At 62.2% G+C, this 85,531-nt stretch carries 90 protein-coding genes, 1 tRNA gene and 1 pseudogene; 54 read left to right on the top strand and 38 right to left on the bottom strand.

What is annotated here, in order from left to right:
- Positions 1-1,212 (top strand): autotransporter family protein (locus DWU99_RS15120; protein ID WP_147292935.1); only part of this gene is annotated, 1,212 nt, incomplete at its 5' end.
- A 22-nt stretch (positions 1,213-1,234) separates the two neighbouring features.
- On the opposite strand, the gene DWU99_RS15115 is transcribed toward DWU99_RS15120, so the two are convergent.
- The gene (locus tag DWU99_RS15115; protein WP_115478885.1) at positions 1,235-1,738 is read right to left on the bottom strand and encodes a RidA family protein; all 504 of its coding nucleotides are present in this window, start codon (positions 1,736-1,738) and stop codon (positions 1,235-1,237) included.
- 299 nt (positions 1,739-2,037) lie between these two features.
- Here DWU99_RS15115 and DWU99_RS15110 point away from each other — a divergent pair, with 299 nt between their 5' ends.
- The 4 genes from DWU99_RS15110 (at position 2,038) to DWU99_RS15095 (ending at position 5,320) form a co-directional block, all read left to right on the top strand.
- Positions 2,038-2,697, top strand: a complete 660-nt coding sequence (locus tag DWU99_RS15110) for a glutathione S-transferase family protein (protein ID WP_115478884.1) — start codon at positions 2,038-2,040, stop codon at positions 2,695-2,697.
- A gap of 234 nt (positions 2,698-2,931) precedes the next feature.
- The gene (locus DWU99_RS15105; protein WP_158543296.1) at positions 2,932-3,717 is read left to right on the top strand and encodes a class I SAM-dependent methyltransferase; all 786 of its coding nucleotides are present in this window, start codon (positions 2,932-2,934) and stop codon (positions 3,715-3,717) included.
- 34 nt (positions 3,718-3,751) lie between these two features.
- On the top strand, positions 3,752-4,279 hold the full coding sequence (locus DWU99_RS15100; protein WP_115478882.1) for a hypothetical protein: 528 nt from the start codon (positions 3,752-3,754) through the stop codon (positions 4,277-4,279).
- Positions 4,280-4,522: 243 nt separating this feature from the next.
- On the top strand, positions 4,523-5,320 hold the full coding sequence (locus DWU99_RS15095) for a hypothetical protein (RefSeq protein ID WP_147292934.1): 798 nt from the start codon (positions 4,523-4,525) through the stop codon (positions 5,318-5,320).
- Between the two features lie 160 nt (positions 5,321-5,480).
- On the opposite strand, the gene DWU99_RS15090 is transcribed toward DWU99_RS15095, so the two are convergent.
- From DWU99_RS15090 to DWU99_RS15080, 4 genes are all read right to left on the bottom strand, one after another.
- Complete coding sequence (locus DWU99_RS15090; protein WP_115478880.1) at positions 5,481-5,666, bottom strand: hypothetical protein; 186 nt, start codon at positions 5,664-5,666, stop codon at positions 5,481-5,483.
- Between the two features lie 93 nt (positions 5,667-5,759).
- The gene (locus DWU99_RS15085) at positions 5,760-5,990 is read right to left on the bottom strand and encodes a hypothetical protein (protein WP_115478879.1); all 231 of its coding nucleotides are present in this window, start codon (positions 5,988-5,990) and stop codon (positions 5,760-5,762) included.
- Positions 5,991-6,199: 209 nt separating this feature from the next.
- On the bottom strand, positions 6,200-6,355 hold the full coding sequence (locus DWU99_RS21010) for a hypothetical protein (RefSeq protein WP_158543295.1): 156 nt from the start codon (positions 6,353-6,355) through the stop codon (positions 6,200-6,202).
- A gap of 307 nt (positions 6,356-6,662) precedes the next feature.
- Entirely contained in the window at positions 6,663-7,334 is a 672-nt protein-coding gene (locus tag DWU99_RS15080; RefSeq protein WP_115478878.1) for a hypothetical protein, read from the bottom strand.
- Between the two features lie 302 nt (positions 7,335-7,636).
- Between DWU99_RS15080 and DWU99_RS15075 the strand changes: the two genes are divergently transcribed.
- The gene (locus DWU99_RS15075; RefSeq protein WP_115478914.1) at positions 7,637-8,344 is read left to right on the top strand and encodes an aspartate/glutamate racemase family protein; all 708 of its coding nucleotides are present in this window, start codon (positions 7,637-7,639) and stop codon (positions 8,342-8,344) included.
- A 22-nt stretch (positions 8,345-8,366) separates the two neighbouring features.
- Here the strand turns inward: DWU99_RS15075 and DWU99_RS15070 are convergent, their stop codons facing one another.
- Positions 8,367-8,900 (bottom strand): hypothetical protein, encoded by a 534-nt coding sequence (locus DWU99_RS15070; protein ID WP_158543294.1) that lies wholly within the window; start codon positions 8,898-8,900, stop codon positions 8,367-8,369.
- Between the two features lie 85 nt (positions 8,901-8,985).
- On the opposite strand from DWU99_RS15070, the gene DWU99_RS15065 reads away from it, so the two are divergent.
- Entirely contained in the window at positions 8,986-9,831 is an 846-nt protein-coding gene (locus DWU99_RS15065; protein WP_158543293.1) for an AraC family transcriptional regulator, read from the top strand.
- 24 nt (positions 9,832-9,855) lie between these two features.
- Here DWU99_RS15065 and DWU99_RS15060 read toward each other — a convergent pair whose 3' ends face one another.
- Positions 9,856-10,371 (bottom strand): nuclear transport factor 2 family protein, encoded by a 516-nt coding sequence (locus DWU99_RS15060; RefSeq protein ID WP_233511154.1) that lies wholly within the window; start codon positions 10,369-10,371, stop codon positions 9,856-9,858.
- Between the two features lie 219 nt (positions 10,372-10,590).
- Here DWU99_RS15060 and DWU99_RS15055 point away from each other — a divergent pair, with 219 nt between their 5' ends.
- The 4 genes from DWU99_RS15055 to DWU99_RS15040 all read left to right on the top strand — a co-directional run bounded on the left by DWU99_RS15055 (position 10,591) and on the right by DWU99_RS15040 (position 15,129).
- Positions 10,591-11,676 carry a sensor histidine kinase gene (locus DWU99_RS15055; RefSeq protein WP_115478874.1) on the top strand — a complete coding sequence of 362 codons (1,086 nt, stop codon included), beginning with the start codon at positions 10,591-10,593 and terminating at the stop codon, positions 11,674-11,676.
- Positions 11,673-12,428: a LytR/AlgR family response regulator transcription factor gene (locus DWU99_RS15050; RefSeq protein WP_115478873.1), complete on the top strand. Its 756-nt coding sequence runs from the start codon at positions 11,673-11,675 to the stop codon at positions 12,426-12,428. The genes DWU99_RS15055 and DWU99_RS15050 overlap by 4 nt, the downstream gene beginning before the upstream one ends.
- 147 nt (positions 12,429-12,575) lie before the next feature.
- A complete protein-coding gene (locus DWU99_RS15045; protein ID WP_115478872.1) occupies positions 12,576-13,895 on the top strand; it encodes an ABC transporter permease in 1,320 nt (439 codons plus the stop codon).
- 10 nt (positions 13,896-13,905) lie between these two features.
- Entirely contained in the window at positions 13,906-15,129 is a 1,224-nt protein-coding gene (locus DWU99_RS15040) for an ABC transporter permease (protein ID WP_199535813.1), read from the top strand.
- Here the strand turns inward: DWU99_RS15040 and DWU99_RS15035 are convergent.
- A complete protein-coding gene (locus DWU99_RS15035) occupies positions 15,121-17,328 on the bottom strand; it encodes an alpha-N-acetylglucosaminidase (RefSeq protein WP_115478870.1) in 2,208 nt (735 codons plus the stop codon). The two genes, DWU99_RS15040 and DWU99_RS15035, sit on opposite strands and share 9 nt — an antisense overlap.
- Before the next feature lie 178 nt (positions 17,329-17,506).
- Here DWU99_RS15035 and DWU99_RS15030 point away from each other — a divergent pair, with 178 nt between their 5' ends.
- The gene (locus tag DWU99_RS15030) at positions 17,507-17,881 is read left to right on the top strand and encodes a YciI family protein (RefSeq protein ID WP_115478869.1); all 375 of its coding nucleotides are present in this window, start codon (positions 17,507-17,509) and stop codon (positions 17,879-17,881) included.
- 2 nt (positions 17,882-17,883) lie between these two features.
- Here DWU99_RS15030 and DWU99_RS15025 read toward each other — a convergent pair whose 3' ends face one another.
- A complete protein-coding gene (locus DWU99_RS15025; RefSeq protein ID WP_115478868.1) occupies positions 17,884-18,795 on the bottom strand; it encodes an ion channel in 912 nt (303 codons plus the stop codon).
- 119 nt (positions 18,796-18,914) lie between these two features.
- Here DWU99_RS15025 and DWU99_RS15020 point away from each other — a divergent pair, with 119 nt between their 5' ends.
- Positions 18,915-19,634, top strand: a complete 720-nt coding sequence (locus tag DWU99_RS15020) for an HAD family hydrolase (protein ID WP_115478867.1) — start codon at positions 18,915-18,917, stop codon at positions 19,632-19,634.
- Between the two features lie 18 nt (positions 19,635-19,652).
- Positions 19,653-19,844, top strand: coding sequence for a CPXCG motif-containing cysteine-rich protein (locus DWU99_RS15015; protein WP_115478866.1), 192 nt, complete (start codon positions 19,653-19,655; stop codon positions 19,842-19,844).
- On the opposite strand, the gene pncA is transcribed toward DWU99_RS15015, so the two are convergent.
- A complete protein-coding gene (pncA, locus tag DWU99_RS15010) occupies positions 19,841-20,479 on the bottom strand; it encodes a bifunctional nicotinamidase/pyrazinamidase (RefSeq protein ID WP_115478865.1) in 639 nt (212 codons plus the stop codon). The two genes, DWU99_RS15015 and pncA, sit on opposite strands and share 4 nt — an antisense overlap.
- Positions 20,480-20,568: 89 nt before the next feature.
- Between pncA and DWU99_RS15005 the strand changes: the two genes are divergently transcribed.
- Positions 20,569-20,952, top strand: a complete 384-nt coding sequence (locus DWU99_RS15005; RefSeq protein ID WP_115478864.1) for a hypothetical protein — start codon at positions 20,569-20,571, stop codon at positions 20,950-20,952.
- 4 nt (positions 20,953-20,956) lie between these two features.
- On the opposite strand, the gene cls is transcribed toward DWU99_RS15005, so the two are convergent.
- The 3 genes from cls to DWU99_RS14990 all read right to left on the bottom strand — a co-directional run bounded on the left by cls (position 20,957) and on the right by DWU99_RS14990 (position 24,425).
- On the bottom strand, positions 20,957-22,357 hold the full coding sequence (gene cls, locus DWU99_RS15000; protein WP_115478863.1) for a cardiolipin synthase: 1,401 nt from the start codon (positions 22,355-22,357) through the stop codon (positions 20,957-20,959).
- Between the two features lie 77 nt (positions 22,358-22,434).
- Positions 22,435-23,802: an FAD/NAD(P)-binding protein gene (locus tag DWU99_RS14995; RefSeq protein ID WP_115478862.1), complete on the bottom strand. Its 1,368-nt coding sequence runs from the start codon at positions 23,800-23,802 to the stop codon at positions 22,435-22,437.
- A gap of 44 nt (positions 23,803-23,846) precedes the next feature.
- Positions 23,847-24,425: a cysteine dioxygenase gene (locus DWU99_RS14990; RefSeq protein ID WP_115478861.1), complete on the bottom strand. Its 579-nt coding sequence runs from the start codon at positions 24,423-24,425 to the stop codon at positions 23,847-23,849.
- Between the two features lie 204 nt (positions 24,426-24,629).
- Here DWU99_RS14990 and DWU99_RS14985 point away from each other — a divergent pair, with 204 nt between their 5' ends.
- Positions 24,630-24,917, top strand: coding sequence for a hypothetical protein (locus DWU99_RS14985; RefSeq protein WP_115478860.1), 288 nt, complete (start codon positions 24,630-24,632; stop codon positions 24,915-24,917).
- 340 nt (positions 24,918-25,257) lie between these two features.
- On the opposite strand, the gene DWU99_RS14980 is transcribed toward DWU99_RS14985, so the two are convergent.
- Complete coding sequence (locus tag DWU99_RS14980; RefSeq protein WP_115478859.1) at positions 25,258-25,914, bottom strand: energy transducer TonB; 657 nt, start codon at positions 25,912-25,914, stop codon at positions 25,258-25,260.
- 345 nt (positions 25,915-26,259) lie between these two features.
- Here DWU99_RS14980 and DWU99_RS14975 point away from each other — a divergent pair, with 345 nt between their 5' ends.
- Positions 26,260-26,703 carry a hypothetical protein gene (locus DWU99_RS14975; RefSeq protein WP_425476820.1) on the top strand — a complete coding sequence of 148 codons (444 nt, stop codon included), beginning with the start codon at positions 26,260-26,262 and terminating at the stop codon, positions 26,701-26,703.
- A gap of 89 nt (positions 26,704-26,792) precedes the next feature.
- The gene (gene trhA, locus DWU99_RS14970) at positions 26,793-27,461 is read left to right on the top strand and encodes a PAQR family membrane homeostasis protein TrhA (protein ID WP_115478858.1); all 669 of its coding nucleotides are present in this window, start codon (positions 26,793-26,795) and stop codon (positions 27,459-27,461) included.
- Positions 27,462-27,745: 284 nt separating this feature from the next.
- Here the strand turns inward: trhA and DWU99_RS14965 are convergent, their stop codons facing one another.
- Complete coding sequence (locus tag DWU99_RS14965) at positions 27,746-29,527, bottom strand: DUF885 domain-containing protein (protein ID WP_115478857.1); 1,782 nt, start codon at positions 29,525-29,527, stop codon at positions 27,746-27,748.
- 78 nt (positions 29,528-29,605) lie between these two features.
- On the bottom strand, positions 29,606-30,088 hold the full coding sequence (locus DWU99_RS14960; RefSeq protein WP_115478912.1) for a DUF456 domain-containing protein: 483 nt from the start codon (positions 30,086-30,088) through the stop codon (positions 29,606-29,608).
- A gap of 91 nt (positions 30,089-30,179) precedes the next feature.
- Between DWU99_RS14960 and DWU99_RS14955 the strand changes: the two genes are divergently transcribed.
- A complete protein-coding gene (locus DWU99_RS14955; protein WP_199535815.1) occupies positions 30,180-30,845 on the top strand; it encodes a protein kinase family protein in 666 nt (221 codons plus the stop codon).
- A gap of 24 nt (positions 30,846-30,869) precedes the next feature.
- Here the strand turns inward: DWU99_RS14955 and DWU99_RS14950 are convergent, their stop codons facing one another.
- Both DWU99_RS14950 and DWU99_RS14945 read right to left on the bottom strand, forming a co-directional pair.
- On the bottom strand, positions 30,870-31,646 hold the full coding sequence (locus DWU99_RS14950; RefSeq protein WP_115478856.1) for a ferredoxin--NADP reductase: 777 nt from the start codon (positions 31,644-31,646) through the stop codon (positions 30,870-30,872).
- A 401-nt stretch (positions 31,647-32,047) separates the two neighbouring features.
- Positions 32,048-32,968, bottom strand: a complete 921-nt coding sequence (locus DWU99_RS14945; protein ID WP_199535812.1) for an SMP-30/gluconolactonase/LRE family protein — start codon at positions 32,966-32,968, stop codon at positions 32,048-32,050.
- A gap of 175 nt (positions 32,969-33,143) precedes the next feature.
- Here DWU99_RS14945 and dusA point away from each other — a divergent pair, with 175 nt between their 5' ends.
- The 4 genes from dusA to DWU99_RS14925 all read left to right on the top strand — a co-directional run bounded on the left by dusA (position 33,144) and on the right by DWU99_RS14925 (position 36,603).
- Complete coding sequence (dusA, locus tag DWU99_RS14940; protein WP_115478909.1) at positions 33,144-34,124, top strand: tRNA dihydrouridine(20/20a) synthase DusA; 981 nt, start codon at positions 33,144-33,146, stop codon at positions 34,122-34,124.
- 133 nt (positions 34,125-34,257) lie between these two features.
- Entirely contained in the window at positions 34,258-34,536 is a 279-nt protein-coding gene (locus tag DWU99_RS14935) for a PepSY domain-containing protein (RefSeq protein ID WP_233511153.1), read from the top strand.
- Positions 34,536-35,222 carry a response regulator transcription factor gene (locus DWU99_RS14930; RefSeq protein ID WP_115478854.1) on the top strand — a complete coding sequence of 229 codons (687 nt, stop codon included), beginning with the start codon at positions 34,536-34,538 and terminating at the stop codon, positions 35,220-35,222. The genes DWU99_RS14935 and DWU99_RS14930 overlap by 1 nt, the downstream gene beginning before the upstream one ends.
- Complete coding sequence (locus tag DWU99_RS14925; protein ID WP_115478853.1) at positions 35,176-36,603, top strand: ATP-binding protein; 1,428 nt, start codon at positions 35,176-35,178, stop codon at positions 36,601-36,603. The genes DWU99_RS14930 and DWU99_RS14925 overlap by 47 nt, the downstream gene beginning before the upstream one ends.
- A 57-nt stretch (positions 36,604-36,660) precedes the next feature.
- On the opposite strand, the gene DWU99_RS14920 is transcribed toward DWU99_RS14925, so the two are convergent.
- A complete protein-coding gene (locus tag DWU99_RS14920) occupies positions 36,661-37,002 on the bottom strand; it encodes a hypothetical protein (RefSeq protein WP_115478852.1) in 342 nt (113 codons plus the stop codon).
- 185 nt (positions 37,003-37,187) lie between these two features.
- Between DWU99_RS14920 and DWU99_RS14915 the strand changes: the two genes are divergently transcribed.
- From DWU99_RS14915 to DWU99_RS14900, 4 genes are all read left to right on the top strand, one after another.
- Positions 37,188-38,159: a biotin--[acetyl-CoA-carboxylase] ligase gene (locus DWU99_RS14915; protein WP_115478851.1), complete on the top strand. Its 972-nt coding sequence runs from the start codon at positions 37,188-37,190 to the stop codon at positions 38,157-38,159.
- Positions 38,156-38,914: a type III pantothenate kinase gene (locus tag DWU99_RS14910; protein ID WP_115478850.1), complete on the top strand. Its 759-nt coding sequence runs from the start codon at positions 38,156-38,158 to the stop codon at positions 38,912-38,914. Before DWU99_RS14915 ends, DWU99_RS14910 begins: the two co-directional genes overlap by 4 nt.
- Positions 38,915-38,949: 35 nt before the next feature.
- Positions 38,950-39,678, top strand: coding sequence for an SPOR domain-containing protein (locus DWU99_RS14905; RefSeq protein WP_115478849.1), 729 nt, complete (start codon positions 38,950-38,952; stop codon positions 39,676-39,678).
- Positions 39,679-39,708: 30 nt separating this feature from the next.
- A tRNA-Thr gene (locus DWU99_RS14900) sits at positions 39,709-39,784 on the top strand.
- Between the two features lie 66 nt (positions 39,785-39,850).
- On the opposite strand, the gene DWU99_RS21355 is transcribed toward DWU99_RS14900, so the two are convergent.
- The gene (locus DWU99_RS21355; protein ID WP_115478848.1) at positions 39,851-41,008 is read right to left on the bottom strand and encodes a GGDEF domain-containing protein; all 1,158 of its coding nucleotides are present in this window, start codon (positions 41,006-41,008) and stop codon (positions 39,851-39,853) included.
- A gap of 159 nt (positions 41,009-41,167) precedes the next feature.
- On the opposite strand from DWU99_RS21355, the gene rocF reads away from it, so the two are divergent.
- Together rocF and DWU99_RS14885 are read left to right on the top strand one after the other, a co-directional pair.
- Positions 41,168-42,091: an arginase gene (gene rocF / locus DWU99_RS14890; RefSeq protein WP_115478847.1), complete on the top strand. Its 924-nt coding sequence runs from the start codon at positions 41,168-41,170 to the stop codon at positions 42,089-42,091.
- Positions 42,092-42,204: 113 nt separating this feature from the next.
- Positions 42,205-43,575, top strand: a complete 1,371-nt coding sequence (locus DWU99_RS14885; RefSeq protein ID WP_115478846.1) for a tryptophan--tRNA ligase — start codon at positions 42,205-42,207, stop codon at positions 43,573-43,575.
- Positions 43,576-43,642: 67 nt separating this feature from the next.
- On the opposite strand, the gene DWU99_RS14880 is transcribed toward DWU99_RS14885, so the two are convergent.
- Both DWU99_RS14880 and DWU99_RS21460 read right to left on the bottom strand, forming a co-directional pair.
- Positions 43,643-44,116, bottom strand: coding sequence for a BON domain-containing protein (locus DWU99_RS14880; RefSeq protein ID WP_115478908.1), 474 nt, complete (start codon positions 44,114-44,116; stop codon positions 43,643-43,645).
- Positions 44,088-44,162: pseudogene (locus tag DWU99_RS21460) on the bottom strand (hypothetical protein); the annotation flags it as partial. The gene DWU99_RS14880 and the pseudogene DWU99_RS21460, both read right to left, overlap by 29 nt.
- A 272-nt stretch (positions 44,163-44,434) precedes the next feature.
- Between DWU99_RS21460 and DWU99_RS14875 the strand changes: the two are divergent.
- On the top strand, positions 44,435-44,653 hold the full coding sequence (locus DWU99_RS14875) for a hypothetical protein (RefSeq protein ID WP_199535810.1): 219 nt from the start codon (positions 44,435-44,437) through the stop codon (positions 44,651-44,653).
- A 148-nt stretch (positions 44,654-44,801) separates the two neighbouring features.
- On the opposite strand, the gene DWU99_RS14870 is transcribed toward DWU99_RS14875, so the two are convergent.
- Both DWU99_RS14870 and DWU99_RS14865 read right to left on the bottom strand, forming a co-directional pair.
- Entirely contained in the window at positions 44,802-46,385 is a 1,584-nt protein-coding gene (locus DWU99_RS14870; protein ID WP_115478844.1) for an inorganic phosphate transporter, read from the bottom strand.
- 63 nt (positions 46,386-46,448) lie between these two features.
- A complete protein-coding gene (locus DWU99_RS14865) occupies positions 46,449-47,390 on the bottom strand; it encodes an AraC family transcriptional regulator (RefSeq protein WP_115478843.1) in 942 nt (313 codons plus the stop codon).
- A gap of 141 nt (positions 47,391-47,531) precedes the next feature.
- Between DWU99_RS14865 and DWU99_RS14860 the strand changes: the two genes are divergently transcribed.
- Positions 47,532-48,068 (top strand): carboxymuconolactone decarboxylase family protein, encoded by a 537-nt coding sequence (locus DWU99_RS14860; protein ID WP_115478842.1) that lies wholly within the window; start codon positions 47,532-47,534, stop codon positions 48,066-48,068.
- Between the two features lie 117 nt (positions 48,069-48,185).
- Here DWU99_RS14860 and DWU99_RS14855 read toward each other — a convergent pair whose 3' ends face one another.
- Positions 48,186-48,707 carry a Spy/CpxP family protein refolding chaperone gene (locus DWU99_RS14855; RefSeq protein ID WP_115478841.1) on the bottom strand — a complete coding sequence of 174 codons (522 nt, stop codon included), beginning with the start codon at positions 48,705-48,707 and terminating at the stop codon, positions 48,186-48,188.
- Positions 48,708-48,888: 181 nt separating this feature from the next.
- Between DWU99_RS14855 and DWU99_RS14850 the strand changes: the two genes are divergently transcribed.
- From DWU99_RS14850 to DWU99_RS14825, 6 genes are all read left to right on the top strand, one after another.
- Positions 48,889-49,584, top strand: a complete 696-nt coding sequence (locus DWU99_RS14850) for a response regulator (RefSeq protein WP_115478840.1) — start codon at positions 48,889-48,891, stop codon at positions 49,582-49,584.
- Entirely contained in the window at positions 49,581-50,954 is a 1,374-nt protein-coding gene (locus tag DWU99_RS14845; RefSeq protein ID WP_115478839.1) for a sensor histidine kinase, read from the top strand. The genes DWU99_RS14850 and DWU99_RS14845 overlap by 4 nt, the downstream gene beginning before the upstream one ends.
- A 290-nt stretch (positions 50,955-51,244) precedes the next feature.
- The gene (fae, locus tag DWU99_RS14840; RefSeq protein ID WP_115478838.1) at positions 51,245-51,763 is read left to right on the top strand and encodes a formaldehyde-activating enzyme; all 519 of its coding nucleotides are present in this window, start codon (positions 51,245-51,247) and stop codon (positions 51,761-51,763) included.
- A gap of 36 nt (positions 51,764-51,799) precedes the next feature.
- Positions 51,800-52,837 carry an aldo/keto reductase gene (locus DWU99_RS14835; RefSeq protein WP_115478837.1) on the top strand — a complete coding sequence of 346 codons (1,038 nt, stop codon included), beginning with the start codon at positions 51,800-51,802 and terminating at the stop codon, positions 52,835-52,837.
- A complete protein-coding gene (locus DWU99_RS14830; protein ID WP_115478836.1) occupies positions 52,834-54,270 on the top strand; it encodes an NAD-dependent succinate-semialdehyde dehydrogenase in 1,437 nt (478 codons plus the stop codon). Before DWU99_RS14835 ends, DWU99_RS14830 begins: the two co-directional genes overlap by 4 nt.
- A 30-nt stretch (positions 54,271-54,300) precedes the next feature.
- Positions 54,301-55,815: an MFS transporter gene (locus tag DWU99_RS14825; RefSeq protein WP_233511152.1), complete on the top strand. Its 1,515-nt coding sequence runs from the start codon at positions 54,301-54,303 to the stop codon at positions 55,813-55,815.
- 93 nt (positions 55,816-55,908) lie between these two features.
- Here the strand turns inward: DWU99_RS14825 and DWU99_RS14820 are convergent, their stop codons facing one another.
- The 3 genes from DWU99_RS14820 to pdhA all read right to left on the bottom strand — a co-directional run bounded on the left by DWU99_RS14820 (position 55,909) and on the right by pdhA (position 59,495).
- On the bottom strand, positions 55,909-57,288 hold the full coding sequence (locus tag DWU99_RS14820; protein WP_115478834.1) for a dihydrolipoamide acetyltransferase family protein: 1,380 nt from the start codon (positions 57,286-57,288) through the stop codon (positions 55,909-55,911).
- A gap of 137 nt (positions 57,289-57,425) precedes the next feature.
- A complete protein-coding gene (locus tag DWU99_RS14815) occupies positions 57,426-58,406 on the bottom strand; it encodes an alpha-ketoacid dehydrogenase subunit beta (protein ID WP_115478833.1) in 981 nt (326 codons plus the stop codon).
- Positions 58,407-58,409: 3 nt separating this feature from the next.
- Positions 58,410-59,495: a pyruvate dehydrogenase (acetyl-transferring) E1 component subunit alpha gene (pdhA, locus tag DWU99_RS14810; RefSeq protein ID WP_115478832.1), complete on the bottom strand. Its 1,086-nt coding sequence runs from the start codon at positions 59,493-59,495 to the stop codon at positions 58,410-58,412.
- A gap of 210 nt (positions 59,496-59,705) precedes the next feature.
- On the opposite strand from pdhA, the gene DWU99_RS14805 reads away from it, so the two are divergent.
- The gene (locus DWU99_RS14805; protein WP_115478831.1) at positions 59,706-60,554 is read left to right on the top strand and encodes a tryptophan 2,3-dioxygenase; all 849 of its coding nucleotides are present in this window, start codon (positions 59,706-59,708) and stop codon (positions 60,552-60,554) included.
- 297 nt (positions 60,555-60,851) lie between these two features.
- A complete protein-coding gene (locus DWU99_RS14800; RefSeq protein ID WP_115478907.1) occupies positions 60,852-62,309 on the top strand; it encodes a peptide MFS transporter in 1,458 nt (485 codons plus the stop codon).
- Positions 62,310-62,361: 52 nt separating this feature from the next.
- Here the strand turns inward: DWU99_RS14800 and DWU99_RS14795 are convergent, their stop codons facing one another.
- Positions 62,362-62,826 carry a MarR family winged helix-turn-helix transcriptional regulator gene (locus DWU99_RS14795; RefSeq protein WP_115478830.1) on the bottom strand — a complete coding sequence of 155 codons (465 nt, stop codon included), beginning with the start codon at positions 62,824-62,826 and terminating at the stop codon, positions 62,362-62,364.
- A gap of 127 nt (positions 62,827-62,953) precedes the next feature.
- Here DWU99_RS14795 and hppD point away from each other — a divergent pair, with 127 nt between their 5' ends.
- A complete protein-coding gene (gene hppD / locus DWU99_RS14790) occupies positions 62,954-64,048 on the top strand; it encodes a 4-hydroxyphenylpyruvate dioxygenase (protein ID WP_115478829.1) in 1,095 nt (364 codons plus the stop codon).
- Positions 64,049-64,102: 54 nt separating this feature from the next.
- On the opposite strand, the gene DWU99_RS14785 is transcribed toward hppD, so the two are convergent.
- Positions 64,103-64,498: a DUF5362 domain-containing protein gene (locus tag DWU99_RS14785; RefSeq protein WP_115478828.1), complete on the bottom strand. Its 396-nt coding sequence runs from the start codon at positions 64,496-64,498 to the stop codon at positions 64,103-64,105.
- A gap of 122 nt (positions 64,499-64,620) precedes the next feature.
- On the opposite strand from DWU99_RS14785, the gene hmgA reads away from it, so the two are divergent.
- From hmgA to tpx, 3 genes are all read left to right on the top strand, one after another.
- The gene (gene hmgA, locus DWU99_RS14780) at positions 64,621-65,925 is read left to right on the top strand and encodes a homogentisate 1,2-dioxygenase (protein WP_115478827.1); all 1,305 of its coding nucleotides are present in this window, start codon (positions 64,621-64,623) and stop codon (positions 65,923-65,925) included.
- Positions 65,926-65,995: 70 nt separating this feature from the next.
- Entirely contained in the window at positions 65,996-66,979 is a 984-nt protein-coding gene (locus DWU99_RS14775) for a fumarylacetoacetate hydrolase family protein (RefSeq protein ID WP_115478826.1), read from the top strand.
- 143 nt (positions 66,980-67,122) lie between these two features.
- Complete coding sequence (gene tpx, locus DWU99_RS14770; protein WP_115478825.1) at positions 67,123-67,623, top strand: thiol peroxidase; 501 nt, start codon at positions 67,123-67,125, stop codon at positions 67,621-67,623.
- Between the two features lie 108 nt (positions 67,624-67,731).
- Here tpx and DWU99_RS14765 read toward each other — a convergent pair whose 3' ends face one another.
- Together DWU99_RS14765 and gap are read right to left on the bottom strand one after the other, a co-directional pair.
- The gene (locus DWU99_RS14765; protein WP_115478824.1) at positions 67,732-68,169 is read right to left on the bottom strand and encodes a group III truncated hemoglobin; all 438 of its coding nucleotides are present in this window, start codon (positions 68,167-68,169) and stop codon (positions 67,732-67,734) included.
- A 106-nt stretch (positions 68,170-68,275) separates the two neighbouring features.
- Positions 68,276-69,289 (bottom strand): type I glyceraldehyde-3-phosphate dehydrogenase, encoded by a 1,014-nt coding sequence (gap, locus tag DWU99_RS14760; RefSeq protein ID WP_115478823.1) that lies wholly within the window; start codon positions 69,287-69,289, stop codon positions 68,276-68,278.
- A 176-nt stretch (positions 69,290-69,465) separates the two neighbouring features.
- On the opposite strand from gap, the gene DWU99_RS14755 reads away from it, so the two are divergent.
- Together DWU99_RS14755 and DWU99_RS14750 are read left to right on the top strand one after the other, a co-directional pair.
- Positions 69,466-69,930: an OsmC family protein gene (locus tag DWU99_RS14755; protein ID WP_115478822.1), complete on the top strand. Its 465-nt coding sequence runs from the start codon at positions 69,466-69,468 to the stop codon at positions 69,928-69,930.
- 52 nt (positions 69,931-69,982) lie between these two features.
- Positions 69,983-70,795, top strand: coding sequence for a S1/P1 nuclease (locus DWU99_RS14750; protein ID WP_115478821.1), 813 nt, complete (start codon positions 69,983-69,985; stop codon positions 70,793-70,795).
- A 39-nt stretch (positions 70,796-70,834) separates the two neighbouring features.
- Here the strand turns inward: DWU99_RS14750 and DWU99_RS14745 are convergent, their stop codons facing one another.
- Positions 70,835-72,853 carry an alpha/beta hydrolase family protein gene (locus DWU99_RS14745; protein ID WP_158543292.1) on the bottom strand — a complete coding sequence of 673 codons (2,019 nt, stop codon included), beginning with the start codon at positions 72,851-72,853 and terminating at the stop codon, positions 70,835-70,837.
- Between the two features lie 118 nt (positions 72,854-72,971).
- Between DWU99_RS14745 and pyk the strand changes: the two genes are divergently transcribed.
- The 3 genes from pyk (at position 72,972) to DWU99_RS14730 (ending at position 76,128) form a co-directional block, all read left to right on the top strand.
- The gene (gene pyk, locus DWU99_RS14740) at positions 72,972-74,444 is read left to right on the top strand and encodes a pyruvate kinase (protein ID WP_115478819.1); all 1,473 of its coding nucleotides are present in this window, start codon (positions 72,972-72,974) and stop codon (positions 74,442-74,444) included.
- An 86-nt stretch (positions 74,445-74,530) separates the two neighbouring features.
- Positions 74,531-74,974, top strand: a complete 444-nt coding sequence (locus DWU99_RS14735) for an energy transducer TonB (RefSeq protein WP_115478818.1) — start codon at positions 74,531-74,533, stop codon at positions 74,972-74,974.
- A 149-nt stretch (positions 74,975-75,123) separates the two neighbouring features.
- A complete protein-coding gene (locus DWU99_RS14730; RefSeq protein ID WP_115478817.1) occupies positions 75,124-76,128 on the top strand; it encodes a class I fructose-bisphosphate aldolase in 1,005 nt (334 codons plus the stop codon).
- Positions 76,129-76,233: 105 nt separating this feature from the next.
- Here DWU99_RS14730 and DWU99_RS14725 read toward each other — a convergent pair whose 3' ends face one another.
- On the bottom strand, positions 76,234-76,833 hold the full coding sequence (locus DWU99_RS14725; RefSeq protein WP_115478816.1) for an outer membrane beta-barrel protein: 600 nt from the start codon (positions 76,831-76,833) through the stop codon (positions 76,234-76,236).
- 287 nt (positions 76,834-77,120) lie between these two features.
- Here DWU99_RS14725 and tkt point away from each other — a divergent pair, with 287 nt between their 5' ends.
- Positions 77,121-79,115, top strand: a complete 1,995-nt coding sequence (tkt, locus tag DWU99_RS14720) for a transketolase (RefSeq protein ID WP_115478815.1) — start codon at positions 77,121-77,123, stop codon at positions 79,113-79,115.
- A 228-nt stretch (positions 79,116-79,343) separates the two neighbouring features.
- On the opposite strand, the gene DWU99_RS14715 is transcribed toward tkt, so the two are convergent.
- Genes DWU99_RS14715 through DWU99_RS14700 form a run of 4 tightly spaced genes read right to left on the bottom strand, consistent with a single transcriptional unit; the run spans position 79,344 to position 81,484 of the window.
- A complete protein-coding gene (locus DWU99_RS14715) occupies positions 79,344-79,757 on the bottom strand; it encodes a hypothetical protein (protein WP_115478814.1) in 414 nt (137 codons plus the stop codon).
- The gene (locus tag DWU99_RS14710; RefSeq protein WP_233511151.1) at positions 79,754-80,251 is read right to left on the bottom strand and encodes an Mpo1 family 2-hydroxy fatty acid dioxygenase; all 498 of its coding nucleotides are present in this window, start codon (positions 80,249-80,251) and stop codon (positions 79,754-79,756) included. Before DWU99_RS14710 ends, DWU99_RS14715 begins: the two co-directional genes overlap by 4 nt.
- Positions 80,251-80,583 (bottom strand): DMT family transporter, encoded by a 333-nt coding sequence (locus DWU99_RS14705; RefSeq protein WP_115478813.1) that lies wholly within the window; start codon positions 80,581-80,583, stop codon positions 80,251-80,253. Before DWU99_RS14705 ends, DWU99_RS14710 begins: the two co-directional genes overlap by 1 nt.
- 4 nt (positions 80,584-80,587) lie before the next feature.
- The gene (locus DWU99_RS14700) at positions 80,588-81,484 is read right to left on the bottom strand and encodes a phosphoribosylaminoimidazolesuccinocarboxamide synthase (protein WP_115478812.1); all 897 of its coding nucleotides are present in this window, start codon (positions 81,482-81,484) and stop codon (positions 80,588-80,590) included.
- Positions 81,485-81,592: 108 nt separating this feature from the next.
- On the opposite strand from DWU99_RS14700, the gene DWU99_RS14695 reads away from it, so the two are divergent.
- From DWU99_RS14695 to DWU99_RS14675, 5 genes are all read left to right on the top strand, one after another.
- Entirely contained in the window at positions 81,593-81,916 is a 324-nt protein-coding gene (locus DWU99_RS14695; RefSeq protein ID WP_115478811.1) for a c-type cytochrome, read from the top strand.
- Entirely contained in the window at positions 81,913-82,713 is an 801-nt protein-coding gene (djlA, locus tag DWU99_RS14690) for a co-chaperone DjlA (protein WP_115478810.1), read from the top strand. The genes DWU99_RS14695 and djlA overlap by 4 nt, the downstream gene beginning before the upstream one ends.
- A 152-nt stretch (positions 82,714-82,865) precedes the next feature.
- Entirely contained in the window at positions 82,866-83,534 is a 669-nt protein-coding gene (gene rpe / locus DWU99_RS14685; protein WP_115478905.1) for a ribulose-phosphate 3-epimerase, read from the top strand.
- 712 nt (positions 83,535-84,246) lie between these two features.
- A complete protein-coding gene (pdsR, locus tag DWU99_RS14680) occupies positions 84,247-84,936 on the top strand; it encodes a proteobacterial dedicated sortase system response regulator (RefSeq protein WP_115478809.1) in 690 nt (229 codons plus the stop codon).
- Positions 84,936-85,529 (top strand): hypothetical protein, encoded by a 594-nt coding sequence (locus DWU99_RS14675; RefSeq protein ID WP_115478808.1) that lies wholly within the window; start codon positions 84,936-84,938, stop codon positions 85,527-85,529. The genes pdsR and DWU99_RS14675 overlap by 1 nt, the downstream gene beginning before the upstream one ends.
- Positions 85,530-85,531 lie beyond the last annotated feature (2 nt).

Genomic DNA, 85,531 nt, shown 5'->3' with positions numbered 1-85,531 from the left:
ACGCCAACGCCAACGCCAACGCCAACGCCAACGCCAACGCCAACGCCAACGCCAACGCCAACGCCAACGCCAACGCCAACGCCAACACCAACACCAACACCAACACCAACACCAACACCAACACCAACACCAACACCAACACCAACACCAACACCAACACCAACACCAACGGAAAGAGCGCCTATCGCTGCAGAGGGAACACCTCCGCTACCCGTGCTGCTGCCCGCTGGCGCTCCTCTGGTGCCGCTGTATCGCCCCGAAGTCGCGCTGGATTCGGCCATTCCGTCTGTGGCCGTACAGATGGGACTGACGCAGCTCGGCACCTTCGACCAACGGCAGGGCAGCCAGTGGTTGCTCAATGGAAACGGTTGGCTACCCGCGGCCTGGGTCCGCGCGTTGGGCGCGCACGACAACATCCAGCAAAGCGGTGGCGCAACGCCGCGCTTCGACGGCAATCTCGAAGGCGGGCAGGCCGGCCATGACGTGTTTGCGAGAGACGGCGAGGGCGATCGGCAGGATCACATCGGCCTCTTCGTCGGCTACACGCATGCCAATGGCGCGGTGAACGGCAGTGTGGGCGGATTCAACAATGCACGCGCCGGCACGCTGGACAGCCACGCCGATAGCGTGGGCGCGTATTGGACGCACGTCACCGCATCCCATGCGTATCTTGATGTGGTGCTGATGGGCACGTGGTTTCGCACCAACGTGGATTCGATCCAGAACTTCCAGAACGCGGCGCGCGGACGTTCCGCCAGCTTGTCGCTGGAAACGGGCGTGCCCGTGACGCTCACATCCCATCTGATGCTGGAACCACAGGCACAACTGATTGCCCAGCACATCAGTACGGACGGTTTCCAGGACCCTGTGTCCACCGTCGCGTTCCAGACGATCAACGCGGTGACAGGCCGCGCAGGTGCTCGCCTGCTTGGCCGCTTTTCAGGCGACACACAAGCGTGGGAGCCGTATCTCAAGTTCAACCTGTGGCGTAACTTCCATCGCCAGTACGACACGGTCTTCGCGGATGCCGATGCCATTCCGGCCAACCTCGCCAGCACGGCCGTCGAATTCGGCGGTGGCGTCAGCGCGACCCTGACGCGTCATATCAGTTTTTACGGAGATGCCAGCTACCTGCACAACATCGACGGCCTGCATCGGCGGGGAGCGGTGGGCGATGTGGGATTGCGAGTGCTGTGGGGTGGCGGTCCGTAGCGGCGTGGTGCTTTCCGTCTGCCTATGGCTTATAGGCTGAAGCGTCGGTGACCTGCGGCGATGGTGCCACTGGAACCACCGCCACGACGCTGATCTCGAGCATCACATCGGGACGAAAAAGAGCCTTGACTTCCACCATGCTCGCCGCCGGCAACGGGTCGGTCATGTATTCGCCGCGGATTTTCCGATAGGTGTCGATCTGCGACATGTCGGCCACGTAGGTTGTCATGTCGACCACGTTGGAGAAGTTCGCGCCGCCCGCGGCCAATGCCGCTTTCAGGTTCTCGAAGGTTTGCCGTACCTGTGCGGCGAAGTTGCCGCTCCCGACCAGCTTGCCGCTTTTATCGAACGGCACCTGGCCTGCGATATACACGGTGCGTCCGCCATCGACGGTGACAACATGGGTATAACCGTGCGGTGCGCTCAAGGTGGAAGGGTTGATGTGCTGGACGTTGACCGCCTGGTCCGCGCAGAAGGCGGCGCCGGACGCGAGCAACAGCAATAAGGCGGTCAGGGCGGATGGCATAGGCAGTTTTCCTTATGAACGGCCGGGGGATAGGGTGTCGGACAGTGCAATAGTGCGGAATAGTGCTCCCGTCCACCTTCAAAAAAAGTCATCGGCATACACTTGTGTAGCACTGCAAGGGTGGCCCTGGATAGAACGTTTCCGCAGCCACGGACTGTCATGAATCGCCCCCGGTAGGTGTTGTGCCGGCTGAAGAGAAGTAAGAGCAAGCATGGTCCGGGCTTTGTCGATTTTCCCGGGCCTGCTTCGTCATCAAGTAAACCAGCCTGTATGGACCGCCCTGACGAAAGGAAATGATGATGACCCTGCATCTGTACGCACACCCGTTTTCCTCTTACTGCCAAAAAGTCCTGGTCTCGCTTTACGAAAACGGCACGCCGTTCGAATGGCGCCAGCTGAACTACGACGACCCGAAGATACTGGCGGAGTGGGGCGAGTTGTGGCCGATCAAGCGCATGCCGGTACTGGTCGACGGCGATCGCACGCTGATGGAGGCGACGATCATCATCGAATATTTGAGCTCGCGTTACCCGGGACCGGTCTCGCTGCTCCCCAAGCATCCCGGCGAAGCGCTGGAGGCGCGCTTGATGGACCGCTTCTTCGACAATTACATCTCGACGCCCCAGCAGAAGATCGTGTTCGACGCATTGCGCCAGGAGTCGCAACGCGATCCGCTCGGCGTCAGCGAAGCGCGCAACATGCTCGACGCGGCCTATGCGTGGCTCGACAAGAAAATGGCAGCCCGCGAATGGGCCGCCGGCGAAAACTTCAGCCTCGCCGACTGTGGCGCCGCGCCGTTTCTGTTTTACGCGGATTGGACGCACCGGATCGATCCGTCTTTCCAGCATGTGATCGCCTACCGCCAGCGCTTGCTGGCGCGTCCTTCCTTTGCGCGTGCCGTCGACGAGGCGCGGCCGTATCGCGCGTTTTTCCCGCTCGGAGCGCCGGATCGCGACTGATATAACAAATAGGCAGGCGCTACGGTGTGGTTCTCGATTGCATTGCTTTTGATGGCATGAATAGGTCGGGATTGCCAGGTCGCGAAAAACACGCCGAATCATGACGAACGACATGATTCAACCTATTTATTCCGATGATTTAATACATCCGCAACGTAGGGAATTTTATTTCCGATCGCGGCAAAATGGGCAATGGATTAGTATGGCCGGATGCTTCTCAACAAGGAGATAGGGATGACGATGTTCGATGTAGTAGCACAAGCTATCGCGGGCTATCGCAGTGCTGAAGTGAGCCGGACGATTTCTCCCTCCGATACGATGTACAACCAGTGGTACTACGAAATCGGTGAGAGCGCTGTCGACAATATTGCGCTGGCGTGGCAGGCCAGCAGTAACGACAGAATTTCCAGGGTCCTGGATTTGCCTTGTGGCCATGGTCGCGTGCTGCGACATTTGCTGAGGCTTTTTCCGGATGCGCATTTCGATGCCTGCGATCTTGATGAGGAGGGTGTCGCTTTTTGCGCGAACACGTTTGGTGCCAGGCCTCTATTGTCGAAGGCGGATCTGACCACCATGCATTTCGATACGAGCTACGACTTGATCTGGGTAGGGTCCCTGTTTACGCATATATCGCGTGATCTTGCCCGCACGTGGCTCTCACACTTGGCTAACTATTTGAGTCCGCGCGGCATGCTGGTCGGCACGACGCATGGTCGGTGGTGCGAGCACGTTTACAAGGTGCACCCTTACATATCGCCAGAAGGGTGGCGTGTCGTCCTCAACGGTTATAAGAGCTCCGGTTACGGCTACTGCGATTATCATCCGGAAGAAAGTCATACCTATTTGCGTGGATCGTATGGCATTTCGCTGGCGATGCCGCATGCTACCGTAGCGGACATTGAACAAATTCCAGGAATTCGCCTCTTAATGTACCGAGAGCGTGCCTGGAGCGATCATCAGGACGTGTTTGCCATCTGCAAACCGGCATTCAACGATCCGTGGCCAGGAATGCCAGCCTGATAAGGTTTGCGCAAAGATGAAAAGTGGGTGAGTGATGACTGACCGTCGCATTGTGACTTTGCTGTACGTACTGGTGGCGCTGGTCGTCGTCAATCTCGGCGCCACGTTCTACTTCCAGCTATCAAGGCCACGGGCAACGAGCGACGTTTCCATCGGTAGCGATGCGTCGGCGCCGGTGTCGGACAACAGCGGCGCGACGCTTGCGAAGACGGTCGTCGACCTTTACAACTCCGACGATACGCACGGCCTCTACATGGCATTCGACGCGCCGGCCCGCGGGCAATTCACGGAGCAAAGCCTTGTCGACAAGCTGGCGCAGATCCACCGCACGACCGGTCGCGTAGTGGATTACACCTATACGAACACCGAAGAGGCAGGAAAGGATGCCAGCGGCACCTATCTGTATCTCAACTACAACGTCCATCTCGCGGGAGGCACGTTCAGCCGGGGCACGATGCGGTTGACGGTGATGATGAAGGGCGGCGAGCCGCGGCTCTATGGCTTCTTCATCACGGGCCTTCCCGAACAGACCGCGCGCTCGGGTGAACAGAGGCGTAGCTAAGCGCAAAAGTATCCCTGCATGGCATGCCTGATGCTTCGGGCAAAAGCTTCACCGCGTCTTCGCGTCTTGCACAGGAAGTCGCGAGTAAGCTCGCAACGAGCGGGTGGGCGCATCTTGTAGAGCGGAGTGGGTTCACGAAACGCTGTGGCTCCGGCCATGATTGCGAAGCGGTTACGTCATAGGTTTCTGTCCAGTCCGCCTTTCCTGCGCGGTCTCGCCTTTCTCGGTGTCGCAAATCTGCTCATGGCTGCGCCCGTTTGCGCGGGCGATTATCCGTGGACGCTGGCCATCTATGGCGAAGACAGCATTCCCACCGGTTGGGTACAGGTGCGTGAGAATGCCGTCGGCGGCACCAAGCTGTATTTCGATCGGAATCTGCACGTCAACACCATGCAGGCGATCCGGCTCGCCGCATGGCGGCCGATCACCGATGTGAGCGAGATACACGTCGGCTTCTGGACGAGCCAATTGCAAGGTCATGCAACGACGTCGGTGCCGGTGTATTACAACGGCACGACGATTGCGCCGGGACGCCTCGATACCACCACGGATTTCAACGACTTCATCGCGTTCGATGCGTCCTACTGGCATCGCCTCTTCGATTTCAGCAACGGCGGCCGGCTCTGGTGGAGCGTGGGTGCGACTTACGTCATGCTCAATTTCGTGGTCGATGGCACGATTGCCGCCAACAGTGCCGGCCACGAGCTGCGCGAAGATTTCTACGTGCAGGAACTTCCCGTGCCGATAGTCGGCTTGCATGTGCGTTATCCGCTGACGCAGGCGTTGACGTTTACGACCGATGTTTCCTGGGGGCGCCTGCCGTGGGTCAACAGTCTCCGCACGGAAGGCGGCGAGATCCGTCTGGCGCAAACCAACGATGAAGCCACGCTCGGTTTCGAATATCGCTTCGCCGAGCATTGGCGCGCCGCGCTGTACGGGTTTCATCGCTATTTCGGCCAGAACGAGCGAAGCCGCGAAGACGGCAATGTCATACGCCTACGCAGCAATGGCGCGGGCCTGGGCGTCAGCTATCAGTTTTAAACCTCGGCGTTTCGAATGCGTGCGTTTTGCGCTGGGACAGGATCGGGTTACGTCTTAGGGCTTGTTCACACTATTCGCGTGTCCCGCGCGCAAACAGACCTGACATCGAAAAGGCCGGGTTTTTGCCCGGCCTCTTCGATCTTGTGATGTCATTCGGCTATTACTGCGACCGGGGCCGCTCCGTCGGCCACGTATTGAATGCGAACACGTACAGCATGATCAGGTTGACGAGCGGGATGACCGCCAATAGCGCCCACGCGCCGTTGTAGCCCGCCTTGGACACGATCTTCCAGAACGGAATGATCGCGATGATGAGCGCAAATAACCCAAAGATATGCATGTGCATACACCCGCCTCCCTGTTGAAGTGGCTTCTAGCTTACTTCCAGTGGGGTATGCCGATGTGTAAAAGCCCGGTAAGTTGATCCGCCGCGTATGGCCTAGACACTCATCCAGCAGGAAGGCGGCACCATGCCGTACTTCATGGGTATTTCGTCGATGCGCGTCGACACCCACTCGTAGTGGTCGAGTGTCACCTGTTCCTTGATCGCATCGGCGCGCTGGAGGAACTCGACCCAGAATTCGATGCCCTGGTTGTCGTTGAGCAGGCGTGGCATCGCGTTATCCAGGTTGTTGAGCAGAAGCTCGATTTCTAGGCGCGTTGCAGGCACGGGTCACCTATCTCTGTTTAGCGGGGCCGGAAAACACTCCGGCTACCCACGTAAGACGTATGAGGTGCTTCGTTTTGAAATGGCGGAACGGCCTTTCCCGGGCTGAGCCTAATGCGTTGATTTATCGGGTATGGAAGGGACTATGGCGAGGGTTGGGCGCCGGGGCGGGGGTGTCGCTGCCCGTCGGTCGCCCATCCTCGGGAGGGGGCTTAGCCCGCCGAATCGGCAGCGACGGCAGCCGTCGACTGGGATGCGGCAATGGTCTGCACGGGGGCCTTCGCCGTCAGCATGGCACCCAGAGTCAACACGCAGATCAGCAGGCAGGCCGTGAACAGGGCTTTCAGCAGCAGGGCTTCGAATTTCATGGTGGTTCTCCTTGTAGATGGAAATGAAGCGTTCGATGGATAGATGGCAAAGGTCGTGCCAACTACGGCATGGCTGGAAACCCGCATTCCTGTGCGATTTTTCAATGGATGAACTTGCATGGCGGCTGTCCGCGGACAAACAGGCTGTCCGGACACGCACGGACAGCGGACAGTGATGCAAGGTTTTTTCGCGTGAGCCGATGTGCGGCGCTAGCGCAGCGATCCGCGGCTCAGACGCCGATGGATGTGACTTGCACGGCAGGCTCTACGAACGAGCAGGGAAGATGCGTCGGTTGCGGTTGCGCAGTCATCCATGTGCAACACAAACCGATCTTTGCAGTCGTTCGCAGTGTTGTTGAAGATGCGCAGCGGATTCGGTGGCCTCCGCATGGATCGCCTCGTTCAACGTCGCAGCGATGCGGCGGGCAAGATCGGCATAGGTGGCAGCGCGTGGATGGCGTTCGCGCTTGGATACCCCGGCGAGCAGGTCCGAAGGCTCGCCGCCTTCCGCATCGGCGCGACGCGCGAAGACGCATGCCCGCGGCGAGTCCAGAAATGCGCGGATTTCCACGTAGACCTGCCCGGGCACATCGGCGAGCTGCGTAGGGCCGATCAGGATGGTGAGCGCGCGGCTGCCAAGACGGCGCAGCTGACGCATGGATTCCTCGACCTCCACGATCATGGTGTGATCATCGGGCAGATCCAGGTCGTGAAACAGCACGGCTTCCATCTCGGCGGCGGCCTTGCGCGCTTCCATTTCGATACGGCCCAGAAAGCCCAGGCGCAATTCCTGCCGGGTGTATTGCAACGGCATGGTGGATACCTGGGTATCGTCCTTGCGCACGATCCACGAATGGTTGACGCGCTCGAAGGTGATGCCCGCTTCCTCGTAGCTCTGGCGGCAATTTCCGGCGCTGATGCTGGCGTGCGCCGCCCAGGCAGCCTTGAGGTACGGGATGTTCGGCCGAGTGCTGATCATGCAGGTCTCCACGACGACGATACCGGCCACGTATGCCTTGCCCCAGGGCGTGCGGCGACGGGCTTGAACAGGCTATCGGCGGCTCGCGCGAAAACTTCAGTGCGCGCAAGGAAAGGCTGGCGACGGGAACGGCAAAGGCGCTTGCATCACGCCCCCCGGAACCTCAAAACTGGTGGACGCCTTCCTCGAAATGGCCGCGAACGGCGGCCCGGGAGGCCTGATGGCCATGCACGATTCGCATGGCGAACCGTGCCATCGGCCATCGGATCGCATCGTCGACGTCCAACGCGGAAGAACACATGATGAAGACCATTGGCCTGATTGGCGGCATGAGCTGGGAATCCACCGTCCCGTACTACCGGCTCATCAACGAGGCGATCAAGGAGCGACTGGGCGGCCTGCATTCGGCGAAGATCGTTCTGTACAGCGTCGATTTTCACGAGATCGAACTGTTGCAGCGCATCGGCGATTGGGAGACGGCCGGGCAAATGCTCGCCGACGCCGCGCGCCGGCTGGAATCGGCGGGCGCGGATTTCCTGCTGATCTGCGCCAACACCATGCACAAAGTCGCCGGCGCCGTCGAAAAGGCGGTGAGCATTCCGCTATTGCACGTAGTCGACGGCACGGCGCACCAGATTCGCGCCGCGGGATTCCGCAACGTGGGATTGCTTGGCACGCGTTTCACCATGGAACAGGCGTTCTACACCGATCGCCTGCGTGAGCATGGCCTGCACGTGATCACGCCGGATCAGCACGACCGCGACTTCGTTCACCGCACCATCTACGAAGAACTGTGCGTCGGAAAATTCATCGACGCATCGCGCGACGAATATCGCCGCATCATCGGCGATCTCGCCAAGCAGGGCGCCGAGGCCGTCATCCTTGGTTGCACCGAGATCGCCTTGCTGGTCAAACCGGAAGATGCGCGACTGCCGCTCTTCGACACCACCAGCATTCATGCGCACAGTGCCGTCGACCATGCGCTGGGACTCGCCGACGGCAACGAATAATCGCGCAAACGTCACGTACCGGTCATGGGCCGGTACGTGAATATTCCCCGCGGAATGCGGTCGACCACGTAGCGCCGTTGTCCGTCGATTTTTCCCAGATCTGCTCGACCTTGTCGGTGCTGATGCGAACGATCTTTACGCGGTTGATTACGGACGCTCCGTCCGATCCGCTGCTGGGGCCGGTGAATTCAGCCGCGCCCGGCGATGCTTTTCCGTTCCAGAACACATGCACGCGTCCTTCGTTGTCCACGAACAGGCCGTGCCAGCTCTTGTCGTCGGCGCTGTAGGCCAGCATGTTTTCGCCGCGATGGCCGCGTCCACCGTCCCAGCTTTCCACCACCATGCACTGATCGAGCGCGAGGTACACCTTGCTGTGCGCGTTGGGTGCGGAGCCTGCGGCCCCGACGGCCCAGCTTCCCAGCCAGAAATCCAGCTGCCGGCTGGCGGGATCGGTGGCGCATGACGGGGTCGGCGTCGCGCCGAATGCCTGCGAGGCGAGGCACAGTGCCATGCCTGCCATCGCTGTGGACACGTACCGGCGAGTAAGGTTTGCCATCGCGCTTCGCTCCTTCGCGGGGTTGCGTATGCGAAGCCAGCGTAGTCGTTGTCGCGTCTGCGCAACTTCGATAGCATGCCAAGACATGTCGAAAACACGACAACCTGGGGTGCTCGATCGCCTCGCAAACGAAGGCGAAGCCATCGTTACGCTCACGCGCAACTACGCGGCGGGCCACGTCATCCCGCTGCACTTTCACGACAGGGATCAACTGGTCTACGCCACGCGCGGCGTGATGACCGTGCAGACGGAAACGGGCGCATGGGTGGTGCCGACGCATCGTGGCGTCTGGATACCCAAGGGCGTGCGGCACACCATCGCCATGTCGGGCCCCGTCGCCATGCGCACGCTTTATCTGAAGCCACGACTGGCAAAGACCTTGCCGCGAACATGTTGCGTGGTGAATATCTCGGCGCTGCTCAAGGAACTCATTCTTCAAGCCTGCCAGTCGGGGACGCTGAGAAACCGGGTGCGCGTGCAACGGCATTTGATCGACGTCATCGTCGATCAGCTCCAGGTCATTCAAATGGTGCCGTTACAGCTTCCCAATCTTGTCGATCCAAGAGCGCGGCGCGTGGCCGAGGTGTTGCGGGCCGATCCCGGGAATCGACAACCGCTGACCAGCATCTGCAGGGAGTGCGGTGCCAGTTGTCGAACCATCGAGCGGATCTTCCAGGACGAAGCCGCCATGACAGTCGGGAAATGGCGGCAACAACTCCGTCTGATGCATGCCATGCGACTGCTCGGCGAAGGCAACAAGGTCACCTTCGCCGCGCAGGAAGCAGGCTACAGCGCGCCCAGTGCCTTCATCGCGGCGTTCCGCAAGATGCTGGGAACGACGCCGACGCTTTATTTTGGAAAGCCGGCGACGGACGAAGTGGCGACCGTCTTCCGTCGCGTACGCTCGCCGCGTCTCGCCAAAGACCTGTAGCGCGGATACGGGCAGGCATCGATCTCAGCCCGCGTTTACAGCGGTGTGTTGCGAATAGATCGCGTGCCAATGACCGTCGACGTAGACGAACACGTCCGACGATTTGACGCCTTTGTCCGGACCGAGCGACGGGTCGTAGAAGGTGATGACCGCCGTGTCGCCATGGATCACGACAGCGCTGCCGTAAGGATGCTCTTTCTGGTAGGTCGCGAACTCGAGCTTCGCCTTGGCCAGATCGGTGCCTTTGCGCTTGGCCGCGCCGGCGACGATCGCCGCCTTCGGATGGACGGTGCCGGTGTTGCCCACCGAGCGATATTCGGGAAGCAGCATCTGATCCAGCCAATCGGTATCGCCGGTCATTTCGGCGATGCTCCAGTGGTTGTCCACTGCCATCACGCCTGCTTCGCTATGTTGCGTTTCGTCGGCCATGGTGTCTTGTGCGTGCGCATCGATGGCATGCGGATGCATAACGATGGAAGCGAGCGCGGCGGTGGCCAGGGCGGCGACAAGCAGCGTGCGACGATAATCGAGGATGGCCATGTGCATGCCTGCAGGATGATTGAGGTGGCGAAAACATGCTGCACATCCGCACGAACGGCACGGCCTTTGTGACCAGCGCCGTCAATCTGGGGTGAACGGTCGATGGGCCGTGGCGAGCGGCAAGGCATCGAGCGCCGTTCGCCGTTGCACTTCCCAATCGATGGAACAGTTCGCAAACTAGGCCAGCATGACGGCGGTAGGCCGTTCCTTGAGGTACGTATGTCCGAGCCAGCCCGCACGCAAAAGTGGAAAGTGGTGAGCCTGGCGTTCGGCTTCTGGACGATGCTTGCACTTTCGTACACGGCCAGCACAGTGCTGGGCGGCATCAGCGAAGGGCATCCCGTGGCATGGTCCCGTGCGCTGTCATGGAACCTGATCGATTTCTATCTCTGGATGGCGCTGACGCCGCTGGTCGGTTGGCTGGGACGCATCGGCGCGCAGAGTTGGCAGCGGTTCTGGACGCTGCATATTCCGTGCAGCCTTCTGGTTGCCTGCGCGCAGAGCGCGGTGATGCTGCAGCTTTTCTTCTGGGTGTGCGGGCCTAATCCGAAGGGAAACGTCTACACGCTGACGAATCTTTTCCACGTCGAAGGCATCTACAAATTTCATCTGGCGCTGCTTACCTATTGGTTGATGCTGGTGGTGTTGCGGGGTATGGCGTCGCACCATTCGCTGAAGGACGAGCGGCTGCGCAACGCGCAGCTGGAAACCAGGCTGGCGCAATCGCAGTTGCAGGTGCTTCGCATGCAGCTGCAGCCGCACTTTCTGTTCAATACCCTCAATGCGATTTCGGCCTTGACCATCGCCGATCCGCCGCAGGCGAAATTGATGATCGCCCGCTTGAGCGACTTTCTGCGGCTGACGCTCGAGGAGCGTCATGCACAGCAGGTGCCGCTGTCGCGCGAGATGCAGTTTCTCGAATCGTATCTGGGCATCCAGAAGGTGCGGTTCCAGGATCGGCTCGTCACGCACGTGGACGTCGGCGACACCGGCAATGCCATGGTGCCGAGCCTCATCCTGCAGCCGCTGGTGGAGAACGCCTTGCGTCATGGACTGCTGACCAAGACGAGCGGTGGCGAACTGAATATCGTGGCCCGCCGTGTTGAGGGCGACCTGCATGTGCGTGTGGAAGACGATGGCCTGGGCTTGCCTGAAGCAGGCCCGGTGGAAGGCGTAGGCCTCAGCAACACGCGGGCGCGATTGCGCGCGATGTTCGGCGATGCCGCGACCATGCAGCTCTCGCGGCGATCCGAAGGCGGTACGCGAGTGGACTTGCGGTTTCCCTTTGTCGAGTGCAGCCCATGACGACGCCACGCATCCGCGCCGTGCTGGTCGATGATGAGATTCTCGCGCGCGTCGCGCTGCGGCAGGCGCTGGCGTCGCACGCGGATGTGGAGGTGGTGGGCGAGTGCGGCAACGTGCAGGAAGCCGAGCAGGCGGTCAAGGCGCTGGCTCCCGATGTGCTTTTTCTGGATATCCAGATGCCCGGCGGCAATGGCTTCAGTCTGCTGCACGATGGCCTCTCCGCCGAATCGTTGCCGCTGGTGGTGTTCACCACGGCCTTTGCCGATCACGCACTGGAAGCCTTCGATGCCAATGCCATCGACTATGTGCTGAAGCCCATCGATCAGGCGCGCTTCGACCAGGCCATGGACCGCGTCAGAAAGCATTGGCAGGGCATGCAGGCGGGACGCCTTCCGATGCCTGCCGACGGCCATGGTCAGTATCTGAAACGCATCAGCGTGCAGGCGGCCGAACGCAGCATGGTGATAGCGGTGGCGGATATCGACTGGATTCGCGCGGACGACAACTACGTGCATATTCATGTGGGTGGCAGTACGTATCTGCACCGCGAAACCCTGCGTGGCCTGTATGAATCGCTGGACCCGAATCATTTTTTGCGCATCCACCGCAGCATCGTGGTGAACATGGACCGCATCCGCGAAGTCCACACCTTGTTCCAGGGGCATGCCGAGGTCGTTCTTCACGACGGCACGCGGCTCGATCTCAGTCGCCGCTTCCGCAACGCCGCGCGCGTTGCGCTCGGTCTGCGCTGACCGCTCGCGGCGGTTCGCCGACCGCTTACCCCAGGGCGCGACCTGTCGCCACAAAAACCATGCGGCGCCTCGACAGTGGCGGCAGCTTATGGACTCCGGCCGCGGGTGCCATCGAAGGCGCCTGGCATGTCGAAGGATGGTCGACCGATGCTGGGTTACTACGTGCAACTCGCCGTTCACAGCTTCCGGCGCAGTCCGGGCCTGACGGCCTTGATGGTGATCATCATGGCGGTCGGCGTGGCGGCGTCGATGACCACCTATGCGGTGTTTCGCGCCGTCTCGGGCAATCCGCTTCCGGACAGGTCGGCGCAGCTGTTCGTGCCGCAGATCGACAATCTCGGGCCGCAGAACGGTGCGACACGCGCGAACCTGCCCGACGCGCTGACCTACATCGATGCGATGGCGCTGATGCGTGCCCATGCGGCCAGTCGCCAGACGGCGATCTATCCCATCGCCGGCAACGTCGTGCCGCAGGACGGCGTGCATCGACCTTTTGCCGTGACTGGTTACGCGGCCTACACGGATTTCTTTTCGATGTTCGAAGCGCCGTTCGAATACGGTGGTGCGTGGAGCGACGGCGACGATCGGGCGCGCGCCAATGTCATCGTGATCAGCAGCCAGCTCAATCGGCAGTTGTTCGGTGGCGCGAACAGCGTTGGAAAAAACCTCGACCTGGATGGCCGCGACTATCGCGTGGTCGGCGTCGTCGACCGCTGGAATCCGCAGCCGCGCTTCTACGACGTCAACAACGGCTACGGCTTCGGCGACGCGCCCGACGTCTATCTGCCCTTTACGCGGGCAGTGGACGTGCATATGGGAAGCAACGGCAACAACAACTGCTCGGCCTCCAGCAAGCCGGTGGCGCCGGGGTGGGATGGCTGGCTGCAATCGGAATGCGTGTGGGTGTCGCTGTGGGTAGCTCTGCCGGATGCTGCCGCCGTGCAACGTTATCGCGAGTTCCTGGGCGACTACGCCTCGGCGCAGCAGCGAAGCGGCCGGTTTCAATGGGCGGCCAACGTGCGTTTGTCCGGCATGATGGACTGGCTGGACCACGAAGGCGTGGTGCCGCCGGAAACGAAAGTGTCGATGCTGGTGGCGTTCGGCTTTCTGCTCGTGTGCCTGGTCAATACGGTGGGCTTGTTGCTCGCCAAGATCATGCGCCGCGCGGGCGAGATCGGCGTGCGCCGCGCGCTGGGTGCATCGCGTGCGGAGATCTACCGGCAATTCATCGCCGAAGCCGCCATCGTGGGCGTTGCGGGTGGCGCGCTGGGACTGGCGCTTACCGCGATGGGCATGTTGGGCACCGATCTCTTATTCGACCCCGATATCGCGAAACTCGCGCATCTCACCGCAAGCCTGATCGGCATGACCTTGCTGGTGGCCGTGACCGCCGCGGTGATGGCAGGCATCTACCCGGCGTGGCGCGCCGCGCGCGTCCAACCTTCCTGGCAGCTGAAATCGCAGTGAGACAATAGCCATGCAGATCAGGCCCATCATTTCCGCGCTCTGGCATCACAAGAGCGGCACCGTCTTGATCGTGTTGCAGATCGCGCTGACGTTGGCGATCGTCTGCAATGCGCTGTTCATCGTCCACCAGCGCGTGACGCGCATGTCACGGCCCAGCGGTGTGGACGAAGCGCAGGTGCTGGTGATTCGCAACCAGTGGATCGGCGACCCGACCCAGCAACAGGCGCGGGCGTTGATGTCATCCGATCTGGAAACGTTGCGCCGCGTGCCGGGTGTCGTGGATGTGTATGCCAGCAACGGCTATCCGCTGGGTACGGACGGCTGGTCCAAAGGCGTGCGCTATACGATGGATCAGAAGAGTGCGGCGTCGCCGACCGCCATTTATTTCGCCGACGAACATGCGCTGGCCACGCTGGGCCTGAAGCTGGTGGCGGGGCGCAATTTCCGGGCGAACGATATCGGCGACATGGCCCCGCGCGACAGCTTGATGCCGCGCGTCATCATCATCACCAAGGCGCTGGCCGACAAACTGTTTCCGGATGGCCATGCGGTGGGCAGGCAGGTGTGCATCGGCAATGCGCCGCCCAGCACGATCGTGGGCGTGGTCGAGCGGATGCAGACGTGGAGCGGAAGCTTCTCCGACGCCTGGGTGGAACGGTCGACGCTGGTTCCGTTCCGGTTGCTAGCAAGCAGCACGGCCTACCTGGTGCGCGTGCAACCCGGCGCGTCGCAGGACGTCGTGCGTGCCGCACTGCGCGGCCTGTTTGCCGCCAATCCGTTGCGGGTGATCGGCGCGAAGGATGTCCAGGCCTACGACCAGGTTCGCGCGAGCGCCTACCGGAGCGACCGCGGCATGGCGATCCTGATGGGCGTGATCTGCCTGGTGCTGCTGGCGACAACCGCCGCTGGCATCGTGGGCTTGACCAGTTTCTGGGTCGGCCAGCGGCGCAAGCATATCGGCGTGCGTCGCGCACTCGGTGCCACCAAGAACGACATCCTGCGCTATTTCTGCACCGAGAATCTGCTGATCAGTGTCGGCGGCGTCATCATCGGCGCGCAGTTGACGGTGGCGTTGAATGCGTTGCTGGTCCATCGGTTCGAGATGCAGCGTCTTTCGCTCACGTATGTCGCGGTGGGAATCGTCGTGGTGTTGCTGCTCGGCCAATGCGCGGTGCTGGTGCCGGCGTGGCGTGCGTCGCGCCTGCCGCCGGTGGAAGCAACCCGTTCAGTGTGATGGCTGCGCAGTCCCTTGCAGTGCCTGTGCGACACGACTGGCTGCGGTATAGGCATCGCCCACGGGCTGATCGGCGTAGTGCTGTGTGCCGTGATTCCACGCATCGCCCATGGCGAACCAGTCGATGGACGCCGGCGGCTTGCCGGTGCGCAAGGCGTCATCCAGTGCATGGAAGTAGGTTTGCCAGCGCAAACGGTAGTAGTCGCGCGTGAGGCCTGCCCAATCCTTGTTGCCGTAGTCGTGCAGGCTTGCGCCATCGCTCGCCTTGCGGTCGCCCCAGGTGGTGAGGAGGGAGCGGGCGTCGTAGTCGAGGCGCATGCGTTCTTCAGGCGTCGATGCCCACGGCCGGACATGTGCCAACCAGGTGCCGACGAGAAAGAACCGGTTGGTGGCGAGCAATTGATCTTGCAGGTCCATCAAGTGAAGCCAGTGTTGTGTCAGCGCTTCGAATCTTGAACGATTTTTGTTGTCGTAAGCCGTCTTGATTTGCGGCAGCAGCGCACGGCTTTCATTCGCCAGCGTCTGGCGCGCGATATCCACCAGGTCGTATTGGTAGGTCTCGCTGTCTCGCAAAACCGGCGCCACCTGCAACATCTCGGGCAAGGTTTGCATAAAAGCCTCCGCGCTGTAGCGCATGGCCTCGGGCGACCAGTTGGATGCGCGATTGACCGTGAGACCGGGCTGCGCATCGAACAGCGATTCCTGCGCGGCATCGCGTTCGCTATGGAACGCCACTTGATCGATGCGGATGTTGTAGGCCGTGTTCAGCAGGATTTTCCACGCAGCCAGTGCATGCGGATCGGCAGCGCCATACCGCCGTAACACGTAGTCGTCAGTCCATGCTTGCGTATCGACAGGCTGGTCGCGCCATGCCATCTCGGTAAACAGATCGAAGGCAAACGGATTGGTGTCCATGCCTTCGGTGAACACGGCCGTGCCGATCATGTTGTGGTTGATGTGTCCGAGCCGTTGCAGGCGATCGGTGATGTTGTCGACGTTGGCGCCCAGCGTGGTGCGCCCGCCGAATTCCCAGATGCCGCCGAACAGGAAGGGCGCGCCCTGGAAATCTTTCTGGCGGTCGTCGCGTGGAACGCGGTCGTGATCGATGTCGATGATCAGCAGATGCTGCCGATCCACGCCGGCGAGCAGATCCTGGCGCGGATTGCCCTGCCAGGCGAGCATCATCCAGCGCGCATCGGGGTGCGCGGCGAGCAGGGCGTTCTGCACGTCGCGCGCGGCTTCGGGAACGGGAACGTCGCCGGAATCGCCGCCTTCCTGAAACACTTCCATGTCGTAGATGCTGCTGTCGCCGAACAGTTCGCGCTGATGCCGATAAAACGACGCGGCAAGTTTCGCGAACATCGGATCGCGCGGATCGAGCCAGCCCGGTCGCGTGAAGCCGGCCCATTCGCCTTGCGGCACGACGCGCGCCTTGGGAAATTTCTTCTGGAAATCGGCCGGCACGATGCCGTAGAAGCCGGGCAGCACCGGCGTGATGCCAAGTTCGCGCAAGCGAGCGATGATCTTCTGCGCCGATGCCGCGCGCTTTTGCATCAAGGTCGTGCTGATGGGTCCGTTGAAGCAGCACAGGTTGCCCATCAGTTGCCAGTTCTGATGCGCCGGTTGCGTGATCCAGTGGCGGATCTCGCCATCGGAATAGCCGACGTCGCGGAAGGTCTGGTAAAGCACCGTATCCATGCCGCGTTCGACCAGCACCGCGTTGATGCCGGAGAGGGCCAGCACGTCGATCTCGCGCTGCCAGCGCGGCCAATCCCAGTAAGGCGCGGTGTAGCCGTCGACGTTTTCGTTCAACGCGTAGCGATAGGCATACGGCGTTTCTTTTTCGATCGCGGTTGTCGGCAGCGGAAACGGTGCGCTACCGATCCGGTCGCCGTTGGGCGAGATCTGCACATGCGCGACGTATTTCAGGTACCAGTCGACGCCGAAGAGCAGGGCGCTGGGCGTGCTGCCTTCGATCTTGATGCGGCCATGTTCGCTGGAGATGCGGAAGCGCTCATGCCCATCCTTCGCGGTGATCGACACAAGCTCGAATTGCGCGGCCTGGTGCGGCATGAGGCGTTCGAGAACGCCTTGTTCCGGCCGGATATCGAACGTCGGGGTGTCGGCACCGTGCGCGCCGGCAACTGGCAGCCACGCTGCAAGGCTCGCCAGGCACAGGCCGATGAGGTGTTTGCGCATGCGATATCTCCGCGAAAACCGGGCATCTGGCAGCACGTTGCCATCACTCAGTGCCGGATCATCGCATGATTGCGCGAGACTGACGGCCGGCGCATGACCTTGGGCAGTGGATTCGTGTCCGTAACTGGCCTAGGCTGCGACGGTTGCCGCAACGTCCAACAGCCTGAGCGAGAACGTCATGAAATTCCTGGTCATGATCTACAACGACGACACGCTGCTCGACGCACTGCCGCCCGGCCAGTACGACAAGATGATGAACGGGTGCTTCAAGCACGCCGACGAACTGCGCGCCGAAGGTCATCTGCTCGATTCCATGCAGCTGGAGCCGCCCGCGCTGACCAAGACGATACGCGTGCGCAACAACCAGGCCACGGTGATCGATGGTCCGTTCGCGGAGGCCAGGGAATACCTTGGCGGTTTCAATCTGATCGAGGCCGCCGACATGGAAGAAGCGGTGCGTATCGCCAAGACGTTCCCGTGGGCCGCCACCGGCAGCATCGAAGTGCGTCCGGTGCACGATATCGTCGCGGAAAGGAAGCGCGTAGGCGGGTAGCGTTACGGGCTATTGCCCGCTTCCTCATCCAGCGGGAGCACTTCGTCGAAGATGGTGTAGTCGATGATGTTGACGCCGTGCTCGTCGCGGCGCACCAGGTCGATGTAGCGGTGATTCCAGCGCACATCCCCGATGGGCCATTGGTGGCGGGCGAGCATCGACTGCGAGGTGGTTTCGTCCACGCCCTCGATGGTCAGCAGCAGCGTGGTTTCGGTGGCTTCCAGGCTCTCGGGCGTGGCGTTGTACAGCGGGCTGTTTTCGTCGATGACGTGCATGACATTCCAGCTGAGCATGAACACCGGGTGCTCGTTGCGCAGCAGCGTCATGTCCTCGATACGGCGTATCTGGAACCCTTCCGGCGAATGGTGCAGGCGAACCAGGTGAAGCTGCGCCGATGCCTGCGCGATCAGGTTCATGCGCATGTTGGCGGCGCGCATCATCAGCGTCTGCTTGCCGTCGATCGTACGCACGACAGGATGCTTGCCGAAGATGATCTTGGAGCGCGGTCGCGAGAAGCGCGCGAAGATCAGGCCGGTGAATACGGCGATGTTGCCCATGCCGATGATGATTTCCACCGTCGCCACGATGTGCGTGTAGACCGACTGCGGATGCATGTCGCCATAGCCGACGGTGGCGAGCGTTTCCACGCTGAAAAAGAACGCACCGGCCAGGCCTTGCGGATACTGGTTGGCGATGCCGTGCTGATCGATCTGGTAGATCATCGCGAACACGGCGTTGAACATCAGGAAGACGCTGACGGCCAGGCCGAAGAAGGCCGGCCACGTCATGGTGAGGGCGCGGTGGTAGAAGTCGTCCCAGAAAGGCTCATGGATGCCTTCGGAGACGAACGGGCGCCCTCCGATCTGTACCGTGCGCGGTTTTCGCCGCCATGGCGACAATGGCTTCCCGGGCATGTGTGTTCGCTCCTACGGTTCCTGGGCGCGATTGTAGCGCTCGGGCCCGACGCTTCCTCGCTGCACTTGCACAGTCGGGAAAGTAAGATGGTTCGTCCCCCAGGTCAGGCGCGCGGTCCATGCTCAGGCTCATCGGTTTCGACGGCGACGATACGCTTTGGCGCAGCGAGGATTACTACCGCGAAGCCAGCGCACAGTTCACCGCCCTGATCGGTCGCTACGTCGACGTGGGCGACGCCAGCGTGCAGGCCAGCATGTTGGCCACCGAACGGCGCAACCTGAAGCTGTTCGGTTATGGCGCCAAGGGCATGACGCTCTCGATGGTGGAAACGGCCATCGCGATCACCGAGGGGCGCATCTCCGCGGCGGATATTCACCGGCTGGTCGAGGTCGGAAAATATGTCCTGCAGCATCCGGTGGAGCTGCTGCCGGGGGTGCGCGAGGCGGTCGCGGCCGTGGCCGAGCGGCATGCGGTGGTGCTGATCACCAAGGGCGACCTGTTCCATCAGGAGAAAAAGGTGATGCAGTCGGGGATGTCCGATCTGTTCCAGCGCATCGAGATCGTGTCGGAGAAAGACACCGCGACCTATCGCCGGGTGTTGGCGGAGTTTGCGCTGGAGCCCGCGCAGTTTGCGATGGTGGGCAATTCGCTGCGCTCGGATATCGAGCCGGTGATCCGCCTGGGCGGCTGGGGCGTGCACATGCCCTATCACGTGACCTGGGAACACGAACTGGAGAACGGCCTGGGCGAGGCCGACGCGCCGCGCATGCTCACCGTGCAGGCGCCCGCGGACATTCCGGCGGCGATTGCGCAACTTTCCGCGCGTGCGGCAGCCTGATGGATTTACACTGGCGCCATGCTCGCTCCGTACCCCATCCAGTGTCCTTATTGCGGTGAACACTTCGGCATCCTGGTCGATCCGACGGCAGGAAGCGCACAGAGTTATATCGAAGACTGCCAGGTGTGCTGCTGCCCGATGAACATCGACGTGCGCATCGACGACGATGATCAGGTGCATGTCACCGTCTCCGGCGAGGACGACGCCTAGGCAAGCTCCGACGCGGCATCGACGACCCCGATGCCCAGCGACATCAAGGTGGCGCGCGTCGCTTCATCGGTATCGGGTGTGACAGGGCGTGTAAGGTCCCACAGCACATGGGTGCGGAAACCGAGCGTGAGCGCATCCTGCGCCGTCCACAGCACGCACACGTCCCGCGCCAGGCCGGCGACATAAACCTCGCTCACGCCGCGTTCGCGCAACCATCCGGCCAGTCCGGTGCTGGGGCGTGTGCCGTCGGGTCCGTGGTTCTCGCGGAAGCCGCTATAGGAATCCACATCCGGGTCGTTGCCTTTGCGCAGGATCAGGTCCAGGGGCGACCAGTCGATATCCGGATGCATCGCGGCGCCGGGCGTGTCTTGCACGCAGTGGTCGGGCCAGAGCGTTTGCGGGTAGCCGTAAAGCGGGATTTCCTGGAACGGCTTGGCGCCGGCATGCATGCTCGCGAACGAGACATGTCCGCGCGGATGCCAGTCCTGGGTCGCCACGGTCTGCCTGAAAAGGCGCCGGCGCAGCAGGTCGTCGACACCGGGCACGATGGCGTCGCCGTCGTGGCAGGCCAGTGCGCCGCCAAGCATGAAATCGGGCTGGACGTCGACGAGGATCAGGGCGGCGTGGCGGTGCATGGGTTAGGCTCGGGCAAGTCGTTGTCGCAAGATTCCACTGCCAAGGCGCGGCATAATGCAAGCGATCGATCCGAGGAACGCACCGACTTATGCACTACGACCAATCGTGGATGGGATATGGCCTGGTGGGCGGCCTGGAAGCCGGTGGCATCAGTGCCGCCGTGGCCTTCGTGCTGTACCTCATTGTGGATGCGATCGGCCGCCGGCAGGGCTGGAGTCCGCTCAAGAAGCTCAGCGTCGCGTTTCTGTTGTCGCTGTTGCTGACGGCCAGTGGCGACGCGTGGGATCTGTTCTATTTCAACTATGGCCAGTTGCAGTCGATTCAACTGTTGAAAGCCAAGCTGGCCCAGGTGCACGATCCGGACAATATCGGCCTGCGCGTGTTCTGGGAGCTGGTCGGTGCCTTTGTCGGCGCAACGGTGGCCTGGATCGTGCGCGGCGGCGACTGGCGTGGCGTGTGGCGCGGCGATTAGGCGTTTACAGGATCGGATCAAACAGTCGAGCTATATGCATGGCGAGGCGGCGCAGGTAAGGCGCCTTGCGGTATTCGTCGCGCGTGACTTCCACCGCGTGAGCGAAATCGTCGATCAACATGTGTTCCACCTCTTTCGCGAAAGTGCGGTCCACATTCATCGCGCCGATTTCGAAATTGAGACGGAACGAACGGTTGTCCAGGTTCATGCTGCCGATGCTGACCGTGTCGTCATCGATCAGGATGACCTTCTGATGCACGAATCCAGGTTGATAGCGATACACGTGGATGCCGGCGTTGATGGCATCGTGCGCATGCAGCGTGGAGGCCAGGAACACCGTGCGGTGATCCGGGCGTGACGGCAGCAGCACGCGCACATCCACGCCGCGCATCACCGCCAATCGCAAGGCCGACATCACCGCCTGGTCGGGAACAAAGTAGGGTGTGGTCAGCCACAGGCGCCGACGCGCCGCGTTGATCGCCACGGTAAAGAACAACGAGCAGGTTTCCTGCGGATCGGCGGGGCCGGTCGCGGTAATCAATGTGTCGGCGCTGCCTTGTGCGGGACGCGGCGGGAGCATCGGCGGCAGTTCGCCGGTGACCCAATGCCAATCGACGGCAAAGCTGCGCTGCAAGTCCATCACCGCCGGGCCGCTCATCTGCAGGTGCGTGTCGCGCCATGGCGACAGCGGCGGTTTCAGGCCCAGGTATTCGTCGCCCACGTTCAAGCCGCCGACGAAACCGGTCCAGCCATCGACCACCACGATCTTGCGGTGATTGCGGAAATTGAGCTGGAAACGATTGCTGCGCCGCTCGGTGGCAAAGGGATGGATGGCGACGCCGCCTTGCGCCAGGGTCTCCACGTAATGCCTGGGCAGGGCGTGACTGCCGATGCCGTCGAACAGCACGTACACCTGCACGCCGGCGGCGGCGCGCTCGAGCAGCGCCTGCTGCATGCGGCGGCCGAGATTGTCGTCGTGGAAGATGAAGAACTGCACCAGCACGCAGCGCTCGGCCTGGGCGAGGGCGCTGAACATCGCCTGGAACGCTGCCTCGCCGTCGATGAGCAAACGCAACTGTTGTCCGGGATGAAAACTGTTGCCCAGCATCTGCGCCAGTGCCGCGTATTGCGTGCACGATGGAGGCACGCCTGGAAATTCGCCGCGCAGCGACGCTTCGGAAAGACGCTGGCGATGCGCACGATGCAAGGTGACATAGCCCTCGAAGCGACGTCGCCCGAGATAGAGATAGGGCACCAGCGTCACGTACGGCAGGAACACCAGGCCCAGCGCCCAGGCAAACGCGCCTTGCGGCGTGCGCGTGTTCATCATCGCGTGCATCGCGGCGACGATTCCCGCCACATGCAGCAGCATGGCGAGCAGGGTGACAAGCTGTGGGAGGCTCATAGTACGGGCGATTCTCGCACGCGCTAAGAGCCGCGAACAAAACTACTGCGCGGCCGCCAGGCGGGCCGCTACGTTCCCTAATCGGCCAGGATGCGATCGGCGAGCTGTCGCGCTTGCTGGCGGATTTCCGGCATGGCGGTGGATTCCCACAGCGTGCCGCGCAACAGGCTGCCGATGGCGAAGAAGCGCGGCCAGGCTTTGCCGTCGTGCAGCAGTCGGCCGTCCGGGGTGGCCTCGATGCCGAGGCCGAAAGGATCGGAGCGGACATGGCCGTTGGTCATCAGCTGCTGCAGCAGTCCGTGACTGGTGCGGCGCACATCGGTTTCCAAGCCGGTGCTCTGGATGATGATGTCCGCATCCAGCGTTTGTTCCGTCGTTTCGCCCTTGGGCAGGAAGGTCATCTGCACGCCGCTGTCGGTGAGGGCGACACCGTGTATATGGCCTCGCAGGCGTCGCAGTCGTCCCGACTGTTCGAGCACGTTGATGGATTGCGCCACGTGCGGCGCCATGCGATGCCTTGCGCGTTCCCACATCCAGCGTGCGTGACGCAGGAAGCGTGCACGTTCGGCGCGCGGCAGCGCTTGCCACAGCGACGATGTGTGCGGCCGCAGGCAGTCGATCACGCTGCGCCAGTCGTCGACATGCGTGACTGAGTCGCGCAGAAGATGCATCCAGGTGCGGATATCCGGCGCGTCGCACATCGTCTCGACAAGCTCGGCGCAATCTTCATAAGGGAGCGACGCGCTGGATTGATGCGACTCCGGCAATCCGCCGTGCCGGGAAATGGCGGTAAAGCGGGCATTGGGCCATTTGTCGGCAAGCTCGAGCAGTATGTCGACGGCCGTGAGGCCCAGGCCGACGACCAACACATGGTGCTGCTTTATGTCGGGCTTCGCGCTCGCAATGAACTGCCATGGCATGGTGACATAACGGCCGCTTGCGATGGCCGCATCGCCCACGCCGGGAAGCGGGCGCGGCGCGAGCGAGCCGAGCGCCAGCACCGCCGCCTCGACGCGCGTGGTGGATTCGCCCTGGAACAACGTCACGCCGTCGTTTTCAGGCACGACGGCTTCCACGGCGTACGGCACGACGCGTACATCGTGACCGCGTTCCTTCGCGCGGCGCAGCGCGCTCGCGGTTTCCGCTTCGAGGTAATCGCCGTACCAGCAGCGCGGCAAAAAATCGGTGCCCGAAATGCTGGGATCCTGCTTCTGCATGTATTCCAGAAAGCCGGTGGGACGGCTGGCGAACATGCCCATCGACGCCGCACGCACATTCAACAGATGCAGTTTCGAGCGCGTGCTGTAAGCGACGCCACGACCTGGCGTCGCGCCGGCGGTATACCAATCCAGATGCAGCGGTTGCGCAACAGGGCGCTCCAGCAATTCGCTGAGCAGCGTGGCCCCCGCGGCGCCGCCGCCGACAATGGCGACCCGTCGAAACATGTCATTCCTTGAGGTGTGGGTGAAGCTTTGTTTTTGACGTCACATCAAACGCGAAGAGGACCGGCAATCCTTGCGCGCTGCGGCTGTGTCTGCCAGAACGGTTCGGCTTCGACCGGTTCGTAGGTGGCGTAATCGTCCAGATCGCCGCCGTAAACGTGCAGCGTCAGCGCAGTCTCCTGCCGCGACAGGTTGCGGCAGCGATGCATATAGGGCATGTCGTTGTCGAACCAGGTCGCATCGCCAGGCCCCAGCCAATCGCGTCCGCGCAACTGCCACGGATGAGATGTCGACGGGCGCGTCCACGATTCCACTTCCAGCGCGCCGTACAGGCTCAACTCGATGCCCCACAAGCCCGCATGATCGTGCGACGGCGTGGTGTAACCGGGTGGCCATGCCATCACCAGCACGCTCACGCCAGGACGGCCACGACGCGCGACGAGCCAGCGTTCGAATCCGCGATGGCCGCGACGAAGATCGGACAAACCCTCCGCAAGCGTTTGCGCATCGCGATGGATGATGCCGCCGAGTTCGCGCGACAACGACGCGAGATCCGGATTTTTTTCGAATGACTGCGCGAGCGCAACATCGCGAAGTGCTTTAAGACTGTGTCGGTAAGTACGCATGACTCTCGTAGGCAGACCGTAGATGTCGGCAGTGGAGCATGCCCATCGTTAAACAGACGTAAGGCGAACAGGGTGTGCGGATATCAACCATGACTTTTGCAGCATGGACGGGATTCCGCATCGGCCTATGCTTAGCAACGCAAGTCCTTAAACCTTTGTGGCGCGGGACGCATCTGACCGTATGGCCGATATCGGAGAACGGACATGATCGAGCTGATGCTGATTTGCGTGATAGTGGGAGCGCTGTGGATCGTAGGGTCGCTGATCGGCCTGATCTTCAAGGTCGTCTTCGGATTGATCGGCGGAATCTTCGGCTTGCTTGCAGGCGCCATCGGCCTTTTCATCGGCGGCCTGGTGATGCTGCTGGTGTTGCCGATCGTGGCGCTGTCGCTGCTTCCCGTATGCCTGCCGGCGCTGCTGTTGTTCGGGCTGATCTGGGCGATCGTGCATGCGACGCGCAAGCCTGCGGCCGTGGCGCCTACGTCACGCTGACATTACCCCGATAGCCGTGGAACGAGACCCGGACCAGTCGCTGGATACTGGCCGGGTCCCGATTCCCCGGTGCTAGGGATGCTCTGATCAATTCTACGCAAGCGGCATGATGTCCAGAAGGCCCGCAGGCTGTGTCGCGCGGCGCAGGCTGCGGGCCTTCTGGACATCACCCGTCGTCAAAATTTCAACAGGTGGGGCCAGCTCTGTTTGTCCGCATGCCTTCGGTCCGTCGTCTCGACAGACCGCCAGTCTGCCTTCGCCGACGGCCCTGTGGCCTGCGAACAAACAGAGCTGGTGACGCTTACGTAGAATTGATCAGAGCATCCCTAGGCGCGTCGCTTCAAAGTTCCTGTAACGCAAAATTTACCGGAACACGCGCCCACGCTTTTACTGCATGGCCATCCGTGGTCGCGGGTTGGAACGACCAGCCCGCCAGGACCTGTTCACGCGCACTTTTGTCCAGCAACGGATAACCGCTGCTTTGTTCGATCACCACGTCGACCGGTTTGCCGTTTTCGTCCACCAGCACGCGCAACAGCACCGTGCCTTTCATGTGCATGCGTATCGCCTGTGCCGGGAAGCGCAGCGGCGATGCGCGGTATGCCAATGACACGATGCCGGGCAGCGTGGAAGGTGGCGTAACGGTTGGTACCGTCGGCACGACGGGCTCGCTGTTCTGCGATGGTTCGGTGGTGGTTACCACGGGTGGCGCGGTGTGCTGCTCCACGTGGACGGGTGCATGCACGGGCGGCATGTGTACCGGCTTGGGCAAGGGCTTGAGCACGATATCCGGAACCGGTAGCGGCTTGGGCGGCGGCTGGATAATACGCACGGTTTCGACCCTGGCCGATTCAAGCGCGGCGGCAAACTGCGGCGCCAGGGGCCGCATGGCAAACAACAACGCAGCGAGGTTGAGGGCGATGGCCGCGCTGAGCGCGACAACGCGCACCATATCCGGGTGCGCAGGACGAACGACAGCCAGGCTTGCGGACGACATAAGGCGACCTCCTGACGACGATGTGGATTGTGTTGCGCTTGGAACCACGCTGTGTGGGGACACAGGGGGATCGTGGCGGGCGCGGCTTCAGCCTATGCCTGTCGCCCGGATCTGCGCAATAGGCGCCCGGGAGGCCCGAAAACCGGCGGCGTTAAAAAAAAAGAACCCCGCAAGGGTGCGGGGTTGCAGGATGGACGGACGTCGGGGAGGCGACATCCGTGGCGCGCATCCTGCACGGACGCGGCTTGGCGCGGCGTGCACTCCTCGTGATGACTGCTTTCACGAAATCGACTCCCTGGCTTTTGCGACAATCCGCAGGGTTGTGCGATGCGAGGGTGGAAGCACATGAAAACGACGGGCTTGATCAAATGGGTGGCCGCGACTTTGCTCGGACTTACCGGGCTAGGGGCCATGGCGCCGGCGCATGCCGACATCGACTGTCACATGCGGTTCAATTTGTCCGGATGGTCGGTGTTCTACAAGACGGCGACCGGCAGCGGCACCATCACCTGCAACAACGGCCAGAGCATGCACGTGCACATCCGTGCGAAAGGCGGCGGCCTGACCTTCGGCAAAACCGAGGTCGACGACGGCCACGGCGCCTTCACCGGCGTCTACAACATTCGCGAAGTGCTGGGACACTACGCCACCGCTGAAGCGCATGCCGGGGCGTCGGCAAGCGCGGACAGCCAGGTGCTGACCAAGGGCAACGTGTCGCTCGCGCTGAGCGGCAAAGGACGCGGATGGAACCTAGGCATCGCATTCGGCGCATTCATCATCGAGCCTTGATGCCGTTTTGCTATTAGGCAATGAGAAGCCGAACGGTTAACGTGTCGGTTTGGTTCGACGATCTGTCGAGTTGCCCGGGAGCGGTTGGCATGTCTGCAGCAGGTGGATTGGCATTACCGCGCTACGGTGTCGGCGATGAACTGGCGAGCAGCGTCATTCACGGCATTGGTATCCTGCTCAGCATTACCGGGCTGGTTCTCCTGGTCATCCGCGCCGCCCTCGGAGGCACTGCGAGTGATGTCCTGGCGAGTGCGGTCTACGGCAGCTCGCTGATCCTGCTTTACACGGCATCGACGCTCTATCACTCGATTCGCGTCGAATCGGCGCGGCGCGTATTGCGTACGCTGGATCACATCGCGATCTTCCTGCTGATCGCCGGCACCTATACGCCGTTCACGTTGATCGCTTTGCGCGGCACCTGGGGTTGGAGTCTTTTTGGAATCGTGTGGAGCCTGGCCTTGCTAGGCAGTGCGCTGGAGCTGGGCATGCTCAGGCGCTATCGGCGCTTCGCCGTGTTGTTGTACGTGGCCATGGGCTGGGTGGGAATCGTCGCGTTCCGGCCGTTGCTGACGCATCTGCAGATCGGCGGCATGGTGTTGGTGCTCGCAGGTGGTGCGGCGTACACGCTGGGCGTGCCGTTCTATCTGTGGCGCCGGCTGCCGTATCACCATTCGGTGTGGCATTTCTTTGTGCTGGCGGGGAGTGTGTTGCAATTCCTCGCGGTGTTCTTCTATGTGGTGCCGAACGTGCGGGCGTGAAGTGGACGTATCCCGTTGCATGGCTTCGTTGAAACCACAACGCGTATATCTGGTGGCGAACCGCCCAAATACCTCTCGTCATCCCGGCGCAGGCCGGGATCCAGTCTAAATACGTTGTGCGAAGCACTCAGAATCCACTTCGCGTACCTCATACGTGTTCGCCACTGGATCCCGGCCTGCGCCGGGATGACGGCAAGGTTGTGGGCGTGCTTCTGGATTGAACCGCTTTTGCCAGTCGGATTATCCGTGCAGGCGGCGCCGTGTGCTCCGCCTGCACCCGGCGATTATTTCTTCTGCTGCGAAGGAACGAACTGCGTACGCACCGCTTCGGCCAACTGCTCGGGCGGCAGCAGGCCCTGGTTGATCACGAAATCGTTGAAGGCCTGTCGATTGAAGTTCTTGCCCAGCGCAAGCTCGGTTTCCAGGCGCAGTTGCTGCAGGCGCATGTAACCGTAGAAGTAGGAGGTGGCCTGGCCGGGGCTGTTGAAGGTGTAGCGGTCCAGTTCCTCGCGCGTCAGTGCTTCGGAAAGGCCCACGTCGTAGCGCAGGACATCGTGCGCGCGTTCCTTGCTGATCATGCCCAGATTCAGCATCGGATCGAGGAAGGCGCGGGCGGAACGCATCAGGCGAGCCTGCAGCGCGGCAAACTGGCCGGCCGGCGGTTCGTACGGCAGCATCTCCGCTTCCGAGTACAACGCCCAGCCTTCCACGTTCACGCTATTGAAAGCGAACAGGCTGCGTGCGATCGATACGCCGCGTTCCACCATCGCGGCAAATTGCAGTTCGTGGCCGGGACGTCCTTCGTGCGAGGTGAGCGTCCACGCGGCGGCTTTATACGTGAAGTCGTCATAGGCGTCGGACGCATCCTTGCTCGCCGACGGGTTGCCCATGGTCAGCACGAAGGTGCCGCGTTCGCCGTGGTTGTCGATGAGCGGCGGTGGGTCCATGTGCGGTGCCGGCGTGGCGGCGGCTTCGGCATCCGAGGCCAGGCGCATCTGCATGTCGCGCTGAGGCAAGGTGATGATGTGCTCGCGGCGGATGATGTCTTCGATCTTGCCGATGATCTGGTGGTACCACGGCACGACATCGTCCTTGCCGAGTTGCTGCAGCTTGAGCGCCTTGAGCACGTCGCCGTAGTCGGTGGCATTGATGCCTTCGGCTTTCGCCACGGTCGGCGCTATCACCTGCATCGTCGAGCGCAGTTCGACGAATTCCAGTTCGGCCTGCTTGATGAGTTGCTCGGGCGGAATGTCGATGCCGACTTGCTTGAGGCTGTAGGCATACAAAGGCTCGGGCAGGCGGAAATCGCTGCGTTCGCGCGGCACGATGGTGCTGTGCGTCCACGCATCGTATTCCTTGAGCTGGCTGTCCATCGCATCGAGCGCGGCCTTGCCCTGGGCGTCGTCGAGCTTGTACTTGGCGAACAGTTGGCGGATGCCTTGCGTATAGCGCTGCGTGTTGGAAAGCCGCTGCTCCACGTCGAGCTTGTAAGGACCGAGCAGGTTTTTTTCGCCGAGGCGTTCGGCGGTTTGCGCTTCGGCGAGCTTGGTGATGGGCGTGCAGCCCGGTGCCTGGCCGACATAGCACTGCAGGCGTTTCACCGCGAGCGCACGGCGCTTGGGATCGACTTCATCCTTCAACAGATAGAACTCGCCGCCGAAGATCAGCTGTGCGACATCCTGATACGGCAGCAAGTATTTGTGGTTGAGGTCGATACCTTCGATCTGCAGATTCACGGTGTGGAGCATGATCTGCAGGTCCTGCCGCACATGGGTGTCTTTTTCCGTCGCCAGCATTTTTTCCAGCTTGGCTTTGGTATCCACCAGCGCGGCGCGCATGCGCGCGTCGAGATCGGGCTTGAGGTCGGCCACCTTGTCGTCATAGCCGGGCAGGCCCACTTGCGTGGCGAATTCGGGACTGAAGCGTGCCTGCTCTTCGAGCAGTACCTGAGCATCTGCGTTGCTGCGAGCGACCCAGGCGGGTGCCTGCGGCGCTTGGGTTTGTGCGTAAGCCGATCCGGTGGCAGCCAGTGCAACCGCCACGGCGAAGGCGAGGCGTTTGATCATGTTGGAGATCCCCAGGGTGAAGTGGGCCGAGAGTAAGGGCAGCGAGTGCCGCCCGTCATGTACCCAAGGTTGGGGTGGCTATCCGAACACCATGACGAACCCGAACAACCCCACCATGACCAGCGAAATCACCAGTTTGAGCAGCGTGGCGAACAGCAGGCCCAGCCACGTGCCCAGGCCCACGTGCGCCGAGCGCAGCACGCTTTTGCTGGAAGCGAATTCGCCGATCAGCGCGCCCACGAACGGCCCGAGGACCAGGCCCGGCAGGCCGAAAAACATGCCGATCAGGGTTCCCAGCGACGCACCCCACACGGCTTGCCGGCTGGCGCCGAGGCGTTTGGCGCCCAGTGATGTGGCGATGAAATCCACCAGCACGCCGAATGCGGCCAGCACACCCAGGGCGATCAACCAGCCTGTGCCCAGATGCCGGTAATTGTCCACGGCGGCGACAAGCCAGATGCCGCCGAAGATCATCGGGATGCCGGGCAGGGTGGGCAGCACGGCGGCGATCAGTCCTCCGACGATCAGTACGCCACCGAGAATGTAGAACGCGATGTCCAGCGGATGATCCTTGCCAGCAGCGGCGTCGCCGCAGATCGGCCACAATACTCCGATGCCGCGATGCAGCCTGCAAGTCGCTCGCGATCCACCCATCGGTAATCCTGTGTCAAACGTCGAACCCACCCTGCTCAAAGCCGATGAACTCGGCCGCATCGAAATCGTCGAGCGCGACGGTGTGCGGATGATTCGCCGCGATATCCGCGCCGCGCGCTGGTGGGCGCGTGCGTTCGCGCGCCGCGCCGCCGCGCGCGAGGCGCGGGCGTTGGCGAAGCTCGACGGCGTCGATGGCGTGCCGCCCTTGCTCGGCTGGGACGGCCGTGAACTTCTGCGCGGCTATATCGCCGGCCAACCGATGCAACAGGCGCAGCCGTGCGAGCCCGCCTATTACCGCGATGCGTTGCGCTTGCTCGCGCAACTGCATCGCCACGGCGTGGTGCATAACGATCTGGCGAAGGAGCCGAACTGGCTGGTGCGCAGCGACGGACGTCCCGCACTGGTGGATTTCCAGATCGCCTGGACGCGCGGCCGTCGCGGCCGCTTGTTCCGCCTGCTTGCGCGCGAGGATCTGCGTCATCTGCTCAAGCACAAGCGCACCTATTGCGATCATGCGCTCAGCAAGCGCCAGCATGCGATGTTGAAAACGCCCGCGTGGCACTCGCGTTTGTGGCGCGCGACGGGCAAGCGGCTTTACAAGTTCATCGCGCGTCGCGTGTTCGGTTACTGGGACAACGAAGGCAAGGGGCGCGTGCGCAGTTGAGCGATCTCGCGCCGCCTCGCGTCATTACTTCTCGACGAAGGCGCGCTCGATCACGTAGTCGCCCGGTTCGCGCGTGCGCGGCGATGCGTGAAAGCCGCGTGCATCGAGCAGCGCGCACAGATCGTCGAGCATCGCGGGACTGCCGCACAGCATCAGGCGATCGGTTTCCGGATTGAGCGTGGGCAGGCCGATCGCCTGGCTCATCGCGCCATCGACGATGTTGTCGGTGATGCGGCCGCGATTGCGGAACGATTCGCGCGTGACGGTGGGGTAGTAGATCAGCTTTTCGCGTACCAGCTCGCCCAGGTATTCGTGCTGGGGCAGTTCGTTTTGCAGATAGTCCGAATACGCCAGGTCGCTGATGTTGCGCACGCCGTGCGCCAGCACGATCTTTTCATAGCGCTCGTAGGTTTCCGGATCGCGGATGATGCTCATGAACGGCGCCAGCCCCGTGCCGGTGCCGAGCAGATAAAGATGCTTGCCGGGTTTGAGATCGGTAAGCACCAGCGTGCCGGTGGGCTTGCGGCTGACGGTGAGGTTGTCGCCGGGCTTGAGGTGCTGCAGACGCGAAGTGAGCGGACCGTTTTCCACCTTGATCGAAAAGAACTCCAGGTGCTCCTCCCAGCTCGCGCTGGCGATGGAGTAGGCGCGCATCAACGGACGGCCGTCCACTTCCAGGCCGATCATCACGAACTGGCCGCTGTCGAAGCGGAAGCTGGGGTCGCGCGTGGTGCGAAAGCTGAAAAGGCTTTCGTTCCAGTGATGCACATCGATAACTTGTTCGGTCGCCAAAGCCACCATCGTGATGTCTTCTCGGGTTGCAATTAAGGGAGTAGCGGGCCACTGCTCGAGCGGGACTCGCGAGGGATCGCGGTTGCCGCAGACCTGGCTGAAGCTGCTTGGGGATCGTGGCCGGACGCCTATTTTACGCGATCGGCAAGGGTTACGCCCGTACCGTTCCATAGCCACGATTTATCAAGCCGGACAGGGCGCGGCAGGCCAGGAATATGTGGATGCGCCGTCGCCAGACCATCCCTAGGAATACGCCGGTAGAACCGGCTTACGCGAGGCCGGTCCCGGCCATCTCGCCGCATACATCCGGCCTCGACGCGAACCTGACAATTCCGTAAAGCGACCCCATCAGGGACATCTGTTATGTCTGCTTTCGACTGCGGCAGGAAGCGGGGTGTGCCGCGTCGTACTCAAGGCCGTCCAGCCGCCGCTGCGGGCGCTTCGGCGATCACTATTTTCCCGGTTCGTTCGGACGCGACTGCGGAAGCGTTCTCCATGCCACGCCACTCGGTCGCCACCATGAACAGGGTTTTGCCTTCCGCTCCTCCGAGCATGCAGGCAAAGCAGCCGCGATCCAGCGTAATCGTTTGGAGCACATCTCCACCTTCACGCACACGTACGCAGCGTTTGTTCGGCACGTCTCCATACCAGACGGCGTTGTCAGCGTCGATGCAGATGCCGTCGGGACAGCCATTTCCCAAGTCGGCCCACACGCGCCGATGGCTTAGGCTTCCATCTGCGTCGATGTCGAAGGCGGTGAGCCGTCTTCCATGCGACTCGGCGATGATCAGCGTCCTGCCGTCCTGCGTAATGGCCATGCCGTTGGGGAAGGCGATGTTGTCGGCCACTTGTCGCGCGGATCCGTCAGGAGTCACGACAGCGATGACGCCAGGCCCGCCATTGACGTAAGCGCGTCCATGCCTGTCTACGACGATTTCGTTCCAACCCAACTCGGAGACGCTGCGTAGATCGGCATGGGTTACGACTGTGCCGTCTGCTTCCTGGCGCAATACCAGGCTTTCTCGCCCTGCCACCATGAGAAGCCGTCCATCGGGCAGCCAGTCGATGGAAAAGGGAAGGTCAAGATGGGTTTCGATCATCACCTCGCTACGCCCCGAAACATCGACGGCGACGATTTGCTGTGCCCCCCAGTCGGCAAACCACAGGCGTCCCTGGTGCCAGCGCGGTGACTCGCCCATGGCGATGCCGTTCACAAGTGTTTGAACTTCCGGTTGAAGAGCCTGTTGCGAAGACATGGGGCTGATCTCCATTTCGTGGGTCACGTGGGGGAGCTTGTTGTTTAGACGATCAGCATCCTCGGAAATGGACATGGGCCATCTATCCGGGGCATCTGGCGACGGACAACAACGTGTTGAATCCGAATGTTCCGGTTTCTCAAAGACGCCATGCGCCCCGTACGGCAAGCGGCGTCGTTGGGTGGACCTCCCCCGTATAGCTGCGCGGGTTGAAACGACCCCCGATGGCCGGCCGGGTAGAATGTCCGCCATGCAGAACCTCAATCCCAGCGATTTCCAGCTATCCGTTGCCCCCATGATGGACTGGACGGATCGCCATTGCCGTTATTTCCATCGCCTGCTTTCGCCGCACGCGCTGCTCTACACCGAGATGGTGACCAGCGCCGCGCTGGTGCGCGGCAAGCAGTTGCGTTTGCTTGAACACAGCCAGCAGGAACATCCCGTCGCGTTGCAGCTGGGCGGCAGCGATCCCCAGGAGCTGGCGGAAGCGGCGCGTCTCGGCGCACAGGCGGGGTATGACGAGATCAACCTCAATGTGGGTTGTCCTTCCGATCGCGTGCAGTCGGGGCGTTTCGGCGCGTGCCTGATGCGCGAGCCCGCGCTGGTGGGCGATTGCGTGAAGGCGATGCGCGATGCCGTTACGGTGCCGGTGACGGTGAAGTGCCGCATCGGCGTCGATGATCAGGACGAGTACGCCGATCTGCAGCATTTCACCGAAACGATGCTGGCGGCGGGCGTGGAGGTGCTGACCGTGCACGCGCGCAAGGCGTGGCTGCAGGGCCTCTCGCCGAAGGAAAATCGCGAAATACCGCCGCTCGATTACGAGCGCGTGTATCGGCTCAAGCGCGAATTTCCGAATCTGATCGTTGTCATCAACGGCGGCATCACGACGGTGGACGCGGTGCGTGAACACTTGAAGCACGTCGATGGCGTGATGCTGGGACGTGCGGCATACCACGACCCCTACGTGCTGGCGCGCATCGAAGCGGCGCTTTATGACATGCCGATGCCCACGCGTGAAAGCGTCTTGCAACATATGCGGCCATACGTGGAGGCCGAACTGGCGCGCGGCACCGCGCTCAAGCACATCACCCGGCATCTGTTGGGCCTGTATCAGGGCGAGCCCGGGGCCCGCGGCTTCCGCCGCACCCTGAGTGAGGGCGCGCATCTGCCGGGCGCGGGATGGGCGCTGATCGAGCAGGCCGTGGCGCCGGTGCTGGTCGCGGCCTAAGGCGCTGACAGCCGTCCGGTCAATATTCAGCCCCGGTTCCGCAGTATGTCGCATCAGCCGGGTGTCGACCGGCATTCATCACGGAACTATGGGTTCTAAGTTACTAGCATGGATGGTCGCGGCTGGGGGGGTCATGGCCGGTGTGGCCTCCGCCCAGTCCTCTCCGCCACAGTCCGGCCTGAGCCTTGACCAAGCGGTGCAGCAAGTCCAGCAACGCGAAGGTGGCAAAGTGCTTTCGGCGGAGCCGCGTCACATCGGGCGCAAGGTGGAGTACCGCATCAAGGTGCTCACTCCCGAAGGTCACGTGCGCGTGCTCGCCGTGCCCTCGGATGCCGCGCATGCGCCGGCTGCGGCACAATCCCTCCCAAAGAAATCCCCCAATGGCGGAAGCAACAAAAAGGAGAAACACTGATGCGCATCCTCCTGGTCGAAGACGAAGCGCCGTTGCGTGAAACACTCGCAGCGCGCCTGAAGCGCGACGGGTTTGCCGTGGATACCGCCCAGGATGGTGAAGAAGGCATCTACCTGGGTCGCGAAGTGCCGTTCGATCTGGCCATCATCGATCTTGGCCTTCCCAAGATGTCGGGCATGGACCTGGTCCGGGCGTTGCGCGAAGCCGGTCAGCGCTATCCCATCCTGATCCTCACCGCACGCGGCAGCTGGCAGGACAAGGTCGAAGGCTTGAAGCACGGCGCCGACGACTACCTGGTCAAGCCCTTCCACGTCGAGGAACTGCTGGCGCGCATCAACGCGCTGGTGCGACGCGCGAGCGGCTGGTCCAAGCCGGTGCTGGCCTGCGGTCCGATCAAGCTCGATACCACCGCGCAGACGGTGACGGTGGACGGCAAGCCCGTGGACCTCACCAGTTACGAATACAAGGTGCTCGAATACCTGATGCTGCACGCCGGCGAACTGGTGTCGAAGGCGGACCTCACGGAGCACATCTACCAGCAGGATTTCGACCGCGATTCGAACGTACTCGAGGTTTTCATCGGCCGATTGCGCAGGAAGCTGGATTCGGAGGGTACGATGAAGCCCATCGAAACGGTGCGTGGACGCGGGTATCGCTTTGCCATCCCTCGAAGCGAAGACGAATGATGCAGCCGAGCGCCGCCCGTTCTCACTGGCGGCGCGTGCGGCCCTTGCCACCGGCCTCGTGTTGGCTGCCTTCCTCGGCGCCATCGGGTGGACGCTGTCGCGCACCTATTCGGCCAGCGAACTCAACAAGCTGCAGGATCGGCTGCACGACAATGTGATTTCCTACATCACCGGCACCGACGTGCGCCGCGACGGTACGCCGTTGATGCCCGATACGCCGCCGGACCCGATGTTCTCGCGCCCCGGTTCGGGCCTGTATGCCGTGGTGTTGGGCGACAACGGCTTCCATTGGGAATCTTCTTCCGCGCTGGGGCGGGATTTCAGTTTCCTGCATCCGCTGGAGCCCGGGGATCATCAGTTCGTCGGCCCGGTCGATACCGAACTTGGACGGCTTTACTACTACAGCTTCGGCGTGGCGCTGGACATGGCCGATCACCCGCCCGTGCATCTCACCTTCACGGTGGCGCAGACCGAAGACGAGCTGGAAGGCAACAACGAGGTCTACCGGCGCAGCCTGGTCGGATGGCTTGCAACGCTCGGCGTGATGCTGATCGTGCTGCAATTGCTGCTGTTGCGCTGGAGCCTCACGCCCTTGCGCAAGGTGGCCAACGACATGAGCCGCGTCGAGCGTGGTGCCAGCGATCATCTGGATAGCCAATATCCGCTCGAACTGACTGGCCTTACCGAGCGTATCAACGATTTCATCGATAGCGAACGCGAACAGCGCACGCGTTATCGCAACACGCTGGCCGATCTCGCGCACAGCTTGAAGACGCCATTGGCCGTGATCCGTTCGCAAGTGGAATCGGCCAGCGAGATGCCATCGGCCGCACGCACGCCGGTGCTCGATCAAGTGCGCCGGATGGACGAACTGGTGGCCTACCAGCTCTCGCGCGCCGCGACGGGCGGACGACAGACATTCGCCAGCGCCGTGAAGATCGCGGGGCATGCCGAGGATCTCGTGCAAAGCCTGGAAAAGGTCTACGCCGCGAAGAACGTGCTGTGCGAATTCGATATCGACGATGGCGCGGCGTTCTACGGCGAACAGGGCGACTTGCTCGAACTGATGGGCAACCTGCTCGAGAATGCGTTCAAATGGGCGCAGCACCACGTGCTGCTGGTGGTAAAGATGCAGCCGCAGTCCGGGCGTCAACGATCCGGCATGTTGCTCAGCGTGGAGGACGACGGTCCCGGCATCGACGACGACAAGATCGAGAAGGTTCTGCAGCGCGGCGTGCGCGGCGACGAGCGCGTGCAGGGACACGGCATCGGTTTGTCCATCGTGCAGGACATCGTGCGCGCTTATAACGGCGAATTGACCGTGGATCGTTCGCCGGAATTCGGCGGAGCACGCTTCAGCGTGCAGTTGCCGCCCCATTGAACGCGGCAAGGCACGGATATCGATCCGCGTCGAAAGCTTTGGGTTAAACGACGAGCCTTACTGGATCGAACCGGGCAGCAGCGATTGCCAGCCCAGGCCGGAGCTGTGGGCGGAGCCGGACGACGTCGCATCGGCACCGCTCAAATGGGTGGCGCTTTCGTCAGTGCTGCTGGAACTGCTTGCGTGGCTGGACGTGGCCGACCGGGTGGCGCTGCTTGCGCGCGGGATGTTGAGTGTGTCGCCGCCGGTGGATGCCGATTCGCGGCTGGCGGAACGCTCGCCGGACTGGTTGGTGCAGTTGTAGCCGGACGTGCCTGCCGTCGAGGTACCCGTCGCCGACGCACTGGCGATGGTGCCTAGGCTCAGCACGCTTGCGAGTAACAGTGGTGTGGCACGCATGGCGATCAGCCCCCGAGGCGGTAGCCTATCAACCGGATAGTCCCAGAAACCCCTCGGGGATGCCAGTGCCAGGGTCGTACGACTTCGAAGCACTGCCTCCCGGTAGAATTGCCCGATGCTACGTTCAGGTTCCCATCCCCTTGAGCGGCCGCGCCACGTCGAATGTCTCCAGGAAGACTGAGACCATGCAGCCGCAACAACTTCTGGCCGCCCTGGCCACCGGCGAGCCGCTGTCCGGTTCCCGCCTGGCCGCCGAAATCGGAGTCACACGCGCCGCGATCTGGAAACAGGTCGAGGCCTTGCGCCATCGCGGCGTCCTGATCGAATCCGCCGGTGCCGCCGGCTATCGATTGCCGTGGCCGATCCAGATGCTGGAGGAGTCGTCGATCCGGGCCGATCTGGCCGCCGCCGCCGGCCGCCGGCTGGGCGCCCTGGACGTGTACTGGGAGCTCGATTCCACTTCCAGCGAGCTGCAGCGCCGGGGCATGGCTGCGCCGGACCTCAGCGTCGTACTCGCCGAAACCCAGACTGCGGGACGCGGAAGGCGCGGACGAAGCTGGCTGTCGCCGCCGGGGCTGAATATCTATCTGTCCTGCCTGAAACGCTTCGACGCCGGCTTCGCTTCGCTGTCGGGCTTGTCGTTGGCTACCGGTGTCATCGTGTTGCGTGCATTGCATGTACTGGGCGTTTCCGGTCCCCGACTGAAATGGCCGAATGATGTGCTGGCCAATGGCGGCAAGCTGGCCGGCATCCTGGTCGAACTCAGTGGCGAGTATCAGGGACCGTGTGCGGCGGTGATCGGGATCGGGCTCAATCTGCGATTGACGCCCGCGTTGCGTGAGCAGGCCGGTCAGCCGGTGAGCGATCTGGCCGATCTCGCGCACGGTGTGCCGCCGGATCGCAACCGTGCCGTTGCCGCGTTGATCACCAGCTTGATCGAAGGTCTGGATCAATTCGAACGCGAAGGCTTTGCCGCGTTCGTCGACGAATACGCCGAACACGATGCCTTGCGCGGCATCCCGTTGCGCGTCAGCAGTGCCGCCGGTGAACTCGACGGCGTCGGGGCGGGCATCGATGCGCGCGGTGCGCTGCAGTTGCAAACCGGGGCGGGCTTGCATCGCATCGACAGCGCGGACGTCACGGTGCGCCGCGCATGAAACTCCTGCTCGATCTTGGCAATACGCGATTGAAATGGGCGATGGCCGCGGCGGGCGGCTGGTCCGCGCGCGGCGCGATAGCATGGGATGGCGATGTGCCGGCCGAGCTGACGAGTGTGTGGCGAAGCATGATGCGACCCGAGCGTGTTGTAGGCGCATCGGTCGTCGATACCGCGCGCGAAGCGGATATCGAAAAACTCGTCGCCGACGTCTTCGCGCATGACATCACCTGGGTGCGTACGCCAGCCGAGGCATGCGGCGTGCGCAATGCTTATCCCGAACCGCAGCGGCTGGGCGTCGATCGATTCCTGGCGATGGTCGCCGCGCATGCTGCCGGGCACGCGCCATGCGTGCTGGCAGGTATCGGCACCGCACTGACGCTGGACGCACTCGGCGCCGATGGGCAGCACCTCGGTGGATTGATCGCGCCAGGTCCGTTCCTGATGCAGCAATCCTTGCTCGGTGCCACCGCGCGCGTACGCCCGGAGCGCCCGGGTGCCATACGCGACATGGCCGACAACACCGCCGATGCCGTCGCTTCCGGATGCTGGCTCGCGGTGGCTGCCCTGGTGGAACGCTTCGCACGGCGCATGGCCGATCAGCACGCCGGTGGCTCCCTGCGACTTTTGCTGGATGGCGGCGACGCCGATGTCTTGCTGCCGCTGCTGGGCGTCTCGGGCGAACTTTCCACGGACAGCGTTTTGCGTGGGCTGCTTGTGTGGGCGGACTCACATCCCGTGCCCGTCGCATCCTAGAATCCAACACCACTGATGCCGCGGTGGATGGCCGAATGCTCCTGCGCCTGCTGTTCGTTCTGCTGATCGCCCTCAATATCGCCGTTGGCGCATGGCTGCTGCTGGGCCAGAACGACGTGCACCGGCGATTCGTCACCGACCCGGGCGTTCCGAAACTGCGCCTTCTGTCCGAATTGCCGCCCCCATCTTCCGCGGCGGCACGAGCAGCGTCCGTATTGCCGCCAGCCACGGCGGCTGCGTCGCCGGCACCTGTGCAACCGGCGTCCTCCGCGAGCTCCGCACTCACACCCGCGTCCACGACCGCGCTCAGCTATGCCTGCATGGCGCTTGGCCCGTTCGCGACGCAAGAAGACTTGCGCATCGCACGCAATGCATTGAGCACCCAGGTTCAACGCATGCGTGCTCGACAAGAACAGACCACGCAAACCCGTGGATGGTGGGTCCATCTGCCGCCCAGTCAAAGCCATGCCGCGGCGCTGGCCCAGGCGCGCGCGCTTGCCGCGCGCAACATCCAGGACTATTTCGTGGTCGGTTCCGGCGACGACCAGAACACCGTTTCGCTCGGACTGTTCAAAGATCCCGCTAACGCGCGCAAACGGCGCGATCAGATCCAGGCGGCGGGTTTCCCGGTCCAGATGAGCGAGCGCACCGAAACGGTGCCGGAGTACTGGCTCGACCTGATCCCCACCGACAGCAACCACTTCGACTGGCGCAGCACGATCCACGATCCGTCGATCGGATCGCACAGCACGGGCTGTTTTTGAGCCAAGCCCTGTTAGAATGGACGGCCCAATGCCGGCATAGCTCAGTTGGTAGAGCAACCGCCTTGTAAGCGGTAGGTCGTCCGTTCAAGTCGGACTGTCGGCACCATCTTCCTGTTTCGATGTACTTGGCACGTACCGGGACGTACAACTGCCAGTGCTTCGAAACGTCGCGCTACAAATGCCTGCGCGGCACATTCATGACCGGCATGGCCGGTATGCCGTCATCGGCCACCACGACGCAATTGCGACCACGCTGCTTGGCGGCATAGAGCGCGGCGTCCGCGCGTGCGAACAGTTCGTCGGGCATGTATCCGCTATTGGCGTTGGCTTGTGCGAGTCCCATGCTAAGCGTAAGCGTGGGTATCGGTGGTGTGAGTGAGCCCGATTGGGCAGAGACGGCGGTGCGGATGGCGTTTGCGAGCGTGGCGCAATCCTCTAGCGAGCGTCCCGCGCAGGCGATCATGAATTCATCGCCGCCGAAGCGGCCGAAGAGATCGTCGCTTACCAGTTGTTCTCGCACGACACCAGTAACGAGACCCAGCGCGGCATCGCCTACCAAATGGCCGTGGCGATCATTGATCGTTTTGAAGTTGTCCAGATCCAGCATGATCAGATTGAGCGGCTGGCTATAGCGCGACAGATGATCGATGCGTTCGCGCAATTCCGCCGCGAACGCTTGTCGGTTGAGCACGCCTGTCAGCGGGTCGTGCATCGACAGCTTCTTCAATTGCTGCGATTTCTCCTGCAACTGGTTATGGGCCGATTTCAGGAATCGTTGCTGGCGCGAGAGACGCTCGGTTTCCAGCGCCAGTTGCTGGCTTCTGCGCAAGGAGGCGCGCCATGCCAGCAGCACGATCGCCAGGGCGAGCAGCAGCAACCAGGGCAGGATCGAGGTCGCGCGCGGTGGTTTGTCGGGACCGGTGACTGCTGTGTCGGCATTTGCGTTGGATGGCGTCTGCGGTGTTTCAGTCGCTGTGGTGGGCGACGGTGCCGGGGCGGCGGCTACGGGCGATGCGGGCGATGCGGGCGTAGAAAGTGGCGTCGCGGCGCTGTTGTTTGTCGGTGCATCCGATGTCGGCTGCGAAGGCGACACGGGCGATACGGCCGGCAGCGGCGGGGCGTCGGAATGCGGAGGCGGTGCCCATGGCGGGGGCGGGGGCAGGTTTCCCCGGGGTGGCGGCGGGAACCCCGGCGGAGGCGGCATGCCCGGCGGTGGCGGGCGCATGCCGGCCGGCGGCGGTGGTGGCGCTTGCTGTGCGCAGGCCTGCCCGGCGGTCCAGGCCAGGCCCGTGGCAAATAGCACGATGGAGGCGACGCGACGGAGCGACACGCAAGATCCTTGCTTGGGCGCGATCCGCCCAATTTACCAAAGACGTCGCGGCAGGCGATGCCCCGCCTCATCCGGCACCGGGAAGGGGCATAACGCTTGCAAGAGGGGCGAGCGGCTACACTTGAGCACTTCGACAAGCCTTCGCGAGATAAGTGGTGTATGGGTAAGCAGGTGATTGCACTGGTCGGCGTTCCGACGGATATCGGCGCAGGACATCGCGGTGCATCGATGGGGCCCGAGGCCCTGCGTGTCGCCCAGCTAGGCGAGAAGTTGCGCCGACGTGGCCTGGACGTGGTGGATCGCGGCAATCTGCACGGTCCGATGAATCCCTGGCAGCCGCCGGAAAACGGGTATCGCCACTTGTCCGAAGTCATCGCGTGGAATACCGCGGTGCATGGCGCCATCCATCACGAGCTGCAGGCGGGCCGTCTGCCGATCATGCTGGGCGGGGATCATTGCCTGGCCATCGGTTCGATCAGCGCGGTGGCGCGTCATTGCCGCGAACAGGGGCGCAAATTGCGCGTGCTCTGGCTCGACGCGCATGCCGATTTCAACACGTCGCAGGTGACGCCGTCGGGCAACATCCACGGCATGCCCGTGGCGTGCCTGTGCGGCACCGGTCCGCGCGAGCTGGTCGAGATCGGCGATCAAGCGCCTGCGACGTCGCCGGACGTGTTCCGCCAGATCGGCATCCGCTCGGTCGACGAAGGCGAGAAGCGCCTGGTGCGCGAGGCGAAGATGGACATCTACGACATGCGCCACATCGACGAAGTGGGCATGAAACGCACGATGGAGGAAGCGCTTGAAGGCGTCGACGCCGACACGCATCTGCACGTGAGCTTCGACGTCGACTTCCTCGATCCGTCGATTGCGCCGGGCGTGGGCACCACCGTGCGCGGCGGTCCGACATATCGCGAAGCGCAGCTGTGCATGGAGATGATCGCCGACACGGGCCGACTGGGGTCGGTGGACATCGTCGAATTGAACCCGGCCTACGACAAGCGCAATCAGACCGCGAAACTGGCGGTCGAGCTGGTCGAATCGCTGTTCGGCAAGTCCACCCTGATGCGCGGGCCGGACTGAGCCGGCGGCTGCCGGGTCACGTTCGGTTCTTTTTGCCCGTACACTGCGCGAATCCGCCCCGCGCAAACGTGCGCGGGCGCGGCATCGTCATTCGTAAAAGCCGATAACGCCCCATGCAAACTCGTGTTCTTACAGGCATCACCACCACCGGTACGCCGCATCTCGGCAACTACGTCGGCGCCATTCGCCCCGCGATCGCCGCGAGCCGTCGCCCGGAGGTGGATGCGTTCTTCTTCATGGCCGATTACCACGCGCTGATCAAGAGCGACGATCCGGCGCGCATCGAACGTTCGCGCCTGGAAATCGCCGCGACATGGCTGGCGGCGGGACTCGATCCGAAGAAGGTCACGTTCTATCGGCAATCGGATATTCCGGAAATTCCGGAGCTGACGTGGTTTCTCACCTGCGTCACGGCGAAGGGTCTGCTCAACCGCGCGCATGCCTACAAGGCGGCGGTCGACAAGAACACCGAAGCGAACGAAGACGCGGATGCGGGCGTCACGGCTGGCCTGTACATGTATCCCGTGCTGATGGCGGCCGACATTCTCGCGTTCAACGCACAGCAGGTGCCGGTGGGGCGCGATCAGATCCAGCACATCGAGATGGCGCGCGACATCGCGCAGCGTTTCAACCATATCTACGGACGCGAATTCTTCGTGCAGCCGGAAGTGGTGATCGAAGAGCAGGTGGCGACGCTGCCCGGCCTCGATGGCCGCAAGATGTCCAAGAGCTACGACAACACCATCCCGTTGTTTGCCGGCGGCGCCAAGCAGCTGCGCGAGACGATCATGCGCATCGTCACCGACTCGCGCATGCCGGGCGAGCCGAAAGATCCGGAAAGCTCCTCGTTGTTCACCATCTTTCGTGCGTTTGCGAGCGAGGCCGAAAGCGCCGCGTTCCGCCGTGCGCTGGAAGAGGGCATCGGCTGGGGCGAAGCCAAGCAGGTGCTGTTCGAGCGGATCGAAGCGGATGTCGCGCCGATGCGCGAGCGTTACGAAAGCCTGATCGCCAAGCCTGCCGCCATCGAGGAGATTCTGCAGGAGGGCGCGCGCAAGGCACGCGCGATCGCCGGTCCCAAGATGGCCGAGTTGCGCGACGCGATCGGCTTGCGCGCGATGTCGTCGGTGACGATGCATGCGGATCACTCCAGGGTGCTTTCGAAATCGGTCAAATCGCCGCGCTTTGCGAGCTTCCGCGATACGGATGGCAGCTTCCGCTTCCGTCTGTTTTCTTCCGAGGGCGACGAGTTGCTGCTGTCGAAATCCTTCAAGGATCCGAAGGCTGCAGGTGCGGTGCAGAAACAGTTGAAGTCGATAGGCGGCAGTGCCGTGACGCTGCACAGCCTGCCGCTGTCGCTGGTGCTCGAACTCGATGGCGAACCGGTGGCCAGCACGCCCGACTATGTCGACGAAATGGCGCGCGACGAAGCGCTGGCCTATCTGCGCGAGGCGCTGGATAAGCTTGCGGCGCAGGGAAGCGAATAAATGGTGTCACCCGCTGGGCCGGATTCTCGCTAACCCATCCGGCCCAGCCTTGCCTGAAGACCTCGAATTATTCGGTGCCCGCTGACGGCGTGCCGCTGCTCCGGCTGCTTGCGGCCGTCACGGTCAGGCCCGACGCGTCGACACTTTTGACGCCTTTCACCTGCTTGGCCAGATGCACCGCATGACTCTTCTCCTTGGAGGATGTCGCGGTACCGGTAAGCGTCACCGCACCGTCTGTCGTGCTTACCGAGATATCGGATGCTTTCACGCCCTTGGCGGCAGCCAGCTTCGACTTCACCTTTGTGGTAATCCAGGTGTCATCCACTTTGCCGGGCATTGTTTCATTGCTAGTTGATGGGGTGGTGCTCGAAGGCGCCTGTTGCTGCATGGGTTGCTGCTGTTGGGCTGCTTGTTGCTCTTGCATGGCCGCTGACGACTGCGGCGTGCTCTGTGCCATCGCCAGGGATAGTGGAAGGGCCGCAAATGCCGTCATCGCACCAGCGGCGGCGATGGATTTGCGAAGAAGGGACAAAGTACGCATGGCAATCTCCTTGGGCATGTGAAGCTGCTCGCGCGGAAACATGCAAAGCCTCACGCAAGCAGGCGCATCACTGAGGATTCGCGCGCACATCGCAACAAGGCGTATGTAAAAACAATGTTTCAAAATGTCGAACGTTGTTTCGTTCGTTCAGTGACGTGTCGAGGATGCGAACGTGTTGTTTCGCAATTGTTGCGTGCATTCATGTGTGATCGCGTGCACGACACGCAATGCGCGACGTCATCAGCGTGACACCGTCCTCTGTTTGACTGAACGAACCTGGCTACCTGGGTCGGGTACATGCCTGTCGAGGAGAGTTGCGTGAACACTGAGCACGAGATTCATCATCATCACCACGAAGCGGCAAAACATCTGGAAGAAGCGGCCAAGCATCATCGTGAAGCTGCCAAGCATGCCGAGAAGGGCGATCACGAGACGGCCAGCCATCATGCGCACCTCGCGCACGGCCACAAGCTGCATGCGATCGAACACGCCGAGCATGCGGCCAAGCAGCACGCCAGCAAACATCACGCGCATTAAGCGTCGCCGACGATCATCTCAGGAAGTTACACGGTCAAGGACGACCCCCTGAGCGGCGTGCGCGAATGTATCCGGAACGATAACGCGGGATTTGCTTACCCGGGCAAGCACGGCATTGCACCGTGCTTGCGGATCTAGATGGGCTAGCTCAGAACAGGTGCTTCAGTACCACAAACAGTACGCCCGCAAGCAAGATCGACGCAGGCAACGTCAACACCCAGGCCATCAGAAGATTGCGTACTGTCGACCACTGCAAGCCTGAACCGTTCGCGGCCATGGTGCCGGCGACGCCCGAGGTCAGCACGTGTGTGGTGCTGACGGGCAGGTGATACATGTCGGCGGCTTGGATCAATCCCATCGCGATCAACTCGGCCGATGCGCCTTGCGCATAGGTCAGATGTTCCTTGCCGATCTTTTCGCCGACCGTTACCACGATGCGTTTCCAGCCGACCATCGTCCCAAGACCCAGCGCGAGCGCGACGGCGACTTTGACCCAGGGCGGAATGAACTGCGTGGCGGTTGCACCTAAACCACGCCATGTGGTCAGCACCTTGGTCTGGTCGGATGTAAGTCCGGGTTGCGAGAGCACCAGCGGAATCGCTGCATTCGCAAGGTAGATGTCGTTGCGCACGTTGCCCATTTGTTCCTGTGGCACGGCGCGGAGGGATGTGCGGCTACCCACCTGCTGATCGATCTTGGCGATCAGTTCCGACAGCGCGGGTGCGGTGTCCGGCAGCAACTTGTGTTGTTGGACAGCGCTCGTGACGACGTCGCGTGGGTCGCCCGTAAAGGTTGCGCCGTGATCGTAAGTGGTGAGCACTTGCTGCACTTCGACCGACACCTGGTGGAAGGTTTTCACCTGGCCACCCGACACGGCACCATTCAATGCATAAGCCGTGGGCACCGTGCCGATCAGGATCAGCATGATCAGGCCCATGCCTTTCTGCCCGTCGTTGGAGCCATGGCTGAAGCTCACACCAGTGCAAGTCAGCACGAGCAGTGCGCGAATCGGCCACGGCGGCGGCTTGTTGCCTTCCGGCGCGCGATACAACTCGGGAATCCTGACCACTGCCTTGAGGATCAACATCAAGAGGCCGGCGAAAATGAATCCCGCGATCGGCGAGAAGACCAATCCCTTGAACACGCCGATCGCCGCATTCCAATCCACGCCGCTCGTGCCGCTTTTCACCGCGGTGAGCTGATTGGCGAGACCCACACCGATGATCGACCCGATCAACGTATGCGAAGAGGAATTGGGCAATCCGAAATACCACGTGCCGAGATTCCACAGGATCGCCGCGAGCAGCAGCGCGAACACCATCGCGAAGCCGGCCTGGCTGCCTACCTGCAGAATGAGTTCGACCGGTAGCAACGAGACCACGGTGAAGGCGACGGCGCCCGAGGACGTCAGCACACCCAGGAAGTTGAAGGCACCGGACCAGATCACGGCAAGACCGGCTGGCATCGAATGCGTGTAGATCACCGTCGCGACCGCGTTGGCGGTGTCGTGGAATCCGTTGACGAATTCGAAACCCAACGCGATCAGCAGGGCAACGCCAAGCAGAATGAATGGTGCGGCCGAGTGCGAACGGACGATGGAGAGATCATCGACCAGATGGAGGCCTGCGTATCCGGCGCCCACCAGCAGTATCAACCCGAAAATGATGCCGAAGATGCGCCCCGAACCCTGGCTTGGCGACGCGGTGGTGGCTACAGCGACTTCCGTCTGCATGGTACGCCCCTCAGTGGTCAGCCTCACGGAAGCTAAGCACTGCTCAAGACAAAGGCGTGACAATCATACTCGAGATAAATTTTCAGACGTTTGTTTCAGCATGTCGCGGCGATAGGTGCCAGGACCGCTTCGATAATGTTTTTTGAACACGCGCCCGAAAGCCGCCTCCGACGCGTAGCCGCAGCGCTCGGCGACCTGATTGGCAGCGAGTCCTTCGCGCACCAGCAAGCGTGCCGCCAATTCCATGCGCACGCTGGTCACCCATTCCAGCGGCGAGAGGCCGCCTAACTGCGCGAAGCGGCGTGCAAACGTTGCACGCGAAACATGCGCACGTTCGGCCATCGTGCCCACCGTCCACGGTTGTGCAGGATCCAATAACACCGCTTCCACGGCGCGGCTCATGCGCGCATCCGCCAGCAACGCCAGCACGGTGCCGGTGAGATGCTTCTCCGCCATCAGCCGGCGCATCAGCAGCGTGAAAAGCGCGCTGGAAAGTTCGTCGATAAGTGCCGCGCTGCCGGGCTTGGGATCCGCGCTTTCGCTGCGCATGATCTCGATGAGCGCAAACAGCGGCGTGCGCTCGCTGGCGCGGATGTGCAGGACATCGGGAAGCGAGCGCAGCAGCGAGCTTCCTGTTTCGCCCATGATGAACTTGCCGCAAAGCATGTCGAGCGCAGCGCCCTCGCCGCGGATGACAACTTGCGTGACGGCACCATTGAAATGCTGTTCGCCCTCGTAGTCAGGCGCCGCATCGTTTTCGCCAAGCACGACGCTCTCAAGCGTATGGCTGGTGCCATGCGGAAAAACCAGCACGTCGCCGGCTTCGAATATCTGCGTGCCGTGCCCAGTGCGCAGCCGCAGCTTTCCGTCCAGGATCACGTGATACGGCACATGGCCCGGTGGGGCCTCGGGATGCGGCGCGACCCAGATGCCGGCCAGCAGGCAGTGCAGGTTCACGGTACCCGAAGGGGCGAGGGTGCGGATCAGGTGGCTCAGGTTGTCCATGGGGATCGAATGAGACGATTGAGCAATAAAAGTATACGCTTATGTGCAGATACTGGCAGAAAGCGGACCTACGATATCTCCACGGAAACGGCAAAGCGAGTCGCCGCAACCACCCCTTCGAAATCTTTCTGGAGAATCCTCATGAACCGCCTTCATACCATCAACGTCGACGATGCTGCCGGTGAAACCGAGCAACTCTTTGTCGCCATCAAGCGCGCCATCGGCATGGTGCCCAATACCTATCTCACCCTGGGCAGCAACGCCCCGGCCGTGCTCGGTCAGGTGCTGCAGACGGGCGCCGTGTTGAAGAAGAGCGAGCTGAGCGCCCGCGAACAGGAAGCCATCAATCTGGCGGTCAGCGAAGCCTCGGCGTGTGACTATTGTCTGGCGGCGCACAGCATGACCGGAAAGATGGCCGGCTATACCGTCGAGCAGCTGCACGAGCTGCGCAACGGTGGGTTCAGCGCCGACGCCAAGATCGACGCCCTGGTGAAATTCGTGGTGCGCGTGGTGAAAACCACGGGAACGCTGCCAGCGGATGCCGTGCAAAACGTAAAGCGGGCGGGCTACAGCGATCGCCAGATCGTGGAAGCCTTGTATGCGGTCAGCGCGATCTTGTTCACCAACATGCTCAACCGCGTGAACGACACCGTGCTCGATTTCCCGAAAGCAGCTTGAATCTTGCATCGCGGACATAAAAAAGCGATCGCCGATGCAGCGGCGATCGCTAAGTTATTCCGGGTTAGAACGTCCGCTAAGATCCTACTAACCTGGATGTTTTCTTTTTTGAATTGATTACTGGCCAGGCGTGCTCGAGGTCGACGACGATGCCGGGTGCGAGGCCTTGAACTGCTGCCACTGCGCCTTGCGGGCTTCGAAGGCGGCTTTGTTCGCTGTCACCTGGCTCTGCTGCGTGCTGGTCAACACGTTGTTGTAGATCTGGGCGGTAACTGCAGCGCGCGCGGTGACGCGGGCACTGGTGAGATTGGCTTCGGCCTGGGCCAGGCTGGCAGCCGCGGCCTGGTAGCCCGACGCGCTCGGCGACAGGGCTTCAAACGCCTGGCGCTGCTGGCGGACGGCTTCGAACTGCGGCTTCAGCTGGGTGAAGCTCTGCTGCACGATCTGCTTGATCGAGGCCTTCTGGGCGTCGGTGAGGTTGACGCCCTTGAGCAGCATCATGCCGCCGCCGTGATGGCCATGACCGCCGTGAAAGCCGGGGCCGCCGCCGAAGTCCTGCCCACCCGGGCCGGCGAGCGCCAGCGCGGAGCAGCCCAGGGCCGCAGCCAGGATGATCGACAGGGTCATTGTCTTGCGCATGGTGAAACTCCTGCTTGTGTGTGGGGGGTGTTGTGATCATTGGAAAGCAGGGGCGCGTTTAAGATCTTTGCGGTCAGGTAAAGAAGGGTAAAGTCAGGATCGCGTAAGCTGCAGGCAGCCAAGCTCGGCATGTAATGCGATAGTAAGTGCCGAGTCTTGATGAGTCGTTCGATACGAGTCCATGTCCCGAATATTGATTGGCGATGACGATCGCGAACTGTGCGCCCTGCTGGCCGAATACCTGCGTCGCGAAGGATTGCAGGTGGATGTGGTGCACGACGGCGAGGCAGTGCTCGCGCAGTTGCGCGATGCCGCCACGCGCCCCGATCTGCTGATACTCGATGTGATGATGCCGGGCCGTAACGGCCTGGATACGTTGCGCGAATTGCGCGCGCAGCATCGCCTGCCGGTGATCATGCTGTCCGGTCGTGGCGAGCCTGTGGACAGAGTGGTGGGTCTGGAGCTTGGCGCGGATGACTATTTGTCCAAACCTTGCCTGCCACGCGAATTGCTTGCGCGCGTGCGCGCACAGTTGCGACGTCACACGGTCGAGGCTGTCGGCGTGATCAACGCAGGTGTGCTGCGCCTGTTGCCGGGAGAGCGGCGCGCGTATGCCGGCGAGCAGGAACTCAATCTCACGGGGGCCGAATTCGCCCTGCTGTTGATCCTCGTCCAACGCGCGGGAGAAGTCATCGACAAAACGTCGCTGACACGCATTGCCCTGGGCCGCGAACTGGAGCGCTTCGATCGCAGCATCGATGTACACGTCAGCCGCCTGCGGCACAAGCTGGCCGAGGCATCGCCGCAATCGCCGCGCATCGATTCCGTGCGCGGCGCCGGCTATGTGCTGCTGGCCAACGGTGGGTTGCAGGCATGAACTCGTTCAAGAGTCCCTTCCGCAGCCCCTTGTTCTGGCGGTTGCTGATCTTTTTCTGCATCGCCAATCTGCTGGTGCTGGTATCGAGCAGCTGGCTGACAACCCGGTTCATTGCTTTTTCGACGGAACAGGACATCAACTGGACCGCGATCGCGCAATCGGCCGAAGACGCTTACGACAACGGCGGCGCCGACGGCCTGGATGCGTGGATTCAACAAGAGCGCAGCGAAGGGATCGATGCCACGCTGTACGAAAACGGTCAGCCCCTGCGTGACATTCGCCTGCCGGGCAATTTGCGCGACGCGTTGCCGGGATGGCTCAACGCGGGCCATAACATCGAGTTGAGACCTTTTCCGGGGTTCTACATCGCCGTGCAGCAGGTAACGGGTGCCGACGGTCATACGCGACAGCTCGTTGCCATGAGCAATTCGCGCTCGCGCATCCCGCGTCACATGCGAGAGAAAATTTTGCTCGGCGTTCAGCTGGTGCTTTCGCTGCTGCTTATCGGTGGTATTGGTTGGTGGGTGGCCCGCAGCGTGTCGCGCCCGATCGAAGCCATGCGTGGCGCCACCCGAAAAATGGCTGCCGGCGAGTTCGCCACGCGCGTCGACAGGCAATGGAGCGATGCACACGATGAGCTCGGCCAGCTCGCGCGTGATTTCAACACCATGGCCGAGCGCATCGAGCTGCTGGTGACGCACGAGCGCGGCGTGCTGCAGGATCTCTCGCACGAACTGCGTTCGCCGCTGGCGCGCCTGCACCTGATTCTGGATCTGGCGCAACATAGCGGCGACCGGGAAAAAGCATCCGAGCATTTCCGGCGCGCGGAGCATGAGATCGCACGCATGGACCGCATGACGACGGAAATGCTCGCGCTTTCCCGACTCGAAGGCGGCTTGCCGGGCATGGAGCGCGATGCAGTGGATCTGGCCGAACTCGTCAAGGAGCGTGTCGATGCCGCGCATGTCGAGGCACAGGCACGCGGCATTCAGTTTCACATGTCCAATGGACATCCTGTGATCGTGCACGGCAGCGGTGTCCTGCTGGAACGCGCGCTGGACAACGTCATTGCCAACGCCGTCAAGTTCAGTCCGGACAACGGTCGTGTCGACGTAATCGTCGACAGCCAGCAAAACCAGGCTCGCGTATGTGTTCGCGATCATGGGCCGGGTGTGCCATCCGATGAGCTGGAGGCGGTATTCAGGCCGTTCTATCGCGGTACGAATGCTGCCCATGCAGCCGGACATGGACTTGGGTTGGCTATCGTGCACCGCGTCATGCAGGTGCACGACGGTAGCGTCGTCGCACGCAATGGCGAAGACGGCGGCCTGGAGGTCACTATGCAGTTGCCTGCGGTCGAAGCTGCCTGATATCCCATTTTTCTCCCGAGTCGTTTCATCGATCGTCGCGTAGGGGTTGCTGACAGTCGTAACTGTCCTAAAACTGCCGGGCTAACTCAGGAGGACCAGCCTTCGCCTCGATGTGACTGTCGGAGGCGTTCTGTGGCATTGCGATGCGGTCCATCGCGTTGTGTAGGAATCGATCCACGAACGTTGCCGAATTTTCCTCATGCCTGTATCAGGAGACATCGACTCTTTTGTCTGTCGCGTGAACTGCACAATCGGTGCTTCACTTCATTTGCGGCACGGCGAAAAGATAGATGGATACCAACAAGCAGCTTTACATCGGCGAGGGTTTTGAAGGTCCTGGCGTCAACCTCGCACACATCAACGTGCTGGTCGGCCCACGCAACGGTCCGGCCGGTCAGGCTTTTGCCACCGCGCTGGCCACCCCGTCGGCAGGTCACGCACCCTTCGTGATCATCGCCAAACCGGGCGTTCCGACCAAGCCACTCACGCTTTACGTCAACAAGGCGCAAATCGTTGGCGATTTCCACGGCAATGCGACCTGGGGTGCTTCGCAGGCTGGCATTGCCAAGGCGGTGGCCGAGTCGCTGGAAGAAGGCGTGCTGCCGCACGAGGCGGAAAACGATTGGGTGATCGTGTCGGCCAACTGGGTCAATCCCGCCACGGACGATCTCGACGCCGTTTACGACAACAACTACCGCGCGTGCAAGAACGCCATTCGTGCCGCCATGCTCGGTTTGCCCGCACGCCAGGACGTCTTCGCTGCCGCGCGCGAAGTATCCAACCCCTTCTACACGCCCAAGCAGGCGTAAGTCGCGCTACGCGAAAGAAAGCAGGAGCAACAAGTCATGGAATACGTTCGTCTTGGCCAATCGGGCCTGAAAGTCTCGCGCCTTTGCCTGGGCACGATGAATATGGGCACCCCGCGCTGGAAACCCTGGATCTTCGACGAAGCGCAGAGCGAACCCATCGTGCGCCACGCGCTGGATGCCGGTGTCAACTTCATCGATCTGGCGGACTTCTATTCCACCGGTGTCGGCGAAGAGGTCGTGGGCCGCATTCTGAGGCGCCTGACTCGTCGCGAGGAAATCGTGGTGACGACGAAGGTGGGTTACGACATGGGCGCCTATCCGAATGCGGGTGGCCATTCGCGCAAGCACATCATGGATGGCATCGACGGCTCGCTCTCGCGCATGGGCATGGAGTACGTCGACATCTACATGCTGCATTACTTCGACGTCAACACGCCGGTCGAAGAAACGATGGATGCGTTGAACGGCATCGTACGTTCGGGCAAGGCACGTTACGTCGGCGTCTCCACCATGTACACGTGGCAGCTCGCCAAGATCATGCAGGCGTGCGAGCGCCATGGCTGGGCCAAGCCCATCAACATGCAGCTGCAGTACAACCTCGCGTATCGCGAGGAAGAGCGCGAAATGATCCCCTACTGTGCCGATCAAGGCATCGGTGTATCGGTGTTCAGTCCATTGGCGCGCGGCCTGCTCACGGGTGATGCGAGTTCAACGCGCAATCAGACCGACCTTTTCACCGCTCAGATGTATGGCGATGAAGCTTCGCTGGAGATCGCCGCATCCGCTGCTCGCGTGGCGGCGAAACGCGGTGTGTCTGCTGCGCAGATCGCACAAGCGTGGGTGCTCGGTCAGAGCGGCATCGCCAGCATGCTGGTCGGCGCCGATTCACCTGCGCAGTTCGACAGCGCCCTGGCGGCGCTGAACACGAAATTGGGCGACGAAGAGCTGTACGAACTGGAGCGCAACTACACGCCATGCGATCTGATCAACGATTACACAGCCGGTAAACGCATCGCGCGCGAACCCCGCGCGCCACGTGACGAATTTGCGCAAGGCAAGGGGAGAGCGGCATGAAGGATCTGATTCGCAATGGTCACTACATTGACGGCAAATGGGTGACCGGCCCCACATTGTTTCCGGTTCACAATCCGGCGACTGGCGACATCATCGCCGAGATCGCGCGAGGCGGTGAAGCGGAAGCCAAGCAAGCGGTTGCTGCGGCAGCCAAGGCATTCCCCGCCTGGCGTGCGTTGACTGCCAAGGAACGCAGCATCAGAGTTCGCCGCTGGGGCGAGTTGATGCTTGAGCACAAAGAATCACTCGCGGAGCTTCTGACGCGCGAGCAGGGCAAGCCGATCGCTGAAGCGCGCGGAGAAGTCGGTTATGCCGCCAGTTTCCTGGAATGGTTTGCGGAAGAAGCCAAGCGCGCCTATGGCGATGTGATCCCGAGCCCGTTTCCCGGCTCGAAAATCCTCGTAACGCGCGAACCCGTGGGTGTCGTCGCGGCAATCACGCCGTGGAACTTCCCTCTCGCCATGATCACACGCAAGGCCGCGCCGGCACTCGCCGCGGGTTGCACGATGGTGCTCAAGCCCGCCGAAGACACGCCACTATCGGCCCTTGCACTGGCGGCGCTCGCTGAACAGGCAGGTATTCCCGCCGGTGTGTTCAACGTTGTCGCGGGCGATGCGCGTGTTATCGGCAAGGTGCTCACGGAGTCGGAAATCGTTCGCAAGCTCTCGTTTACCGGTTCAACGCGCACCGGCAAGCTGCTGGCGAGCCAGTGCGCGAATACCTTGAAGAAAATGTCGCTGGAACTGGGCGGGAACGCTCCCTTCATCGTATTTGACGACGCCGATATCGATGCGGCCGTGCGCGGCGCGATGGCGTCGAAGTTCCGGAACACCGGACAAACCTGCGTTTGTGTCAATCGCTTCTACTTGCAGAGTGGTATCTACGATGCCTTCACCACGGCGCTATCTGCGGCAGTTCGCCAGCTGAGGGTCGGTAATGGCCTGACAGGCGAGGTCGAACAAGGGCCGCTGATCAATCAGGCTGCGCTCGAAAAGGTCCAGGCCCATGTCGCGGATGCGATAAGCAAAGGTGCGAAGGTGCTTGTCGGTGGCAAGCCTCATGCGTTGGGCGGCACCTTCTACGAACCGACCGTTTTGACGAGCGCCAGGCACGACATGTTGATCGCCGAGGACGAGACCTTCGGTCCCGTTGCAGCGTGCTTCCAATTCGATACGGAAGACGAAGTAATCGCCGCCGCCAACAACACACCGTATGGCCTTTCCGCGTACTTCTACACGCAGGACATGAAGCGCATCTGGCGCGTTGCCGAAGCGATCGAGAGCGGGATGATCGGCATCAACGAAGGAATCATCTCCACCGAGGTTGCGCCGTTTGGCGGTGTGAAAGAGTCAGGTCTGGGCCGCGAAGGTTCCAAGTACGGCATCGATGAATACGTCGAACTCAAGTACCTGATGATGGGCGGTTTGAAATAACGAAGCGAATGACACGGGCGACCATGTGGTTTGCGTAACCCGGGCGCGTTCGGCGCTCATGCTAGGGAAGGGAGTGACATGGGCAGCGGAGATGGACGAGCTGTAACCGCAGAAGGATTGGCCGGATATGCCGGCAAACGACAAGGATCGTCGGAGGGTAAGGTTCTCCTCGACGATGTGCCGCTGAACTTCTTTCATTGCAAGATCGCGGGGCTTACCTTCGGTGCGCATCTGACCGAAGGTTATGCAATAGGCACAATCGCTTACGCGTTGACGCCGTTTCTCAATCAGATGCAGGCGATGAACGGGCAACTTCAACCGTTGCCCGTTGTTGTGCAAAGCATCCTGAATCTTCTGGGCATCGATGCCGGGCTTGCGGCCGTGTGGAATGGCCTGATCGGCAGTTCCACCCTGATGGGCATTTTCCTCGGAAGCTTGCTATTCGGTCGTCTATCCGATCGTGTCGGCCGCCAGAAGATTTTCCTGCTGAGCTTTGTGATCATTACCGTTACGGCTTTCGCGCAATTCTATGTGCAAACACCTTTGGCACTGTGTTTGTTACGTGTGTTGCTCGGTATTGGCATGGGCGGCGATTTCGCCGTCGGACATGCCATTCTTGCTGAGTTCTCACCGCGAAAGCACCGCGGTTTGCTGTTGGGCTCGTTTAGCGTGATCTGGACCGTCGGCTATGTGGCCGCCAATATCATCGGCATGGAGTACGTTCAACACTCGTCGAATCCCGACGCATGGCGCTGGGTGTTGGCTTCCGCCGGTGTTCCCGCTTTGATTGTGCTGATATTGCGCATGGGTACGCCGGAATCGCCACGCTGGCTGTTCAACAAGGGACGCCGGGCGGAAGCGAATGCGGTGGTGGAAAAGTACTTCGGCAAGAAGGTGATGCTCGATACAAGCGTACGCGACGACCATCACGCGTCGAGCGGGTTCGGCCGTCTTTTCCGCCGTGATCTGATTCGACGTACGCTGTTCAATTGTGTGTTCTTCGTCTGCATCGTGATTCCGTACTTTGCGATCTACACATTCCTGCCCACCATCCTTCAGCTGTTTAATTTACCGAACGATGGACGTGCCGACCTGTTGTTGAATGGCTTGCTGATTGCAGGAGCAGTCGTTGGTATTTGGCTTACGGTCATCCTGCCACGACGCGTATTCCTGATCTCATCCTTTGCAGTTACCGCTGTGTCGCTGGCTGCGTTAAGCCTGTTGCCCGGCTCTCTGCCCGTTGCATTGATAGCGTCGTTCGCGTTGTTCACGGCGGCTTTGTCGGCCGTGTCCAATCTGGTGGGTGTTTATCCGCCCGAGTGCTTCCCCACGGAAGTGCGTGCGTGCGGTGTAGGTTTTGCTATTGCATTCAGCCGCCTTGGTTCGGCAGTGGGTGTATTCGTTCTGCCGATGACCATGGCACGCTATGGCGTACAGGCTGCGATGCTATCGCTGGCTGCGGTACTGGTTATCGGTATGGTGGTGTCGATTCTTTGGGCGCCGGAAACGCGGCATCTGCGTCTTAACGATTGCACCAAGACCTGAGGGATGGTCGCGTTTCGATGAGTGAAGCGATATGGAGACCATAAAAAAGCGCCCCCGTGTGGGGCGCTTTTTTCTTCAACCAATAGCCGGTGATCAGTTAGGCAGCGACAAATCGTCCAGCAGCGCCTTGAGGAAGCGGGCGGCTTCGCCACCCGTTGCCGCACGATGGTCGAAGGTGATGCTGATCGGCATGCGGCGATGCACTTCGATGCCGCCCATCACGGCCACCACATCGTGGCTGAGCTTGCCGGCGCCGATGATGGCCACGCATGGCGGTACCACGACCGGTGTCGCGTAACGGCCTGCGAACATGCCGAAGTTCGACAGGCTGATGGTGTAGCCGCTCAGTTCCGACGACGGAATCGTGCGGTCTTCCACCTGCGTGCGAAGACGCTTGATGCCGGCACGGATGCCCGCGCCGTCGAGCACGTCGGCGTTACGCAGCGCCGGGACGAACAGGCCGTCTTCGGTATCCACGGCGATGCCGATATCCACGTGCGGATGCAGCGTGCGGGTGAGGTTCTTGCCGTCGAACCATGCGTTGAGCGCGGGGACTGTCTTGCATGCGGCAACGATGGAGCGGATCAGGCGTGCGGTGATGTCCTGCTTGCCGATCCATGCGTGCAGGTCGGCATCGTCCACCAGCGTGGTCGGCACGACGTTGGCGTGCGCTTCGGCCATCACGCGGGCCATGTTGCGGCGGACACCCTTCAACTGTTCCGGCTGCCCACTTGCTTGCACGCTCGGCGGTGCGGTGCGTACCGGCTTGCCAGCGAGCGAAGTCGCCGTGCGTGCCGGTTTCGGTTGCGGCAGCTCAGGAGCGAGGTGGCGACCAGCGGAAGAGGGCACAGCACGTGCAGGCGCTGCACCGAGTGCCGCGGACCCGTTTGCAGCAGCGTTCTTCACGTCCTGCAGGGTGACGACGCCATCGGCGCCTGAAGGCTTCACGCGTGCGATATCGACCTTGAGTTTCTTGGCGAGCGCGCGAACGGCCGGAACGGCCTTCACGCCACCCACGCTGGACGCCTGCTCGACGTGCACGTGGCTGCCGCTGATCATCGCGCCGACCACCGTGCCTTCGTCTTCGCGATCGGAGGTCTTGCCGTTGCCCGATTCGATCTCGCCGCCTTCATCGGAAGCGGTGACTTTCTTCTGCTCTGCCGCGGCCGCCTTCTTCGGGCCATGGTGATGGCCGGTGGCTTCGGCTTCGGCACGCTGCTTGGCGTTCGGGTCGGGTTCGAATTCGGCCAGTGCGGCGCCTGTTTCGATCACGTCGCCCGCGGCGCCGTGCAGCTTGGTGACCTTGCCGGTGTACGGCGAAGGCACGTCGACCACCGCCTTGGCGGTTTCCATCGACACCAGCGGAGCGTCGAGCTTGATGGTGTCGCCTTCCTTCACGTGCCATTCGACGATGGTGGCGTCGGGCAGGCCTTCGCCGAGGTCCGGCAGGTAGAACGTCTTGATGTCGGCCATGAGTCGGTTCCCGTAATCAGTCTTGATTCTTTTCTGCCGTCATCCCGGCGCGAGCCGGGATCCAGTAACAGTATGTTTCGCGCGAGGTATGTTGACTGGACTCCGGCCTTCGCCGGAATGACGGTGCGGTTATAAGCTTAGGAGTTGGCGAGCGTGCGCTTGGCGGCTTCGACCACACGCTCCGTGCTCGGCAGGTACTTCATTTCGAGACGGAACAGCGGAATGTGCGTGTCGTAACCGGTGACGCGCTCGACCGGTGCGAGCAGTTCGTAGAGGCACTCCTCGGCGATGCGCGCGGCGATTTCCGCGCCGAAGCCGGCGGTCTTGGGTGCTTCGTGCACGATTACGCAACGGCCGGTCTTCTGCACCGATTCGGCGATGGTGTCGAAGTCGAGCGGGGTAAGCGTGGCGACGTCGATCACTTCGGCACTGATGCCTTCTTCGGCCAGCGCATCGGCGGCTTCCAGCGCTTCCTTCACCTGCGCGCCCCACGTGACGATGGTGACGTCGGTGCCGTCGCGCAGCACGAAGCACACGTCGAGCGGCAGCGCTTCGCCGTCATCCGGCACTTCTTCCTTGTACTGGCGATAGATGCGCTTGGGCTCGAAGAACATCACCGGATCCGGATCGCGGATCGCAGCGAGCAGCAAGCCGTAAGCGCGCGCCGGCGACGAGGGCATCACCACGCGCAGGCCCGGAATGTTGGTGAACAGATGTTCGTTCGCTTCGGAGTGATGCTCCGGTGCGCGAATGCCGCCGCCCCACGGTGCGCGCCATACGGCTGGCACGGTGATGCGGCCGCGCGTGCGGTTGCGTAAACGCGCGGCGTGGCAGGCGATCTGTTCCATCATCGGATAGATGAAGCCCTCGAACTGCGCTTCGGCAACCGGCTTCATGCCTTGTGCGGCGAGACCGACGGTGACGCCGGCGATGGTGGTTTCGTCCAGCGGCGTGTCGAGCACGCGCAGTTCGCCGAACTTTTCCTGCAGGCCTTGCGTGGCGCGGAACACGCCGCCGTTCACGCCCACGTCCTCGCCCAGCACCACGACGCTCGGGTCATGGGCCATTTCATATGCAAGCGCCTGGGTGACGGCTTCGATAAGAGTAATTTGTGCCATGGCTTAGTGCGCCTTCTTGTCGAGCGAGATTGCGAGATCGCGTTGTTTGGCCAGATCGGCCGGAACTTCGGCGAAGGTGTAATCGAACATCGCCGTGACAGGCTGGGTCTTGGTTTCGAGGTAGGCGTTGACCTCGTTATCCATCCAGTCGTCGCACTCGGTCTTCCAGGCTTCTTCCTTCTTGTCGTCCCATGCACCCTTGGCGACCAGCCAGTTGCGCAGGCGCTTCATCGGCTCCTTGGCCCACGCGTCCTTCACTTCCTGCTCGCCACGATAGCGACGTGCGTCGTCGGCCGTGGTGTGGTCGCTCAGGCGATAGGTCACCAGTTCCAGCACGCTGCCGCCCTTGCCGGTACGAGCGCGTTCGAGCGCGTCTTCCATCGCCTTGCGCACGGCGATGATGTCGTTGCCGTCCACCTGGATCGAGAAGAGACCCGCGGCGATGCCCTTCTGCGCAAGCGTCGGCGCGCCGGACTGGATCTTGCGCGGCACCGAAATCGCCCACTGGTTGTTGACGATCACGGCGACCATCGGCAGGTTCTGCGCGCCGGCGATATTGATGGCACCGTAGAAGTCACCCTTGGACGAACCGCCGTCGCCGATCGTGCACACGGCCACGCGCGGTTCGTTGCGGATCTTGAACGCCAGGGCGGAGCCGGCAGCGTGCAGGCATTGCGTGGCGATCGGCACCGACCAGGCGAAGTCGTGGCGTGCGGGTTCTTTCTGATAATCGTTACCGCGCTCGTCGCCGCCCCAGTACATGTACACCTCGCGCGGCTGTACGCCGCGGTAGAGCTGGGCGCCGTATTCGCGATAGCTGGGGGCCAGCACGTCTTCGGGCTTCATGGAGCTGCCGATGCCGACGTGTGCGGCTTCGTGACCGAGGCAACTTGCATAAGTACCGAGCTTGCCGGTACGTTGCAGCGCAACGGACTTCGCGTCGAACACGCGGGTCGACAGCATCAGCTTGTACAGCTCGACCATGTGGCTGAGGTCTTTGGCGAACTCAGGCAGATCGTCACGGACCTGTTTGCCTTCGGCGTCGAGGTATTGCAGATATTCGATTTCAAACTTGGCGGCGATGGACACGACTCGCTCCCGGGTGGGGTAAGGAAATAGTTTCTGCGGGGAGGCGAGGCCCATCCAGTGGGGCCTGGCTCACAGGGAAAGTCCCAAAAAAACCCCTATTTGATAGCAGGCAGCCATGTTGCGCCGCAAGGTACACTGCAGCATGCGAGCCCGTACGGCATGCCTTGCCATACCGGGTAACATGAGCATCTTTGCGGGTTTGCGGGCGCCATGACGGACAATCAGCGTGACCTCGAGGCGGGCATCCAGCTCGACCTGAACGGACAGATGACCTACGGCGGCTACCTGCGGCTGGACCAGCTGCTGACCGCCCAGCACCCCCTCAGCCAGCCGCCGCACCACGACGAGATGCTGTTCATCGTGCAGCATCAGGTGGCCGAGCTGTGGATGAAGCTGATCATCCATGAACTGAAGTCGGCCATCGCGCACCTGCGCATCGACGACGTGAACGCCTGCCTCAAGATTCTGGCCCGCGTGAAGCAGGTGCAGCGGCAGCTTTTCGAACAATGGGCGGTGCTTGAAACGCTCACGCCGTCGGAATACCTGGAGTTCCGCAACGTGCTGGGGCCGTCGTCGGGCTTTCAGTCGCTGCAATACCGTGTGATCGAATTTCTGCTGGGCAACAAGAATGCGCAGATGTTGCGCGTGTTCGATCACGACCCGGCGGCGCAGGCGGTCTTGCGCGAGGTGCTGGAATCGCCCGGTCTTTACGACGAATTCCTGCGCTACCTCGCGCGCCGCGGCCACGCGGTGCCGGACGTGCGGGTGAATCGCGACTGGAGCGAGCCGTATCAGCGCCATGAAGCTTTGCTGCCTGTGTTCAAGCGCATTTACGAAGAGCGTGCGACGTTCTGGCCGGAGTACCACATGTGCGAACAGCTGGTGGATGTGGAGGAAAGTTTCCAGCTTTGGCGTTTCCGCCATATGAAAACCGTGGAGCGCATCATCGGACACCGGCGCGGTACGGGTGGTTCCTCGGGCGTGGCGTTTTTGAAGAAGGCGCTGGAGCTGGAGTTTTTCCCCGAGCTGCTGGACGTGCGCACCGTGCTGGGAAGTTGATCGCACCTCATCGTCATTCCGGCGAAGGCCGGAATCCAGTTTGAACATGTCGTGCGAAGCACTCAAATCAAAAAAAGTTGCGTGCTTCGCACTGTTTATTTGGACTGGATTCCGGCCTTCGCCGGAATGACGGCGCGCCAAAGATGTTGCATTGTGTTTGACGGCAACGGCGCAGCTGGTTACATGTAGCAAAATCAGTGCGTTGTCGATACGAAGCTGCTGTGCCCATTATTCAGGGGGAAATCCGTGAGCCAGAATCCCGAAGCCGGCGTCGCCGCCGCGCCCGACTTTCCGCAGATGCTCGGTCACCCGCGTCCGCTGTGGATGCTGTTCATGACCGAATTCTGGGAGCGCTTCGCGTTCTACAGCGTGAGCTGGGCGCTGGCTCTGTACATCGTGGCGCAGTTCTATCACGGCGATCCGTCCGGCCAGGCCTGGGCCAGTGCGATTTTCAGCGCCTACACCGCGCTTGTTTACGCCAGCAGCATCTTCGGCGGCTACGTCGCCGACAAGATCATCGGGTACCAGCGTTCGATCCTCGTCGGCGCGCTGGTGATGGGGCTTGGCCTGTTTGTGATGATGCTGCCCGACAAGAATCTTCTCTTGTGCGGCCTGGCCTTGGTCATCGTGGGCAACGGCCTGTTCAAGCCCAACATCTCGTCGATGGTGGGTCAGCTTTACGGGATGAGCGATGAGCGTCGCGATCGCGGCTTCACGCTTTTCTACATGGGTATCAATTTCGGCGCGCTGGTGGCGCCGCTGCTGACGGGATGGCTGGCCGCGTATTTCACCGACACGCCGATGCAGGACAACTACAAGGTGGTGTTCGCGGCGGCAGGCGTGGGCATGATTCTGAGCCTGTTCTGGTTTTGGTTCGGTCGACGAGGTCTTCGGGGCGTGGGGCGTCCGGCGCCGGGCGCGGAAGGTTTGAATCGGGTCGTGTGGGTACTGGTCGGCATCGTTGTCGCAGTGCCGCTCGTATATCTTCTGCTGAGATACGGCGCGGATCGCCTCTCGCTTGTGCTCGCGCCGCTGTTCGTTGTTGTCGCTGCGTTGCTGATCGTCGAAGCGAAGCGTCATGACAAGGTGCAACTGGATCGCGTCGTCGCGATGCTGATCATCTTCGCGTTCAATGTGCTGTTCTGGACGTTCTATTACCAGCTCGGCACCTCGTTCAACTTCCTCGCGGAAAATCTCGTCGATCGCCGCATGCCAGGGGGCTGGATGTTCCCGGTGGCTTGGTTCCAGTCGGTCAGTCCGCTGGCGATCATCGTGCTGGCGCCCGTGGTGTCGGTGACGTGGGGACTGCTTGGCAAGCGGCACATGGAGCCGTCGATCCCGCGCAAGTTCGGCCTGGGGCTGATTTTCAACGGGCTTGGATTCGCCGGTTTGATGTATGCGTTGTCGAAGTTGATCGGAGCAGGCGGCAGCCTCATACCGTTCTGGCCGTTGACGCTGTGCTACGTGCTGCAAACGGTGGGCGAGCTGTGCCTGTCACCGATCGGCTTGTCGATGGTCACCAAGCTGGCGCCGCCGCGGTTGGTCGGTGTGGCGATGGGCGGATGGTTTCTTTCGCTCGCCGTGGGCGGCAATTTGTCAGGGCTGGTGGCGGGTTACATCAGCGGCACCACCGGCATGACGGCTGCCTCCGCCCTGGGCGGGTTCACGTTCGGCTTCTGGCTGCTGGTTGGTGCGGGCGCGTTGTTGCTGCTGATCTCGCCCTTGATCAACCGCTTGATGCACGGCGTGAAGTAATCGCGCATCGAGTCATTCCGGATTCTGCCGGAATGACTCGTCCACGCCCGTTTCAATGCGCGAGCAGTTTGTCCAGGATGCGGGTCAGCCACTGCTGCTCTTCGGCATCGAGCTTCGCCAACACCTCGCGCTCGCGGGCGCGCGCCATCGGCGCCACATCGTCGTGAATCAGCCATCCCGCCTCGGTGAGGCTCAGCACGGAGCGGCGCTTGTCGCCGCCGTGCGTTTCGCGATGCACCCGACCGGCTTCCACCAGCCGGGCCAGTGCACGGCTCACGGCCACCTTGTCCATGGCAGTGCGCTCGGCCACTTCGCGCGCCGACAGGCCGTGAAACCGCGCCAATACCGCCATGACTCGCCATTCCGTCACGCTCAGGTCGTAACGTTGCTGGTAATCGTCCGCGATGGCCTGGCTCACCGTGTTGGAAAGGATGGAGAGCTTGTAGGGCAGGAAATGCTCCAGCTCCAGGGGGGCGTGTTCGGCTCCGGCGGGGGCAGGCTTGCGCGGGTTGGGCATTGCGGCACTGTTCCTTGCAATTAGTTTCATTTGTAACTATAACATTGGGCTTATGGCGATGGTGGCACGCTCGCGTAGCCGCCGTCGCGCATCGGTTTGAACGCATCGAATAGATCAGGAGCGCGCCATGAACGCCCAGCCCAACCTCGGCATGCAGGTCACCACGTTCGAGAACCCGATGGGTATCGACGGGTTCGAATTCGTGGAGTTTGCCGCGCCGGCCGGCCGTGCCGGCGAGCTCCACACACTGTTCAAGAGCATGGGCTTCACCGCCGTGCTCAAGCACAAGAGCCGGCCGATCACCGTCTACCGACAGGGCGGCGTGAACTTCCTGGTCAACGAAGATCCGCATTCCTTTGCCGCCGATTTTGCCGCCAAGCACGGTCCCTGTGCATCCGGTTTTGCCATCCGCTTCAAGAAGCCGGCGGCGGACGTCTTGAAGACCGTGCTCGCCAACGGCGGTGAGGCATCGACCGACAAGGCGGACACCAAGGCCGTGAATGCCCCGGTCGTGAAGGGCATCGGCGATTGCATGCTCTATCTGGTGGACCGCTACGGCGATGCCGGCAGCATTTACGACGGCGATTACGTGCCGGTCCCTGGCGCGAACCAGCATCCCGTCGGCTTCGGTCTGACCTTCATCGATCACCTCACGCACAACCTCTACTTCGGCAACATGCAGAAGTGGTCCGATTACTACGAGCGCCTGTTCAACTTCCGCGAGATCCGTTACTTCGACATCAAGGGCGCCAAGACGGGCCTGGTATCCAAGGCGATGACGGCACCGGACGGCATCGTGCGCATTCCGCTCAACGAATCGAGCGATCCGAAGAGCCAGATCAACGAATACCTCGACGCTTACCACGGCGAAGGCATCCAGCACATCGCCTGCTTCACCGACAACATCTACGACACGGTGGAAGCGATGCGCGCGACGGGCGTGGAGTTCCTCGACACGCCGGATACGTATTTCGACGTGATCGACATGCGCATTCCCAACCACGGCGAAGACGTGCCGCGCCTGGCGAAGAACAAGATCCTGATCGATGCCGATCTGGAGACCAAGCAGCGCAAGTTGCTGCAGATCTTCACGCAGAACAACATCGGTCCGATCTTCTTCGAGATCATCCAGCGCAAGGGCAACGAAGGTTTCGGCGAGGGCAACTTCCAGGCGCTGTTCGAATCGATCGAGCGCGACCAGATGAAGCGCGGCGTGCTCTAAGTGTTTCGAAAGCGTGGCTGACCTGTCCGGATGGCCACGCCACGGCAGTGTGCGTCAGTGATGCGGGAAAGCGCCGGTCTTCATCATCGTTGCGAACCTCGCAGCGAAGAACATGAAGTACAGCACCATGAGCGCGATTCCCACCAGATAAAGCACGCCTTGTATGACGAAGTACGTTCTGAGCTTGGAAAAGGATTCCTTCAGTGCAAATACGTCGCCGCTGCGCTGGGCATTTTCGAGGGCGCCTGCGGATTGGACCAGCAGCACGCCGGTCCAGATCGGTAGCCACGCAATCAGAATGCCGACGATGGTGAGGGCCGTGATGGCACCCTGGATGATGAACATGATGCCTACGAACTTCATCCACCCCTTGCCGGATGCCAGTGGCTGGATGAGGTCATTGATCGAATGGCTGGGAGCCTGGCCAAGCGAAGCGTATTGATCGGACATGTTTTCCCCTTTGCAGTCGTTGCAGTCAGATAGGTGTCGCCTCATTCCCTGAGCGAGGCGAGGTCAAGAGTAATAGGATCGGCGCTGGTGTGTTGTATGGCACCCGAGGTCGCGGAGCTTTCATGTCAACGAACGAACAGAAGTACCAGTCGGGTTTTGGTAACGAATTCGCCACCGAGGCGATCGCGGGTGTGTTGCCGGCTGGCCAGAATTCCCCGCAGCGCGTGGCCCATGGCTTGTATGCCGAGCAACTGTCCGGTTCGGCGTTCACCGCGCCACGGCACACCAATCGGCGCAGTTGGCTCTACCGCATCCGGCCTGCAGCCATGCACCAACCGTTCAAGCCGCTCGCGCACGCTACCTTCCACAACCGCTTCCACGAGGCACCTGCCACACCGAACCAGCTGCGCTGGGATCCGTGGCCGATGCCCGCTCAGCCCACCGATTTCGTCGATGGCTTGGTGACACTCGCCGGCAATGGCAGCGCGGCGGAGCAGGCCGGTTGCGGCATTCACATCTACGCGGCCAACCGCTCGATGCAGGGGCGTTTCTTCTATGACGCCGATGGCGAATTGCTGATCGTGCCGCAGCAAGGCCGCCTGCGTCTGGCGACCGAGCTGGGCGTGCTGGATATCAAGCCGTTGGAAGTCGCGGTCGTTCCGCGTGGCGTTCGCTTCCGCGTCGAACTGCTGGATGCCGAAGCGCGCGGCTATGTCGCGGAAAACTTCGGCAGCCTGCTTCGCCTGCCGGATCTTGGCCCGATCGGCGCCAACTCGATGGCGCTGCCGCGCGACTTCCTCACGCCGCATGCGGCTTACGAAGATGTGGAAGGCGATTTCGAACTGATCAACAAATTCCAGGGTGCGCTGTGGTCGGCACGTATCGATCACTCGCCGCTGAATGTGGTCGCGTGGCACGGCAATTACGCGCCCTACAAATACGATCTGACCCGCTTCAACACGGTGGGTTCGATCAGCGTGGACCATCCCGATCCATCGATCTTCACCGTCCTGACATCGCCCAGCGATACGCCAGGCACGGCGAACGTGGATTTCGTGATTTTCCCGCCGCGCTGGCTGGTGGCCGAGCACACGTTCCGTCCGCCGTATTTCCATCGCAACGTGGCCAGTGAATTCATGGGGTTGATCGAAGGCGCGTACGACGCCAAGGCCGGCGGCTTCGTGCCGGGCGGCTCGAGCCTGCACAACTGCATGAGCGGCCATGGTCCGGATGAATCGAGTTTCGAGAAGGCGAGCGCGGCGGATGTGAGCAAGCCCGATCACATCACCGGCACGATGGCCTTCATGTTCGAAACGCGCAAGGTGATTCATCCGACCCAACAAGCGCTCGATGCGCCGCAATTGCAGCACGATTACTACCAGTGCTGGCAAAGCATCAAAAAGCGTTTCAATCCGGAGCGTGCGTGAAGCGCACGCGACCCGCCGCAAATCGATTATGTAGAAGGCTGTTCATGAGGGCAGCCGACGGAGTGAATGCATGAAACTGGGCAGTCTCAAGGAAGGCGGGCGCGACGGCACGCTGATCGTCGTCAGCCGCAATCTCACGCAGGCGGTGAAAGCCACCGGCATTGCCGCAACGATGCAGGCCGCGCTCGAAGATTGGTCGAATACCGCGCCACGCTTGAATGCGTTGTCGGATGAACTCAACGCCGGCAAGGCCTCAGGTGCGTTCGCGCTGGATGTCACGAAGCTGGCCGCGCCGCTGCCGCGTGCCTACGAATTCGTCGATGGCAGCGCGTATCTGCCGCACGTCGAGCGCGTGCGCCGTGCACGCGGTGCGGAAGTACCCGAATCGTTCTATGTCGATCCGCTGATGTACCAGGCCACCAGTGCGGGCTTTCTCGGACCGCGCGATCCGGTCGTGGTGCCCAGCGAAGACTACGGCATCGATCTCGAAGCGGAAGTCGTGGTGGTGACCGACGATGTTCCGATGGCGGTGACGCCCGAGCAGGCTGCCGGCCATATCCAACTGGTGGGTCTGGTCAACGATGTCAGCTTGCGCAATCTGATTCCGCCGGAGCTCGCCAAGGGTTTCGGCTTCCTGCAGTCCAAGCCGCGCTCGGCCCTGTCGCCAGTGTTTGTGACGCCGGATGAACTCGGCGATGCATGGCAGGACGAGAAGCTGCATCTGCCCATGCGCACGTGGTTGAACGGCAAGTGGTTCGGCGAAGCCGAATGCGGCGTGGATATGCAATTCAACTTCGCGCAATTGGTTGCGCACGCAGCGAAAACGCGGCCACTTTCGGCGGGCGCGATAGTCGGCTCAGGCACCATCGCCAATGAAGACACGAGCAAAGGCGCATCGTGCCTCGCCGAGCAGCGTACGGTGGAAACCTTGCGCGACGGCAAGCCGAGCACGCCGTTCCTGAAGTTCGGCGATACGCTGCGCATTGAGATCACGGACAAAAACGGCGCGTCGATCTTCGGCGCCATCGAGCAAGCGATTGCGCCGTTGAAGTAATCGTCGGCGCCTCACATTCCGCAGGTGTCAATCCCTCTTCCCGCGTGTCCCGAAGGGCAGAGGGAATGGCGAACGGCTCGACGCGTTAGTTTATCGGCGCTATCTTGGACCGATCGTTTTCTTACTGATGTCAGGAGTTCCCCATGTCCCAGGTCACGCTCAAGGGCAATCCGGTCAAGGTCGATGGTCAGCTTCCCGCCGTGGGCGGGAAGGCACCCGCCTTCAGCCTCGTCGCCAAGGATCTGTCCGACGCCACGCTCGCCAACTTCGGTGGCAAGCGCAAGGTGCTGAATATTTTTCCCAGCGTCGATACGCCGACGTGTGCCACCTCCGTGCGCCGTTTCAACGAGAAGGCCAGCCAGCTCGACAACGCGGTCGTGCTGTGCATTTCGGCCGATCTGCCGTTCGCCCAGGCGCGCTTTTGCGGTGCCGAGGGTTTGAACAATGTCGCTACGCTGTCGACCATGCGCGGGCACGATTTTCTGAAAAACTACGGTGTGGCGATCGCGTCGGGTCCGCTGACGGGTTTGGCTGCTCGTGCCGTTGTCGTGCTCGACGAGCATGACAAGGTTCTGCACACCGAGCTGGTGGGCGAGATCGCGAACGAACCGAATTACGATGCGGCGCTCGCCGCGCTGAAGTGATGTCGCGCGGGCCATGTCGCGAAATAAAAAGCCGGGTATCGCCCGGCTTTTTTTATGTCAGTGCCTGCTCCATGAGAATGCTCCAGAGCGCGAGAGTGAATCGGCGTATCAAGCTTCGCCAATAACCCGGATGCCTAGCGGACGCGCTTCCAGACGTTCCGGCAAACCAAGCCCAAGACGCAGGCTGCGACCGATGCGGTCCGCATATTCGATCATCTGCGCTGTGCCGGCTTCGTCCAGCACTTCACCGGCCGTCTCGCGCCACAGGGCCAGCCAGCGGACGAAATGCTCGGCGCGGATGGGTTGCGGGCGATGCACCGCCATCGGGTTGCCGCGATAACTGCCGGCGCGCAGCGCCACCGACGACCAGAAGGAAACGAGCGTGCGCTTGTGGTCGTCCCAGTCGTGCACGGCGGCATTGAACACCGGTCCGAGCAGCGGATCGACACGTACTTTCTCGTAGAAGCGATCGACCAGAACGGCGATCTGGGTTTCGTCAAACCGGGGTTTGTCTAACCCGGGTTTATCTAGCGTGGGGTCCTGCATGCCGCCATGATAATCCCATCGCCGTTGCCGGGCCTGCGGCAAGGGGCCGCTGGCACAAAAAAGCCGGGCATGGCCCGGCTTTTTCGGGGTGCTTTGGCGAAGAAGCTTATTTCGCCGCCATCAGCGCCTTGGTCATGTCGAGCATGCGGTTGGAGAAGCCCCACTCGTTGTCGTACCAGCTCAGGACCTTCACCAGCGTGCCGCCCATGACGCGCGTCTGCGTGGCGTCGTAGATGGACGAGGACGCGTTGTGGTTGAAGTCGATCGACACCAGCGGCTTGGTGTTCACCGCCAGGATGCCCTTCAGCGCGCCGTGGGCGGCGTCGTGAATGGCAGCGTCGATTTCTTCCTTGGTGGTGTTGCGTGCGGCCACGAAGGAGAGATCCACCACCGACACGTTGATGGTCGGCACGCGCATCGCGAAGCCGTCCAGCTTGCCGTTGAGTTCCGGCAGCACCAGGCCCACCGCGGCGGCGGCGCCGGTCTTGGTCGGGATCTGCGAATGCGTGGCCGAGCGGGCGCGGCGCAGGTCGGAGTGATAGACGTCCGTCAACACCTGGTCGTTTGTGTAGGCGTGGATGGTGGTCATCAGGCCGTGCACGATGCCGATCTTCTCGTGCAGCACCTTGGCCAGCGGCGCGAGGCAGTTGGTGGTGCAGGAAGCGTTGGAGATCACCTGATGCGCGGCCGTGATCTTGTCGTCGTTGACGCCGTAGACGAAGGTGCCGTCCACGTCCTTGTCGCCCGGTGCGGAGATGATCACCTTCTTGGCGCCTGCGGCGATATGCGCGCCGGCCTTGGCCTTGGAGGTGAACAGGCCGGTGCATTCGAGCACCACGTCGATGCCCAGCTCGCCCCACGGCAGCTTCGAGGGATCGCGCTCGGCGCAGACCTTGATGCGGTCGCCGTTGACGATCAGATCGCCGCCGTCCACCGACACTTCGCCCGGGAATTTGCCGTGGGCGGTGTCGTACTGAGTGAGGTGCGCGTTGGTTTCGGCGTTGCCGAGGTCATTGACCGCAACGATCTGGAACTCGTTGGTACGACCGGATTCGTAAAGCGCACGCAGGACGTTGCGGCCAATGCGACCGTAACCGTTGATGGCGACCTTGATGGCCATGGGACAGCATCCTCCAAAGCAAGATGGGGCAGCGAAGCGGCGGCCCGGATGGACCGCCGAAACGCGCATTTTAGCCGGAACCGGGGCCGTCACTCATCCGGGGGTGGTTCGGGCGGTCAGGCTGGAGCAGGATCGGGCGAATCGAAACCCCGCCAAACACCCGGAGACATGTCCCCATGAGCGAAGAACAGTTGATCGAAGTGAGCCTGGAGCAGACCCACGACTACGAGTTCCGCGTGCGCTTCGACGGCACCGCCGTGCCGGACCTGGTGACCGACGAGACCTCGCCGCTCGGCGGCGATGCAGGCCCCAATCCCTCGCGCATGTTGCTCGTGGGGGTGGCCAATTGCCTCTCGGCCAGCCTGCTGTTCGCCCTGCGCAAGTTCAAGAATGCGCCGGGCAAGCTCTCCGCCCGCGCCCGGGCCACGACCGAGCGCAACGAGCAAGGCCGTTGGCGCATCGTGCATATCGCGGTGGATCTGCAGCTGGCGGATGCCGCCGTGGCGTTCGAACATGTCGATCGCGCGCTGGCTCAGTTCGAGGACTTCTGCATCGTCACCGAGAGTGTGCGACAGGGGATTGCGGTGGATGTCAGCGTGCGCGATGCGACGGGTGCCGTCGTGCATACCAGTCACGCCTGAATGTCATAACGCCTATGGCAAGATGCGGAACTCCCCATTTCGGATGCCACGTATGTCTCGCCTGTGCCGCATGGCTGCTGCCTTGTTCGCCACACTCGCCATCGCGCCGGCCGCCGAGGCTTGGGGGCCGCTCGGACACAGCGTGGTGGCCGAACTCGCGCAGCGGCATCTGAGTCCTGCGGTCAAGGCGGAGGTGATGCATCTGCTTGCGCTCGATCGCACACAGTCACTGGCAGATATCGCCAGCTGGCCGGACGAGATCCGCAACGATCCGAACCAGCAGGCATTGTGGAAGGAAACACGGCCGTTGCATTACATCGACTTCCGCGATCCCAGCTGCGTGTACGTGCCGCCGCGCGATTGCAAGGATGGCAAGTGCGTCGTCGAAGCCATCCCGCACTACATCCAGATCCTCAGCGACCGCACGCAACCGGATGCGGCGCGGTTGCAGGCGCTGAAATTCGTCGTGCACTTCATCGGCGACATCCATCAGCCGTTGCACGCCGGTTATCGCGACGATGCAGGCGGCAACGCCTATCAAGTGCAGTTCCAAGGGCAGGGCATGAACCTGCACCGCGTGTGGGATTCGGGGCTGCTCGGCACGCGCGGTCTCGACTGGAAGGCCTATGCGAACCGGCTCGATACCGAGGGCGTTGCACCGCTGCCGCCACCGATCGCGCCACTCGGCAATCCGGTTGCGCAATGGGCCGAGGAGTCCTGCCAGATCACGCGCGATATTTACCCTGCCGGTCACAAGATCGATCAGGCGTACATCGATGCGGAGTTGCCGGTGGCAGACAGCCGTCTGCGTGAGGCGGGCAGGCGGCTGGCCGAGGTGCTGAATCTTGCGTTGGAGAACGGTTGATCGTGCGGTGATCGACCGTTTGCGCAGCAGGCGAATCGATTACGGGCTGGTGGCCGCGCTGGGCCCGATGTTGCGGTCCAGGAAGTCGATGATCTTCTGGTAAGCCTCCTGCCGATGCTCGGGCAGAAAGAAATCATGGCCCTCGCGCGGTTCGACCAGCGTCTCGTAGTGCGTGCCGTTCTGATCGAGCGCCTTGGTGAATTCCTTGAAATTCTTGAACGGCGCGCGCAGATCGTCGCCGCCGTGTATCAGCAGGATGTTGGCCTTGATGCGGCTTACTCCGCTGAGCGGCGAGCGGCGCCATAGATCGTCGCGATCGTCGCCCAGCACGAGCCGCAGATAGGCGTTGCCGAGATCGGTTGCCTGCGTATCGCTCCTGTCGAGCTGGACCCGCAGGTCGTAGACACCTGAATAGCCCACCGCGCATTTGTATAGATCCGGTTCGCGTACCGCGCCCTCCAGCGCGGCATAGCCACCGTAGCTCGCGCCGTAGATGCAGATGCGCCTGGCATCGGCATAACCCTGGTCGATCGCCCAGCGCGTGGCGTCGGTCACGTCGTCCTGCATGCTGAGACCCCATTGCCGATAGCCGAGGATCTGGAAATAGCTTCCATAACCCCCCGAACCTCGGTAGTTGACCTGCAGTACGGCGTAACCGCGATTGGCGAAGAGCTGCACCTCACGGTCGAACACCCACACGTCGGCGATGCCGTGCGGACCGCCATGCGGCAGAACGATCAACGGATAGGGTTTGTCGCCGACAGGCAATGTCAGGAAGCCATGGAGGACCAGTCCATCGCGCGCTTTCAATGCCATGGGCTGCACAGGACGCATCTGCCGGGGATCGATCCATGGCATGGCGCTCAGTAGATAACGGGCGTTGTGCGTGTCCAGATCGAAGGCATAGTAGTCGCCCGGGTCGCGGTCGCTGCTCACTTTCACGATGGCGTGCCTGCCATCGCGGGTAAAGCTGGAGAAGTACGCCAGTTGTCCGGGGAAGTTGGCGGCAAGCGCCTTGCTCAACTGCGCCTCCTCGCTGTTTTCATCGAAGTAGAACAGGGAGCGTTTGCCGTCTTCCGTCACGACGGCGTAGTAATCCAGGCCGTCGGCTGTTTCCAGCAGCTGTCCGGGGTCTGCGAATTTCCCCTGATAGATGAGGCTGAACGTGTTGGTCGTCATGTCCATCAACTCGATGGCGTCGGGTCGATCTCCTTGCGTCACGCGCACATACAGCTTGCTGTTGTCGCGATTGAAGCCCATCGGGACGATCTGGATGCCCGACTTCGCCGAGTCGTTCACCATTGTCCATGGCGCCTGGGTCGATGGACGCGTCCAAAGCAGCAGTCCCGTAAAGTTGTGGTTCGCATAAGCCGCGCGCACCTGCCCCGCGTGATCCGCAAGCAGCGCCGCGTTGCGCACCGGCGAGCCGCCCACGGCCACGGTGCGGCCATCGCGCACGTCGAGAATTTCGGCAGAGGTAAAGCTGCCGGCCGGATCGGCGGTGAAATCATTGACCGCGATGAGGATGTGGTTCTCGCTGACCGGTCGCCACAGGATGGGTGCGGCAAAGGCGTAACGCCTCACGACGGTGTTGATCATGGTGCCTGTCTGCATATGGCCGGCGCGATAGCCGAACAGATCGATCTGCGCATTGCCGTCGATGTTGATGGCGTACAGTTCGCCGGTCAGGATCGGCGTGTCCAGGATGCCTTGCTGCGTGGCGATGGTCATCACTACGCGGCGGTTGCTGACCCAGAAATAGTCCTGGATCAGCGAGAAGCGGCCCGAGTGCAGCAGATGCACCACTTTGGCCGTCTTTGCGTCGAGGATCGCAATCAGATTGCCATACGGATTGCCCGGTTCCGGTATCAGTGCGCCGATGTAGCTGCCGTCCGGCGAGAGGGTGACCTCGGAGAAATCCGGCTGTCGCATGAAGTTGCTGATCGGTAGGGAGACGTGAGCCGGCAAGGCGGGTGGCGTGTCGAAAGCTGGCACGGCTTGTCCATATAGCAGGCACATCATCAGCGCCTGCAAAAATCCCCATTTACGTTTATCCATCCAAATCAACATGACGATTTGCGGCAGTGCGACGATACGCACGCGTCGGTTGAACAAAAGTTGTCGACGACGCTCGCAGTTCTGATAGGCTCCGCCGAGGACTGTGAAAATTCAAGCGATGACTACCGATACTCATTCCCGCCGTACCAAGATTGTTGCCACCCTGGGCCCTGCCACCGACGCGCCGGGCATGCTCGAACGAATCATCAGCGAAGGCGTGAATGTCGTACGCCTCAACCTTTCCCATGGTCAGTCGGACGACCACCGCGCCCGAGCGGTGGCGGTGCGCAAGGCGGCGGAAAAGGTGGGATGCGAGGTGGGCATCCTCGCCGACCTGCAGGGACCGAAAATTCGCGTGGAGCGTTTCGCCAACGGCCCCGTGGAGTTGCGCGATGGCGATCCCTTCGTGCTCGATTGCCGTGCCGATGCACCCGCCGGCGACGCGACGCGCGTGGGCGTGAGTTACCTCGGCCTGCCGAACGACGTAAAGGCGGGCGACGTGTTGCTGCTCGACGATGGCCTGGTGGCGCTGACGGTGCTCGAGGTCGTCGGCACCGAGATACGTTGCAAGGTGCTGATCGGCGGTCGTCTTTCCGATCGCAAGGGTCTGAATCGTCAAGGTGGCGGTTTGTCCGTGTCCGCGCTGTCGGATAAAGACAAGGCCGACATCAAGCTGGCTGCCGAGATCGGTGCGGATTTTCTGGCGGTTTCCTTCGTGCGCTCCGGCGCCGACATGGAACTGGCGCGCCAGCTGTTGCACGAGGCCGGCGGCAAGGCTTCGCTGGTGGCGAAGATCGAACGCGCGGATGCCATTCCGGTGCTCGGCGAAATCATCGACGCCTCCGACGTGGTGATGGTGGCGCGCGGCGACCTGGGCGTGGAAATCGGCGACGCGGAGCTTCCGGGTCTGCAGAAGAAGATCATCCGCGAGACAGTGCAGCGCAATCGCGCGGTGATCACCGCCACGCAGATGCTGCAATCGATGGTGCGCTCGCCCATTCCCACGCGCGCGGAAGTGCTGGACGTGGCCAATGCCGTGATCGACGGCACCGACGCCGTGATGCTTTCCGAAGAATCGGCCGCGGGCGCGCATCCGGACAAGGCCGTCGCGGCACTGCGTCGCATCTGCCTCGGCGCCGAACGCCAGTTCGAGCCGAAGGAAGACCTGGCCACGGCCGGGCATCGTCTCGATCGCACCGACCAGGCCATCGCGCTGGCCTCGATGTTGTTGGCCAGCGAAATCGGCGTGCGCGCGATCGTCGCGCTGACCGAGTCAGGTGCGACGGCACAGTGGCTTTCGCGTTATCGCAGTGCCGTGCCGATCTATGCGCTGTCGCCCTTCGACGACGCGCGCCGCCGCATGCTGGTGCTGCGCGACGTGCAGCCGGTGAAGTTCACGCACGACACCCTGAATCCGGCGGTGTCGGCCCGCGAAGCCGTGCGTCAGCTGTTCACCATGGGCAAGCTCGCCGAAGGCGATCGCGTGGTGCTTACCCACGGTGACCATATCGGTCGCGGTGGCGGCACCAATACGCTCAAGCTGCTCTCGGTGGGTGCGGACGGCGTGGTCGAAAGTCTGCGCGATCTCTAAATGGGAATCGCCGCCCCGCTGCGCGGACGCGTGCGGGGTTGGCTAGACTTACGTCCATCCCCACTGAAATACATCGGAGGTATGCCATGCGCACGATGATTCGTCTCGGCCAACCCTTGCTGTTGGCCGTTGCATTGGCCGCAAGCTTGCCCGCGATGGCCCAGCAGGCGCGTCGCGTCGCGCCGGAGCAGCTCGGCAACGACTGGATCCTGCTCAATCGCGACGTCTCGGTGGATGTGCCCAATAGCGGCGTGAACATCTACAAGCCCAGCTGCATTGCCGTGACATACAGCATCGGCTCGGATGGTGTGCCGTTCGACGTGAAGGTCGCCAAGATGGAACCGCCCAGCGATCTGGGCAAGGCGGCGGTGAGCGCGGTGTCCAATTTCCGCTACGGCCCATCCCTTACCAACAAGACCGAGCAGCCGGTGTCCACTTATTACATCGTGCCGTTCAACTCCTCCGACGATCCCGCCCAGCGCGCCCAGCTGATGGCTCCGTGCAAGCTGCCGGGCTACGGCCAGAGCTGATCCCCGCTTAGTCCGCAGGCTTTCAAGGACCCCGGCCGGGCGCCTCCGGTCGGTTGGGTCTATAATCGCGCCTTTTCCAACCTAGCCGCCCGCACGGGTGGGTTCCCGTCTTGCGGCCTTATGCCGCCCGAGCTTTACGGAGTCGTCCCATGAGCATTGAAGATCTCGAGAGCATCGCCCTGGCGATGGTCGCACCCGGCAAGGGCATCATCGCCATCGATGAGTCGACCAACACCATCAAGAAGCGCTTCGAGGCGGTCGGCATCGAAAACACCGAAGAGAATCGTCGCGCCTATCGCGAGCTGCTGCTCACGGCGCCGAACCTCGGCGATCACATTTCCGGTGCGATCCTCTATGACGAGACGATCCGTCAGTCCACCAAGGACGGCGTGCCCTTTACCCAGGTGATGAAGAAGAACGGCATCATCCCGGGCATCAAGGTCGACAAGGGTCCGGTGCCGCTGGCCGGCTTCCCGGGCGACGTGGTCACCGAAGGCCTCGACGGCCTGCGCGAGCGCCTGGCCGAATACGTCAAGCTCGGCGCGCAGTTCGCCAAGTGGCGCGCGGTGATCAACATCAGCGAAGACAATCCCAGCTCCACCGCCATCGAAGCCAACTGCCACGCGCTGGCCCGCTACGCCGCGCTGTGCCAGGAAGCCGGCATCGTGCCGATGGTCGAGCCGGAAGTGATCATGGACGGCGACCACAGCATCGAAGTCAGCTACGAAGTGCACGAAGCCGTGCTGCGCAGCCTGTTCAATGCGCTGTATGAGCAGAACGTGCTGCTCGAAGGCACCATCCTCAAAGTCAGCATGGTGATCCCGGGCAAGGATGCGGACGATCAGGCGAGCGTCGAAGAAGTCGCCGAAGCCACCGTGCGCGTACTCAAGACCACCGTGCCGGCCACGCTGCCGGGCATCGTGTTCCTCTCCGGCGGTCAGACCGACGAGCAGTCCACCGCGCATCTCAATGCGATGAACCGCATGGGTCCGCATCCGTGGCCGCTGTCGTTCTCCTACGGTCGCGCGATGCAGCAGGCCGCGTTGAAGCTCTGGTCGAAGGACATGAAGAGCAACTACGCCGAAGCGCAGAAGACTGTCGCCCTGCGTGCCAAGGACAACGGCCTCGCCGCGCTGGGTCAGTGGAAGGGCTGATCGGTTGCTGTAGAACGGCGAACAAGTCCGCGATAAAAAAAAGAGCGCCTTAACGGCGCTCTTTTTTTGTTTTCACCTCCCGGAAGAGAGGTGAGCCTGCAACGCTTAGAAGCGATATTCCGCAGCCACCGTCACGGCGTTGGTATCCAGCTGCGCACCACCGCGGCGGCCCGAGCCGTCGTAGTAGTTGTAGTTGACGCCCACGCTCCAGTTCTGCGTGATGTTGTAGCCCACGCCTGCGCCCGCGTAGTAACGGGTGCGGTCGAAGCGCTGGTAGCTCGGATTGGCGCTATCGGTCAGACCCTGGCCTTCCGCAAAGAAGGCGCCGGCACGCACTTCGCCGTACCACTTGGGCGTGAAGTTGTAGCGCAGGCTCGTGCCGAGCGTCGGGCCATAGAGCTTGGAGCGGAGGGAGGAATTGCCCGAAGCACCGCGGGCGTCGACCCGGCCCAGGTACTCGTAACCGGCTTCCACGCCTAGCGAAATATTCGGATTCAGGGCAAAGCGATAGCCGCCCTTGACGCCGCCGACGACATCGCCGTTGGAGTCATAGGGGCCCTTGTTGACCTGGCCGTAGCCGGCTTCACCGCTGACATACCAGCCCTGCTGCGCGAGCTGCTGGGTGGAGGCGTCCTGGGCGAAGGCGGCAGGAATGGCTACAAGGCCGGCGGTAGCGAGGGCAACAGCGAACAGAGTCTTTTTCATTGGGGTATTCCTTTGATCTTTTTGATCTTGTCGATGTCCAGCCCGCGGAGCCTTGGGGAGAGGCGATACCGCGGCCGAGCAATCCGTCTCGTGACGGTGCTGATGGGCTAGATGGGGAGCGGTGGGAGCCGTTTCAATACCGATCGGTACAGTATTAAGGGGTGGTTAATGTCAACCCTTTGCCGGGGCGGCTAATGACGTTTGGTCGATGACCTGTGGGCGACAGTCGGACAGCGATCGGCGACAATGGCGACTTTTACTGTTGTCCGCACCGGAGACCCCCCTTAATGACCACGCGTCGCGAACTCGCCAACGCCGTCCGCGCCTTAGCCATGGATGCTGTGGAAGCAGCCAATTCCGGCCATCCCGGCATGCCGATGGGCATGGCCGACATTGCCGAAGTGCTGTGGAACGACCATCTGAAGTTCAATCCCACGAATCCGAAGTGGCCCAATCGCGATCGCTTCGTGCTCTCGAACGGTCACGGCTCGATGCTGCAATACGCGCTGCTGCACCTGACCGGCTACGACCTGCCGATGGATCAGCTCAAGCGCTTCCGTCAGCTGCATTCGAAGACCGCGGGCCATCCGGAAGCCAGCGAAACGCCAGGCGTGGAAACCACCACCGGCCCGCTGGGCCAGGGCTTGGCCAACTCCGTGGGTTTCGCGCTGGCAGAGAAAGTGCTGGCTGCGCACTTCAATCGTCCCGGTCATGCCATTGTCGATCACCACACCTATGTGTTCGTGGGCGACGGCTGCCTGATGGAAGGGATTTCGCACGAAGTGGCGTCGCTCGCGGGCACGTGGAAGTTGGGCAAGCTGATCGCGGTGTACGACGACAACAACATCTCCATCGACGGCGAAGTGGAAGGCTGGTTCACCGACGACACTCCGAAGCGTTTCGAAGCCTACGGCTGGAACGTGATCCGCGGTGTCGACGGTCATGATTCCGAAGCCGTGAAAAAGGCCTTCGCCGCTGCTACTGCGCAAAGCGACAAGCCCACGCTGATCTGCTGCAAGACCATCATTGGCTTCGGCGCGCCGCATAAGCAGGGCAAGGAAGAATCGCACGGCGCCGCACTGGGCAAAGCCGAAGTCGCCGCCGCGCGCGACGTGCTCGACTGGCGCTATGCGCCCTTCGACATTCCCGCAGAGATCTACGCCGGTTGGGACAAGAAGAAAGTCGGCGCCGAACGCGAGCAGCAGTGGAACGACGCTTTCGCCAAGTACGAAGCCGCCTATCCGGAACTCGCCGCCGAATTCCGTCGCCGCACCGCAGGCGAGCTGCCGGCCGATTGGGCCAGCAAGTCGCAGGCGTATGTCGACAAGATGCAGGCCGAAGGTCCGGACGTCGCTTCGCGCAAGGCTTCGCAGATGACGCTGGATGCCTTCGGTCCGCTGCTGCCGGAACTCGTGGGCGGTTCGGCCGACCTGGCCGGTTCCAACCTCACCATGTGGAAGGGCAGCAAGAACATCACCGGCCCCGACGGCAACTATGTGCACTATGGCGTGCGCGAGTTCGGTATGACCGCCATCGCCAGCGGCCTCGCGCTGCACGGTGGCTTGCTGCCTTATGACGGCACCTTCCTGGTGTTCTCCGATTACGCGCGCAACGCCGTACGCATGAGCTGCCTGATTCCGTCGCACGTCGTGCACGTCTACACGCACGATTCGATCGGCCTGGGCGAAGACGGTCCCACGCATCAGCCGATCGAGCATCTCGGCTCGTTGCGCCTGATTCCGAACAATCGCGTGTGGCGTCCTTGCGATGCGGTGGAATCGGCCGTGTCGTGGAAGGTCGCGATCGAACGCAAGGGTGCGCCGTCGTGCCTGATCTTCTCGCGTCAGACGCTGAAGCATCAGCAGCGCACTGCGCAACAGGTGGCCGATATCACGCGCGGTGCGTACGTGCTCTCCGATCCGGCGGACACCAAGTTCAAGGCCATCCTCATCGCCACCGGTTCGGAAGTGGAACTGGCGATGGAAGCGGCCCGCACGCTGGCGCAGCAGAACGTGCCGGTGCGCGTGGTGTCGATGCCATGCACCGAGGAATTCGATGCGCAGCCGCTGGAATACCGCGAAGCCATTCTGCCGAGCTGGTGCCGCGCACGCGTCGCGGTGGAAGCGGCCAGTGTCGATTTCTGGGGCAAGTACGTGGGCCTGGATGGCGCCGTGGTCGGCATGACCACGTTCGGTGCATCCGCACCGGCACCGGCGTTGTTCGAGAACTTCGCCTTCACCGTGGCGCACGTCGTCGATTCGGTGAAGCGCGTCATCGGCTGACCCTGCTTTACTCCCTCTCCCCTCCGGGGAGAGGGTTGGGGTGAGGGGCCGCACTAGCGAAAGCCATTACCAATACCTCACCGTCATTCCGGCGCAGGCCGGAATCCGGTGTCTGTAAGCTACATTTCTGCGCCAGTCTCGATAAGTAGTCGTCACTGGATTCCGGCCTGCGCGGGAATGACGGTAAGGCAAGTTCCGGTGTTGCTCTAAAGACGCGCTAGCGCTTGATTAAACGCTAGCCATCGTCGTCGCAAAACCAAACGCAATCGCCATCACCACGGCCACCGCAACACAAGCGCTACCCACCCGGATACGCCGTGCATCGACACGCGGTATCAAGCGCCATAACGCCACCACGCCGACCAGCATCGACAGCACCAGCGACGCACGGAATGTCCCGCTGGCGATCAAAGGAGCAAAGGGCGCGCGTGTCACACCCACATGCATGGCCGCCATCGCGCCGATCAGCAGCGTAAGCAGGCACCAGACCAGGCATGCCAGATAAACGCGGTTGAACACCACCGGCGCTCGCTCGCTCCAGCGCAACACCATCCAGGCGATCACGGCAGGCAACACGGCGCCCACGCTGCTGAACAACACCCACCAGATCAGGCTGCTGAGCAGCGTAAGCACACTCGTCATGCGTTTTCCTTGAAGCCCAGGCGACGCAGAAATTTATCCATCAGCCATGCCGGCCCGACAAGCAGGTAAGCCAGATCGGTGAAGAAGCTGGGGCGGCGCCCCTCGAAGATGTGGCCGATGAACTGACCGATCCACGCCACCACGAAGACGCCGATGCCAAGCTGGAGCAGATGCATGGCGCCCATTTGCTGGAACAGCCCATAGCAACTCAACGCAAATAGCGCCAACACGATCAGCAGCGCAGCGCCCAGACGATGCGAATGTTTCCAGTACCACGTAAACGCGAGAACGATGGCGAACACCGACCACGCACCCGGATGCAGCAGGGATTCGGGAACGGGGATCGTCCACATCATCGCGATGGCGCTCCACACGATCAGCGGCACGCAGATCCAGTGCAGCAGCTGATTCGTCGGATGCTGGTGATCGCGACTGTAGCTGTCCAGCCAGTCGCGCATGCTGCGTACACCTTGCGAAGATTCGTGCGTCGTCATCAGTGAGCACTGCTCTTGGAGAAAAGGTTGAGCACCAGCACGCCGGCAACGATCAGGCCGATGCCAAGCACGGCAGCCAGGTCGAGTTTCTGTCGATACACCACCACGCCGATCAGCGCGATCAACGCGGTGCCTGCGCCGGACCACACCGCATAAGCAATGCCGAGCGGAATCTGTCGCAGCGTCAGGCTGAGGCAATAAAACGCCACGCCGTAGCCCGCGACAACGATCACGCTCGGCAGCCACTGGCTGAAGCCGTTCGAGGCCTTCAGCGCACTGGTTCCGATGACCTCGGCAAGAATCGCGAGGCCCAGGCTAAGCCACGCGTTCATGCGATCAGTCCAACGTAATGCCGGCGAGGCGGTGTAGTGCTTCGGCGTACTTCGCCGACGTGCCCGCGATGACTTCGGCAGGAACCTTCGGGCCGGGCGCTTTCTTGTTCCAGCCCAGCGTTTCCAGATAGTCGCGCACGAACTGTTTGTCGTAGCTCGGTGGGCTGATGCCCACCTTGTACTCGTCGGCCGGCCAGAAGCGCGAGGAATCGGGCGTCAGCATTTCGTCCATCACGTACAGCTTGCCGTGTTCATCGGTGCCGAACTCGAACTTGGTGTCGGCGATGATGATGCCGCGTTCGGCGGCATAGGCCGCGGCCCATTTGTAGATGGCGAGCGTGGCATCGCGCACTTGCTCGGCGAGGTCTTTACCCACGGCAGCCACGACGGCATCGAAGCTCACGTTCTCGTCGTGATCGCCCACGGCGGCCTTGGTCGACGGCGTGAAGATCGGTTCCGGCAGTTGTTCCGCCTGACGAAGGCCTGCGGGCAGCTTGATGCCGCACAAGGAACCCGTTGCCTGGTAATCCTTCCAGCCCGAGCCGATCAGATAACCGCGGGCGATGGCTTCCACCGGCACCGGCTTAAGGTGTTTGGTCACCACCGCGCGCTTGCTGTACAGCGCGACGTCGGTGCCCTTCGGCAACACTTCTTCGAGCGGTGTGTGCAGCAGGTGGTTCGGCACGATGTGTGCGGTCTTGCCGAACCAGAAATTGGAAATCTGCGCGAGCATTTCGCCCTTGCCGGGGATCGGATCGGGCAGCACCACGTCGAAGGCCGACAGGCGGTCGGTCGCAACGATGAGCAGGCGGTTGCCGGGCAGGGCATAGACATCGCGCACTTTGCCGCGGTGGATCAGCTCGAGGCCGGGCAGGTTCGATTGCAGCAGGGTGGTGGGCACAGCGCGCTCCGATCGGGGTGTGACGAGCGGGCTATTGTAACGGCCCAGGCGCCGGACGCTGCTAGAATCACGCGCTTTCCATCCGCCCGTTACCTCCGCCCGTTACCGATGCGAACCGTACTGATCGCGGCACTCGGTCTGACCTGTGCCATGCCAGCGCTTGCTGCCGATATGCCGCCCAAGCCGGTCCGGCTTGGCCTGTGCGCGGCCTGTCACGGTGAAACGGGCATGTCGCAGATTCCCGGCGCGCCGAATCTGGCCGGTCAACGGTTGGATTACCTGCGCAAGGCGCTGAAGGATTACCGCGACGGCAGCCGCGACGTGCCGTTGATGCGCGCGGCCATCGGTCCGGTGAGCGATGCCGATCTGGATCAGCTCGCGCGCTGGTACAGCGCGCAGACACCGCAAACACAGGCCCCCGCTCAACCATGAGTTACACCTACACCTTCTGGTTCGCCGTGGCGGGATTGCTGATGGGCCACGGCATCGTGGGTGCCGGCGTGGGCGCCATCCTCGGTTTCGTGTTCGACAACCTGCGCTTCAGCCAGCGTCGCAGTGCCACTCCCGAATCCGGTGGCTATGTCTCGCCATTGTTCGCCTTGCTCGGGGCGATCGCGAAATCCGACGGTCGCGTTTCCGAGGCCGAAATCGCCGTCGCCGAACGCCTGATGTCGCGCATGGGTTTGGACAATGGACTGCGTCAGGTCGCCATCAAGGCCTTCAACACCGGCAAGCAGCCGGAATTCGACGTCACCGGTCCGATCAACGCCTTGCGCCAATGGGCGGGCCTGCGTCGCGACCATGCGTTTCCGGTGCTCGACGTGGTGATCGAGACGGTGCTGGCCGAAGGCAATCCGTCGCCGGAGAAAATGGCGATCCTGCGGCAGCTGGCGTTCGCGCTGCGCATCAGCGACATGGAATTGATGGCGCTGATGGCCATGAAGGGCTATGTGTGGCAAGGCGCGGGCGGACGCTACGGTACGGGACACGGCGGCGGTTATGCACCGCCACAGCGCAACACACAGGGTCCCGATCCGTACGCCGTGCTCGGCATTCCGCGCGATGCGGACGATCGCGCCATCAAGCGCGCCTACCGCAAGCTGATTTCCGAACATCACCCCGACCGCCTGGGCGACCTGCCCGAAGACATGCGCAAGCGCGCCGAGGCGCGCGCCAGCGACATCAACGCGGCATACGAGCGCATCAAGGCGGAGCGCGGTTTCAAGTAGGGCAAGGGCCGGTAGCGAGGGCGCAGCGTCCGGCCTCATGGCAAAATTGCCGCTTCCGGTTAGCGCTTCACGGCATGTCCGTCGTGGACGGCGAGGTGCTCGCGCTTTCGCTGTATATCCCTAGCCAAACGCCTCTTACGCCAAGGTTCGCCATGAGCAAACAATCCCCGATCATCGCTCCGTCCATCCTCTCCGCCGATTTCGCGCGGCTGGGCGAAGACACCGCCAAGGTGCTGGCTGCCGGCGGCGACTGGGTGCACTTCGACGTGATGGACAATCACTACGTGCCCAATCTCACCATGGGCCCGATGGTGCTCAAGGCGCTGCGCGATTACGGCATCACCGCGCCGATCGACGTGCACCTGATGGTGAAGCCGGTGGATCGCATCGTGCCGGACTTCGCCAAGGCGGGTGCGACCGGCATCAGCTTCCACCCGGAAGCGAGCGAGCACGTGGATCGCACCCTCGGCCTGATCAAGGATTCCGGCTGCGAGGCGGGCCTGGTCTTCAATCCGGCCACGCCGCTGAACTGGCTCGATCACGTGCTCGACAAGCTGGACCTGATCCTGATCATGTCGGTGAACCCGGGCTTCGGCGGGCAGAAGTTCATCCCCTCGGCGCTCGACAAGCTCCGTGAAGTGCGCCGTCGCATCGACGAGAGTGGCCGGGCGATCCGACTTGAAGTCGATGGCGGCGTCACCGCCGACAACATCGGCCAGATTGCAGCGGCCGGTGCCGATACCTTCGTGGCCGGCTCGGCCATCTTCAACGCCCCCGACTATCAGGCGATGATCAACCGCATGCGCTCCGCCATTGGCTGAAGCGGAAAAAGAAAAGCCCGGCACAGGGGGAAGTCTGTGCCGGGCTGGAGGGGCGTCGAAAAGACGCTAGAGGAGACACCATCGGCAGGAGCGACTTGCTCTTGGCTGAAGGACGGGAGGCTCGGCCGTCGTTTCAGCCAGGGGCGAGTTCCACGGCATATGGATCACGCGCCTGCCGATAATTCGGACAGGGTCGAATTCGATTGGTTCCCGCCCTCAGGCAAAAAAATTTCCGCCGCCCCAAAAAAAATCCCCTCCGGAAATGCGGAGGGGAAAGGAGCGTCGGTCGGGAACGATCAAGAAACGGCTTAGCTATGCGGTTTGCGAGGGGTGGGAGCGAGGCTCGCCGGGCGGTGCGACTGGCCGGCTTCCTTACTGACCAGTCGCACCCATGCCTTCCACGGCTGCCACAAAAAAGCGATCAGGGGAGGCTGAGCAACAGGCCCAGCAGCAGCGCCCCCAAGGCCAGCACCACGCGCAGGGGCTCAAAGCTGCGGAGTTCGGCATTCGGATCGATGGAGGGGTCGGCGCGCATGGAGTCGGTTCGTTGTGGGCTTGGTGCTATCAAACACCGCGTCCCGGCGCATGAACCGGCGCCTCGAGGGCGATCGGCCGATGGAATCTGACAGAACGCGGGCAAACGCGCCGCCCGGCTTGCGTAAGTAGATGCCTACATAGCAACCTGCGCCATCATCACGAGGAACCTCTCCCCATGGGACGCAACATCGCCATCGTCGAAGACGAGCCGCTGATCCGCGCCAATTACGTCGAAGCGCTGAATCGCTTCGGCTACGACACGCGCGGCTACGGTTCGCGCCAGGAAGCCTCCAATGCTTTCGGCGTGCGGCTGCCGGAGCTCGTCATCATCGACATCGGCCTCGGCGACGAACCGGAAGGCGGTTTCGATCTCTGCCGCGAACTGCGGGCGCGTTCCGCCACGCTGCCGATCATCTTCCTCACCGCGCGCGATTCGGATTTCGACGTGATTTCCGGTCTGCGCCTGGGCGCCGACGACTACCTCAGCAAAGACACCAGCCTGCATCAGCTGGCGGCGCGCATCGCCGCCTTGTTCCGCCGGATCGAATCGCTGAAGGCGCCGGCGTCCAGCGAAACGGTGATCGGGCACGGGCCGTTGAAGCTCGAATCCGAGCGCATGCGCATCACCTGGAACGATGTGGAAGTGCCGCTCACCGTCACCGAATTCTGGATGGTGCACACGCTGGTGCGTTTCCCCGGTCACGTGAAAAACCGCGACCAGCTGATGCGCGAGGCCGAGCTGGTGGTGGACGATGCCACCATCACCTCGCACATCAAGCGCATCCGCAAGAAGTTCATCGCGGTGGCGCCGGAGTTCGATGCGATCGAGACCGTGCACGGCGTGGGTTATCGGTGGCGTCCGTGATGCGGGTTCTCGTGTTGTGCATCGGCATGCTGCTCTATGCCGGCGTTTCCCTGGCTGCCGGTCCGGTGGGTACGTCAGTCGAAGCGCATGGCGCGGCGGACGGCAACGTGCCGGGTTGGACCATCAGTACGACTGCGCCGGCTGGCTGGACCAAAGACTGCTGCACGTACGCAAGCGCCATCGGCGTGAACTATGTGCTTTATCAGGGCGAATGGACGGGCAAGCCCGATCGCGTCATGGTGCTGAACGTTTGGCCGTCCAAATTGCCCACGCTCGATGACGAACTGCAGGGCGATCGCAAGCATTATCTGCAGGCCGACCCGGCGGGGAAGGTCGATGTGTTCGCGGTGAGCAATCCGCATATGCCGTGTCGCGGCGTGGTGTATTCCGGTTCCGATCACGTCGATGACATCGTCGTGTTTTGCGATCCGGGCCAGGTCGCCGGCGTTCGTTACAGCTGGTCGATGACGGTCGCCGAGTCCGATCCGATGCGGCAGCCGTTGCTCGATGCGTTCAAGCACGTCGTCGAACAATCCAACTACGCTAAATTCACCGCTCCGGCCAGCTCGACCCGCCAAGCCGCATCGCATTAGGC

Source organism: Dyella psychrodurans, from assembly GCF_003363265.1.
Lineage (GTDB): Bacteria > Pseudomonadota > Gammaproteobacteria > Xanthomonadales > Rhodanobacteraceae > Dyella_B > Dyella_B psychrodurans.
Note: the sequence above shows the minus strand (reverse complement) of the source record. Positions and strands in the feature narration are given on the sequence as shown.

What these genes read in the sequence shown, in the direction of transcription:
- DWU99_RS14715 (WP_115478814.1), bottom strand. Translation starts at nt 79,757, where the DNA reads ATGACGAGTGTGCTTACGCTGCTCAGCAGCCTGATCTGGTGGGTGTTG.
- DWU99_RS14980 (WP_115478859.1), bottom strand. Translation starts at nt 25,914, where the DNA reads ATGTCGTCCGCAAGCCTGGCTGTCGTTCGTCCTGCGCACCCGGATATG.
- DWU99_RS14850 (WP_115478840.1), top strand. Translation starts at nt 48,889, where the DNA reads ATGTCCCGAATATTGATTGGCGATGACGATCGCGAACTGTGCGCCCTG.
- hmgA (WP_115478827.1), top strand. Translation starts at nt 64,621, where the DNA reads ATGTCAACGAACGAACAGAAGTACCAGTCGGGTTTTGGTAACGAATTC.
- DWU99_RS15050 (WP_115478873.1), top strand. Translation starts at nt 11,673, where the DNA reads ATGACGACGCCACGCATCCGCGCCGTGCTGGTCGATGATGAGATTCTC.
- DWU99_RS21010 (WP_158543295.1), bottom strand. Translation starts at nt 6,355, where the DNA reads ATGAAATTCGAAGCCCTGCTGCTGAAAGCCCTGTTCACGGCCTGCCTG.
- DWU99_RS14805 (WP_115478831.1), top strand. Translation starts at nt 59,706, where the DNA reads ATGACGGACAATCAGCGTGACCTCGAGGCGGGCATCCAGCTCGACCTG.
- rpe (WP_115478905.1), top strand. Translation starts at nt 82,866, where the DNA reads ATGAGCAAACAATCCCCGATCATCGCTCCGTCCATCCTCTCCGCCGAT.
- DWU99_RS14835 (WP_115478837.1), top strand. Translation starts at nt 51,800, where the DNA reads ATGGAATACGTTCGTCTTGGCCAATCGGGCCTGAAAGTCTCGCGCCTT.
- DWU99_RS14750 (WP_115478821.1), top strand. Translation starts at nt 69,983, where the DNA reads ATGTCTCGCCTGTGCCGCATGGCTGCTGCCTTGTTCGCCACACTCGCC.
- DWU99_RS15035 (WP_115478870.1), bottom strand. Translation starts at nt 17,328, where the DNA reads ATGCGCAAACACCTCATCGGCCTGTGCCTGGCGAGCCTTGCAGCGTGG.
- DWU99_RS14930 (WP_115478854.1), top strand. Translation starts at nt 34,536, where the DNA reads ATGCGCATCCTCCTGGTCGAAGACGAAGCGCCGTTGCGTGAAACACTC.
- DWU99_RS14965 (WP_115478857.1), bottom strand. Translation starts at nt 29,527, where the DNA reads ATGATCAAACGCCTCGCCTTCGCCGTGGCGGTTGCACTGGCTGCCACC.
- DWU99_RS14830 (WP_115478836.1), top strand. Translation starts at nt 52,834, where the DNA reads ATGAAGGATCTGATTCGCAATGGTCACTACATTGACGGCAAATGGGTG.
- DWU99_RS15105 (WP_158543296.1), top strand. Translation starts at nt 2,932, where the DNA reads ATGACGATGTTCGATGTAGTAGCACAAGCTATCGCGGGCTATCGCAGT.
- DWU99_RS14710 (WP_233511151.1), bottom strand. Translation starts at nt 80,251, where the DNA reads ATGACGACGCACGAATCTTCGCAAGGTGTACGCAGCATGCGCGACTGG.
- pdsR (WP_115478809.1), top strand. Translation starts at nt 84,247, where the DNA reads ATGGGACGCAACATCGCCATCGTCGAAGACGAGCCGCTGATCCGCGCC.
- DWU99_RS14860 (WP_115478842.1), top strand. Translation starts at nt 47,532, where the DNA reads ATGAACCGCCTTCATACCATCAACGTCGACGATGCTGCCGGTGAAACC.
- DWU99_RS14795 (WP_115478830.1), bottom strand. Translation starts at nt 62,826, where the DNA reads ATGCCCAACCCGCGCAAGCCTGCCCCCGCCGGAGCCGAACACGCCCCC.
- trhA (WP_115478858.1), top strand. Translation starts at nt 26,793, where the DNA reads ATGTCTGCAGCAGGTGGATTGGCATTACCGCGCTACGGTGTCGGCGAT.
- DWU99_RS14755 (WP_115478822.1), top strand. Translation starts at nt 69,466, where the DNA reads ATGAGCGAAGAACAGTTGATCGAAGTGAGCCTGGAGCAGACCCACGAC.
- DWU99_RS14920 (WP_115478852.1), bottom strand. Translation starts at nt 37,002, where the DNA reads ATGCGTGCCACACCACTGTTACTCGCAAGCGTGCTGAGCCTAGGCACC.
- DWU99_RS14765 (WP_115478824.1), bottom strand. Translation starts at nt 68,169, where the DNA reads ATGCAGGACCCCACGCTAGATAAACCCGGGTTAGACAAACCCCGGTTT.
- DWU99_RS15090 (WP_115478880.1), bottom strand. Translation starts at nt 5,666, where the DNA reads ATGCACATGCATATCTTTGGGTTATTTGCGCTCATCATCGCGATCATT.
- DWU99_RS15060 (WP_233511154.1), bottom strand. Translation starts at nt 10,371, where the DNA reads ATGGCCATCCTCGATTATCGTCGCACGCTGCTTGTCGCCGCCCTGGCC.
- DWU99_RS14730 (WP_115478817.1), top strand. Translation starts at nt 75,124, where the DNA reads ATGAGCATTGAAGATCTCGAGAGCATCGCCCTGGCGATGGTCGCACCC.
- DWU99_RS15020 (WP_115478867.1), top strand. Translation starts at nt 18,915, where the DNA reads ATGCTCAGGCTCATCGGTTTCGACGGCGACGATACGCTTTGGCGCAGC.
- DWU99_RS14785 (WP_115478828.1), bottom strand. Translation starts at nt 64,498, where the DNA reads ATGTCCGATCAATACGCTTCGCTTGGCCAGGCTCCCAGCCATTCGATC.
- pncA (WP_115478865.1), bottom strand. Translation starts at nt 20,479, where the DNA reads ATGCACCGCCACGCCGCCCTGATCCTCGTCGACGTCCAGCCCGATTTC.
- DWU99_RS14990 (WP_115478861.1), bottom strand. Translation starts at nt 24,425, where the DNA reads ATGCGTACTTACCGACACAGTCTTAAAGCACTTCGCGATGTTGCGCTC.
- tkt (WP_115478815.1), top strand. Translation starts at nt 77,121, where the DNA reads ATGACCACGCGTCGCGAACTCGCCAACGCCGTCCGCGCCTTAGCCATG.
- DWU99_RS14820 (WP_115478834.1), bottom strand. Translation starts at nt 57,288, where the DNA reads ATGGCCGACATCAAGACGTTCTACCTGCCGGACCTCGGCGAAGGCCTG.
- DWU99_RS14845 (WP_115478839.1), top strand. Translation starts at nt 49,581, where the DNA reads ATGAACTCGTTCAAGAGTCCCTTCCGCAGCCCCTTGTTCTGGCGGTTG.
- DWU99_RS15030 (WP_115478869.1), top strand. Translation starts at nt 17,507, where the DNA reads ATGAAATTCCTGGTCATGATCTACAACGACGACACGCTGCTCGACGCA.
- DWU99_RS14910 (WP_115478850.1), top strand. Translation starts at nt 38,156, where the DNA reads ATGAAACTCCTGCTCGATCTTGGCAATACGCGATTGAAATGGGCGATG.
- DWU99_RS14945 (WP_199535812.1), bottom strand. Translation starts at nt 32,968, where the DNA reads ATGTCCATTTCCGAGGATGCTGATCGTCTAAACAACAAGCTCCCCCAC.
- dusA (WP_115478909.1), top strand. Translation starts at nt 33,144, where the DNA reads ATGCAGAACCTCAATCCCAGCGATTTCCAGCTATCCGTTGCCCCCATG.
- DWU99_RS14775 (WP_115478826.1), top strand. Translation starts at nt 65,996, where the DNA reads ATGAAACTGGGCAGTCTCAAGGAAGGCGGGCGCGACGGCACGCTGATC.
- DWU99_RS14935 (WP_233511153.1), top strand. Translation starts at nt 34,258, where the DNA reads ATGGCCGGTGTGGCCTCCGCCCAGTCCTCTCCGCCACAGTCCGGCCTG.
- DWU99_RS15055 (WP_115478874.1), top strand. Translation starts at nt 10,591, where the DNA reads ATGTCCGAGCCAGCCCGCACGCAAAAGTGGAAAGTGGTGAGCCTGGCG.
- DWU99_RS15025 (WP_115478868.1), bottom strand. Translation starts at nt 18,795, where the DNA reads ATGCCCGGGAAGCCATTGTCGCCATGGCGGCGAAAACCGCGCACGGTA.
- DWU99_RS15110 (WP_115478884.1), top strand. Translation starts at nt 2,038, where the DNA reads ATGACCCTGCATCTGTACGCACACCCGTTTTCCTCTTACTGCCAAAAA.
- rocF (WP_115478847.1), top strand. Translation starts at nt 41,168, where the DNA reads ATGGGTAAGCAGGTGATTGCACTGGTCGGCGTTCCGACGGATATCGGC.
- DWU99_RS14885 (WP_115478846.1), top strand. Translation starts at nt 42,205, where the DNA reads ATGCAAACTCGTGTTCTTACAGGCATCACCACCACCGGTACGCCGCAT.
- DWU99_RS14995 (WP_115478862.1), bottom strand. Translation starts at nt 23,802, where the DNA reads ATGTTTCGACGGGTCGCCATTGTCGGCGGCGGCGCCGCGGGGGCCACG.
- DWU99_RS15075 (WP_115478914.1), top strand. Translation starts at nt 7,637, where the DNA reads ATGAAGACCATTGGCCTGATTGGCGGCATGAGCTGGGAATCCACCGTC.
- gap (WP_115478823.1), bottom strand. Translation starts at nt 69,289, where the DNA reads ATGGCCATCAAGGTCGCCATCAACGGTTACGGTCGCATTGGCCGCAAC.
- DWU99_RS14855 (WP_115478841.1), bottom strand. Translation starts at nt 48,707, where the DNA reads ATGCGCAAGACAATGACCCTGTCGATCATCCTGGCTGCGGCCCTGGGC.
- DWU99_RS14865 (WP_115478843.1), bottom strand. Translation starts at nt 47,390, where the DNA reads ATGGACAACCTGAGCCACCTGATCCGCACCCTCGCCCCTTCGGGTACC.
- tpx (WP_115478825.1), top strand. Translation starts at nt 67,123, where the DNA reads ATGTCCCAGGTCACGCTCAAGGGCAATCCGGTCAAGGTCGATGGTCAG.
- DWU99_RS15100 (WP_115478882.1), top strand. Translation starts at nt 3,752, where the DNA reads ATGACTGACCGTCGCATTGTGACTTTGCTGTACGTACTGGTGGCGCTG.
- DWU99_RS14815 (WP_115478833.1), bottom strand. Translation starts at nt 58,406, where the DNA reads ATGGCACAAATTACTCTTATCGAAGCCGTCACCCAGGCGCTTGCATAT.
- DWU99_RS14985 (WP_115478860.1), top strand. Translation starts at nt 24,630, where the DNA reads ATGATCGAGCTGATGCTGATTTGCGTGATAGTGGGAGCGCTGTGGATC.
- fae (WP_115478838.1), top strand. Translation starts at nt 51,245, where the DNA reads ATGGATACCAACAAGCAGCTTTACATCGGCGAGGGTTTTGAAGGTCCT.
- DWU99_RS14870 (WP_115478844.1), bottom strand. Translation starts at nt 46,385, where the DNA reads ATGCAGACGGAAGTCGCTGTAGCCACCACCGCGTCGCCAAGCCAGGGT.
- DWU99_RS15115 (WP_115478885.1), bottom strand. Translation starts at nt 1,738, where the DNA reads ATGCCATCCGCCCTGACCGCCTTATTGCTGTTGCTCGCGTCCGGCGCC.
- cls (WP_115478863.1), bottom strand. Translation starts at nt 22,357, where the DNA reads ATGAGCCTCCCACAGCTTGTCACCCTGCTCGCCATGCTGCTGCATGTG.
- DWU99_RS14725 (WP_115478816.1), bottom strand. Translation starts at nt 76,833, where the DNA reads ATGAAAAAGACTCTGTTCGCTGTTGCCCTCGCTACCGCCGGCCTTGTA.
- DWU99_RS14695 (WP_115478811.1), top strand. Translation starts at nt 81,593, where the DNA reads ATGCGAACCGTACTGATCGCGGCACTCGGTCTGACCTGTGCCATGCCA.
- DWU99_RS14915 (WP_115478851.1), top strand. Translation starts at nt 37,188, where the DNA reads ATGCAGCCGCAACAACTTCTGGCCGCCCTGGCCACCGGCGAGCCGCTG.
- DWU99_RS15095 (WP_147292934.1), top strand. Translation starts at nt 4,523, where the DNA reads ATGGCTGCGCCCGTTTGCGCGGGCGATTATCCGTGGACGCTGGCCATC.
- DWU99_RS14675 (WP_115478808.1), top strand. Translation starts at nt 84,936, where the DNA reads ATGCGGGTTCTCGTGTTGTGCATCGGCATGCTGCTCTATGCCGGCGTT.
- DWU99_RS14880 (WP_115478908.1), bottom strand. Translation starts at nt 44,116, where the DNA reads ATGCGTACTTTGTCCCTTCTTCGCAAATCCATCGCCGCCGCTGGTGCG.
- DWU99_RS14800 (WP_115478907.1), top strand. Translation starts at nt 60,852, where the DNA reads ATGCTCGGTCACCCGCGTCCGCTGTGGATGCTGTTCATGACCGAATTC.
- DWU99_RS15040 (WP_199535813.1), top strand. Translation starts at nt 13,906, where the DNA reads ATGCAGATCAGGCCCATCATTTCCGCGCTCTGGCATCACAAGAGCGGC.
- DWU99_RS14905 (WP_115478849.1), top strand. Translation starts at nt 38,950, where the DNA reads ATGCTCCTGCGCCTGCTGTTCGTTCTGCTGATCGCCCTCAATATCGCC.
- hppD (WP_115478829.1), top strand. Translation starts at nt 62,954, where the DNA reads ATGAACGCCCAGCCCAACCTCGGCATGCAGGTCACCACGTTCGAGAAC.
- DWU99_RS15015 (WP_115478866.1), top strand. Translation starts at nt 19,653, where the DNA reads ATGCTCGCTCCGTACCCCATCCAGTGTCCTTATTGCGGTGAACACTTC.
- djlA (WP_115478810.1), top strand. Translation starts at nt 81,913, where the DNA reads ATGAGTTACACCTACACCTTCTGGTTCGCCGTGGCGGGATTGCTGATG.
- DWU99_RS14745 (WP_158543292.1), bottom strand. Translation starts at nt 72,853, where the DNA reads ATGGATAAACGTAAATGGGGATTTTTGCAGGCGCTGATGATGTGCCTG.
- DWU99_RS15080 (WP_115478878.1), bottom strand. Translation starts at nt 7,334, where the DNA reads ATGATCAGCACTCGGCCGAACATCCCGTACCTCAAGGCTGCCTGGGCG.
- DWU99_RS14975 (WP_425476820.1), top strand. Translation starts at nt 26,260, where the DNA reads ATGAAAACGACGGGCTTGATCAAATGGGTGGCCGCGACTTTGCTCGGA.
- pyk (WP_115478819.1), top strand. Translation starts at nt 72,972, where the DNA reads ATGACTACCGATACTCATTCCCGCCGTACCAAGATTGTTGCCACCCTG.
- DWU99_RS14705 (WP_115478813.1), bottom strand. Translation starts at nt 80,583, where the DNA reads ATGAACGCGTGGCTTAGCCTGGGCCTCGCGATTCTTGCCGAGGTCATC.
- DWU99_RS15045 (WP_115478872.1), top strand. Translation starts at nt 12,576, where the DNA reads ATGCTGGGTTACTACGTGCAACTCGCCGTTCACAGCTTCCGGCGCAGT.
- DWU99_RS15005 (WP_115478864.1), top strand. Translation starts at nt 20,569, where the DNA reads ATGCACTACGACCAATCGTGGATGGGATATGGCCTGGTGGGCGGCCTG.
- DWU99_RS14735 (WP_115478818.1), top strand. Translation starts at nt 74,531, where the DNA reads ATGCGCACGATGATTCGTCTCGGCCAACCCTTGCTGTTGGCCGTTGCA.
- DWU99_RS15065 (WP_158543293.1), top strand. Translation starts at nt 8,986, where the DNA reads ATGTCGAAAACACGACAACCTGGGGTGCTCGATCGCCTCGCAAACGAA.
- DWU99_RS15070 (WP_158543294.1), bottom strand. Translation starts at nt 8,900, where the DNA reads ATGGCAAACCTTACTCGCCGGTACGTGTCCACAGCGATGGCAGGCATG.
- DWU99_RS14950 (WP_115478856.1), bottom strand. Translation starts at nt 31,646, where the DNA reads ATGGTGGCTTTGGCGACCGAACAAGTTATCGATGTGCATCACTGGAAC.